The 107,026-nt window shown below is 64.0% G+C and carries 86 protein-coding genes, 1 tRNA gene, 2 pseudogenes and 1 riboswitch (1 of these 90 running past the window's edge); of the genes and pseudogenes, 62 read left to right on the forward strand and 27 right to left on the reverse strand.

Going from position 1 to position 107,026, the window contains the following annotated elements; all coding sequences use genetic code 11:
• Both Tam10B_RS04520 and Tam10B_RS04525 read left to right on the forward strand, forming a co-directional pair.
• Positions 1–608: the 3' portion of an amidohydrolase gene (locus Tam10B_RS04520; RefSeq protein ID WP_093960061.1), read on the forward strand. 589 nt of this gene lie to the left of the window's left edge; 608 of the gene's 1,197 nt are visible here — the last part of the coding sequence; the start codon falls outside the window, past its left edge; it ends in the stop codon at positions 606–608.
• Between the two features lie 24 nt (positions 609–632).
• Positions 633–1,934 (forward strand): O-acetylhomoserine aminocarboxypropyltransferase/cysteine synthase family protein, encoded by a 1,302-nt coding sequence (locus tag Tam10B_RS04525; protein ID WP_093960062.1) that lies wholly within the window; start codon positions 633–635, stop codon positions 1,932–1,934.
• Positions 1,935–2,017: 83 nt separating this feature from the next.
• On the opposite strand, the gene Tam10B_RS04530 is transcribed toward Tam10B_RS04525, so the two are convergent.
• Both Tam10B_RS04530 and Tam10B_RS04535 read right to left on the reverse strand, forming a co-directional pair.
• Positions 2,018–2,806: a VOC family protein gene (locus Tam10B_RS04530; protein ID WP_093960063.1), complete on the reverse strand. Its 789-nt coding sequence runs from the start codon at positions 2,804–2,806 to the stop codon at positions 2,018–2,020.
• Between the two features lie 18 nt (positions 2,807–2,824).
• Entirely contained in the window at positions 2,825–3,628 is an 804-nt protein-coding gene (locus Tam10B_RS04535) for a pyrroline-5-carboxylate reductase family protein (protein WP_093960064.1), read from the reverse strand.
• A gap of 380 nt (positions 3,629–4,008) precedes the next feature.
• Between Tam10B_RS04535 and Tam10B_RS04540 the strand changes: the two genes are divergently transcribed.
• The 5 genes from Tam10B_RS04540 (at position 4,009) to Tam10B_RS04560 (ending at position 11,069) form a co-directional block, all read left to right on the forward strand.
• Complete coding sequence (locus tag Tam10B_RS04540) at positions 4,009–5,052, forward strand: uroporphyrinogen decarboxylase family protein (protein WP_093960065.1); 1,044 nt, start codon at positions 4,009–4,011, stop codon at positions 5,050–5,052.
• A gap of 250 nt (positions 5,053–5,302) precedes the next feature.
• Positions 5,303–6,478: an ABC transporter substrate-binding protein gene (locus tag Tam10B_RS04545; protein ID WP_093960066.1), complete on the forward strand. Its 1,176-nt coding sequence runs from the start codon at positions 5,303–5,305 to the stop codon at positions 6,476–6,478.
• A gap of 120 nt (positions 6,479–6,598) precedes the next feature.
• Positions 6,599–8,410, forward strand: a complete 1,812-nt coding sequence (locus tag Tam10B_RS04550) for an ABC transporter permease (RefSeq protein WP_093960067.1) — start codon at positions 6,599–6,601, stop codon at positions 8,408–8,410.
• Positions 8,411–8,491: 81 nt separating this feature from the next.
• Positions 8,492–10,231 (forward strand): ATP-binding cassette domain-containing protein, encoded by a 1,740-nt coding sequence (locus tag Tam10B_RS04555; RefSeq protein ID WP_198947532.1) that lies wholly within the window; start codon positions 8,492–8,494, stop codon positions 10,229–10,231.
• A gap of 103 nt (positions 10,232–10,334) precedes the next feature.
• The gene (locus Tam10B_RS04560) at positions 10,335–11,069 is read left to right on the forward strand and encodes an SDR family oxidoreductase (protein WP_093960069.1); all 735 of its coding nucleotides are present in this window, start codon (positions 10,335–10,337) and stop codon (positions 11,067–11,069) included.
• 15 nt (positions 11,070–11,084) lie between these two features.
• Here the strand turns inward: Tam10B_RS04560 and Tam10B_RS04565 are convergent, their stop codons facing one another.
• The gene (locus Tam10B_RS04565; RefSeq protein ID WP_233133582.1) at positions 11,085–11,588 is read right to left on the reverse strand and encodes a GNAT family N-acetyltransferase; all 504 of its coding nucleotides are present in this window, start codon (positions 11,586–11,588) and stop codon (positions 11,085–11,087) included.
• Between the two features lie 302 nt (positions 11,589–11,890).
• Between Tam10B_RS04565 and Tam10B_RS04570 the strand changes: the two are divergent.
• Positions 11,891–13,048 (forward strand): annotated as a pseudogene (locus tag Tam10B_RS04570) (trans-sulfuration enzyme family protein); the annotation flags it as partial.
• A 219-nt stretch (positions 13,049–13,267) separates the two neighbouring features.
• Here Tam10B_RS04570 and Tam10B_RS04575 read toward each other — a convergent pair.
• The 3 genes from Tam10B_RS04575 to murI all read right to left on the reverse strand — a co-directional run bounded on the left by Tam10B_RS04575 (position 13,268) and on the right by murI (position 16,538).
• A complete protein-coding gene (locus Tam10B_RS04575) occupies positions 13,268–14,647 on the reverse strand; it encodes an FAD-dependent oxidoreductase (protein WP_093960072.1) in 1,380 nt (459 codons plus the stop codon).
• 150 nt (positions 14,648–14,797) lie between these two features.
• Entirely contained in the window at positions 14,798–15,640 is an 843-nt protein-coding gene (locus Tam10B_RS04580) for a patatin-like phospholipase family protein (RefSeq protein ID WP_233133583.1), read from the reverse strand.
• Between the two features lie 121 nt (positions 15,641–15,761).
• Positions 15,762–16,538, reverse strand: coding sequence for a glutamate racemase (murI, locus tag Tam10B_RS04585; protein WP_093960073.1), 777 nt, complete (start codon positions 16,536–16,538; stop codon positions 15,762–15,764).
• Positions 16,539–16,635: 97 nt separating this feature from the next.
• Here murI and dapF point away from each other — a divergent pair, with 97 nt between their 5' ends.
• Positions 16,636–17,556: a diaminopimelate epimerase gene (gene dapF / locus Tam10B_RS04590; protein ID WP_093960074.1), complete on the forward strand. Its 921-nt coding sequence runs from the start codon at positions 16,636–16,638 to the stop codon at positions 17,554–17,556.
• A gap of 114 nt (positions 17,557–17,670) precedes the next feature.
• Here dapF and Tam10B_RS04595 read toward each other — a convergent pair whose 3' ends face one another.
• Positions 17,671–18,543 carry a PHP domain-containing protein gene (locus Tam10B_RS04595; protein WP_093960075.1) on the reverse strand — a complete coding sequence of 291 codons (873 nt, stop codon included), beginning with the start codon at positions 18,541–18,543 and terminating at the stop codon, positions 17,671–17,673.
• Between the two features lie 102 nt (positions 18,544–18,645).
• Between Tam10B_RS04595 and Tam10B_RS04600 the strand changes: the two genes are divergently transcribed.
• Complete coding sequence (locus Tam10B_RS04600; RefSeq protein ID WP_233133584.1) at positions 18,646–19,296, forward strand: vitamin K epoxide reductase family protein; 651 nt, start codon at positions 18,646–18,648, stop codon at positions 19,294–19,296.
• Positions 19,297–19,450: 154 nt separating this feature from the next.
• Here the strand turns inward: Tam10B_RS04600 and Tam10B_RS04605 are convergent, their stop codons facing one another.
• Both Tam10B_RS04605 and Tam10B_RS04610 read right to left on the reverse strand, forming a co-directional pair.
• The gene (locus Tam10B_RS04605) at positions 19,451–19,678 is read right to left on the reverse strand and encodes a DUF3107 domain-containing protein (protein ID WP_093960077.1); all 228 of its coding nucleotides are present in this window, start codon (positions 19,676–19,678) and stop codon (positions 19,451–19,453) included.
• Between the two features lie 52 nt (positions 19,679–19,730).
• On the reverse strand, positions 19,731–21,344 hold the full coding sequence (locus Tam10B_RS04610) for a phosphotransferase (protein WP_093960154.1): 1,614 nt from the start codon (positions 21,342–21,344) through the stop codon (positions 19,731–19,733).
• A gap of 53 nt (positions 21,345–21,397) precedes the next feature.
• On the opposite strand from Tam10B_RS04610, the gene Tam10B_RS04615 reads away from it, so the two are divergent.
• On the forward strand, positions 21,398–22,903 hold the full coding sequence (locus tag Tam10B_RS04615; protein ID WP_093960078.1) for an ATP-dependent helicase: 1,506 nt from the start codon (positions 21,398–21,400) through the stop codon (positions 22,901–22,903).
• Between the two features lie 149 nt (positions 22,904–23,052).
• Here Tam10B_RS04615 and Tam10B_RS04620 read toward each other — a convergent pair whose 3' ends face one another.
• A complete protein-coding gene (locus Tam10B_RS04620) occupies positions 23,053–24,543 on the reverse strand; it encodes a zinc-dependent metalloprotease (protein ID WP_093960079.1) in 1,491 nt (496 codons plus the stop codon).
• A 121-nt stretch (positions 24,544–24,664) separates the two neighbouring features.
• Between Tam10B_RS04620 and Tam10B_RS04625 the strand changes: the two genes are divergently transcribed.
• From Tam10B_RS04625 to Tam10B_RS04665, 9 genes are all read left to right on the forward strand, one after another.
• Positions 24,665–25,534: a S16 family serine protease gene (locus Tam10B_RS04625; protein WP_233133585.1), complete on the forward strand. Its 870-nt coding sequence runs from the start codon at positions 24,665–24,667 to the stop codon at positions 25,532–25,534.
• Positions 25,535–25,598: 64 nt separating this feature from the next.
• Positions 25,599–26,048, forward strand: a complete 450-nt coding sequence (locus Tam10B_RS04630) for a DUF3052 domain-containing protein (RefSeq protein ID WP_093960080.1) — start codon at positions 25,599–25,601, stop codon at positions 26,046–26,048.
• Between the two features lie 119 nt (positions 26,049–26,167).
• Positions 26,168–26,241, forward strand: a tRNA-Val gene (locus Tam10B_RS04635).
• Positions 26,242–26,395: 154 nt separating this feature from the next.
• Complete coding sequence (locus Tam10B_RS04640) at positions 26,396–28,021, forward strand: DivIVA domain-containing protein (RefSeq protein WP_158214131.1); 1,626 nt, start codon at positions 26,396–26,398, stop codon at positions 28,019–28,021.
• Between the two features lie 36 nt (positions 28,022–28,057).
• Positions 28,058–29,293 (forward strand): 1-deoxy-D-xylulose-5-phosphate reductoisomerase, encoded by a 1,236-nt coding sequence (gene dxr / locus Tam10B_RS04645; protein ID WP_093960156.1) that lies wholly within the window; start codon positions 28,058–28,060, stop codon positions 29,291–29,293.
• A gap of 20 nt (positions 29,294–29,313) precedes the next feature.
• Entirely contained in the window at positions 29,314–30,555 is a 1,242-nt protein-coding gene (gene ispG, locus Tam10B_RS04650; RefSeq protein ID WP_233133586.1) for a flavodoxin-dependent (E)-4-hydroxy-3-methylbut-2-enyl-diphosphate synthase, read from the forward strand.
• A gap of 81 nt (positions 30,556–30,636) precedes the next feature.
• Positions 30,637–32,340, forward strand: a complete 1,704-nt coding sequence (locus Tam10B_RS04655; RefSeq protein WP_198947525.1) for an alpha/beta hydrolase family protein — start codon at positions 30,637–30,639, stop codon at positions 32,338–32,340.
• 34 nt (positions 32,341–32,374) lie between these two features.
• On the forward strand, positions 32,375–33,163 hold the full coding sequence (recO, locus tag Tam10B_RS04660; protein ID WP_093960082.1) for a DNA repair protein RecO: 789 nt from the start codon (positions 32,375–32,377) through the stop codon (positions 33,161–33,163).
• 2 nt (positions 33,164–33,165) lie between these two features.
• Entirely contained in the window at positions 33,166–33,957 is a 792-nt protein-coding gene (locus tag Tam10B_RS04665) for an isoprenyl transferase (protein WP_093960083.1), read from the forward strand.
• An 80-nt stretch (positions 33,958–34,037) separates the two neighbouring features.
• Here Tam10B_RS04665 and Tam10B_RS04670 read toward each other — a convergent pair whose 3' ends face one another.
• On the reverse strand, positions 34,038–34,991 hold the full coding sequence (locus Tam10B_RS04670; RefSeq protein WP_093960084.1) for a YwqG family protein: 954 nt from the start codon (positions 34,989–34,991) through the stop codon (positions 34,038–34,040).
• Positions 34,992–35,255: 264 nt separating this feature from the next.
• On the opposite strand from Tam10B_RS04670, the gene nadA reads away from it, so the two are divergent.
• The 4 genes from nadA to Tam10B_RS04690 are packed head-to-tail and all read left to right on the forward strand — an operon-like array spanning position 35,256 to position 40,304.
• Entirely contained in the window at positions 35,256–36,524 is a 1,269-nt protein-coding gene (nadA, locus tag Tam10B_RS04675; protein ID WP_093960085.1) for a quinolinate synthase NadA, read from the forward strand.
• 27 nt (positions 36,525–36,551) lie between these two features.
• Entirely contained in the window at positions 36,552–38,189 is a 1,638-nt protein-coding gene (gene nadB / locus Tam10B_RS04680; protein WP_233133587.1) for an L-aspartate oxidase, read from the forward strand.
• Between the two features lie 41 nt (positions 38,190–38,230).
• Entirely contained in the window at positions 38,231–39,115 is an 885-nt protein-coding gene (nadC, locus tag Tam10B_RS04685) for a carboxylating nicotinate-nucleotide diphosphorylase (RefSeq protein WP_093960086.1), read from the forward strand.
• Positions 39,108–40,304 (forward strand): cysteine desulfurase family protein, encoded by a 1,197-nt coding sequence (locus Tam10B_RS04690; protein WP_093960087.1) that lies wholly within the window; start codon positions 39,108–39,110, stop codon positions 40,302–40,304. Before nadC ends, Tam10B_RS04690 begins: the two co-directional genes overlap by 8 nt.
• Before the next feature lie 82 nt (positions 40,305–40,386).
• Here Tam10B_RS04690 and Tam10B_RS04695 read toward each other — a convergent pair whose 3' ends face one another.
• From Tam10B_RS04695 to Tam10B_RS04710, 4 genes are all read right to left on the reverse strand, one after another.
• Complete coding sequence (locus tag Tam10B_RS04695; protein WP_093960088.1) at positions 40,387–41,940, reverse strand: glycoside hydrolase family 32 protein; 1,554 nt, start codon at positions 41,938–41,940, stop codon at positions 40,387–40,389.
• Between the two features lie 208 nt (positions 41,941–42,148).
• On the reverse strand, positions 42,149–43,207 hold the full coding sequence (locus tag Tam10B_RS04700; RefSeq protein ID WP_093960089.1) for a LacI family DNA-binding transcriptional regulator: 1,059 nt from the start codon (positions 43,205–43,207) through the stop codon (positions 42,149–42,151).
• A gap of 50 nt (positions 43,208–43,257) precedes the next feature.
• Positions 43,258–44,355: a thiamine phosphate synthase gene (thiE, locus tag Tam10B_RS04705; protein WP_093960090.1), complete on the reverse strand. Its 1,098-nt coding sequence runs from the start codon at positions 44,353–44,355 to the stop codon at positions 43,258–43,260.
• A 45-nt stretch (positions 44,356–44,400) separates the two neighbouring features.
• Positions 44,401–45,258 carry a hydroxyethylthiazole kinase gene (locus Tam10B_RS04710; RefSeq protein ID WP_093960091.1) on the reverse strand — a complete coding sequence of 286 codons (858 nt, stop codon included), beginning with the start codon at positions 45,256–45,258 and terminating at the stop codon, positions 44,401–44,403.
• Positions 45,252–45,353: riboswitch (TPP riboswitch) on the reverse strand. Its footprint overlaps the gene before it by 7 nt.
• A gap of 133 nt (positions 45,354–45,486) precedes the next feature.
• On the opposite strand from Tam10B_RS04710, the gene Tam10B_RS04715 reads away from it, so the two are divergent.
• From Tam10B_RS04715 to Tam10B_RS04750, 8 genes are all read left to right on the forward strand, one after another.
• Complete coding sequence (locus tag Tam10B_RS04715; protein WP_093960092.1) at positions 45,487–46,962, forward strand: glycine--tRNA ligase; 1,476 nt, start codon at positions 45,487–45,489, stop codon at positions 46,960–46,962.
• Positions 46,963–47,175: 213 nt separating this feature from the next.
• Positions 47,176–48,381: a tRNA dihydrouridine synthase DusB gene (gene dusB / locus Tam10B_RS04720; RefSeq protein WP_093960093.1), complete on the forward strand. Its 1,206-nt coding sequence runs from the start codon at positions 47,176–47,178 to the stop codon at positions 48,379–48,381.
• Between the two features lie 90 nt (positions 48,382–48,471).
• On the forward strand, positions 48,472–49,821 hold the full coding sequence (ftsZ, locus tag Tam10B_RS04725; protein ID WP_093960094.1) for a cell division protein FtsZ: 1,350 nt from the start codon (positions 48,472–48,474) through the stop codon (positions 49,819–49,821).
• A gap of 22 nt (positions 49,822–49,843) precedes the next feature.
• On the forward strand, positions 49,844–50,323 hold the full coding sequence (locus Tam10B_RS04730; protein WP_093960095.1) for a cell division protein SepF: 480 nt from the start codon (positions 49,844–49,846) through the stop codon (positions 50,321–50,323).
• A gap of 107 nt (positions 50,324–50,430) precedes the next feature.
• Positions 50,431–50,715, forward strand: a complete 285-nt coding sequence (locus Tam10B_RS04735; RefSeq protein ID WP_093960096.1) for a YggT family protein — start codon at positions 50,431–50,433, stop codon at positions 50,713–50,715.
• A gap of 181 nt (positions 50,716–50,896) precedes the next feature.
• On the forward strand, positions 50,897–52,258 hold the full coding sequence (locus tag Tam10B_RS04740; protein WP_093960097.1) for a DivIVA domain-containing protein: 1,362 nt from the start codon (positions 50,897–50,899) through the stop codon (positions 52,256–52,258).
• Positions 52,259–52,272: 14 nt separating this feature from the next.
• Complete coding sequence (locus Tam10B_RS04745; protein ID WP_093960098.1) at positions 52,273–52,824, forward strand: signal peptidase II; 552 nt, start codon at positions 52,273–52,275, stop codon at positions 52,822–52,824.
• Positions 52,821–53,777 carry an RluA family pseudouridine synthase gene (locus Tam10B_RS04750; protein ID WP_093960099.1) on the forward strand — a complete coding sequence of 319 codons (957 nt, stop codon included), beginning with the start codon at positions 52,821–52,823 and terminating at the stop codon, positions 53,775–53,777. The genes Tam10B_RS04745 and Tam10B_RS04750 overlap by 4 nt, the downstream gene beginning before the upstream one ends.
• A gap of 62 nt (positions 53,778–53,839) precedes the next feature.
• On the opposite strand, the gene Tam10B_RS04755 is transcribed toward Tam10B_RS04750, so the two are convergent.
• Positions 53,840–54,412 carry a DUF4190 domain-containing protein gene (locus Tam10B_RS04755; protein ID WP_093960100.1) on the reverse strand — a complete coding sequence of 191 codons (573 nt, stop codon included), beginning with the start codon at positions 54,410–54,412 and terminating at the stop codon, positions 53,840–53,842.
• 203 nt (positions 54,413–54,615) lie between these two features.
• Between Tam10B_RS04755 and dnaE the strand changes: the two genes are divergently transcribed.
• The 4 genes from dnaE (at position 54,616) to Tam10B_RS04775 (ending at position 61,281) form a co-directional block, all read left to right on the forward strand.
• Positions 54,616–58,182, forward strand: a complete 3,567-nt coding sequence (gene dnaE / locus Tam10B_RS04760; protein WP_198947526.1) for a DNA polymerase III subunit alpha — start codon at positions 54,616–54,618, stop codon at positions 58,180–58,182.
• A gap of 91 nt (positions 58,183–58,273) precedes the next feature.
• Positions 58,274–60,010 carry an acetolactate synthase large subunit gene (locus Tam10B_RS04765; protein WP_093960160.1) on the forward strand — a complete coding sequence of 579 codons (1,737 nt, stop codon included), beginning with the start codon at positions 58,274–58,276 and terminating at the stop codon, positions 60,008–60,010.
• Positions 60,011–60,103: 93 nt separating this feature from the next.
• Complete coding sequence (locus Tam10B_RS04770) at positions 60,104–60,949, forward strand: AzlC family ABC transporter permease (protein WP_198947527.1); 846 nt, start codon at positions 60,104–60,106, stop codon at positions 60,947–60,949.
• Complete coding sequence (locus tag Tam10B_RS04775) at positions 60,946–61,281, forward strand: branched-chain amino acid transporter permease (RefSeq protein ID WP_093960103.1); 336 nt, start codon at positions 60,946–60,948, stop codon at positions 61,279–61,281. Before Tam10B_RS04770 ends, Tam10B_RS04775 begins: the two co-directional genes overlap by 4 nt.
• A gap of 26 nt (positions 61,282–61,307) precedes the next feature.
• Here Tam10B_RS04775 and rhuM read toward each other — a convergent pair whose 3' ends face one another.
• Entirely contained in the window at positions 61,308–62,243 is a 936-nt protein-coding gene (gene rhuM / locus Tam10B_RS04780) for a RhuM family protein (protein ID WP_093960104.1), read from the reverse strand.
• A 319-nt stretch (positions 62,244–62,562) separates the two neighbouring features.
• Here rhuM and Tam10B_RS04785 point away from each other — a divergent pair, with 319 nt between their 5' ends.
• Positions 62,563–63,867 (forward strand): class I SAM-dependent methyltransferase, encoded by a 1,305-nt coding sequence (locus tag Tam10B_RS04785; RefSeq protein WP_093960105.1) that lies wholly within the window; start codon positions 62,563–62,565, stop codon positions 63,865–63,867.
• 89 nt (positions 63,868–63,956) lie between these two features.
• On the opposite strand, the gene Tam10B_RS04790 is transcribed toward Tam10B_RS04785, so the two are convergent.
• Positions 63,957–64,805: an aldo/keto reductase gene (locus Tam10B_RS04790; protein ID WP_093960161.1), complete on the reverse strand. Its 849-nt coding sequence runs from the start codon at positions 64,803–64,805 to the stop codon at positions 63,957–63,959.
• Between the two features lie 193 nt (positions 64,806–64,998).
• Here Tam10B_RS04790 and hisD point away from each other — a divergent pair, with 193 nt between their 5' ends.
• The 6 genes from hisD (at position 64,999) to priA (ending at position 70,412) form a co-directional block, all read left to right on the forward strand.
• The gene (hisD, locus tag Tam10B_RS04795) at positions 64,999–66,396 is read left to right on the forward strand and encodes a histidinol dehydrogenase (RefSeq protein ID WP_198947528.1); all 1,398 of its coding nucleotides are present in this window, start codon (positions 64,999–65,001) and stop codon (positions 66,394–66,396) included.
• Positions 66,393–67,547: a histidinol-phosphate transaminase gene (locus tag Tam10B_RS04800; RefSeq protein WP_093960107.1), complete on the forward strand. Its 1,155-nt coding sequence runs from the start codon at positions 66,393–66,395 to the stop codon at positions 67,545–67,547. Before hisD ends, Tam10B_RS04800 begins: the two co-directional genes overlap by 4 nt.
• 15 nt (positions 67,548–67,562) lie before the next feature.
• Positions 67,563–68,165, forward strand: a complete 603-nt coding sequence (gene hisB / locus Tam10B_RS04805) for an imidazoleglycerol-phosphate dehydratase HisB (RefSeq protein ID WP_093960108.1) — start codon at positions 67,563–67,565, stop codon at positions 68,163–68,165.
• Positions 68,162–68,818 carry a hypothetical protein gene (locus Tam10B_RS04810; RefSeq protein WP_233133589.1) on the forward strand — a complete coding sequence of 219 codons (657 nt, stop codon included), beginning with the start codon at positions 68,162–68,164 and terminating at the stop codon, positions 68,816–68,818. Before hisB ends, Tam10B_RS04810 begins: the two co-directional genes overlap by 4 nt.
• 74 nt (positions 68,819–68,892) lie before the next feature.
• Positions 68,893–69,537 carry an imidazole glycerol phosphate synthase subunit HisH gene (hisH, locus tag Tam10B_RS04815; RefSeq protein WP_093960109.1) on the forward strand — a complete coding sequence of 215 codons (645 nt, stop codon included), beginning with the start codon at positions 68,893–68,895 and terminating at the stop codon, positions 69,535–69,537.
• A gap of 146 nt (positions 69,538–69,683) precedes the next feature.
• Positions 69,684–70,412, forward strand: coding sequence for a bifunctional 1-(5-phosphoribosyl)-5-((5-phosphoribosylamino)methylideneamino)imidazole-4-carboxamide isomerase/phosphoribosylanthranilate isomerase PriA (priA, locus tag Tam10B_RS04820; RefSeq protein WP_093960110.1), 729 nt, complete (start codon positions 69,684–69,686; stop codon positions 70,410–70,412).
• A gap of 378 nt (positions 70,413–70,790) precedes the next feature.
• Here priA and Tam10B_RS04825 read toward each other — a convergent pair whose 3' ends face one another.
• Entirely contained in the window at positions 70,791–72,224 is a 1,434-nt protein-coding gene (locus Tam10B_RS04825; RefSeq protein ID WP_093960111.1) for a DUF2252 domain-containing protein, read from the reverse strand.
• A 223-nt stretch (positions 72,225–72,447) separates the two neighbouring features.
• Here Tam10B_RS04825 and Tam10B_RS04830 point away from each other — a divergent pair, with 223 nt between their 5' ends.
• From Tam10B_RS04830 to Tam10B_RS04840, 3 genes are all read left to right on the forward strand, one after another.
• Positions 72,448–73,209: an alpha/beta hydrolase gene (locus Tam10B_RS04830; RefSeq protein WP_093960112.1), complete on the forward strand. Its 762-nt coding sequence runs from the start codon at positions 72,448–72,450 to the stop codon at positions 73,207–73,209.
• A gap of 113 nt (positions 73,210–73,322) precedes the next feature.
• Positions 73,323–74,660, forward strand: coding sequence for a type I glutamate--ammonia ligase (gene glnA, locus Tam10B_RS04835; RefSeq protein ID WP_093960113.1), 1,338 nt, complete (start codon positions 73,323–73,325; stop codon positions 74,658–74,660).
• Positions 74,661–75,023: 363 nt separating this feature from the next.
• Complete coding sequence (locus Tam10B_RS04840; protein ID WP_093960114.1) at positions 75,024–76,112, forward strand: formate/nitrite transporter family protein; 1,089 nt, start codon at positions 75,024–75,026, stop codon at positions 76,110–76,112.
• A gap of 77 nt (positions 76,113–76,189) precedes the next feature.
• Here the strand turns inward: Tam10B_RS04840 and hrpA are convergent, their stop codons facing one another.
• Positions 76,190–80,251, reverse strand: coding sequence for an ATP-dependent RNA helicase HrpA (hrpA, locus tag Tam10B_RS04845; protein ID WP_093960115.1), 4,062 nt, complete (start codon positions 80,249–80,251; stop codon positions 76,190–76,192).
• A 138-nt stretch (positions 80,252–80,389) separates the two neighbouring features.
• Positions 80,390–81,055 carry a class I SAM-dependent methyltransferase gene (locus Tam10B_RS04850; protein ID WP_093960116.1) on the reverse strand — a complete coding sequence of 222 codons (666 nt, stop codon included), beginning with the start codon at positions 81,053–81,055 and terminating at the stop codon, positions 80,390–80,392.
• A 143-nt stretch (positions 81,056–81,198) separates the two neighbouring features.
• On the opposite strand from Tam10B_RS04850, the gene hflX reads away from it, so the two are divergent.
• Positions 81,199–82,698, forward strand: a complete 1,500-nt coding sequence (hflX, locus tag Tam10B_RS04855; RefSeq protein ID WP_408606630.1) for a GTPase HflX — start codon at positions 81,199–81,201, stop codon at positions 82,696–82,698.
• 225 nt (positions 82,699–82,923) lie between these two features.
• Positions 82,924–83,886: an L-lactate dehydrogenase gene (locus Tam10B_RS04860; protein WP_093960118.1), complete on the forward strand. Its 963-nt coding sequence runs from the start codon at positions 82,924–82,926 to the stop codon at positions 83,884–83,886.
• A 262-nt stretch (positions 83,887–84,148) separates the two neighbouring features.
• Here the strand turns inward: Tam10B_RS04860 and lexA are convergent, their stop codons facing one another.
• Positions 84,149–84,880, reverse strand: coding sequence for a transcriptional repressor LexA (lexA, locus tag Tam10B_RS04865; protein WP_408606631.1), 732 nt, complete (start codon positions 84,878–84,880; stop codon positions 84,149–84,151).
• 145 nt (positions 84,881–85,025) lie between these two features.
• On the opposite strand from lexA, the gene Tam10B_RS13500 reads away from it, so the two are divergent.
• Complete coding sequence (locus tag Tam10B_RS13500) at positions 85,026–85,445, forward strand: LysM peptidoglycan-binding domain-containing protein (protein WP_233133590.1); 420 nt, start codon at positions 85,026–85,028, stop codon at positions 85,443–85,445.
• A 95-nt stretch (positions 85,446–85,540) separates the two neighbouring features.
• Entirely contained in the window at positions 85,541–86,014 is a 474-nt protein-coding gene (nrdR, locus tag Tam10B_RS04875) for a transcriptional regulator NrdR (protein WP_093960120.1), read from the forward strand.
• Positions 86,015–86,182: 168 nt separating this feature from the next.
• On the opposite strand, the gene serA is transcribed toward nrdR, so the two are convergent.
• Positions 86,183–87,379, reverse strand: a complete 1,197-nt coding sequence (gene serA, locus Tam10B_RS04880; protein WP_093960121.1) for a phosphoglycerate dehydrogenase — start codon at positions 87,377–87,379, stop codon at positions 86,183–86,185.
• Positions 87,380–87,389: 10 nt separating this feature from the next.
• Positions 87,390–89,669 (reverse strand): HelD family protein, encoded by a 2,280-nt coding sequence (locus tag Tam10B_RS04885; protein WP_093960122.1) that lies wholly within the window; start codon positions 89,667–89,669, stop codon positions 87,390–87,392.
• A 220-nt stretch (positions 89,670–89,889) separates the two neighbouring features.
• Between Tam10B_RS04885 and mraZ the strand changes: the two genes are divergently transcribed.
• From mraZ to Tam10B_RS04945, 12 genes are all read left to right on the forward strand, one after another.
• The gene (gene mraZ, locus Tam10B_RS04890; RefSeq protein WP_093960123.1) at positions 89,890–90,381 is read left to right on the forward strand and encodes a division/cell wall cluster transcriptional repressor MraZ; all 492 of its coding nucleotides are present in this window, start codon (positions 89,890–89,892) and stop codon (positions 90,379–90,381) included.
• A gap of 7 nt (positions 90,382–90,388) precedes the next feature.
• Entirely contained in the window at positions 90,389–91,474 is a 1,086-nt protein-coding gene (gene rsmH / locus Tam10B_RS04895) for a 16S rRNA (cytosine(1402)-N(4))-methyltransferase RsmH (RefSeq protein ID WP_093960124.1), read from the forward strand.
• Complete coding sequence (locus Tam10B_RS12890; protein ID WP_143248538.1) at positions 91,471–91,929, forward strand: hypothetical protein; 459 nt, start codon at positions 91,471–91,473, stop codon at positions 91,927–91,929. Before rsmH ends, Tam10B_RS12890 begins: the two co-directional genes overlap by 4 nt.
• Complete coding sequence (locus Tam10B_RS04905; RefSeq protein ID WP_233133591.1) at positions 91,926–93,722, forward strand: peptidoglycan D,D-transpeptidase FtsI family protein; 1,797 nt, start codon at positions 91,926–91,928, stop codon at positions 93,720–93,722. Before Tam10B_RS12890 ends, Tam10B_RS04905 begins: the two co-directional genes overlap by 4 nt.
• Before the next feature lie 75 nt (positions 93,723–93,797).
• Positions 93,798–94,679 (forward strand): hypothetical protein, encoded by an 882-nt coding sequence (locus Tam10B_RS04910; RefSeq protein WP_093960126.1) that lies wholly within the window; start codon positions 93,798–93,800, stop codon positions 94,677–94,679.
• Between the two features lie 94 nt (positions 94,680–94,773).
• Positions 94,774–96,291 (forward strand): UDP-N-acetylmuramoyl-tripeptide--D-alanyl-D-alanine ligase, encoded by a 1,518-nt coding sequence (locus tag Tam10B_RS04915; protein ID WP_093960127.1) that lies wholly within the window; start codon positions 94,774–94,776, stop codon positions 96,289–96,291.
• Positions 96,288–97,388, forward strand: coding sequence for a phospho-N-acetylmuramoyl-pentapeptide-transferase (gene mraY, locus Tam10B_RS04920; RefSeq protein ID WP_093960128.1), 1,101 nt, complete (start codon positions 96,288–96,290; stop codon positions 97,386–97,388). The genes Tam10B_RS04915 and mraY overlap by 4 nt, the downstream gene beginning before the upstream one ends.
• Before the next feature lie 168 nt (positions 97,389–97,556).
• On the forward strand, positions 97,557–98,954 hold the full coding sequence (gene murD, locus Tam10B_RS04925; protein WP_233133597.1) for a UDP-N-acetylmuramoyl-L-alanine--D-glutamate ligase: 1,398 nt from the start codon (positions 97,557–97,559) through the stop codon (positions 98,952–98,954).
• Positions 98,944–100,398, forward strand: a complete 1,455-nt coding sequence (locus tag Tam10B_RS04930) for a peptidoglycan glycosyltransferase FtsW (RefSeq protein ID WP_233133592.1) — start codon at positions 98,944–98,946, stop codon at positions 100,396–100,398. The genes murD and Tam10B_RS04930 overlap by 11 nt, the downstream gene beginning before the upstream one ends.
• Positions 100,399–100,459: 61 nt before the next feature.
• Positions 100,460–101,638, forward strand: coding sequence for a UDP-N-acetylglucosamine--N-acetylmuramyl-(pentapeptide) pyrophosphoryl-undecaprenol N-acetylglucosamine transferase (locus tag Tam10B_RS04935; RefSeq protein ID WP_093960166.1), 1,179 nt, complete (start codon positions 100,460–100,462; stop codon positions 101,636–101,638).
• A gap of 117 nt (positions 101,639–101,755) precedes the next feature.
• Positions 101,756–103,369 (forward strand): UDP-N-acetylmuramate--L-alanine ligase, encoded by a 1,614-nt coding sequence (gene murC / locus Tam10B_RS04940; RefSeq protein ID WP_093960130.1) that lies wholly within the window; start codon positions 101,756–101,758, stop codon positions 103,367–103,369.
• A 16-nt stretch (positions 103,370–103,385) separates the two neighbouring features.
• Positions 103,386–104,489 carry a cell division protein FtsQ/DivIB gene (locus Tam10B_RS04945; protein ID WP_233133593.1) on the forward strand — a complete coding sequence of 368 codons (1,104 nt, stop codon included), beginning with the start codon at positions 103,386–103,388 and terminating at the stop codon, positions 104,487–104,489.
• A gap of 31 nt (positions 104,490–104,520) precedes the next feature.
• Here Tam10B_RS04945 and dtd read toward each other — a convergent pair whose 3' ends face one another.
• The 3 genes and pseudogenes from dtd to Tam10B_RS13505 all read right to left on the reverse strand — a co-directional run.
• On the reverse strand, positions 104,521–105,000 hold the full coding sequence (gene dtd / locus Tam10B_RS04950) for a D-aminoacyl-tRNA deacylase (RefSeq protein WP_093960132.1): 480 nt from the start codon (positions 104,998–105,000) through the stop codon (positions 104,521–104,523).
• Positions 105,001–105,073: 73 nt separating this feature from the next.
• Positions 105,074–106,450, reverse strand: coding sequence for a sugar porter family MFS transporter (locus Tam10B_RS04955; RefSeq protein ID WP_093960133.1), 1,377 nt, complete (start codon positions 106,448–106,450; stop codon positions 105,074–105,076).
• 395 nt (positions 106,451–106,845) lie between these two features.
• A pseudogene (locus tag Tam10B_RS13505) lies at positions 106,846–107,026 on the reverse strand (restriction endonuclease); the annotation flags it as partial.

Genomic DNA, 107,026 nt, shown 5'->3' on the forward strand with positions numbered 1-107,026 from the left:
CAGCCGAACCCACCAAGGGCGACGATGTGATCGTGGCGACGGCGGCCATCGTACAGTCGCTGCAGACCGTCGTCAGCCGCAGCATTGACCCCGTGCATCCTGCCGTACTGTCCATCACCCATCTCGAAGCGGGCAACACATGGAACGTGCTGCCGTCCGAAGCGTTCCTCGAAGGCACCGTGCGCACCACCGAACGCGTCGACCGGCAGATCGCCAAGGATCGGGCCGTACGCATCATTGAAAACACGGCCGCCGCCTACGGGGTAACCGCAAGCGTACAGTGGTTCTTCGGCTCGCCGTCCGTCGACAACAGCGCGCACTGGGCGGCCGTCGGCCGCAGGATCGCCGCCGAGGAAGGACTCGAGACCCGTCCCGGCTGGGCGGACCTCGGGGGAGAGGACTTCTCCTACTACCTCGACCACGCCCCCGGACTGTTCGTCCGCATCGGCGCCGGCGACACGAACGCGCCGCACGGCCCCACTTTCGCGCCCGACCCGCACGGCATCATCGCCGGCGTGCGCTTCCTGACGGCCATCGCCAAACGCGCGCTCGCGGAACTGGCCGACCCGACGGACGGCCATGCAGACTGTACGAACGAGAACGACTGAGGACAAGAAAAGAGAATCACACCCATGACCAACGGATTCCACACCATCGCCATCCACGGCGGATACGACTACCTCGACAACCACGACGCCGCCACCCCGCCGATCTACCAGAGCGCCGCATTCGACATGGAATCGGCCGAACGCGGCGACAGGCTCGCCGCAGGCGAGGAACAGGGCTTCTCCTACTCCCGCGTGGCCAACCCCACCATCGACGTGCTGGAAAAGCGCCTCGCCCAGCTCGAAGGCGGCGACGACGCGGTGGCCGTGGCCAGCGGCATGGCGGCCGTCTCGTTCGCACTGCTGTGCGCGGCCGAAGGCGGCGGACGCATCATCTCGCCCACCAACCTGTACGGTGCATCCGTGGACGCCATGGAAACGTTCTTCCCCCAGTTCGGCGTGCACACCGACTTCGTCAAGAACATCAACGACCTCGCCGAGGTCGAATCGAAGATCGGCCCCGACACGCGAGCCATCTTCGCCGAATCCGTGGCCAACCCGTCCACCGAGATCACCGACGTGGAGGCGCTCGCAGACCTCGCCCACCGTCACGGCATCCCGCTGATCATCGACAACACCGTGCCCACCCCGTACCTGTTCCGACCGATCGAATTCGGCGCCGACGTGGTGGTGCACTCCACCACCAAGGGCATCACCGGACACGGCAACGCGCTCGGCGGCGTGATCGTGGACGCCGGCCGCTTCGACTGGGCCGCCGGCCGCCACCCGCAGTTCACCCGCAAGGAGCTCGTTGTCAGTGACGAACGCAACGGCGTGCGGCGCAGCTTCGCCGACACGTTCGGCCCCAAGGCGTACATCCGCCGCGTGCGCATCAAGTACGTGCGCACCTTCGGCGCGGTGCAGGCTCCGTTCAACGCCTACCTGCAGCTCGTAGGCCTCGAGACCCTGCCCGAACGCGAAAAGCGTGAGGTCGCCACCGCCACCGCCATCGCCGAACACCTCAAGACCAATCCGCACGTGCTCAAGGTCAACTACTCCGGACTCGGCGACACCGACCAGCGCGACCTGGTGGCCAAGTACTATCCGAACGGCGTGGGCACGATCCTCTCGTTCCTTATCGACGGCGACGAGGAGCGTGTGCGCCGCCTGCTCGACTCCACACGCGTGTTCTCCTACATCCCCAACATCGGCGACTCGCGCTCGCTGATCGTGGACCCGGCCCGCATCACGCATCGCGAGGTGCCCGAGGAGTACCGTCTGCGCGCCGGCGTGACCGACAACCTGATCCGCCTGTCCATCGGCCTCGAGGACCCCGAGGATCTCATCGCCGACCTCGATCAGGCCCTCGCCGCCGCCTTCGCGGAGTGACGCTCTTTTCGGATCAATTCAGATCAATAAAAAACTCCCCTCATCCGAGGGGAGTTTTTGTATACGCGTGCGAGGTCAGAGGGTCAGTCCGTTACGCTGCGGTAGCGGGCCTTGCCGATGGTGACGTCGAAGGACTTGCCGGCCGGAACCGTGTACTGCAGTTCGGTGATGCCGTTGTAGTCGCCCTTGACGAATCGCCAGTCACGGCCGCCGCCCACGGCGAGATCGTAGTATTCACGACCGTTGTCGTCGGTGCCGTGCGTGCGTTCCAGATCGAACAGGTCTGCCCAGTGTGCGGAGATGCCGGCCGGGTCGGGCACCTCGAAGATCGCGCGACGGGTGCTCACCTCTCCAAGCGGGTGACGGTGCAGCAGGCCGCTGTTCTCGTAACGCTCCAGCTGCGTGGCCTCGTCCGCATCCCAGTCGATCACGAACGGGTAGCGCAGGCCGTGGTCGTCGCCCAGCAGCCACAGCAGCTGCCAGCGGATCTCCTCGCCGTTGGCCGTGGTGCGGTTGCCCGGCACGATCTCGCCGAGCTCCACGCCCTTGGAGCGCAAACGCTCCGCGGCCGCCTCGATGCCGTGCACGTGTAGCGCCGGACGGTAGAAGCCCTCGAACTCGGGCAGCAGCTCGCCGGCGTCGTGGAAGATCTGACCTCGCTGCGGGGTCTCCGCGAGCGCCTCCTTGCGGCTGTACAGGGTGAGGAACTCGAGATAGTTGTCGCCGAAGTAGGCGAGCGAGTTCTCGGTGCCGTGCCCCACGTGCTTGCCGCCGTAGCTGGCGGTCAGTCCCTGGTCGGCGAATGCCTGCTCGGCCTGCTTGAGATCGTCGACGAAATCGACCGTATGGTCCCATGTGAATTGCTGAGCCATGATTGCCCTTCCTGACGTTTACTTCGAGTTCGATCCGAGTGCGGTGGTGCGTTCCACGGCGGCGAGCACCGCGGACTGGATGGCGGCCGCAAAGCCGGTCTTGTTGAGCGTGTACGCCTGCGTGATGCCCACGCCGCCGGGGGAGTTGTTGATGTTGAGCAGCACCTGCGGCAGTACGTCCTTCTGCTTGAGGAACTCAGTGCCGCCGATGAGCGTGTCGAGCGCGATGGCCTTGGCGATGTCGCGAGGCAGTCCGGCCAGAACGCCGGCGTCCACGTACGCGTCGATGAAATGGTAGACGATGTTCGGCGGGTAGAAGCCGGTGATGATGTCGATCAATCGCTCCTCCACGTACAGCACCTTGCCGAACGTGTTGAGGAACGCGTCCACGTCGTCCTTGCTCGCCTTGGCGTTGAGCGAGGCGCCGCTGTAGCCGTAGTCCACGGTGGTCAGCGTGTTCGGGATGATGCGCACCACGCGCCACTGCTCGCCGAGCACGGCCTCCAGCTTGGCGATGGTGTAGCCGGCCACGATGGATATGACGGTGGTCTTGGCCGGATCGAACCGGTCGGCGATCGACTTGGCCACACCAGCCACGTCGTCCTGCGGGCGGACGGCGATCACCACGATGTCGGCGTCCACGCGGCTGTTCGGGGTGGCGGCCTCGGTGTTGTAGGTGGCGGCGAGATAGTCGCTGCGCTCCTGGGAGATCTCCTCGACGTAGATGTGATCCACCGGGTAGGCGTCGGCCTTGCGGCGCACCGCCTCGATGATGGCGGTGGGCATGTTGCCTCCGCCGATGAAGTACAGATTGGCTGCCATGAAATGAATCCCCTTTGCTGATCGGCACGATGTGCGCCGGTCGACGCAATGTGCGGAATCGTTCGGAAATGTTCTGTCGTTTACTTTCATACCCGAATATGTGCCGCCGCGACAGCGTTTTCGCCGATATAGCCTATAAGCGTTTTCGATAGGGGCTGCAAGACCTATGGGAAATATCGCCTCAATGAAGGGCTATAAGAAAAGCCTGTAATCAAAACGCCTTGTTTGGCTTGCATCGGGCCGGCAAGTGCGCTTTTCTTAGGAGCGTCGGGATGACCGAGAGCTGCAGACCTCGGATCGGACCGGGGGAATTTCTTGTTTTCACATCATCGCCGTGGGCAGTTCGACGCGGCGTACCATCCAAGAGAAGGACAATCATCATGACCGATCGCCGCGCAGTCTTCCACGACATCGTCAGGGGCACGTCCACCGTGCCGTACCTGACGGCCGCCTGGCAGCACCTCGTCGGACACGAGTACGGCGCCGAGACGTTTGCCGCCGCCTATGTGGACTTCGTCAAGACGTGGGATTGGGACTGGGTGAAGATCAACCCGCGCGCCGTCTACTACTCCGAGGCGTGGGGCTCCACGTACGACCAGAACCGCTACGACGGATTCGTGCTGCCGAAGAAGCTCACCAACGGTATCGACGTGCCGGACGACATCGAGAAGGTGACCCGACTGGACGTGCATGAGAGCGCGCCGTTCGCCGAGCATATCAAGGGCGCCGCGTTGATCCGCGAGCAGCTGCAGGACCGCGCCGTGCTGCAGACTGTGTTCTCCCCGCTGTCCGTGCTGCTGCAGATCGCCGACCTGCCGCTCTACCCGGGTGACGAGTACGCCACGCCGAATACCACGGTCAAGGCGCTGATCCTCGACCAGCCCGAGCGTGCCAAGAAGGCGCTGGAGAACATCGCCCTGACGCTCGCCGACTACGCGACCGAGCTCGTCAAGCCCGCCGATCAGGGTGGCGCCGGCGTGGACGGCGTGTTCTACGCGGCCACCGGCACCGTGAGCGAAGGCTACTTCGACAAGGCACAGTACGAGGAGTTCTCCGAGCCGTACGACCGCATCGTGATCGACGCGATCCGCAAGGCCAACCCCGATGCCGTCGTGCTGCTGCACACCTGCCGTGCCGAATCCCACCCGGACTGGTTCGACGCCCTGGGCGTCGATCTGATCCACTGGGACCAGTACCTGCCCGGCAATCCGAACATCAACGCCGACCTCAAGGCCGTGCCCGTCGGCGGCGCCAACGTGCTGCTCTTCAACGTGGACGGCGATCCCGAGGCCGTGGAGCGCGAGCTCGACGAGACCATCGCCCTGCGCAAGGGCAAGCCGTTCCTGCTCGCTCCCAGTTGCACCGTCTTCACCCCGGCGGGCCAGGAGGCGCTCAAGGAGCTCGCCGCCCACCGCGCCGTCTGATCATCAACTCGGTCGTGCTCCCCTCAAGGGATGCCGGCCGAGGACACGTCGCTCCCCAATTCCGGTCAGCTCCCCTCAAGGGATGCTGGCCGAGGACGCGTCGGTTCCCAATTCCGGTCGTGCTCCCTCCTAGGGAGGGAGCTGGCCGACGCAGTCGGTCTGAGGGAGGGCTCCCCTCCGGCCGACCAATATCCATCCGAACATCCATCAATCCATCCACCACCAATCCACCTTCATGAGAGGAAGAACCATGAACATCTGGAAGAAAGCACTGCGCAACGCGGCCGTGGCCGTGACCGTCGCCGGCACCCTGCTCGGCGTTTCCGCCTGCGGTCTGGGCGGCGACTCCGCCTCGTCGTCATCCAGCGACTCCGACACCGTCAACATCGGCGTGATCTACCCGAAGACCGGCCAGTACGCCGAATACGGCAAGCTGTTCCAGCAGGGCTTCGACCTGGCCGTCGAGAAGGTCAACAAGGACGGTGGCGTCAAGGGCAAGAAGCTCGGCCTCAAGTACTACGACACGCAGTCCGACGCCAAGCAGGACGCCGCCGTGGCACCCAAGCTCGTGTCCGACAAGTCCGTCATCGCCGTGGTCGGCGACTACGCGTCCCCGGCCTCGTCCGCCGCCAGCCCGATCTTCCAGCAGGCCGGTCTGGTGCACTACGGCTTCAACAACTCCGCCCCCACGTTCACCGACACCGGCGACCACGTGTGGACCCCGCAGATCGGACAGGACGTCTACCAGAAGGCCAACGCCGACATCGTCTCCAAGACCGCCAAGAAGATCTCCGTGGTCTACATCGAGAACGACTGGGGCAAGCAGGCCTACCAGTACTTCAAGGAGGAGGCCGAGAAGAACGGCACCCAGATCGTCTACGAGTCCTCCTATCTGCCCGACTCCACCGACCTGTCGCCGATCCTGATCCCCGCCCGTGATGCCCAGCCCGACGCCGTGGTCAACATCGGCTACGGTCCCGACGGCGCCCTCGTGGTCAACACCTTGCGCGACAAGCTCGGCTACACTGGTCCGTTCTTCGGCGGCCAGGAAACCTCCGAGTTCCTCGACAACGCCGGCAAGAACGCCGAAGGCACCATCATCACCGGCAGCTTCTCCGCCACCGGCACCAAGGACGCCAAGGCCCAGCAGTTCGTCAAGGACTTCAAGGCCAAGTACGGCAACAACCCGGGCAACTTCGAGGTGACCGCCTACCAGGCCATCATTGACCTTGCCTACGCGGCCAACAAGACCGAACCCACCCGCGAGGGCATCCAGAAGGCCCTGCAGACCGTGACCGACTTCCCGCTCTACCAGGGCAACGGCGGAACCTTCAAGTTCAACACCAAGACCCGCCGCGCCGACAACATCGAACCGATCCTGCTGATCGTCAAGGACGGCAAGTTCGTCCAGTACGACGGCGAGTGACCGCTGCTCGGTGCACGGCTCCCCTCAGTCCGCCGCAGGGCCGACTGAGGGGAGCCGCCACGTTCCATCCCATCCCCAATCCCGTTATTCCATCCATCCCCCACGAGGATTGCAATTCCAATGCTTGATACCATATTCGCCGGCCTGATCCACGGCAGCGCCTATGCGCTCGTGGCCGTCGGCATGTCGCTGATCTTCGGCGTGACCAACGTCGCCAACTTCGCGCAGGGCTCCATCGTGGCCGTCGGCATGATGACCGCATGGTGGCTCGGCACGTCCCTCGGCTGGGGCATCGTGCCCACCGCCATCGCCGTGATCGTGGTCACCGGACTGCTCGGCCTGATCATGAACGCGCTGGTCATCGCCCCGCTCGAAGGCCGCAAGCCCATCGCGGCCCTGCTCGCCACCATCGGCGTCGGCCAGATCCTGGACAACGGCCTGCAGATCATCTTCGGCACGCAGACCCGCCGCTTCCCCGAACTCCTGCCCACCTACAACCTGCAGTTCGCCGGCGTGCGCTTCGGCACCTCGGACGTGGTGATGGTGATCTTCGCCATCCTGTCCATGCTCGGACTGTGGGCGTTCCTCAAATACGGCAAGGCAGGCCAGGCCATCCGCGCCACCTCGCAGGACCCGCAGGCCGCCAGCCAGATGGGCATTCCCGTCAAGACCATCCGCAACCTCTCCTTCGTCATTGGCGCCGTGCTCGCCGGCGTCTCCGGCATCTTCGTGGGCCTGTTCAACACCAACATCAACCCGATGAACGGCGGCACGATCGGCATGACCGCCTTCGTGGCGGCCACCATCGGCGGCCTCGGCTCCATCCCCGGCGCCGTGGTCGGCGGTCTGACCCTCGGCCTCATCGAATCCGTGGGCATCTCGTTCCTCGGCGATGGCGCGCACGATCTCATCACCTTCGGCGCGCTGCTCATCATCCTCATCATCCGCCCGCAGGGCCTGCTCGGCGGCGACGACGTAAAGTCCGAACCGCTCACCGGCACGTTCCTCGGCGGCGGACGCCCGATCAGCCTTCCGTGGTGGGGCAACCTCGGTCTCGCCGTATTCGCGCTCGCCACCCCGTTCTTCTTCTCCGACTACCTGTCCGGCGTGGGCACGCAGATCGCCATCTACTCCATCGCCGCCGTGGGCCTGACGCTGATCTCCGGATCCGCCGGCCAGACCATCCTCGGCATGGCCGGACCGTTCGCCGTGGGCGCCTACGCGTCGGCCATCCTCTCCACCCGCCTCGACTGGCCGTTCCTCGCCGCGTTCCTCGTGGCCGGCGTGATCGCCGCCATCGCCGCCAGCATCCTCACCTTCCCCGTGTGGAAGCTGTCCGGCCATTACGTGGCCATCGCCACCATCGGCGTGGGCGCGGTCATGGTTGCCATCATCCGCATCTGGGAGCCGCTGACCAAGGGCTCGCTCGGCATCCAGGGCATCCCGTTCCCCAAGGTGTTCGGCCAGTCCCTGTACACGCAGCAGATGCAGTACCTGCTCGACGTGATCGTGCTGATCGTCACGCTCGTCATCGTCACGCGCATCCGCTCCTCGCATCTGGGCCGCGTGTTCGAGGCCGTCGGCTCCGATCAGGAGGCGTCCGAGGCGCTGAGCATCCGCACCGGAGCCTACAAGGCGCTCGCCTACGCGCTGGCAGCGTTCTTCGCCGGTCTCGCCGGTTCGCTGCTCGCCCACCAGTACACGTACATCGATCCGACCATCTTCAACTCGAACATGTCGATCCTGATCCTCACGATCATCGTGCTCGGCGGCATGAATTCGCCGCTCGGCGCCGTGCTCGGCGCGATCGTGCTCATCGGCGGCCCCGAGCTGCTTCGTGTGGCGTCCGACGCCCGCGTGCTGCTCTACGGCGTGCTGCTGGTCGTCATCATTCTGTTCCGCCCGCAGGGACTGTTCGCAAGGAAGGCCTGAACGACTATGACTTCGGTACATGATTCCACCCTTGATTCCGTTTCCATCGCCGAGGACGGCCACGACGCCCCTGCGGTGGTGATGAGCCCCGAGGAGCACCGCCGCAAGGTGCTCGAGGCACCCGTGGTGCTGCGCGTACGCGAGCTCGACAAGTCGTTCCGCGGTCTGCACGCCGTAAACAAGGTGTCGTTCGACCTGCACAAGGGCGAGGTGATCTCGATCATCGGCCCGAACGGATCCGGCAAGTCCACCACGATCAACCTGATCTCCGGGTTCATCACGCCCGACTCCGGCATCATCGACATCGATGACGATCCGGTCGCGGGCCTGCCCGCCACCGAGGTGTCCGAACGCGGCCTGTCCCGTACCTTCCAGAACGGTCGTGTGTTCGGCGGACTGACCGTGGACGAGAACATCAACCTCGGCTACCACAAGAAGCTGCAGGCGCAGCGTCCGTTCAAGAACCTGCAGAAGTATCCGATCGTGCGCTGGATTCCGCTGCTGGCGGAGACCGGCGTGGCGCTCATCCACGGACCGAAGACCCAGCGTGAGATCAAGGAGGTCGACGTGCGCGTCGGCCGCGAGGTCGACCGCTTCCGCGAACGTCTCGGCGATCGCCGCAACGATCTGACCTACACGCTCTCGTATGCGAACCGTCGTCGTACGGAGATCGCCCGCGCGCACATCTCCGAACCGAAGCTGCTGCTGCTCGACGAGCCGACCGCCGGCATGAACCAGTCGGAGACCGCCGAGGTGCTCGAACAGCTGCAGCACCTCAAGGCGCAGGGACACACGATCCTGCTCGTCGAGCACAAGATCGACCTGGTGACCGCGCTGTCCGACCGTGTGCTGGCCATGGACGGCGGCCGCATCATCGCCCAAGGCTCGCCCGACGAGGTGCGCACCAACCCGCAGGTGGTCGAGGCGTATCTGGGCAAGCGCAGGGAGACCAACCAGACGCGCAGCCACGGCCAGGTGAACGTGCTCGCCATGCAGAACGCCATCGAACACGACGGCGTGGCCACGGTGAACGAGCCCGAGCCGACTGCCGGCAAGACCGCCTCCGAATCGCCTGCCGACGCCAACCCGTTTGCCGGAACCGAGACCCTGCTGTCGCTGGACAAGGTCAACGTGTTCTACGGTCAGGTGCACGCGCTGCAGGACGTGTCGATCACCGTGCCCAAGGGTGCGATCGTCTCCCTGCTCGGCGGCAACGCGTCCGGCAAGTCCACCACCATGAAGACCATTCTCGGCATCAACCATCCCAAGAGCGGCACCATCCACTACGAGGGCAAGGACATCACGCACGAGTCCACTCGCCACCGCGTCGCCTCGGGCATCGCGTCCGTGCCGGAGGCCCGCCGCGTGTTCCCGCAGATGACCGTGCAGGAGAACCTGCTGTCCGGCGCCTACACGCGCACCGACAAGGTCGGCATCGCCGAGGATCTGGACTCCATGTACGAGCGGTTCCCGCGCCTCAAGGAGCGTCGCGGCCAGCAGGCCGGCACCATGTCCGGCGGCGAACAGCAGATGCTCGCCTTCGCCCGCGCTCTGATGAGCCGTCCGAAGGTCATCTGCATGGACGAGCCGACCATGGGTCTGTCGCCCAAGCTGGTGGAGGATGTGCTCGAACAGATCGCCAAGCTGCGCGACGAACTGGACCTGTCCGTGCTTATGGTCGAGCAGCAGGCCGAACTGGCGCTTACCATCGCCGACTACGGCTACGTGCTGCAGAACGGCCGCATCCGTCTGCACGGCAAGGCGTCCGACCTGCTGGGCAACCCGCAGGTGCAGGAAGCCTACCTCGGCGGCGCCAAGTGATCCGTTCCCTCCCCGTTGTGCTCCCTCCCTGGGAGGGAGCTGTCGGCGTGGCCGACTGGGGGAGGGATTCCGAATGGAAACGCACAATTAAGGGGGATATGTCATGACTGATAGCGAACGCACACGCGTGGCCGTGGTCACCGGCGCGGGCGGCGGTGTCGGGGGACGTCTGGTCCGCACGTTGGCCGAGGACGGCTGGCGCGTGCTCGCCGTGGTCCGCAAGGACGCCGACGTGCACGAACTCGACGCGATCGACGGTGTGCAGGCTCATCTGGTCGATCTGCTCGACGCCGAAGGCATCGAACGCTGGACCGCATGGGTGAACGAGCACGAGCCGGACGGCATCGAACTGCTCGCCAACGTGGCCGCCGTCGCCTCCGTGGGACCGGTCGAAACCGCCACCGCCGACGTCTGGGACACCGTACTGCGCACCAACGTGGTGGCTCCCGCCCTGCTCACGCGCGGACTGCTGCCCGCCATCCGCCGCACGCGCGGATCCATCGTGTTCGTCAACTCCGGGGCGGGGGAGCGCGCCATCCCCAACCATGTGGTCTACGCGTCGTCCAAGCACGCGCTGCGAGCCCTCGCCAACACGATCCGCCTCGAAGAAGCCGGCAACGGCGTGCGCGTGGGCACCGTCTACCCGGGCCAGATCGACACGAGCATGCTGCGCGGCATCGACGAGACCCTGGGCGTGGAATTCCACGGCGAGGACTACATCCGTCCGCAGACCGTGGCCGACGCAATCGTCTGGATCGCCGACGCGCCCGACGACGTACACATCACCAACGTGGACCTGCGCCCCCGTCAGGAGGTCTCCTCCTCGTTCAACGTGTGAGCATCGGTGTGAGCATCAGAACGTCAGACGCATTTGATGCCAGGGCACACCGCCATGCGTGGACGAGGACAATCCCTCGTCCACGAAACCCAGTCGTGCATAGAAGCCGATCTTCGCCTCCTTACACGTCAGCACCACGCCACGCCGACCCTGCGTCCTCGCCTCGTCGGCGGCATGGCGGATCACGCGTGAGGCGCACCCACGTCGCCGGTACGCGGGAATCGTATTCACCCCGAAGATCATCTGCCACGCACCACGCTCGTCATGCAATGACGCATCCGAGTACATCTCGTCGGCAAGATCCGGCACATCTGTCGTCATGCCATTCACGAAACTCACCAGTCGGCCATCGTGGCCGTTGCTACGTTCATTGCTGTCGTCATCGCCGTTGCCATCGAACAACAACCAGAAATGATTCGGATACACCGCCAGCCGCGCCCGAATATCCTCACGTGTGGCGGCCTCCGCGGGAGGGAAACACTCCGCCTCCACGGCGGCCAGCGCATCCAGATCGTTCATCACGGCATGCCGAATCGTCATCCCTATCGTCATTGCGCGTCACCCCACCAGTCCTCATCACTTTTTCCTATAACGCGCTATCAAATCCGACAACGCGGCCGCCCGTGGAACGGCATATAAATTTTACCGAATATGACACGGTTGAAAGCGAGTCCCGCTTGCGGTTATCTGATACTAACGAACTTTCCCCGCACATCCGTGGAACGAATCGGACCGTGCGGCAGACAACCGAAACAGACAGACGAACCACACACACCAGCATCGCGGCCGACACCCGGCGGCGACCGACGAAGGGAGCGGACATGGCACGATTCAGGACCCAGCTCGTACACGGAGTCAGCGTAGACGACAACGACACCGGCGCGGTCAACCCGCCGATCTACAACTCGTCCACCTACACGTTCGCCTCCGTGGAAGACACCCCGCGCTGGGACTACGCCCGATCCGGCAACCCCACCCGCGAATTCCTCGAACGGCAGATCGCCCAGCTCGAACATGGCTGTCAGGGCTTCGCATTCGCCTCCGGACTGGCCGCCATCCACGCGGCGCTCGCCATCTTCAAGCCCGGCGACCACATCATCGTCGGCGACAACATCTACGGCGGCACCTACTCCCTCGTCAACGAGCACTTCAACCGCTGGGGCCTGAAATTCCACCCGGTCGACACCACCGATCTCGACGCCGTGGAACACACCTTCGAGGAGATCGAAGCCGCCGGCGACCACGTCGAGGCCATCTACTTCGAAACGCTCACCAACCCGCTGCTCAAGGTCAACGACACCGCGGCGCTCGCCAAGCTGGCCCACGACCACGACGCCATCTCCATCGTGGACAACACTTTCCTCACCCCGTACCTGCAGCGTCCGCTCGACCTCGGCGTGGACATCGTGCTGCACTCCGCCACCAAGTACCTGGCCGGCCACTCCGACGTGAACGCCGGACTCGCCGTCGCCCGCACCCGCGACATCGCCGAACGCCTCTACTACTCGCTCAACCGCATCGGCGGCGTCCTCGCCCCCACGGAATGCGATTCGGTGCGCCGCGGCATCCAGACCCTCGCGCTGCGCATGGACCGCCAGCAGGAGAACACGCTGGCCATCGCCCGCTTCCTGCAGAACCATCCGGCCGTGGCCAGCGTGCACTATCCCGGCCTGTCCGATTCGCCGTACTACCATCTGGCGCTGCGCGAGCTCCACGGCTGCGGCGGCGTGCTCTCGTTCGAGGTGAAGAAGGGCGTGAACCCGGCCGACGTGCTCAACAACCTGCACGTGTTCCGTCTGGCCGTGAGCCTCGGTGCGGTGGAAAGCCTCGCCGAGTTCCCCGCCCGCATGACCCACTTCGAGGTGCCGCGCGAGGAGCGTCTCAAGCTGGGCATCAGCGACGAACTGATCCGTCTGGCCGTGGGCATCGAGGACGAGTACGATCTCATCGAGGATCTGCGTCAGGCGCTGGATCTGGCTGAGCGCAACGCCGCACGTCCCGCAGAGCGCAATCGCATCGCCGTGGACGCCGCCTCGTTCCAGAAGGCGTTCGACCCCGAGTCCGTTGCCGCATCCGAGCCCGATTCCGTGGATTCGACGACGTCCGTGTCGCAGTCGACCGTGCGCTGACGCGGCACGATTCTCAAAACGTAGGCTCCCCTCAGTCCACAGCACGACTGAGGGGAGCCTTAATGGTTATTACGCTTCGGCAACCGCTTTTATCGCTACGGCGGCGATGTAGTTGACGGGCTGGCTGAAGTTCGGCTGGAACAGCAGATCCACGTTCGCCAGCTGATCGATCGTGAACCCGGCCTGAATGGCGATCGACACGGCATTGGCCGCCTGCGCCACGTCAGACTGACGGGACAGGAACTGCGCACCCTTGACCACGCGCGTCTCGGGATCCCACGTGAGCGTGCAGGTGACCGGCGTGGTGGTGAGCATGAAATCGGGGCGGAAGTCCTGCGTGAGCGTGGTGGACCGCGTGGTCACGCCGCGCGCCTCCGCACCGCCCTGCGTCAGACCGGTGGCCGCCATCGACAGGTCGTACAGCTGCACCGCGCTCGTGGCCTGCGTACCCATGTACTTCTGCGTCGGCTCCACAATGTTCGCGCCCACCAGCAGCGCCTGACGCACCGCGTTCGTAGCCAACGGAATGTAGTCGTACGTGCCGGTCGGGTTGTAGAACACGGTGGCGGAGTCGCCGGCCGCGAATACGTCCTGCGACGGTTCGGACTCGCCGCTGATCGTGGCGCGCATGTACTCGTCGGTCGTGATCGCACCGTTCGGCAGCATGTTCAGCTGACCGTCGAACAGGTCGGTGCGCGGCAGGAATCCGGCGCCCATGATCGCGCAGTCCACCGTGTATTCGCCGGCGGACGTCACCACGGTCACGCCCTCGCCGTTCTCGCCGAGACGGAACTCGGTGACCATCTGGCCCAACGCCAGCGTCACGCCATGATCGGTGAACGCCTGCTCCACCACGTCGCTGATCGGCTTATCGAAGTTCTTCGCCAACACCCGGTCGAGGCCGTCGATCAGCACCGACTTGACGCCGATCTCACTGAACTGCTCGGCCAGCTCCGCACCGATGTAGCCCGCGCCGATCACGGCCACGGACTTCGCATCCTTCGCCATCTCCTTGATGGCCAAACCGTGGCCCCAGTTCTTGCACAGCTTCACACGGCCGTCCTCCAGGCCCTCGGCCAGGCCGGGAATCGGCGGGGTGACCGGCTTGGAACCGGTGGTGACGACCAGCTTGTCGAACGAGAGCGTGGTCTGCTCGTCCGTCTCCAGATCCTTCGCCAGCAGCGTGCGGCCCTTCACGTCCACGTTGAGCACGTCGTGGCGCATGTGCATGTGCGCGCCCAGCTTGCCCAGCGCCTCGGGGGAGGAGTAGAACATGCGCTTGGGGTCGGAGACGTGGTCGCCCACCCATAGCGCGATGCCGCAGGACAGGAACGAGAGCGTGTCGTTGCGCTCGTAGACGTGGACGTTCCAATCGGGATGGGCCTGCAGAATCGACTGCGCGGCAAAGGTTCCGGCATGGGTGCATCCCACGATGGCTACCGTAGTCATGGCAAAACTCCTGTGTTTTGTTGTGTGTGTACCACAGACCACTATACGGGGGAGCTTGGGATGCGCCATGCGTGAAACGCCGTCATTGTGTTGCGCATCATCGGCGATATGCAGCACAACGACGGCGTGCTCCGCTAGTAGCGTGCCCTGCTATGCGGCGAGGAAGTCGGCCACGGCTGCCGCGTCCGCATACCCCTGACGGTACATGCGGTTGAGTCCCTCGTAGTTCTTGTGCAGCGTGGACAGGCCGAACAGGTCGGTCGGTGCCAGAATCAGCACACGGCCCTCGGCCTCGTGCTGCTTGGCCAATGCCACCTCATCGTTGTATAGCGAATACCGGTTGAGCAGCTTCTCCGCCGATGCCGGGTAGGTGCGGCGCAGAATGGCCGCCGGCCCCTTGTCCTTGCGCTGTTCGCGCAGCACGTCCTTGGGCCGGGTGAGCACCACCACCACCTTGTCGCAGCCGTCGTCGAACGCCTTCTGAACCGGCACCGGATCGGCGATGCCGCCGTCGAAGTACGGTACTCCGTCCACCACGTACGGTTCGCATGCCACCGGCACCGCGCTCGACGCCTTGCACACGTCGTAGTCGTCCTGACGAAAACGGCTTTTGGGGAAGTAGTGCGGCTCGCCGGTCTCCGCCTCGCACGCCACCACCTGGAAGTCCATAGGATTGTCGTGCGCGGTCTCGTAGTCGAGCGGATCCTCGCCGTCATGGTTCGACAGCGTGCCGTACACGTAATCGAGATCCACGAAATTATGGTCCTTCATGAAGTTGTATGTGCTGGCGTATTCGCGGCGGAACGCGTAGTTCGTGTAGAAGCGGTAGCAGCGGTTCTTCTGCCTGGACAGCAGGCACGCCAGGTTCGCGCTGCCCGCGGACACGCCGATCGCGTAGTCGATGCGCACGTTGTCCTCCAGCAGACGATCCACCACGCCCGCGCCGTAGATCGCGCGGAACCCGCCACCAACGTCGATGATTCCCGTCGTCATAATGCCTCCCCATGGCCGTGTTCTGATGCGGGCGCACATCTCGTCGGATGCGGTGCGCCCGAAACGTTGAGAGCCCATTGTAGGCGCGAGGGATGTCCTTGCGCCCGAGGCCGTCATATGATCATTCGCCGAGCAACGTATGCGACAGCGCCATGATCCGCGGATCATGATCGGAGTTCGACAACTCCACCGTGCCCGCATGCCGTTCGTCGGCCAGCGCGCCCAACGATTCGAGAATGACCTCCAGATGGTTCACCGTGCCCGCATTGCCGTCGATGATGGCGGTGCCCTCCGGCAGCAGCTCGCGGAAATAGTCGCGATAGAACACGAAGTGCGTGCAGCCGAGCACCACGCTGTCGATGGCGTGCAGATCGTACCGGTCGAAATAGCCGTGCAGCGTGTTCATCACCAGATCATGATCGTCCAGATGCCCGGATTCCACGATGCGCACCAGATCGGGGCACGGCTGCTTGAAGATCTCATGATCGTCGTCGAAGCGCTGAACCAGACGTTCGAACTTGCGTTCCCGCAGCGTCAACGGCGTGGCCGCCACGATGACGTGCTGACGGACGCCGTGGCCACGGTCGCAGGCCACCTTGAGCGCCGGCTCCATGCCGATGATCGGGATCGCGTAGCGCGCTCGCAGATCGTTGACCGCCGCCGACGTGGCCGTGTTGCACGCCACGACGATGGCCTTGACGCCCTGATCGACGAACCGGTCGCAGATGTCGAAGCAGAATCCCTTGATCTGCTCCGGTTCGCGGGTGCCGTACGGCGCGTGCGCGCTGTCGCCGAAATACAACACGGATTCGTTCGGCAGATCGCGCCTGATCTGCCTGACCACGGAAAGACCGCCAAGACCGGAATCAAACACTCCGATGGGTGCGTTCGACGTCATGTTCCAACTCCTTTTCCGCCGTGCGGCACGAACACTCACACCATAGCGTAGTCTCCCGCATTCGGTTCGTCTGTTCACTGCCATACCCTTGGGTGTCATGAGCATTCCACAGATTGTTTACAAGGGCCATGGCACCGGCAACGACTTCGTGATGTACGCCGACCCGGATGGCGTGTACGAGCCGACCGAGGACGAGATCCGCTTCCTTGACGACCGTCACTTCGGCGTGGGTGGCGACGGTCTGCTGCGACTGACCCACCCGCGCTTCGTCGCCGATCTGAGCGCGCAGCAGGTGACCGACCTCGAGGCGGCGGGCGCCGAATGGTTCATGGACTATCGCAACGCCGACGGCTCGCTGGCCGAGATGTGCGGCAACGGCACGCGCGCCACCGCGCTGTTCGCGCAGCGCCTCGGATACATGGACGCCCCCGGCGGTGAGCCGCTGCGCCTCGGCACGCGTGCCGGTGTGAAGGTGCTTACCTCGCTCGGTGAGGTGCCCGGACTGGGACGTAACGTGTTCCGCATCGACATGGGTGCGTGGAAGGCGGGCGAGTCCCGTGCCTTCACGGTGACGATCCCCGATCACGACGGCTCCGCCAAGGGCACGTTCGTGGACATGGGTAATCCGCATGTGGTGGCCGTGCTCGAGGACAGGACCGGCCGCGGCCTCGCCGACGATGCGACCCTGCCCGGCGTGGACGATCTGGACCTCACCCGCAAGCCCGTGGTCGACCCCGTGCTCGAATCCGATCAGAACGCCGAATTCGTGCGCGTGGACGAGATCGACGACGAACACGGCACCGGACGTGCCTTCATGCGCGTCAACGAGCGCGGCGTGGGCGAGACGCTGTCCTGCGGCACCGGCCTGTGCGCCACGGCCGTGACCCTGCGCAAGCTCACCGGCATCGGCGACTGGACCATCACCGTGCGCGGCGGCACCCTGCGCGTGGTCGTGGACGACGTGCACGTGGAGCTCACCGGCGATGCCGCGATCGTGGGCAAGGTGGAGCTGCTGTAAAGGCTGCTGTAGAAACTACGGAACGTTGAGAAACATGACGAGGCCCGGCAGATCGGTTCACATGATCTGCCGGGCCTCGATGATGATGATCGCCCGTTCGGGCGTTCGCGCCGCCTAGTCGATCAGTCCGATCGCGCCGCGGTCCGCGATCTGCGCCACCACGTCGTCGCTGGTGACGTTTTCGCCCATGATGTTCGGCTTGCCCGACGCCCCATGCCAGTCCGAGCCGCCTGTGGCGAGCAGATGCAGGTCGGCGGCCAAGCCAAGCAGACGCTGCTGCTGTTCGGGGGAGTTGTCGCGGTGAAACACCTCAAGACCATCCAGGCCGGCCGCGGCAAGATCGGCGATGTTCTGGTCGGACAGGATGTTCTTGTTGCGCGACGTGGCGGCAGGATGGGCGATGATGCTCACGCCGCCGGCGTGCTTCACCGCCTCCACCACGGTCTTCGCGCTCGGCGAAACAATCGGCACATAATACGGGCCGTTCTTGTTGATCGTCTTGGCGAACGCCTCCGAACGTGTGGCGAAGAAGCCCATCGATACCATGGCGTCGGCGATATGCGGGCGTCCGATGGTGGTGCGTTCGCCTTCCTTGACCTGATGGACGACGTCGTCCCAGGTGATCGGGAAGTCGGCGGACAGGTTCTCCACCATCTTCTTCATGCGGCGCACGCGATTCGTACGCGTGGTCTCGAACAGCTTGCACAGCACCTCGTCCTCGGGCGAGTACAGGAATCCGAGCATGTGCACGCAGATGCCGTCCACGTCGGCGGTGATCTCGGTGCCGCGCATGAGCGGAACGCCGTGTTCGCGGCTCGCGGCGACGGCCTCGTCCCATCCGGCCCACGTGTCGTGGTCGGCGATGCCCACGCCATGGAGGCCCCGGCGCTTCGCCTCCAGAATCAGGCCCTCCGGGGTTTCCGTGCCGTCGGAGTACGCGGTGTGGCAGTGCAGGTCCCAGCCGGGAATGGATTCGTTAGCAGTCATATGACTATCGTAAGCTGAGTGCGGCATATGTGCGTGCCACGTCGTCGGCGCGCGGTATGCGTGTCTTGATTTTTCATGTCGAAGCAGGGGGAAACCACCGTCATGGTTGCAAGCGAATATCTTGGCGCGCCTCGGGGGCGTCGTCATACGGCCGGCTGGACGTATCTGATTATGCTGCTGGCATCGGTGGTGGCGCTTGTCGTGTCGTTCGTGCTGTCTGCGGAGACGCTGCAGCTGGCGAGGGATCCGGGCAGTAAGCTCGACTGCGATCTCAACGCCGTGGTCTCCTGCTCCACCGTGGCGCAGAGCTGGCAGGCGGAGATCATCAAGTTCAACGGATTGAGTTATCCGAACGCGTTCTTCGGCATCGCCGCCGAGTCGGTGTTCGTCACCGTCGCGGTGATCGGTCTGATCCGCGTGGCGGTGCCGCGTTGGTTCGCCGTATGCACGTGGCTGGGCGGGCTTGCAGCGCTGATGTACGCCTACTGGCTGTTCACGCAGTCGGTGTTCGTGATCTACGCGCTGTGCCCGTGGTGTCTGGTGCTCATGTTCTCCACGACGATCCAGTTCATGGCGTTGACGCATGCGAGCGTGGTGGTGCAGGATCTGCCGCGGCTGGACGGACGGTTCGGATCGCTTCGTCGCGGTCTTGACTCGTATTACCGTCTCAATGCGGATCTTATGGTCGATGTGGTGTGGGTGCTGGCGCTGGTCGCCATCATCGTGGTGAAAGAGGGCCCGGCCCTGTTCTAGGGGCAGAAGGCGGCGGCTCCCCTCAGTCGGCTGTCGCCGACAGCTCCCCTCAGTGAGGGGAGCCTACCCTGTGAAGTCTGCAAGGTTCTGGCTCCCCTCTCCGAGGGGAGCTGTCAGACATAGTCTGACTGAGGGGAGAGAGCGGTCAAAAGGCTCAGCTCAGGGCTCCGAAGCCAACGGGATGCGTGGTCTCGGAACCGACGATGGCGTAGCCGATCGCGCTGCCGGGAACGACGATGCGACGGCCCTTGGTATCGGTCAGATCGACCACGGTGCCGTCGGCCACGGCCTTGCTGATCGCGTCGCTGACCTCGTCGGCGGACTTGTCGGTGGCGAAGTTGACTGCGCGGGCCACGTTACGGATGCCGATTTCAACGTCCATGTGATTCCTCCTTGGAATTGTGGATTGGCGAACGTTTCGCTATTAGGGGATTCTAGCGAGCGGTCTGCTGTTCTCCGGTCGCGCCACCGGACTCTTCGCTCTGGGCGTCAGCCGGAGCGTCGCCTGTGCCGGTCGGACCGGCCTGAGGCACGGCATCCGACGTGCGCGTGATGGGGATCTGACCGCTGCCGGTGTCGGTCGCCGCATTCACGCTGTCCTTGTCGATGAGCGAGATGTATCCGGCGGGCCGTTCCGTGTTCGCCGGCTGCGATCCCGTGGACGGCGTGGAGCTCGTGTCCGTGGCATCGCCTTCGGCCTGGGTGCGGTCCAGCAGATTGCCGTCGTCGTCGAAATCCTCGGGACGCAGTTTGGGCAGCGCCATGGTCTCCTCGTCCTCGGCCGGGTCGCTGGGCGGCTCCACGGGAATGGTGTTGGAATCCACCTGCTGACGCGACGAGTGCGGCTGGAAGCTTACTCCGGCAGCGGTTGAACGCAGATCGTCCCTCAACTTCCAGCGCTTCGGCGACGGGGCGGTGGAGGATCCCCGCGAGGTCTCCTCGTCGGGAATCGTCTTGTGTGGCATGGTGGAGTCGCTGACCTGCTGGTCGCCTCGGTCCGTGCGATTGCCCGTGCGGTTACGATCGTCGTCGAGTAGCGTGCCGACCGTGATCGTGGACGGGTTGCGGCCGGCACGTCCCTTCGTTGTCGCGTTCGCCTTGGAGGTACGGACGGAAAGCTGGTGCGCCAGACGTTCCACATGCGCCTTGAACTCGAGGATACGGTCGTTGTCGGCGCGGTCGAGTGCACGGATGAATTCGCCCACCTGCTCCATCTGCAGCCACAGGCTGGCGCGTAGCATGATCAGATCGTCCAGACGCGAGCCGATGAGCCGCGCGTATGCGGACAACACGTTGTTGCGCCGCTTGGAGTCGAGCTTGGCGAAGATCCACGCCAGATCGCGGGCCGGATCGTTGACCTGCATGTCGCTCCAGTGGTAGATCGCGTTGAGTCCCGTGCTGGAGAACAGCATGTCGCCGTCGTTGAACCCGCCGTGCACCGGGCAGGTGCGGAACGACCACAGTCCCTCGGTGGACACGATGCGCTCCCAGCTTGAGGTGATCTCGTCGGGAACGTGGCCGGCTTCCTTGAGTCGGGCGATCCACGCCACCAGCTGCTGACGGATTTGTGCGGCCGAGTAGACGGGGTACCCCTCCTTTTCCAGGAAGGCCGGACGCAGACGATGGATGGCGCCGATGGCCGTGCCCACCGACACGCACTGGCTTTCGGTGAGCTGGTCGAGCGGCGTGGCGGCACCGGGGTTGTGCACGGTGATCAGCACCGAGGCCGGTCCGGTGGGGCCGCGATCGCTGTCGCCGGGCTGGAACGCGACGGTGCGTTCCAAGGCGAAGCCGAGGCCGGCTGGTTCCTTGGCGCGAACCAGCGCGGACGATGCCTTAGCCCGGGTCAGCAGTCGCTTCTTGCCCGCAGCGGTGCTCGACACGCTGACGTCGAACTCGCGTCCCGCGGTGTCGGTCACCACGGCGACGTCAATATCGTCGGGGCCGGAAAGCAGGTACTGCTCGGATTCGCGCGTGCTGGCCACGGCGAGTTCGGGCACGGCCGCGGATGCCAGAGCTGCCAAGGTAAATACTGAACGTTTACTCACGTCTTCCACTCTAATGCACGATGGCTTTCATTTCCGTCAGGAAACCTGACAGAATGGAGCGTGTGAACATGAATGGCGAGAAAATCCTCGAAGGGCTTGATGACTCCCAGCTGGCTGCGGCGACGAGCATCGACGGGCCGGTGCGCATCATCGCCGGTGCCGGTGCCGGCAAGACGCGCACCATCACCCGACGCATCGCCTACGCGTGCGCTACGGGGCAATGGGATCCGGTCCGCACGCTCGCCGTCACGTTCTCCGTCAAGGCGGCCACCGAGATGCGTTCACGTCTCGCCGCGCTCGGCGTGCCCACGGTGAAGGCCGCCACCTTCCATTCCGCGGCATTGCACCAGCTTCGCCGCGCATGGGCGGATCTGAGCGAAGCGTATTTTCCGTCGATAGTCACGGACCCGCGCCAGCTCGCCGCCATCGCGCTGACCCGCGTGAACGGACAGGCCGAACCCGACGCCATGACGATCCGCGCATTGCTCGCCGAAATCAATTGGACCAAGGTCTCGCTTATCGCGCCACAGGACTATGCGCGTGTATGTGCCGCCACGCATCGTCAGCCTCCGGCCGGGCTCAGCCCCGACGCCATGGCCGACGTAATCGACGCGTATGAGCGGGAGAAGACCGGCCGAAACCAGATGGACTTCAATGACATCCTGCTGATGACCTGCCATGTGCTCGAACAGTTCGACCGGCCGGCCGCCACGATCCGATCGCAGGTGCGATGGATCACTGTGGACGAGTATCAGGACGTCTCCCCGCTGCAGCATCGACTGCTGAACTTGTGGATGCGTGGCCGCGACTCGTTGTGCGTGGTAGGCGACCCTGCGCAGACCATCTACTCGTTCGCCGGCGCCACCAGCCACTATCTGCTGCACTTCGGCGAGGAATGGCACAGACCGTGCACCGACGTGCGCCTCGACACGGACTACCGTTCCACGCCGCAGATCGTCAACTATGCGAATCGTGTGCTGTCGGCCTCGCCCCAGGCCCGTGACTATCTGGTATTGCGATCAGGACGGGAGACCGGGCGCCGCATGATGGTCACCGCATACGACAACGACGAGAAGGAGGCGACCAGTGTGGCCCGGCGCATCGCCACGCTGATCGACAGGGGAGTGAGTCCCAACGACGTGGCGGTGCTTATGCGCATCAACGCGCAGGGGCCGATGATTCGCGCCGCTCTGGGCAAGCTGGGCATTCGTTCGCGCATCCGCACGGAGTATGCGCAGACCGAGGCCACGCTGATCGATTCGTCATCCGCGGCCGCGCAGGCCGCCGCCGACGAACTGACCGCGCGGCAGGCCGGTCAGGTGAGCATCTCGACGATCCACGCGTCCAAGGGTCTGGAATGGAAGCATGTGTTCATCATCGGCTGCTCGGAGGGACTGATCCCGTTCGGATCCCCGGCGGCGGGGGAGGCCCTTGAGGAGGAGCGACGACTGTTCTACGTGGCGGTGACGCGAGGCGAGGACACCGTCGACGTGTCTTTCTCCTACGGCAAGGAGGCCGCCAGCCCACAGCGCCGCACTCCCAGCCGCTTCCTGCGGTAAGAGGCGCTGATCCCTCCCTCAGTCACGCTGCGCGTGACAGCTCCCTCCCTCGGAGGGAGCACGAAGATGTATGAGCTTGTGCTCCCTCCAGGGGAGGGAGCTGGCCGACGCAGTCGGTCTGAGGGAGGGATCGACGCCTACCGTTCTACCTACTTATCCTCCCCATCCGAAGGCGTGGAGTCGCCGGCGTCGGAGCCATCCCCGTCGCTGCCATCCTCGTCAAGCAGTTTGCTCAGCTCGGCATCCCAGTCGATCTTGGTGTCGGCCGCACCGGCGGGGGACACAGTCGCATCCGAACCGTCGTCGGTCGTACCGGCCGCGGGCTTGTCGCCCAGCGACGGCAGCAGATCCGGGTGGCCCCACTTGCCGTCGCGTCCCTCGGAGCCTTCGGTGAACGTGATCGACTCCCACACGTCGGCCGCCTCACGCAGACGCTTGGGACGCAGCTTAAGCCCCAGCAGCGATTCGAAGGTCAGCTCCGCGGGGCCGCCCACCGCGCGTTCGCGGCGCATCATCTCGCGCAGCTGTTCGATGTGCGGGATGTGCGCCATGCCGGCACGCCACACCACGCAATCCACCCAGCCGTCCACCAGGGCGAGCAGACGCTCCAGACCAGCCAGCGCCTCCTGCTGCTCCGGGGTGTCGGACAGTCCCACCTTGGCCAGGTTCACCGCGCCGGCGATCGACTCGGGGTTCATCATCTCCGCCTCGCGCAGCTGTTCCTCCATGGCGTCGAGATCGATGGAGATGCCGCGGGCGTACTTGCCGATCAGCGCCTCGAAGCGAGGCATAAGCCACTGCACCGCGGCGAACAGACGGGCGTGTGCCACCTCGTGCAGGGCCAGGAAGCTCATCACCTCGCCACGGTCGATCTCCAGCTCCTTGGCATACGCCGTGATGTTCTCAGGAATCAGCGCGCCCGCCGGGTTCTTCAGCAGCGCGATGCCCTGATCGAAGCTGCCGTGCACCTCGGTGGACAGGTTGCCGGCCGCGCCTCCCAGCTGCATGGCGAACGACGTGTTGCCGAGCAGCTTCATCAGCGTGGACGGATCCTTAAGATCGTCAGGGATCGGAATCGGGACCGGGCCGGCGAACATGCCGGAGATCTCGCCGCCCAACGCACCTCCCAGACGTTCGGAGATCACCGAGGCGAGCGCGTCGTTCATCGACTCGGCCACGGGGGCCGCGAACGACGCCCAGGAGGGCAGCGTCTTCTCCACCCACTCGCTGCGGGTGAGCACGTCGGGCTGACCCTTGACCGGGTCGAATTCGATCACGGAGTCCAGCCACAGGTTCGCCTCGCTGAGCGCACGGCGTGCGGCGGCACCATCCTCGGCGCTGACCATGGTCTGCGAGCCAGCGTCACGGGTCTTGTTCAAGGCGATGGACTGGGCGAGCTTGACGTTGATCGGCCCCTCCTCCATCGTTCGATGCACGTCACCCATGGAATTGAGACCGCCCGCGGTGAGCGCCTCGGCCAGGGAACGCACCTCGGAGGGCTTGGGCAGTCCCTCCACGCCCTGGCTCATGATCTGGTCGCGAATCGAATCCGGCAGGGAGGAGAACTGCTTCCATGCCAATTCCCCCTGAATCGGACCGAAGGATTCGATGAGCCACTGATGCAATTCGTTGTCTTCCATACCTTCACCATCGTTCGCTGGGCGCATGGCGTGCGCCGGGGTTCATTATCGTCAAGACGGCCCGGGTACCCTAGGCATTCGGGAAGTCTTTTGCATCCATAGTATTGGAGGTCTGCCGAACATGCACTTCGGACACGGCAAGTTCACCAAGAGCACGATGGTGAAGCGCATCGTGGCGTATTACGGGCTTGAGGGGCGGGGCCTGCGCTACTACATGGGTCTGATCGGCGTGCTGCTATGCGTGGTGCTGCTGTGCCTGCCCAGCGCCTTCGTGACCGAGGGGCCCGGCCCCACCCGCGACGTGCTCGGCACGGTCACGCTGGAGAACGGCAAGACCGCCCAGATGATCGTCATCAAGGGCGCCAAAACCCACAAGGACTCCGGCAGGCTGCTGCTGACCACGGTCAACAGCTACGGCGTCAACTCTCCGGCGATCAACGCGGAGGTGCTGGCCGCATGGCTCAACCCGCAGTCCGGCGTGCTGCCGCGCGAGGCGGTGATCCCGCCGAACCAGAGCGTGGAGGAATACACCGACAAGGCGAAGCACGAAATGACCGGCGCGCAGGATTCCGCGTCGTCGCAGGCGCTCGCGTTCCTGTCGTCTCAAGGAGTGGACACCTCGAATGTGAAGGTTTCCATGAACGTCGACGAGATCGGCGGCCCCTCCGCCGGACTCATGTACACGCTGGGCGTGATCGACAAGCTCACCGAGGCGGACGAGACCGGAGGCAAGACCATCGCCGGCACGGGAACCATCGACGACAAGGGCAAGGTCGGCGCCATCGGCGGCATCCGTCTGAAGATGATCGGCGCCAAGCGCGACGGCGCCACATGGTTCCTCGCTCCCAAGGACAACTGCAACGAAGTGGTCGGCCATGTGCCGGACGGCATCCGCGACGTGCAGGTCGATACACTCGCCGAGGCGTACGCCGCGCTGGTGAAGATCGGTCAGGGCAAGGGGGATTCCCTGCCGCACTGCACGGTCGGCTGACCGTCTCGCACGTCATCGGGTGCGCCGGACGGACACGATCGCGTCGATCGTGTTTGTTACGGCAATGTTCGTCGTGTATTGCTATGCTGTTCTCGTGGTTGAAACTACTAGGCAAGAGGCTGACGTATTTGGTTTCCATTCCGGCGACATCGTTCAGGAATGGCTATGGGATGACGACGTTGACGAATCCGTGCGTGAAAGCATCGAATCCGTCACCGGCGAGGATCTGGTCGACGAGGATTACGATTCCCCCGTCGACGGTGTGATCCTGTGGTGGCGTGACGGCGATGACGAGGACGGTCTGTCCGACACGATCATGGATGCGGTGGACGTGCTGAACGAGGGTGGCCCCTTCTGGGTGCTCACTCCGAAGCCCGGGCGCGAAGGAGCCGCGGCCGCCACCACCATCGACAACGCCGCCAAGACCTCGGGCATGAACGCCGCGACGCCGCAGACGCTGAATTCCGATTGGAACGCCGTCCGACTGCGCGCCTTCGGCAAGGGCCGCCAGTAGGCCTCGATACGATACGACATCATCCCGCCGGCACGACATTCGTGGATGATCCACGATTTTGTCCGACGGGATGATATTCTTTTATGGCACGCCGCGCCACGAGGCGCGGACGATGACCCGGGTGATTAGCTCAGTTGGTTAGAGCGCCACCTTTACACGGTGGATGTCGGGGGTTCGAGTCCCTCATCACCCACGATGAGAACCGTTGAGAATTCAACGGTTCTTCGTGTTTTCGGACGGTTTGCGTTCCGGTTTTCCCGGACGACGTCCGGCGCAATTGACCGCGCAATCACGTAATGTGGCTTATAGTCAAACCGGATGATCATGCGGCCAAGGAGGTCGATACTATGGCACGGAAGCCCGCGGCAGAGCGCAATAGCGCGACGATCGCTCGCGCAGGCAAGCGAAAGTGGGGCTATGACGTCGGGCAGGTGGATGCATTCCTGGAACGCGCCCACACCCTCTATGAGGACGACGAGCCGAAGATGAGCCAGGCGGACATCCAGAACGTGTCGTTCGCTCTGGAAAAGGACGGATACGTGATCTCCCAGGTGGATGCCGCGCTCAATCGTCTGGAAAAGGCCGTGGTCGACAAGCAGACCCAGTGGGACGTCACCCAGTTCGGCCGCGTGGCATGGCGTGCGGCCACCGAACAGTTGGCGCATAGCCTCTACGGGCGTGCCGACCGACCGGCCAAGAACCGGTTCGATCCTGGTGCATCCCGCCATCCCTCCTACGATCGCAAGCAGGTCGATCGTCTGGTCAATCAGGTGGTTGGCAAGATCAAGCGAGAACTCGGTGAATCCAAGGAACGTGAAAGCGACGCCGTACGCAAGATCGACGCCGAACTGACCTCCACCCGCGTGTCCAACATCATCTTCACTCAGCGCACCGGCAAACGCGGCTACAGCGAACGACAGGTCGACGCCTACCTCAACCGTGCCATTCAGGTGCTGGCCCGTCTCGAATCCTTCGCCCGGCTCGAGGGCACGTTGTTCCCGGCCTCCGCGGCGAACGACGCATCGGCCGCCCAGCCCGTGCAGCCGGCCGCCGTCTCCGTTGCACAGCCCGCACCTGTCGAGACACCGGTGGCGCCGATCGTGGCGGCCGCATCCGTTGCCGCGACTCCGGTCACGGCAACGACTCCGGAACAGGTGGCTCCCGTCATGGCCGAATTCGAGGACACTCGTACGGAACGTGAACGTGAACGCGACGACTCCTTCTACAATCTCCGCGAAGCCGAGACCGAGATCTTCAGCGGCGTGTCCGATACGGCCCCGGCGGCGGACACCCCTGCCGCAGCTGTGACGGGCTCCCTCAACGGCCTGATGAACTCCGCTGCCGAAAGGTCCCGGACGCAAACCCCCGCGGTGGCTCCGTTGTTCCCGGAAACCCAGCCGTCCGACGTCTCGTCCGATGTCTCACCGGCCCAGACCGCCAACGAAATGCCGACCACCGCGATCCCGCGTCCGGCCGACGAGCCCGCCCCGCAGTTCACCTTCGACGCCTCGGCTGCCACGCCGCCGTCGTTCCCCGTGCAGACGCCGGTTCAGACATCCACTACGGCCTCGCCGGCACCCGAGCCTGCGGCGCAGCAGTATGCCACGGAGGCTCCGTCCCAGTCCGCTCCGTCGTATGCCGCGCCCGCACAGTCGTACGGTTCCTACGGCTCTCCCGCCAGCGAGACCCCCGTGGAAATCCACCATGGGCGTCACATCAGCTACCCGTCCATCCAGTCGGGTGTTGTGGGGGACATTCCCGAGGAGTCCGTCACGACGCCGGCGGCAACGTCCGCGCCGGCAGAGACCCCGGCCCGGCCGGACCGGAAGGCCCAGACGTCGTCCGCATCGCATGCGTCCAGCCCCGACGACTACTTCTCCGCCCTGCTCGATACCAATTCGATTCCGGCCGTGGACTTCCACATCCCCAACCTCACCTTCCCCTCCCCGGACGACGACAAGGAAACGCGATAACACGTGCTTGATCACAACGCACACAACACACAGACCATGACCCCTTCATCTGATTTTCCCGATCCCACCCTGCCGAACGAGAACGACGACTGGCATCGCACCGTCGCCATCCTCGGCTCCACAGGATCCATCGGTACGCAGGGACTCGACGTCATCGCACGTCACCCCGAACGATTCGACGTCGTGGCTCTGGCCGCCGGCGGTGCCCACGTGGACCTGCTCGCCAGCCAGGCCGCACGCTTCCATGCCCGTTACGTGGCCGTGCACGACGAGTCCGCACTGCCCGCGCTGCGCGAGGCGCTCGCCCGCGAAGGCGCCACGGACGTCGAGGTGACCGCAGGCCATCAGGCCGTCATCGACATCGCCGGCATCGGCGTCGACGTGGTGCTCAACGGCATCACCGGCTCGATCGGACTTGAGCCGTCGATCGCCGCGCTGCAGGCCGGCTCCCAGCTCGCCCTGGCCAACAAGGAGTCCGTCGTCGCCGGCGGTCACCTGCTGTTCGATGCGCAGATTCGCGCCAAGCAGATCAATCCCGTCGACTCCGAGCATTCCGCCATCTGGCAGTCGCTGCGTTCAGGCACGCACGGCGAGGTGGAACGCCTCGTCGTCACCGCGTCCGGCGGCCCGTTCCGCGGCCGTCACCGCAGCGAACTGACCGACGTCACCCCCGAGCAGGCGCTCAATCACCCCACGTGGAACATGGGTCCGGTCGTCACCATCAACTCGTCCACCCTGATGAACAAGGGTCTGGAGGTCATCGAGGCGAGCCGCCTGTTCGACGTGCCGCCGGACCATATCAGCGTGACCGTGCACCCGCAGTCCATCGTGCACTCCATGGTGGAGTTCCGCGACGGCGCCACCATCAGCCAGGCCTCGCCGCCCGACATGCGTCTGCCCATCGCGCTCGGCCTGTCCGCGCCGTACCGTCTGGGAAACGTCGCCAAGCCGTGCGACTGGACCCAGGCCGCGCAGTGGACGTTCGAACCGCTAGACGACGAGACCTTCCCCGCGGTGAGCCTCGCCCGTCACTGCCTCGCCGCATCCGAGAAGCATACGGCCGTGCTCAACGCCGCCAACGAGCAGGCTGTGCACGCGTTCCTTGAACATCGTCTGCCCTACCTCGGCATCGTCGACACCGTGCGCGAAGTGCTCGACGAGATGGACACTGAACTGAGGAGTGCCCCCTTGTTCGAGTCCGTGGAGGAAATGAGCCGACTCGAGGAAACCGCCCGCCGACTGGCCGATCATCTGATAGACAACAAATCGTGACTGACGTGACTGAGACGAACGTGACTGAAACGAATACGACCGAAACCGTGGACGCCGCCAAGCCGTTCCGCAAGACGGGGGAGCCGTCCATCGCCGAATCCCCCCTGCACCCGAGGCGCAAGTCCCGCCGTATCATGGTGGGCCCCGTGCCCGTCGGCGGCGGCGCACCCATCAGCGTGCAGTCGATGACGAACACCGTGACCGCCGACGTGAACGCCACGCTCCGTCAGATCGGCGAGCTCGCGCAGGCCGGCTGTGACATCGTGCGCGTGGCCGTGCCCAGCCAGGACGACGCCGACGCGCTGCCCGCCATCGTGGCCAAGTCGCCGATCCCCGTGATCGCCGACATCCACTTCCAGTCGAAGTACGTGTTCCAGGCCATCGACGCCGGCTGCGCGGCCGTGCGCGTGAACCCCGGCAACATCCGCAAGTTCGACCAGGTGGGCCCCGACATCTGCAAGGCGGCCACCGACGCCGGCATCAGCCTGCGCATCGGTGTGAACGCCGGCTCGCTCGACAAGGCGCTGTACGCCAAGTACGGTGGCCCCACCCCCGAGGCGCTTGTGGCCTCCGCCCTCAAGGAGGCCCGACTGTTCGAGGACGTCGGCTTCCATGACTTCAAGATCTCCGTGAAGCACCACGACGTGATCACCATGGTGCAGACCTACCGACTGCTCGCCTCCAAGGGCGACTGGCCACTGCACCTCGGCGTCACCGAGGCCGGTCCCGCCTGGCAGGGCACCATCAAGTCGTGCCTCGCGTTCGGCGCGCTGCTGGCCGAGGGCATCGGCGACACCATCCGCGTGTCCCTGTCCGCGCCGCCCGTCGAGGAGGTCAAGGTCGGCTGCAAACTGCTCGAATACATGGGCCTGCGCGCACGCCACTTCGACATCATCTCCTGCCCGAGCTGCGGCCGCGCCCAGGTGGACGTGATCCAGCTGGCCAACGCCGTCACCGACGGGCTCAAGGGCATCACCGCGCCGATCCGCGTGGCCGTGATGGGCTGCATCGTCAACGGTCCGGGCGAGGCCCGCGAGGCCGACCTCGGCGTGGCGTCCGGCAACGGCAAGGGCCAGATCTTCATCAAGGGCAAGGTCATCCAGACCGTGCCCGAGGACCAGATCGTCGACACGCTGCTCGACAAGGCCCACGAGATCGCCGAGCACATGAAGGACCAGGCCGAGGCCGAGGGCCGCACGCTCGACGGCACCGAGCCCGTCGTCGTCCCGATCACCTCCGACGACAAGCACCATACCGCCTGACAGCCGTATAGAATGCGTGTCGTGCTGAAACGTCGGAAAACGAGAACGCCACAGCCCGGCGAATGGGGTTGGCTCAAACGCATGAAGGTCAGCGTGCCCATCTTCATCATCCTGATGGGCATCCTGATCTCCGTGTCGCACGCCACCACCGTGGAGTGGAACAACAACCCCATCGACCAGAGCGTCGACACGCTGGCCTCCGACACGGCCGTCACGTTCGACAACCCCGACGGTCAGACGCTGCCCGCGCTCGACACTTACAAGGTGGCGACGAAAAGCGTGTGGCTGGACCTCAAACGACCATCCACCGGCGAGGTGCAGCACGCGCACGTGCTCATCAGATACCCGAAGAACACCAACGCCACCACCGGCACGACCGACGGCACCGATTCCAGCAGTCCGACCAAACTGCCCGGCGTGGTGTTCATGCACGGCGCCGGCTACGGCACCGCCGACAACTCGTTCGGCGACGTGGCCGAGGACCTGAGCTCCGCCGGATTCGTCACCGCCACCGTCGACAAGCCCGTCTGGTCCACCAACGACATCACCCGCGACTATCCGGGGTCCGCGCACGCCTACGGTCAGGTGGTCGACTACCTGCGCTCCATGAGCATGGTCGACGCCGACCGTGTGGGACTCTACGCCACGTCGGAAAGCACGTGGATCTCGCCGTATCTGGTGCGCGACGACGGCAACATCGCCTTCCAGATCCTCCTGTCGCCCATGGTGCACACGCCGCGCCATGCACTCGGATTCTTCGTGGCACAGGACTTCGCCATCGTTGGCGCCAACCCCGGCTACCAGTCCATCGTCCGACGCGTGTTCAGCGCCGACACCGCGCAATTCGGCCTGACCAATCTCGACTTCAATCCCATGATCGCCGAAGGCTACTCCATCCCAACGTTCGTGGCCTACGGGTCCAAGGACGTGATGACCGCACAGGTGGACGGCGTGCGGTCGATCGAACTCATGGCCCGCCAAAGCGACAACTGGAACGTGACCGTGCGCAACTATCCCGTGGCCAACCATGTGATGCGACTCGGCGACGAGGCCGAGGAGGGCACGCCACTGGTCGACCGCTACGAACGCGACATGGTCGACTGGGCCGTGGGCACGTCACGCGGACTCAAGGAGACGTCCGCGTCCATCGCCGGCGCCACCATCTACCAGTCCATCGCCGTACCCACCAACCTGTACGGGCATACGAAACTCACCATCTACGGCGTGGTCGTGCACGTGGCCGCGGTGATCACATTGCTCGTGGCGTTCATCCTGAGCCTTATCGCACTGGAACGCAAGATCCGCTACATGATCGGCCGGCGCGGTCCGTCGCTCGGCTTCGTGCGCGGATACCAGCGCGTGCTCATCACCATATCCGCCACCACGATCGCCACGCTGCTCTTGTTCTTTGCAGGCGTCGGCCAGATCATCTGGCGCGTTGTCACGCTCATCTGGGGTGCGGCGCCGGAATCGCCCGGCATGATCTACTGGAGCTGGTATGCGATCCAAGTGGTGTGCGTGCTGGTCGTCTGGGCATGGTCTCGCGTGTTCTGCCAGCTGCTCAACACCGCCGCGCAGAAGGGACTATTGCGCACACCCGACGAATGGCGAGCCGACTTCGAGATCAAACGACTCACCGGCAAACCCGTGCTGCGCATCCGCGGCACCCACACCGGCCCGATCATCGCATCCACCAGACTTGGCGTCGCACTGTTCGTCGCCACCACGCTCGCCATGTTCTGCGTGCTGCTCGTCTTCGCCTTCTGGGGCCTGTTCGTCTACTAGCCAAACGGGGAATCCCGGAAGGAAGAAGCCACCAATGCCACTGTACAAGGACGAAGGCCTCGTGCTGCGCACCGTGAAACTCGGCGAGGCCGACCGTATCATCACCATCCTCACCCGAGACCACGGCAAGATCCGCGCCGTAGCCAAAGGCGCACGACGTCCGAAATCACGATTCGGAGCCCGACTCGAACCGTTCATGCGCGCCTCGCTGCTCATCGCCACCGGACGATCCCTCGACGTCGTATCACAGGCCTCCACGCTGGGCGCCTACGCCGACGGCATCGTGAACGACTACGACGCCTACCTCAACGCCAGCGTGATCGTCGAAACCGCCGACCGACTGTTCGCAGCCCTCGAGGAGCCCTCGCCGGCACAGTACCGGCTCGCCGTCGGCGCCATATCGGCATTGAGTCGGCATCTGCACGATCCGCGCGACATCAGCGAATCCTACGTGCTCAGGGCGCTTGCGCTCGCCGGCTGGCGACCCAGGCTCGACGCGTGCGTGGTGTGCGGCGAGACGCGCAAGCCCGTGGCGTTCTCCATCCCCGCCGGCGGCGTGATGTGCGCCACGGACCGCACCCCCGAGGCGCGGCGCATAGGGGAGCGGGGAGTGGCGCGCTTGCGTGCACTGCTCGCCGGCGACTGGGCCACACTCGATGCCGCATCCGCACGGGGTGCCGACGGGGGGAGCGCGGGCGCGGAGACCACCGTTTCGGCCGCCGCATCAGTTCCCACCCCCGTCGATCACGGCGATCTGGTGGAAAAATGGGCCGAATATTACCTAGAGCGGCCGATTCGTTCCGCGCGCTTGCTAGATTCGTAACCATGGCTTTTGAAAACGTCGATTACACGTCGCTCTCCATTCCCGCGGCACCGTTCTCCGATCCCTCGATCATCCCCGATTTCCCCAAGAACAAGGTCCCCCGTCACGTCGGCGTCATCATGGACGGCAACGGACGCTGGGCACAGCAGCGCGGACTGATCCGCACCAACGGCCACCAGGCCGCCGAGCCCGTGGTCTTCGACACCATCGCCGGCGCCATCGAAGCCGGCGTACGCTACCTGAGCCTGTATACGTTCTCCACCGAAAACTGGAAGCGCTCGCCGCAGGAGGTGCGCTTCCTCATGGGCTTCTCGCGCGAGATCATCCACCGCCGCGTGGCGCAGATGGACGAGTGGGGCGTGCGCGTGCGCTGGTCCGGTCGCCGTCCGAAGCTGTGGAAGTCGGTGATCGACGAGCTCGAGGTGGCCATGGAACGCACCAAGAACAACAAGACCATCGACGTGGTGTTCTGCATCAACTACGGCGGTCGCGCCGAGATCGCCGACGCATGCGCCGCCATCGCCCGCGAGGTGCGTGACGGCCGCATCTCCGGCGATCGTGTGACGGAGAAGATGATCGCCCAGCACCTGTACAACCCCGACATTCCCGACTGCGATCTGGTGATCCGCACGTCCGGCGAGCAGCGCACCAGCAACTTCCTGCCGTGGGAGGCCGCCTACGCCGAGCTCGACTTCGTGCCCGAGCTGTTCCCCGACTGCGGTCGCGAGGTGCTGTGGCGCTCCATCGACCACTACATTCATCGTGATCGTCGCTTCGGCGGCGTCAAGCGCTGAGTCGGATACTTCTGACTCCTTCGTGTGACTCCATGCGGGCGTCCCGCCGGAACCTGTCGGCAGGACGCCCGCATGTGTCGTCAGTAGCAGTCCCAGGTGTAGAGGACCTGGGAGAAGTCAAGGTGCCGCAGCTGGTCTGGGCGAATGAAGAAGTTCGCCACGCCGCTGTCGCCGAACATCACGTCATCCGTTGAATCGATCTGCAGCAGCATCGTGTCGGCGCCACGCCATATGGGGTCATTGGTGCGCGGATCCTCCTGCGTGAACAGCGGATAGCCTCCGATCTGGTGCCCGCCCCATGCCAGAAGATCGGCCAGCGTATCGGAGATCTCCGCCTCGTGCATGCGGTAGAAGTCGCGATCCCGGTCATTCATCGAACCAATGCACCGTTGCAGTTCGCCGTCGAAACGATGATCGGACGTGGTGATCGCCTGCGTGGCGAGCGTGGGCGCCAGCTGCAGCGTAAAGCGTTCGTTCGGGAATGGCAGATCGGTGTCGGACTTCCATGCCGGGTGGAACGTACGCAGCGGCGTTCTGACGTCCGGCACGGTGGGGAGGTACCGGATCCTCCACGTCTTCTGCGATTGAGGGTCGTCGAGATTCATGCCGTAGAGCGGGTCGTCGCCGGCGATGAAGAACTGCAGCAGGCCATGGTCGGGGAAATCGGGAAGATGCGGCAGCTGGCCGAAGTTGAGCTGGGCGAGCAGATACAGCGACTCGCCGGTCTCCTTGTTGCGCGGCGGTCGCATGCCCTCGGGAACGTAGAACGCGCCTCCGATCTTGGTGTCGAACACGGACGGTGCGGCGGCCGTCGGCGTGAGCTGGATCACGGGGGCGTCGGTCGAGTGCCTGATCATGGAGGCGATCACCTGCGCTACGTAATCGCTCAGCTGGGGTATGCGCGCGGTGTCGGCGTAGGCCTCGTCGCGCTGGATGCCGGTGACGGCGGTATCGATGGGGTTGTGAATTCCGTGGGCCAGCCCCTGTTGCTCCGCCGATGGCCCCTTACCGAATAACCTGTCCAGCAGTCTCATGGCACTCCTTATTCGAGATGACGATACAGGCGTTGCTCAGCGTAATCGTCATACGTTGATTTCGTTTGTCTGAATAGTGAAGAAGCGGTGTCAATCAACGCGCCACACACATATAGTCATCATGACTATATGTGGTATGCTCATATCTGATTTCGCACGGGACGCTGATTCACGCATGCACGTGGAACGCATTTGACGACCCGTGGCGACTACAGACGTGACATACCGCACACCATATGAGCAATATGAGGAAGGGAAACGACCATGAGCGTGGCTTCCGTCAATGAGATCATCGAACGACTGGGCGCGACCAGCACCTGCGACGCCGGACTGACCAAGGATCCGTGGACATTCGACACCACCCGGCCCACCTACGGCCCCGGCGCGTCCGCGCTCGACATGATTCCGAAGAACGCACCCCGCCAGCAGCCGCTGCCGGACGAATACCGCAACGCCTCCGACGACGAACTCCAGCAGCGCATCCGCGACGCCAAGGCGCGTCTCGGCTCCAAACTGCTGATCCTCGGCCACTTCTACCAGCGCGACGAGATCATCGTGCACGCCGACTACGTGGGCGACTCCTTCCAGCTCGCCAAGAACGCCACCCAGTGCCCGGACGCCGAGCACATCGTCTTCTGCGGCGTGCACTTCATGGCCGAAACCGCCGACATCCTCTCCAAGCCCGAACAGAGCGTGACCCTGCCGAACCTGTCGGCCGGCTGCTCCATGGCCGACATGGCCGACATCGACCAGGTGGAGGACTGCTGGCAACAGCTTGGCGAGATCTGCGGCACCAAGCCGGACGCCGACGGCCGTCAGCAGATCATCCCCGTCACCTACATGAACTCCGCCGCCTCGCTCAAGGCGTTCTGCGGACGCAACGGCGGCATCGTATGCACGTCGTCCAACGCGCACGCCGTACTGGAATGGGCGTTCGCCCGCGGCAAGCGCGTACTGTTCTTCCCCGACCAGCACCTCGGCCGCAACACCGCCCGCGCCATGGGCATCCCGCTGAGTCAGATGCCGCTGTGGGATCCGTACAAGCCGCAGGGCGGCGCCAGCAACCCCGACGATTACGCCAAGGCGAAGATGATCCTGTGGAAGGGCTTCTGCTCCGTGCACCAGCGCTTCACCGTGGACCAGATCGAACGCGCCCGCAAGGCATACCCCGGCGTGAAGGTGATCGTGCACCCCGAATGCTCCATGCAGGTCGTCGACGCCGCCGACGGCACCGGCTCCACCGCCTACATCGTCAAGGAGATCGCCAACGCCCCCGCCGGCGCCACCATCGCCGTGGGCACCGAGATCAACCTCGTCAACCGCCTGGCCGCACAGTACCCGGACAAGACCGTGTTCTGCCTCGACCCGGTGGTCTGCCCGTGCTCCACCATGTACCGCATTCACCCCGCATACCTCGCCTGGGCGTTGGAGAACATCGAACAGGGCAACATCGTCAACCGCATCACCGTGGACGACGACACCGCGCGCGAGGCCAAGGTGGCGCTCGAACGCATGCTGCGCGTCCACCCGTGATGCAAGCGGACTGAGGGGAGAACAACCGTGAATCCTGAACACAACATCGTCGTCATCGGCGCAGGCGTGGCCGGACTGTCCGCCGCGCTCGCCGTGGCCGGCACCGGCCATGATGTGGTCCTGGTGACCAAAACCGAGCTCGTGGAATCCAACACCTACCACGCGCAGGGCGGCATCGCCGCGGCCATCTTCGCCGACGACGATCCGAAACTGCACGCCAAGGACACCATGGCCGCCGGCCACGGCCTGTGCGAGCCGAAGGCCGTGGACATCCTCACACGCGAAGGCGCCGACCGCGTACGTGAGTTCGCCGCCGCCGGCGTGCGATTCGACCGCGACTCCGAAGGCCACATGCTGCGCGGACTCGAAGCCGCGCATTCTCGCGCCCGCGTGGTGCACGCCGGAGGCGACGCCACCGGACGGATCCTCGAACTCGACGTGTCCGCCATGGTGCGCGCGAACCCGCATATCCACATCATGGAGCACGCGTTTCTCAAGGATCTGATCGTACGGGACGGCGCGATCGCCGGCGTACGGTTGATGGTCGCCGCCGGATCCGACGATTCCCGCACGGTCACCGATCTTGCCGCGGACCGCGTGATCCTCGCCACCGGAGGCGCCGGTCGCATGTATCCGTACACCACCAACCCGCAGGTGGCCACCGCCGACGGACTCGCTGCCGCCCTGCGCGCCGGAGTCCAGACCGCCGACCTCGAGTTCTACCAGTTCCATCCCACGGCACTGGCGGTGGGGGAGCACTTCCTCGTTTCCGAAGCGGTGCGCGGCGAAGGCGCGATCCTGCTCGACGAACATGGCGAACGCTACATGACCGCCGTGGACCCACGCGCCGAGCTTGCCCCGCGTGACGTGGTGGCCCGCGAGAACTTCCGCGTGATGCAACGCCAGAACGGTCGCCCGGTCATGCTCGACGTCTCGCCGATGCGCAAGGAAAACCCCGACCTCGCCGCATTCCTGAAGCATCGATTCCCCACCATCGACGCCTACACGCGCTCGCTCGGCTTCGACTGGAGTCGCGAACCGATCCCCGTGGCTCCCGCCGCGCACTACTACATGGGCGGCATCCGTACCGATCTCAACGGACGAGCCAGCATCCCCGGCCTGTACGCGGCCGGAGAATGCGCCCGCACCGGCGTGATGGGCTCGAACCGGCTCGCGTCGAACTCCCTGCTCGAAGGGCTCGTATTCGGCCGCCGCGCAGGGCTTGCCGCCGTCTCGGACCCCACCGGCACCGCATGGGATCCGGTACCGTTCGCGAACTCCGCGACGGGAGAGCCCACCAACAACAATCCGATCATGCTGGATACGCCGAAGACCTCCTCCGAATCTCCGGCATCGGAGGTCTGGAACCGGGACCGTATCGAACAGACCATGTGGCATGACGTCGGCGTGCTGCGCGACGACCACGGCCTGTGTGATGCCATCGAACGGCTCGGATCCGCGCTTGCCGCCGCGAACACGGCCGAAGCCGACGCCACCGGATCCGGTGCGGTCACCGATCTCGAGAACCGCAACATGCTCACCGTCGGCTACGTGGCCGCAAACGCCGCGCTTGCCCGCACCGAATCCCGCGGCGCGCATGCCCGCACCGACTACCCGGACGCACGCGACGAGTGGGCCATGTCCACGGCCTACGTACTGCGGTAATCCACATCCGTCGAGTGCACTTACCAACCAAAAGGAAACCCATGCTTACCGAGCACATCATCCGCACCACCATCGAGGCGGCACTGGCCGAGGACGCCCCCGCCGGCGACATCACCTGCGAGGCGACCATCCCCGCCGACGCCGTGGGAACGGCCCGGCTGACGGCACGCGAACCCGGCGTGATGAGCGGCATCAGCGTGTTCTCCGCCACGTTCATCACACAGAACCCAGCGATCCGCGTCAGTTCCACCATCCGGGACGGCGAACGTTTCGAAGTCGGGCAGAGCCTCGCCGAAGTCAGCGGACCGGTGCGCGACATCCTCACCGCCGAACGCGTGGCGCTTAACCTCACGCAACGCATGAGTGGCATCGCCGCCATGACCGCGGCATTCGTGGCCGAGGTCACACGCGGCAACGCCCTGCCCAACGCCGTGACGCCGCGTCGATACGGGCACACCCGCATCGTCGACACGCGCAAGACCACGCCGCTGCTACGCCCGTTCGAAAAGTACGCGGTCACCTGCGGCGGCGGATACAACCACCGCTACGGCCTGTCCGACGCCGTAATGGTCAAGGACAATCATCTGGCCGCGCTCGCCGAACAGGGCATCGACCTGACCGGTGCGATCCGTCACATCCGCGAGCGCGTGGGCCACACCACACACATCGAGGTGGAAGTCGATCGACTCGACCAGATCCCGATGGCGCTCGACGGCGGCGCCGACACGATCATGCTCGACAACTTCTCACTCGACGACACGCGCACCGGCGTGGAGACGATCGACGGACGGGCGATCGTGGAGGCCAGCGGCAACATGACGCTCGACCGTGTGGCCGCCGTGGCCGCCACCGGCGTGGACATCATCTCCGTCGGCGCGCTCACCCACAGCGTGCGCAGCATCGATCTGGGACTCGACTATGAGTAGTGACGACGGCGAACTCTATCTTGACGCCGCATCCACGGAACCCGTGGGCCGCGACGTGATCGACGCCATGCTGCCGTTCATGACCGACGCCTACGCGAATCCGGCCAGCGTGCACAGGACCGGCAAGACCGCGGCCCAGGCGCTGGACGCGGCACGACGATCATTCGCCGCGAATCTGGGGGCGCGGCCCGACGACGTGATCTTCACGTCCGGCGGCACCGAATCGGACAATCTGGCGGTCAAGGGCATCGCGCTCGCCCGCATGGAGCGGATGCGGCGGGCCGCCACCGATGCCTCGTCGCTTTGTCCGCGCATCATCATCTCCGCCGTGGAACATCCGGCCGTGGCCGAATCCGCGGCATGGCTGGAACGGTTCTTCGGATTCGAGGTGGTGCGTGTTCCCGTGGACTCGACGGCGCGCATCGATCTTGAGGCTCTGGACCGGGAGGTTGCCGCTGCTCCTGAACGCACGGCGCTGGTGTCGGTCATGCTCGCCAACAACGAGGTGGGCACCATCCAGCCGGTTGCGGACGTGGTGCGCATCGCCCACGCCGCCGGGGTGCCGGTGCATGTGGATGCGGTGCAGGCCGCGGGTCAGATTCCCATCCGCATGCGTGACTGGGACGTGGACGCACTGAGTGTCTCCGGCCATAAGTTCGGCACCCCCAAGGGCCTGGGAGCGCTGCTGGTGCGCTCCCGCACGCCGATTGAACCATTGCTCAGCGGCGGCGGCCAGGAACGTGGCCTGCGTTCCGGCACACAGAACGTGGCCGGCGCGGTGGGGTTGGCGATCGCGTTGGATGGGTCGATCGCGTTCATGCGCGAGCATCACGCCGAACTCATCGCCTCGCGTGACCGTCTGATTCGTGGCGTGCTGGACGCCGTTCCGCAGGCCCGGCTTACGGGTGATCCGGAGCATCGACTGCCCGGCCATGCCTCATTCATCTTCCCCGGCGTGACGGGCGAGGCACTGCTGGTGGACCTGGACGCGCGCGGCATCGAATGCTCGTCCGGTTCGGCGTGCGCGGTGGGTCGTCACGAGATCCCACCCACCCTGCTGGCCATGGGACTGGAGCCGTCGGTGGCCAAGTCCGCGTTGCGCCTGACCTTCCGCCGACCGCTGTCCGATGCGGATGTGAACCGCACCGTCACCGCCATCCGCCGCTCCTGCACCGCGCTCGGTTTGTAGCGCCTGCTAGCGCCTATTTACGCGAGGAAGACAAAAAGGCTCCAACGGTATTTCCGTCGGAGCCTTGGACTTTCGGGGCCGGTTACTCGAGGCCGATGGAGGCGAGGTTGTGGGTGGTCAGGGCGCTGACGGCGAGGTCGCCGGACTCAGCGGCCAGCTTCACGGCACGCGGACCGTCCGCGGCGTAGCTGTAGGAGCTCATCGCCTGACGGCCATCGTTCACATACACCTCCACGGAGCCACGATCCACGTACACGCGCAGCTTGAGCTCATCGGCGGCCAGCTCGGCCTCCGTGAGCGGGGCCACACGGTAGCCGCGATCGCCGTAGGCGTTGGCCTGACGGTCGAGCACCACGCCGCCGATCTGATCGTCATAGGCCACGTACGTGTAGGAGCCGTCGGCGGTGGCGTGCACCTTGATGCCGGCGCGCTCGGCGGTGGTGTGCTTCAGATCGATCGTCAGCTCGATCTCCATGGCCTCCGCATCCTCGGCCACCACATGCTCGCTGCCGGACTTCACATTCACGGCGCCCAGATCGGTGCTGTCGGTGCGCAGTCCGGTCATTTCGGCGGCCGGCACAGTGTGGATGTCGCCGTCCTCACCAAGGTAGACCTCGCGCGGCAGGGTCAGCTGACCGCACCATCCCTCGTCGTCCAGCGGAACGGGCTGCACGAACGGGCTGAGCCAGCCGTACATGATCTGGCGTCCGCCCTCGGCGTCGTTCGTGTCGCCGGGCACGGTGTTGAACGACTGCGGGGCGTAGAAGTTGTGGCCGCAGTCCCACGGGCGGAACTCGGTCTCCGGCTTGAACTGTCCGCCGGGCTCCCACGTGCCGATCATGTAGCCGGCGTTGTTCACGTTGCGGTTCATGAAGCCGTTCTTCTTGGCGCCCATGGCGGAGAAGCCGATGACCCACTTCTCGTTGCCGTCCTTGTCGGTCACGGGGAAGAAGTCGGGGCATTCGAGCATGAACACGTCCGGATCCGGGTGCTCGAACAGCACGGTCTTGAACGTCCACTCGACCATGTCCTCGGAGGTGTACAGCCACATCTGACCGCGCTGCTCGGCGGAGCTCACGCCGAACGTCATGTACCACACGCCGCCGGTCTTCCACACCTTCGGGTCGCGGAAGTGCTTGAATCCCTCCGGGTTGTCGATGATCACGCCCAGCTTCTCGAAGTGGACGCCGTCGTCACTCACTGCCGCGCACTGCACCTCAAGGTTCTCGTCGGCATCGTCCACGCCGTTGGCCCAGCGGTGGCCGGTGTAGAAGATCCAGAGTCGCCCGTCGTCGCCCGTGGTGGCCGAGCCGGAGAACACGCCGGCGCGTTCGGCCTCGAGGCTGGGTGCGAGGGCGATGGGTTCTCGTTTCCAGTGGATCATGTCGGTGCTGGAGACGTGGCCCCAGTGCATGGGTCCCCATTGGGTGCCGTAGGGGTGGAGCTGGTAGAAGACGTGCCAGCGTCCCTTGTAGTAGCACAGGCCGTTGGGGTCGTTGATCCATCCGCCGTTGGAGGCGATGTGGAACTTGGGGTACCAGCGGTCGTTGCGTTCTGCGGCGAGCTTGGCCACACCGGCCTCGGCCTGGGCAAGGGCCTCGTCATGGTCGACGAATTCCCGATTGATGTCATTCATCGTTGAATGCCTTTCTCCCTGCAATCGTCAAACGATTTACGATTATAGTGGACGACACGAGGGCAGCATCTGTTTATGCAAAATTGTCCGAACATGTGCGGTTTTACGACGAATCGAACATTGAAAATGTCGTAAAACCGCATTCGTCCGGTGAAAACTTGACAGTGCCGGCCGCAGTTTCGCCCTGCACCGGATGCGGCCGCGCCCGTCAGTCGCGCCTCGCCACCGACTCCTTGCTGATCAGCGTGCAGTGGATCCTCGCGGGGGACTCGTCCAGCGGCGGCAGCGGCGACAGGCCGACGTCACGCGTCAGCATATCCGGTTTCGGCTCACGTCCCTCGATCATTGACACGAGCTTGAGTGCGCCCCAATATCCCATTTCGTAATGCGGCAGATCCACGGTGGTCAGCAGCGGGGCCAGCGTCTCGGCGAACACACGATGATTGTCGACGCCCACCACGCTGATGTCTCGACCGATTTCCAGACCGCGTTTGGCGGCGCACTGATAGACATACCACGCCCGTGCGTCGTTGAAGCAGAACACGCCGTCCGGTTCAGCGCGATCGAACAGATCATCCACCGCGTCGAGTGCCGGACGGTTGAACGTCACGCCGATGTCCAACGATTCGTCGTAGCCGAGCCCCGATTCCTCGAGCGCACGACGATACCCCGCACGACGGCCCAGATCGGCCACATATACGCGATCGCACGCGCCGATATAGGCGATCCGACGGCATCCCGCCTCGATCAGGTGCCGGGTCGCGTCGTATCCGATCGACTCCTCGTCGGGCACGATGTACGGCACCCGTCCGGAATCGTCGATACCGTCCAGCAGCACGGTGGGCAGCTTCATCAGACTGTCGGGCACGACCGTATGCTGATCGTACATGCGCGCATACATGAAACCGTCCACGCCGTACTGACGGAGCGTGGCGATCTCCCGTTCCTCAAGATTCCTGTCGCCGTTCGTATTCACGGTGAGCAGCATGTAGCCCATCGCGCGAGCGGCATCCTGTGCGCCGAGAATCAGTCGCCCGGCATAGGGCGTGGTGGCGATCTCGTCGCTGACGAACCCGATGATCCGTGTCCGGCTGGTCCTCAGGCTCCTCGCCAAAGGATTGGGCTTGTAGCCCGACGCCTTCGCCTCCGCGCGAACCCGCTGCGCGATCTCAGGCTTGACTCTTCCGGCATCGCGATCGTTCAGCACCAAAGAGACCGTCGATACCGAAACCCCCGTACGTTCGGCAATCTCCTTCATCGTAGTCATAGTTACAACGTTATACCGCATTGCGCGGGGGTTCGGTAGCGAGGTATGGACTAATTCCGCTCTTCGTCCAGAATGTGGTCCACCAATTCCACCTTGCGACGAATCTGGCCGCTCACGCCCGGACGCATATCCATCTGCAGACTCACCTGCGTGCGATAGCCGTGATCATACAGTACGAACGCGGCGCGCTTGACCATGGCCAGCACGTCGTCGTAGTCGCCCTCGATATCGGTGCTCATCGCGTGGGTGCTGTTGTCCAGACCGGACTCGCGTATCACACGAATCACCTGCGCCACATACTCGCTCAGCTCCTCGCCCACACCAGTCGGCCAGATCGTCAGCTGAGCCATCGTATTGACATAGTCGGGGGAGTCCGGTCCCAGCAACACACCGCCCTGTGGCCGCGGCGCCGGCGCGTGCACGGCATCGCCCTTCACGCCCTTCCACGCCTCGACCAGCTCGCGCGTGGCCGCCTCGGGATCGTCGGCGCCCGCGATGGCCGACACCACGAACCAGCCGGCGGCACCCGCACGGGCCAGCGGCGCCACATCGGAAAGCTTCACGCCGCCACCGGCAACCACCGGGTAATCGCTGATCGCACACAGACGACCGATCGCCGCGATCGAATCCGAATCATCCGCCGCCTTCTCGATCAGCGTGGCCTCCGGCTTGGTGTCGGTGGGATGCACCGCACCCGCGCCGATGTAATCCACCACGCCGGCCGGCAGATCCTCGATGATGTCGAACAGTTCGGTGGTGTTCGCGGACAGGCCCACAATCGCATCCGGACCAAGCAGCCTACGGCACTCGGTGGCCGGCACATCGGTCTGCCCCACATGCACGCCATCGACCTTGATGCCCATGTTCCGTGCGGCAAGCACGGCATCCAGACGGTCGTCAATAAGCAGCGGCACTGTCTCGCTCTTGCCAGCGTCCGCGATTACCTGCGCGATGTCACGCGCCATGGCGATGATCTCGCCTGCGTCGGAATGCTTGGCGCGCAGCTGCACGATGGTCACGCCGCCACGCAGCGCCTGCGCCACCACATCGGTGACCGGACGGCCATGTGTATCGTCGGGGCCGAGCACCAGATAGGCGGAAATGTCAAGCACGTCACGCATCGATGCGTACGGGAAACGAGTGGTCATTGCATGCTCCTTGAATATATGAATGTCGTCGGTATCGTCAACGTCTCAGGCATAGATCGGCGACTGCGCGATCTCATCGGCCGTGGTGTTCCACAGGGCATCCAGGAACGCCGTCTGGAACGATCCCGGCCCCTCCGCCACACGTTCGGCGGCATCCGCGGCACGGTTGTAGTGCAGCGCCGCGGCCAACGCGGCGACCAGCGGACGCGCCACGCACGCATACGTGGCCGTCACGCCGCCCAGAGAGCAGCCGGCGCCCGTGATCTTCGTCATCCACACGCTGCCGCCGGGCAGACGGAAGTCGCGCTCGCCGTCGGTGACCAGATCCACGGCCCCCGACACCGATACCACGCCGCCGATGAACCGGGCGAGCGCATGGGCCGCGGGAATCGCCGCCTCGATCTCGTCATGGGCCTCCACGCCGGCGCGCGACTTGGAATCAGCGCCGTCAAGCCCCCAGATACCAGCCAGCGCGATCGCCTCGGACGCATTGCAGCGGATGATCGTTGGGGGCGTCTCGCGGAACGCGCGCAGGATGTCGCCGCGCAGCTTGCCGGCACCGGCCCCCACCGGGTCGAGTACCCACGGCAGTCTGCGTTCCACGGCGTCGCGGGCCGCGGCCGGGTATTCGTCACGGAACTCGGCGAGCAGGGTGCCCATATTGATATAGGTGGCCTTCGACGCCCCGGCCGAGTCCAACGCCCCGGCCTCCTCGCCGCTGTAGTGCATGGCGGCCGTGCCGCCCACGGCGAGCTGGGCGTTCGCCACGAAGTTGATGGTCACGAAGTTCGTCAGCGACTGGGCGAGCGGCGTGGTGTCGCGCACGGCGTCCACGGCCGCGGCGATCTCGTCTCGCAGCGGATCGTTCACGGCGATGTTGCCGGAACCGGGATCGAAACTCATGAAAAAATGCCTCCCTACGATGGTGTTGACCAACAGGTTCCAAGGGTCAGGCGCGGCGCCTTTCTCAACCCTTGCGGGTTCCCCTGCATTGTGCCATCGACGCTATGCCGTCGTTCGGACAACCCGCGAGCGGATCCGTCCGTCTTCGGCGGATGTTCTGTCAGCGCATACAGATAGACTCAAGGGCGCAAAACAAGACCCCAAACCGTTCAAACCAGAAGGTGCATTGTGGCTCAGTCCAAACTTGATGAAGTCGTATCCCTCGCGAAGCGTCGCGGTTTCGTGTTCCCCGCCGGCGAGATCTACGGCGGCACCCGTTCCGCGTGGGATTACGGCCCGCTCGGCGTGGCGCTCAAGGACAATATCAAGCGTGAGTGGTGGCGTTCGATGGTCGTCACCCGCCCCGACGTCGTGGGCGTCGACACGTCCATCATCCTGCCTACCCCGGTGTGGGTCGCGTCCGGTCACGTGGCCGTGTTCAACGATCCGCTGGTCGAATGCCTGAACTGCCACAAGCGCAACCGCGCCGACAAGCTCGAGGAGTCCTACGCCGAGAAGCATCACGACCAGCTGCCGGAGAACGGCATGGCCGACATCGTGTGCCCCGACTGCGGCACCCGTGGCAAGTGGACCGAGCCGCGCGACTTCAACATGATGCTGCGCACCCACCTCGGCCCGGTGGAGGACGAGAACAGCCTGCACTACCTGCGTCCGGAGACCGCGCAGGGCATCTTCGTGGACTTCAAGAACGTGATGACCTCCTCCCGTTCCAAGCCGCCGTTCGGCATCGCCAACATGGGCAAGTCCTTCCGCAACGAGATCACGCCCGGCAACTTCATCTTCCGCACCCGCGAGTTCGAGCAGATGGAGATGGAGTTCTTCGTGGAGCCCGGCACCGATGAGGACTGGCACCAGTACTGGATCGACGCCCGCACCCAGTGGTACCTCGACCTCGGCGTCAAGCCGGAGAACCTGCGCCACTACGAGCATCCGAAGGAGAAGCTCGCCCACTACTCCAAGCGCACCGTGGACATCGAGTACAAGTTCGGCTTCCAGGGCTCCGACTGGGGCGAGCTGGAGGGCGTGGCCAACCGCACCGACTTCGACCTGTCCGCCCACGCCAAGCACTCCGGCGAGGACCTGAGCTACTTCAACCAGGCCACCGGCGAGCGCTACGTGCCGTACGTGATCGAGCCCGCGGCCGGTCTGACCCGCTCCCTGATGTGCTTCCTCGTGGACGCCTACGACGTGGACGAGGCCCCGAACACCAAGGGCGGCGTGGACAAGCGCACCGTGCTGCGCCTCGACCCGCGTCTGGCTCCGGTCAAGGCCGCCGTGCTGCCGCTGAGCAAGAAGCCCGAACTGCAGAACGTGGCCCAGAACCTGGCGAACGATCTGCGTCAGAACGAGTGGATGATCGACTACGACGAGTCCGGTGCCATCGGTCGTCGCTACCGTCGTGAGGACGAGATCGGCACCCCGCTGTGCGTGACCGTCGATTTCGATACGCTCGACGATCAGGCCGTGACGATCCGCGACCGCGACACCATGAACCAGGAGCGTGTGGCGCTCGACAAGGTGGCCGACTACGTGGCCGCCCGCATCGGCGAGCACCGTACGCATGTGCCGCTCAAGCCGGTGTCCATGGGCGGCGACGCCTGGCCGGACAGCGTGCACATCCAGGAGGCCGGCGGCCTGTACTAAAGCGGCCGTCGCCATGCCGGCCGGTGCGAACGGTTATGTTCCGCGCTGGTCGGCATTGAGCGCATAGTGATCGTCGTGGCGTGTCAGCGCGTTCTCGGCGACCATGACATTTCATGACATACGACTGGTGGGGTGCGTCCCGAGACGCTTCCCGCCAGTTCGTTTCGTAGGCGTTTTCCGTAGATAGCCGGAAGACATCCGAGAAAAGGAACCATGGAAGCAGAAGCAACCGTCAGCAGCACTCCCGCCATCGAGTCGACCGAACCGGCCGTGACCATGCCTCCGGTGGATCTTGGACCTGTTCACGTCACGACGCCGGTGGTGCTCTCGCCCATGGCGGGCGTGACGAACTGGCCGTTCCGCGTGCTGTGCGAGGAGTACGGCCCCGACGGCCTGTACGTGGCCGAGATGATCACGGCGAGGGCCTTGGTGGCCCGTAATCCCAAGGCCCTGCGCCTGTGCCGCTTTGCGCCGAGCGAGAAGATCCGCTCCCTGCAGCTGTATGGCGTGAGCCCGGCGATCGTGGAGATGGCCGCGCGCATCGTGGTCGATGAGCATATGGCCGACCACGTGGATCTGAACTTCGGATGCCCGGTGCCCAAGGTGACTCGTCGCGGCGGTGGATCGGCGCTGCCGTGGAAGACCGAGCTGTTCCGCGAGATCATTCGTCGTGTGGTGAAGGTGTGCGCTCCGGAGAACATTCCGGTGACTGCGAAGATCCGTGTGGGCATCGACCACGAGCATGAGACGTTCCTTGAGGCCGGTCGCATCGCCCAGGAGGAGGGTTGCGCCGCGGTGACGCTGCATGCGCGCACCACGGCCGAATACTATGGCGGCCATTCTGACTGGAGTCGCATCGGCGAGCTGGTGGATGAGCTCGATATCCCCGTGTTCGGCAATGGCGACATCTGGAGCGCCGAGGACGCCCTCGCCATGGTGCGTCAGACCGGTTGCGCCGGCGTGGCCATCGGTAGGGGGTGTCAGGGCCGTCCATGGCTGTTCGCCGATCTCAAGAACGCGTTCGCCGGTTCCCCCGAGCGTGTGAACCCCACGCTCGGCGAGGTGGGACAGGTGATGATGCGCCATGCCACGCTGCTCACCGAGTTCTACGACGGCGACGAGACCATGGCCGTGCATGACCTGCGCAAGCACGTGGCGTGGTATCTCAAAGGGTTCCCCGTGGGGGGCGGCACGCGCCGCGCGTTCATGGAATGTGAAAACTTGGAGGATGTTCGTCGGCGCATCGACGAGCTTGACCCGAGCATTCCGTTCCCCGAAGCCGCGGAAGGCAAGCCGCGCGGCCGCGTACGCTACGCGAAGAAGGTCCATCTTCCCTACGGATGGCTGGATTCCCAGGAGCTGACCGAGGAACAGAGACGGGACGTGATCAGTGCGGACCCGTTGGACGCCTCGTACTGATCAAAAGCGCGTACACGCTATAAAATAAACACGTTTAGACGGTAATACTGCGATAGAGTTAGACATAACCGTGAGTGACAGGAGCATACAGTGAGCGACATTGCCCAGGCTGAGAACTTCAGCGATAAGACCCTCATCAAGGTCGTCGGTGTGGGCGGAGCCGGCGGCAACGCGGTGAACCGCATGATCGCGGAGGGCCTGCAGAACGTGGAGTTCGTTGCCATCAATACGGACGCCAAGGATCTGCTGCGTTCCGATGCCGATGTCAAGATCTCCCTTTCCGACGCCTCCAGCCGTGGTCTCGGCGCCGGTGCCGACCCGGAGAAGGGCGCCAAGGCCGCCCAGGACCACCAGTCCGATATCGAAGAGGCGCTCAAGGGCGCCGACATGGTCTTCGTCACCTGCGGCGAGGGCGGCGGTACCGGTACCGGCGCCAGCCCGCTCGTGGCCCGCGCCGCACGCCAGCAGGGTGCGCTCACCATCGCCGTGGTCACCCGTCCGTTCAGCTTCGAAGGACCGCGTCGTTCCGCGTCCGCGGACTCCGGCATCGAGAACCTGCGCAAGGAAGTCGACGCCCTGATCATCATCCCGAACGACCGTCTGCTTGATCTGTCCGATCGCTCCGTCAGCGTGATCGACGCCTTCAAGACCGCCGACTCGGCACTGCTCGCCGGCGTGCAGGGCATCACCGACCTGATCACCATGAACTCCTACATCCACGTGGACTTCTCCGATGTCACGGCGATCCTCAAGGACGCCGGCACCGCCCTGTTCGGCATCGGTTCCGCGCGGGGAGAGGACCGCGCCAGCCAGGCCGCGGAGATCGCCATCAGCTCCCCGCTGCTCGAGGCCAGCATCGAAGGTGCCCACGGTGCGCTGCTCAACATCGCCGGTCCGACCGACCTCACCCTGCAGGAGGCCAACGAGGCCGCCGAACTGGTGCGCGAGGCCATCCACCCCGAAGCGCAGATCATCTGGGGTCTTGCGCTCGACGACTCCTATGGCGACGAGGTGCGCGTCACCGTCATCGCCGCAGGCTTCGACGCCAAGAAGGGCGTGGAGAGCTACCGTCCGGCCGATCGTTCCGATGTGAAGGTGCCCCAGCTGCCCGAGCTGCACCTGACCAACGGTGCCGTGCAGTACGCGCAGAAGCCCGCCGAGGAGAACCCGCAGCCGGCCCACAAGCCGGCGGCTCAGGCCCCCGCTCATCCTCAGCAGGCCGCGCCTCAGCCGGTGCAGACTCCCGTGGCCCCGGTGAACCCGGTACACCAGCCGGCGCCGCAGCAGGCTCCCGCCTCCACGGCAATGCCGTCGTCCACGACCATGCCGGCCGTTCCGTCGTATGACGATGCCACGAACGAGCACGCCGCCGTCTCGCGCACTCCGAGGATCCCCGATTCCGAGCTGGGCGATCTGGACATCCCCGACTTCCTGCGCTGATCGATAGTACTGGAGGGTTATCATGGCCGGTTTCATGAAGAACGCGATGACGTATCTCGGCATGGCGGACGTTGTTGACGACGATGACGATGTCGTGCCCGAGGAGACCGTCGTGGACGAGTCTCCCTCGTTCGATTCGGATCGCAGTGTGACGCCGGCCGCCGCCCCCACGCCTACTCCGGCGGCGGCACCCAGCCGCACTCGCACCGCTCCGTTCAAGGGACAGCTCAACCGGATCACCACGATTCATCCCAAGTCCTATGAGGAGGCGCAGCTGGTCGGTCGCGCCATCCGCGACGGTGTGCCCGTGGTTCTGAACCTCACCGGTGTGGAGGAGAGCACCGCGTATCGCATCGTGGACTTCTCCGCCGGAGTGGTTTTCGGCGTGCGTGGCTCCATTGAGCGTGTGACCCCCCGTGTGTTCCTGCTTAGCCCGGCTCAGGTGAACATCAAGGTCGAGGAGACTCCGTCGTCCTCGAATTCCGATATCTTCGGCGCCTGAGCCGCACCGTCATATCCGCGCGGATTCCACGGAACTCCCAGCTCCCGTCCGTTTCCCATTCGGCGAACGGTCAGGGAGTATGGGACCGTCCCTGATACGGTGAAGGCATGAGTTTCGTTTTTCTTCTGCGCCTGCTGCTGAGTTTTCTGATCGACGCCTATATATTCGTGCTGTTCGCACGTATGATCCTCGATTGGGTACGTGTGCTGGCCCCTCGGTGGTATCCCAGAGGAGTGGTGTACTCGCTGATCGACGTGATCTACCGACTCACCGAACCGCCGCTGCGCTGGCTGCGACGCTACATCAAGCCGCTGCCGCTCGGCGCGATCTATCTTGATGTGAGCTTCATCGTGCTGTACTTCGCGCTGGTGGTGCTGCAGGTGCTGATCTGATTCCGTCCGGCCGGTTCGCACCGGCCTGTCCGACGGTTCCGATGAGGGGTGGGGAGTGACACCCCCGAAAGCCACGCGCAAATGGCGCAACGCCTAGACAGTCACGGGCTACGTGCTAGCATGGTTCCGATACGTAATTTCATAAGCTCCCTATGAGCTGAGAGTGAGGTTGGGATCTGCAATGGCCCTGTTGACACCGAATGATATTCGTAACCATATTTTCCAGACGGTACGTTTCAAGGAAGGCTACGACATCGACGAGGTCGATGACTTCCTCGATGAGGTTACCGAAACGGTGGAGGCGCTGGGAAGTCAGGCTGCCCAGTCGGGTTCCACCCAGTCTCTGGGACCGGATGTGGCCGCGCTGAACGAGAAGATCTCCCAGCTGACCAACGAGAACAGCCAGCTGAAGGATCAGCTGGCCCAGGCTCAGCAGACCGCTCCCGAGGCCAAGGCGAATGATTCCGAACAGGTGCAGGCCCTCGCCAGCCAGAACGCCCAGCTGAAGAGCCAGGTGGACCAGCTCAACGCCCAGATCGACCAGCTGACTGCCCAGTCCGCCAAGAGCGATGGCGCCGCCAGCCAGCTTGAGGCCGAACGTCGCCGCGCCTCCGAGGTCGCCAACCAGCTTCAGGCCGCCAACGGCCAGATCCAGACCCTGAACGGTCAGCTTCAGGCCGCCAAGCAGCAGATCGCTTCGCTCCAGCAGGCCCAGAACACCGCCAACGGCCAGAACAACGATCAGATCGCCGCGCTCAACCGCGAACTCGAGGCCTCCAAGGCCCGCGAGGAGCAGCTGCGTCAGCAGCTCTCCAAGGTCGAGCCCTCCACCGAGACCGGCAGCCTGCGCAAGATCGCCGGTGCCGGTGCCGGTGCCACTACCGAGCCCGAGCGCGCCACCGCCATGCTCGCCCTGGCTATGCAGCTGCACGACCAGTACGTCGACAAGGGCAAGGCCCAGCGTGATCAGCTCATCGCCGACGGTCAGGCCAAGCACGAGGACGTCATCCAGAAGGCCGACGCCTACTCCAAGCGCATCCACCAGGATGCCGACGCCTACTCGCAGCGCGTGCACACCGAGGCCGACGCCTACGGCAAGAAGACTCGCAACGACGCCGACGTCTACCAGGCCAAGACCCGCAACGAGGCCGACGACTACTCCGCCAAGACCCGCAAGCAGGCCGACGAGTACTCCAAGAAGACGCATTCCGAGGCCGATGCCTACAGCAAGCAGACCCGTGCCGCCGCCGAGCAGTACGATGCTCAGGTGCGCAAGGACACTGAGGCCGAGGCCAAGAAGATCCGCGACGTGGCCGACGAGTACGATCACCGTACCCGCAGCGCCGCCGACGACTACGCCCAGCAGGTCAAGGACAAGCTGTACACCGACTCCAAGGTCATCGAGGGCAACATCGAAGGCCTCAAGCAGTTCGAAGCCGAGTACCGTAGCCGCCTGACCGAGTTCCTCGGCCAGCTGACCACGCAGATCTCCGACACGAACAACTACCAGTCCATGCAGGACTTCAACGGCGGCAACCGCTGATCGTTCCCGACTGTATGACTGAGAACACTCCCGCAAGACGGCCGCGTACCCGCGTGGCCGTCTTCGCATGCGTGGCCCTGGTGGCATTGGTCCTCGACCGAATCACCAAGAACATGGCCCTTTCCTCGCTGAGCACCGACCACGACGTCAGCGTGATTCCCGGACTGCTGTCGCTGCGACTGCTGCACAACCCCGGGGCGTCACTGGGCATGGGATCCTCCACCACGTGGCTGATTTCCCTGCTCGCCATCGTCGCGTCGATCGTCCTGCTGGCCGCCGGCGTGATGACCACGGACCGGCGGTGGGCCGTCTGCCTCGGTCTCGCATTCGGCGGTGCTATGGGCAATCTCATCGATCGCGTCATGTACGCCACCGGATTCCTTGACGGCAGGGTGGTTGATTTCCTTAACTACAGCTGGTCCGTAGGCAATGTGGCCGACATCTGGCTGATGGTCGCCGGAATCGGTCTGGTACTGCTCATCGTCCTTTCCGTGCCGTTCAGGCCGATCCGGGAAGGAGCCGCCGACACCGCACCGCACGTACACGACAAGACGGAGGCGCGCTGATGCCCATCGTTCCAGCACCCGACGCCCTGATCGGCAAGCGTTTCGACGTGGCCGTGGCCAAGATGACCGGAGAATCCCGGTCCAAGGCCAGCGATTTGATCACGACCGGTCAGGTCAAATTGCTCGGCCGCCCCTGCGACCGATCGACCACGCTGCTCGCCGGCGACATGGTCGAATTCGACATCGTCAAGCAGGAGCGTCAGCCCGAACCCATCGCCGACGACATGGCCATCGTCTACGAGGACGACGACGTGGTGATCGTCGACAAGCCGGTGGGAGTGGCCGCGCACGCATCCGTGGGCTGGACCGGTCCCACCGTGCTGGGCAGTCTGTTGCACCGCGGCGTGCACATCACCGACTACGGCGCCGCCGGACGACAGGGCATCGTCAGTCGACTTGACGTAGGCACCAGCGGACTCATGCTCGTATGCAAGTCCGAGCTCGCCTACAAGGAAATGCGTCGGCAGTTCTCTGAACACGAGGTCGTCAAGACGTATCACGCCGTGGCACAGGGGGATCTCGCTCAGGACAAGGCCACCATCGAGGCGCCGATCGGCCGCGCCAAGGTGTCCGACTTCCGGTTCACGGTCACGCCGAGCGGCAAGCCCGCCGTCACGCACTGGGATGTACTCGAACGGTTCGGCGAGGCCACGCTGGCCAAGATCAATCTGGAGACCGGACGCACGCATCAGATCCGCGTGCACTTCTCGTCGATCGGCCACCCGCTGGTCGGCGACCACATGTATGGCGCCAATCCGAAGCTCGCCGAGGAACTGGGACTCGAACGCCAATGGCTGCACGCCATGGAACTCGACTTCCGGCATCCCCGCACCCGCATCTGGACGCATGTGGCCTCACACTATCCGGCCGATCTGCAACACGCGCTCGACGTACTGCGCGCACGTCACGCCAGTCGCGAGGACGGTGCGACGGACGACATTGCCCGGATATAACCCGGATATGAGCGAAACGCATCGGTCTAGTGTGACGATCGACGCCAATAGGGCTATATGGACTATATGAATGGTCCCGATACTCGCAGGACGACGTAGCCGAGTACGAGCAGACTGAGCACGATGCCGACGATCGCCATCCAGCCTCCTCTGGGCCGCAGCCCCGTCAGTTGGTTGGGTGTGCGGCTCGACACCACGCCGATGATGCCTGTGATCAGCGACAGCAGGCAGCCGGGCACCAGGAAAAAACTCAGCAGGGCCACCACGATCGCTTCGAGGGTGCCATATTCCGTATACGAGTCATGCCGGCGGAATTCCAGGAACAAGCCCGCGACGAACCAGACCGTCATCATGCACGGTACCGCGGCGGCGAACGATATGATCGAGCACACTGACCAGGGGCGGGGATTGGGAGTCGGAGCGGCGGCATAGGCGGCCATGCCAGGTTGCTGAGGCGCCGGTTGAAGCACCGGCTGAGGCGCTATGTATTGCGTGGAGGACGAATGCCGGAAGGGCTGCTCCTCGTTGGGCGCAGTACTGGGCATGTCAGTGCTCGGCACGCTGTTCGGCATGCCGTCGTCGTGAATGTACGCGTGTTCATGGTCGTTGTCGGGGAACGGGGTTGGGAAGACCATGGCTGGTCCTTTCGATGATTGCGTAGTCGTCTCTTGGGAATGGATCGGTCGATCCGAGGCTCCGTCGTCGGAACCGTCCACGCCATCGTCGCCCATGCGCGGACCGGGCCGCAAGATCCGCCGACCAATGTGGTCGAACGTAGGAAACGCCTGAAATCACAACGAAAATGGGCTCGCCGAGCCCGTGAGGTATGGTGGAATCTATGGCTGAATCGGGAAAGAACTTCGTACAACTGCACAACCATACGCATTATTCGCTGCTCGACGGTGCGTCGAAGATCCCGAATCTGGTGAACCGGGTCAAGGAACTCGGCATGCCGGCCGTGGGCATCACCGACCACGGCAACATGCACGGCGCATACGAGATGTGGAGCACAGCGGTGAAGGCCGGCGTCAAGCCGATCATCGGCATCGAGGCATACGTGACGCCTGAGACCGCCCGACAGGACAAGTCCCGCGTGCACTGGGGCACCGAGGCGCAGCGACGCGACGACGTCTCCGGCGGCGGTCTGATCACCCACCTGACCATGTGGGCGGAAACCGACGAAGGTCTGGTGAACCTCACCAAGGCCAGTTCCGTGGCCAACCTCGAAGGCCGCGTGATGCGCTACCCGCGTATGGACAAGGAGGTGCTCTCCACCTATTCGAAAGGCGTGATCGCATCCTCCGGCTGCCCGTCCGGCATCATCCAGACCAGGCTGCGACTCGGCCAGTTCGAAGAGGCTCTGCGCGCCGCCGGCGAGATGCAGGACATCTTCGGCCGCGACAACTTCTACATCGAGCTCATGGACCACGGTCTGAAGATCGAGACGCAGGTGACCAAGGACCTGTTGACCATCGCGAAGAAGCTGAACGCGCCGCTGCTCGCCACCAACGACTCCCATTACGTGCTCGAAGAGGACCGCGGAGCCCAGGACGCCATGCTGTGCATCAACTCCGGCAGCCGGCTCGACGACCCCGACCGTTTCAAGTTCGACGGCTCCGGCTACTACATCAAATCCGCCGAGGAGATGCGCGAACTGTTCAAGGAGCTGCCCGAGGCGTGCGACAACACGCTCGAGATCGCCGAACGCTGCAACGTGATGTTCGACGACAACGAGGACGGCGCGTTCATGCCGCAGTTCGACTGCCCCGAAGGCTGGGACGAGACCTCCCTGTTCCTCAAGAAGGTGGAGGAGGGCCTCGAGAAGCGCTACGAGGGCAACGTGCCCGAACACGTGTCCAAGCAGGCCGACTACGAGTGCGGCGTTATCTGCCAGATGCAGTTCCCCGGCTACTTCCTCGTGGTGTCCGACTACATCAACTGGGCCAAGGAGCACGGCATCATGGTGGGGCCAGGCCGAGGCTCCGCAGCAGGCGCCATGGTGGCCTACGCCATGGGCATCACCGAACTCGACCCGCTCGAGCACGGCCTGATCTTCGAGAGGTTCCTCAACCCGGAACGCGTGTCCCTGCCCGATATCGACGTGGACTTCGACCCCGACGGCCGCATGCGCGTGCTCGACTACGTGGCCGACAAGTACGGCCACGACAAGGTGGCCCAGTGCGTGATCTACGGCACCATCAAGACCAAACAGGCGCTCAAGGACTCCGCGCGCATCATGGGCTACGAGTTCTCCGTGGGCGAGCGCGTGACCAAGGCGCTGCCCCCGGCCGAGACCGGCGGCAAGGACATCAAGCTGCACGACATCTTCGACCCGAACGCCAAACGCTACGCCGAGGCCCGCGAATACCGTGAACTGTACGAATCCGACCCCGACGTCAAGCGCATCACCGAGGAGGCCATGGGCATCGAGGGCCTGATCCGCCAAACCGGTGTGCACGCCTGCGCCACGATCATGGGATCCGAGCCCATCACCAACACGTCGCCGCTCCTGGAACGCACCGACGGCACCGTGACCACCACGTTCGAATACCACACGTGCGAAACGCTCGGCCTGGTCAAGATGGACTTCCTCGGCCTGTCCAACCTTACGGTGATCCGCGACACGCTGCGCAACATCGAGAACAACGGCAAGGATCCGATCGACTACACCAAGATCCCGCTGGACGACGAGGAGACCTACAAGCTGCTCTCCCGCGGCGACACGCTCGGCGTGTTCCAGCTCGATGGCGACGGTATGCGATCACTGCTGCGCACGTTGAAGCCCACCAACTTCAACGATATCTCCGCACTCATCGCCCTGTACCGACCGGGCCCTATGAGCATGGAATCGCACACCAACTACGCCAAGCGCAAGAACGGACTGCAGAAGATCGAGCCGATCCACCCCGAACTCGACCAGCCGCTCAAGGAGGTGCTCGACGAGACCTACGGTCTGATCATCTACCAGGAGCAGGTGCAGTCCGCCGCGCGAATCCTCGCCGGCTATTCGCTCGGCAAGGCCGACGTGCTGCGACGAGCCATGGGCAAGAAGAAGCCCGAGGTGCTGGCCAAGGAGAAGGTGCCGTTCTTCGCCGGCATGAAGGAGCACGGCTACTCCGAGGAGGCCGCTGAAGCCATCTGGGAGATCCTGGTCCCGTTCTCCGGCTACGCATTCAACAAAGCGCACTCCGCCGCCTACGGACTGATCTCCTACTGGACCGCCTACCTCAAGACCCACTATCCGGTCGAATTCATGGCCGCCCTGCTGCAGGGCGCGTCCACCAACAAGGACAAGACCGCCCTCTACCTCGGCGAAGCCAGACGCATGGGCATCCAGGTGCTCTCTCCCGACGTCAACGAATCGGTCTACGAATACTCGGCAGTCGGCGACGTCGTGCGATTCGGTCTGGGCGCCATCCGTAACGTTGGTGAGAACGCCGTCAAGGAGATCATCGAGGAACGCAACAGCCCGCGCGGCAAGTACGTGAACTTCATGGACTACATCAAGCGCGTGCCGCTCGCCGCACTCAACCGCAGACTCGTCGAATCGCTGATCAAAGCCGGTGCGTTCGACTCCATCGACCCGAACCGACGTGCGCTCTTCCAGATCCACGAGACGGCCATCAACCAGATCGTGCCGCTCAAACGCAAGGAGGCCGAAGGCCAGTTCGACCTGTTCGCCGACCTCGACGGGGGAGACGACGGCACCGACGACGCGATGGGCGACGCCGACGTGCAGATCCCCGACGTGGAGGAATGGGACAAGAAGACCAAGCTCAACTTCGAACGCGAGATGCTTGGCCTCTACGTTTCCGACCATCCGCTCAGCGGCATGAGCGCCGTGCTCGCCGGCCTGCGCGACATGTCCATTGCCCACCTGATCGACCGCGCCAAGACCATGCCCGACCGTGAGCAGGTGGCGCTCGCCGGCCTAATCACCGGCGTCGATCGGCGTGTGTCGAAGAAGGGCAATCCGTGGGCGATCGTCACGATCGAAGATCTGGAAAGCTCCATCCAATGCATGTTCTTCGGCAAGGCGTACGAGTCGGCCGCCGCCGAAATGGCCCTCGACACCGTGGTGCGCATCCGCGGTCAGGTGGAGGTGCGAGACGAGACCGTGTCATTGCGCGCCACCGAAATGGAGGTGCCCACGCTCGAAGCGGAGGACGAGCGCTCGCTGGTGATCATGCTGCCCGAGGCGGCCATCGACCACGCCCATGTGGAGCGCCTGGCAGGGATCCTGCACCAGCATCCCGGATACTGCGAGGTGAAGCTCGCCGTCATGGACGCCAAGGGCGGGGTGACGATGCTGACGCTCGGCGACGGGTTCCGCGTCAAGCGCGACACGTCGCTGTTCGGCGAGATCAAGACCGTGTTCGGTCCGGCCTGTCTGGCCGCCGCCTGACGTCGTCTTCGCAGGCCGTGCTCGGCATGGGAATCGGTACGGACATGTCAGTCACATGGTTACAATGGCGCTCATGCGTGAAGAGGAAACCATGGAAAACACTGTACGAAACGACGCCGTGACGGCCACGGACGGCGGTGTCCCTGCAGGCGACGCTCCTGCGGACGGTCATGTGAAGACCGTCGCCGATCTGTTCGTCGAATGCCTGGTCAACGAGGGCGTCGAGGTGATCTACGGCATCCCCGGCGAGGAGAACATCCCGCTCATGGAGGCGATCGAGCGTGACGGGCGAATCCGGTTCGTGCTCACTCGCCACGAGCAGGGCGCCGGATTCATGGCCGCCACCTACGGGCATCTGACCGGCAAGCCCGGCGTGTGTCTGGCCACGCTCGGCCCCGGCGCGCTGAACCTCACCCTGCCGGTGGCGCAGGCGAACGCCAGCACCACGCCGCTCGTGGCGATCTGCGCGCAGGGTAGCATCGGACGTCTGTACAAGGAGTCGCATCAGATCGTTGACCTGGTGTCGGTGTTCAAGCCGCTGACCCAGTGGTCGTCGATGATCATGACGCCGGAATCCACGCCCGAGATGATCCGCAAGGCGTTCTCCATCTCGCAGCACAACCGTCCGGGCGCCACCTGTCTGGTCCTGCCGGAGGACATCGCCGAGATGCCGGCTCCGGCAGGAGCCAAACCACTGCCGCTGCCCAGGCCCACCCATCTCATGCCGGCCGACGACACGATCGACGAGGCCGTGGCGCTGATCCGCGAGGCGAAGCGGCCGGTCATTCTGGCCGGCAACGGCGTCACCCGCGCCCACGCGCAGGACCGTCTGCGCGAACTGGCGGAACTGCTCAACGTGCCGGTTGCCACCACGTTCGAAGGCAAGGGTGTGTTCTCCGACAAGCTGCCCAACGCGCTCGGCGTGGTCGGCTTCATGCACAAGGATTACGAGAACTTCGCGTTCGACACGGCCGACCTGATCATCGCCGTCGGATTCTCGATTCAGCAGTTCGATCCGAAGAAGATCAACCCGAACGACGACAAGACCATCATTCACATCAACACGTTCGTGGAGGATACGGACGCGCACTATTCGACGGCGCTCAACATCATGGCCGACATCGACCAGACGCTTGCCGTGCTGATCGGCCGTCTGCGCTGGGAGGGTATCACGTTCGGCGACTCGCATCCGGCGATCCGCGAACTGCTCAACCGCGAATACACGTCCTGCGCCGACGATGATTCGTTCCCGCTGAAGCCGCAGCGCATCGTGTACGACACTCGCCGTGCGGTGGATGACGACGACGTGGTGCTCGTCGACACGGGTGCGCTCAAGATGTGGATGGCGCGACTGTACCCCACGTACAAGTCCAATACCTGCGTGATCGACAATTCGCTGTCCACCATGGCGTGGACGTTGCCGGGCGCTGTGGCCGCGTCCATGGCTAACCCGGGCCGGCCCGTGCTCGCCGTGATGGGCGACGGCAGCTTCATGATGAACGTGCAGGAGATCGAGACGGCCGTTCGCTGCGGCTGCCGTATGGTGATCCTGGTATGGGTGGACGAGGCGTACGGCCTGATCAAGTGGAAGATGGACATCCACGACGGCAGCCACGAGTACGTGGACTTCAACAACCCCGACGTGGTGGCGCTCGGCGCGAGCTTCGGAGCCAAGGGCCATGAGATCGAAAGCGCCGACGAGCTCTACCCGGTGCTGCGCCATGCGCTGCGCTCCGGCAGCGGCGTGGACATCATCGCCTGCCCGGTGGACTACCGCGAGAACATGCGCCTCATCGAGAAGCTCGGCGACATCGACTTCTCCGGCTGAGACGGTTCCTTTCGTTTCTCCTTCCTCGGGTCTACGATGGTCCGGTTGACTGCGCGGACGGACGGTATGGACCACGAGAAAGGAGCGGCGCGGATGAGCGCTGACAGTGTTGAAACGAAGACGAACGGCGGCGGGACCGTCGGGCGGGCGTTCCGCGCCGCGTTCCCGCTGACCGTGCCGATCGCCGCGGGATTCCTGTTCCTCGGCTGCTCGTACGGACTGCTCATGCACGCCAAGGGATTTGCGTTCCTCTACCCGGTGTGCATGGCGTACTTCATCTTCGCCGGCTCGATGGAGTTCGTCACCGTGAACCTGCTGCTCAGCGCGTTCAATCCGATCGCCGCGTTCATGCTGGCGCTCATGGTCAACGCGCGTCACCTGTTCTATGGTCTGTCGATGCTCGGCAAGTACAAGAACATGGGGTGGAAGAAGCCGTATCTGATCTTTGCGATGTGCGACGAGAGCTTCGCCATCAATTCGAGCGCGAAGATCCCGGAGGATGTGGACCGTGGCTGGTTCATGCTGTTCGTGAACCTGCTCAACCGATGGTACTGGATCGCCGGCACGGCGCTCGGCTGGCTGGTCGGCGGACTGCTGCCGATCAGCACGCACGGCATCGAGTTCGTGCTCACCGCGTTGTTCCTAGTGATCTTCCTCGACCAGTGGATGGGCACGAAGGGCGGTCTGCGTCCCCACATGCCCGCGTTGATCGGCGTGCTGGCGTCGGCCGTGTGCCTGGCGCTGCTTGGCCCGGACAACTTCATGATTCCGTCCCTGATTTCCATGCTCGTGCTGTTCGTGGTGCTGCGTCCTTGGCTGGACGAGCTCAAGACCGGCGACGGCGGAGCGGATGATGGCGGAAGCGGCGCGAAGACCAATGACGAGGACCGTGAGAGCCATGACAATCGCGACCGTGACAATGTGGAGGTGACGGCATGACCATGACCGTATGGCAGAGCGTGATCACCATCGCCGTGGTGGTGATCGGCACCATGATCACCCGATTCCTGCCGTTCATCGTCTTCCCGGAGTCCAAGCAGCCGCCGCGTTTCATCGACTATCTGGGTCGCGTGCTGCCTTTCGCCATGACCGGTCTGCTCGTCGTGTACTCACTCAAGGACGTGACGCCCATGAGCGGCAGCCACGGGATTCCCGAGCTCATCGCCATGGCCGTGATCGTGGCCCTGCACGCATGGAAGCGCAATATGCTGCTCTCGATCGCCGGCGGCACCATCCTCTACATGGTCCTCGTCCAGCTCGTCTTCGTATAGGGGACCGGGCAAACGACGGTTTGACGTCAAGTCAGGAAATTCTCGACCAACGCGATCATGGTGTCTTTCTCCGTTGGAGCGGATAGGGCGATCATCAATGTCATGGCGGTGAGCGCATTGCCCTCCACCAGAAGCTTGTCGCCATCCCGTAGGATGCCGTTCCGGTCGAGGAAGTAGACGAACAATGCGGCGGCACAACGTTTGTTGCCGTCCGAGAATGGATGATCCTTGACGATCTGATACAGTAGGTTCGCCGCTTTGCATTGCGTTGACCGGTACAGTTCTTCTCCGGAGAATGTTTGATACAGTCCGGTGACAATACCCTGGAATGAGCCGTTGCGCTCACGGCCGAACAGATCGGACTGCGTATAGAACGGCATTGATCTAACGAATGACATGGCATCCTCATAGGTGAGACGCCAATGGGATTCATCGCCCTTGGGGGAGAGGATCTCCCCGGTGTCATACTCGTTGAGCAGTTCAAGACTGGGCAGATACTGATTGAGGATTTCCGCGGTACCGGCGATTTCCGGTTCGCTGGAGCGTTGCAGTACCTTGACCACGGTTCGAAGCGCGTCGAGACGCTGCCGGTTGATGGTGTAGCCCTCGATCAGATGCCGCTTGAGTACGGAATTCGCCCAGCGACGGAAATACACGCCCTCCTTGGACTTCACGCGATACCCGACGGAGAGGACCATGTCGAGGTTGTAGTGAGAGACCTGATAGGTTTTGCCATCCGTAGCAGTTAGTGCAAAATTTGCACTAACTGGAAGGCCTTGCAATTCTTCGGTTTGTGCATTCTTGATATGCCGTCGGATGGTCGTCACGTCGCGTCCGAACAGCAGCGCCATCTGCTGTTGCGTCAGCCATACGGTGTCTTGATCGACTTTCACGTCAAGATGCACGGTGTGATCCGTGCTTTCGTAGAGTTCGATCTGTTGCTTCAGTTCCTCGGCGGTCATGATTGCTCCTTTGCATGATTCTCCTAGACGTTGCCGGCTTCCGTTTGACCTTACGCGGTGGTAACGCAAGCGGTATCTGACGGCGACGCATATATAGAATATATGTTCTATAGTATATCAGATACTTTACTTTTTGTCGAACGAATGTACTAAAAAGTATTTTGTCCTATTGCGGTGATTCGCCAACCCGCCTACTGTCTGTCGGGTCAGTGGGAAAGTTGTTCGCCTGCCGATAAATCGACCCGTTGCGGGAAATCCGACGGGCATAAACTTCCATGCGACGTTATTGTTAGCGGTCACTCGAAAAAAGAGGCGAAGCATGAGCAGTGGCAAGTCGATGTTGGTCAGCGAAATGGTGGGGGAGTTCATCGAGCCGAATCCGCATCTGAGGGTGGAGGCGTTCGACGGGTCCGCATTCGGTCCGGAGGACGCTGATCTGGTGGTCAAGGTCACCTCGCCGAACGCCATCTACCAGCTGCTGATGCATCCCAACGAGATCGGCGCCGTGCGCGCCTACGTGCTCGGTGACTTCGACATCAAGGGCATCGACTACGCCGACCCGTACCCCGAGCTACGCAAGCTACTCTCACTCGCTCCCTACGTGAAGAAGCCCACGCCCGCCGCCGTGGCGAAGGTGGCAGCCGCCATCCTGTCGCACGGTCTGCGCCGCCCGCCGGTGCCCCAGACCGAAGGCCCGTCCAAGTTCGCGCGCATCAAGTCCGGCCTCCTGCCGCATACCGAGAAGGCCGACTCCGAGACCGTGAGCTACCACTACGACCAGTCCAACGAGTTCTACGCCGACTTTCTTGGCCCCTCCATGACCTACACGTGCGCCGTGTTCGACAACGAGAACATGAGCCTCGAGGACGCGCAGGCCAACAAATTGCGCCTCATTCTCGACAAGCTAGGACTCAAGCCCGGCGAGCGCCTGCTCGACATCGGCTGCGGCTGGGGCTCCATGGTCATCACCGCCGCCCGCCGCGGCATCAAGGCGCTCGGCGTCACCCTGTCCAAGGAGCAGGCCGCCTACGCGCAGGAATGGATCCGCCGCGAAGGGCTCGAGGATCTGGCCGAGGTGCGCGTGCAGGACTACCGCGACGTGCCCGAGCATGACTTCGATGGCATCTGCTCGATCGGCATGATGGAGCACGTGGGCGTGAAGAACTACCAGAGCTACTTCGAGGAGATGTTCCGCCTGCTCAAGCCCATGGGCCGCCTGCTCAACCACCAGATCACCATTAGCCACGACCGTCCGGACGGCAAGCCCGGCACCGACGAGTTCCTCGACCGCTACATCTTCCCCGACGGCGACCTCGGCGCCCCCGGATTCATCGAATCGTGCATCCACGACGCCGGATTCAACGTGGTGCATCAGGAGAACCTGCGCCAGCATTACGCGCTCACCCTGCACCACTGGAACCACAACCTCTCCGAGCACTGGGACGACGCCGTCAAGCAGGTGGGTTTCGAACGCGCCAAGGTGTGGGGCCTGTACATGGCCGCCTGCTCGCTCAACTTCGAGATCGACGGCATCCAGATCCACCAGTTCCTCGCCGTCCGCCCCGACCGCGTGGGCCACCCCGACGGCAAGTGGTACCCCCTGCGCCAGTGGTGGAAGGCATGAAATTTGATGCATGACCTCCGAATCCGGGGATAGGTCGCTAAAACCGTCGGAAAGGCGACCTGTCCCCGGATTCGGAGGTTGTTTCGGAACTAATCCTCCTCGTGCCAGTGGGGGTTCTGGCCGAAGGTGTAGCCCTCGGGGTTGTCCATCGCGGCGATGTCCTGCATGTCCTGCTCATCAAGCTCGAAACCGGTCAGGTCGAGGTTTGCGCGCTGGCGCTCGCGGTTCATCGACTTCGGAATCGCCACGTCGCCCAGCTGCAGATGCCAGCGCAGAATCACGGCCACGGGGGAGACGCCGTGCTTCTCGGCGATGCGCACGATGTCCGGATCCTTCAGCATCTGATTGGCACGGCCCAGCGGGCTCCATGCCTCGGTGATGATGCCGTGCGCGTCGTCGTAGGCGCGCTGCTCGCGCTGCTGGAAGAACGGATGCAGCTCCACTTGGTTGACAGCCGGTGTGACGCCCGTGGCGCGGATCAGCAGATCGATGTGGCCGGGCAGGAAGTTGCTTACGCCGATGTGCTTGACGATGCCCTGCTTCTGCGCGTCGACCAGAGCCTGCCATGCCTCTACGAACTGTCCCTGCGACGGGTTCGGCCAGTGGATCAGATACAGGTCGATGTAATCGAGACCCATGCGCGCCACCGACTCCTCGATGGTGGTGCGCGCCTGATCGTACTGATGATGACGTCCGGGAAGTTTCGATGCGACGACGATGTCCTCGCGTGGCACCTCGGATTCGCGGATCGCCTTGCCGACCACGCCCTCGTTCTCATAGTTGAATGCCGAGTCGATCAGACGATAGCCCACCTCGAGCGCCGACTTGATCGCCTCCACGCCGGCGAATCCGTTGACCTTGTACGTGCCGAATCCGATGGCCGGCAGCTCCAGCCCGTCATGCGCCCTGCGCACGGGAATTGCCGGCGGCTCCATCAATGCCATGATCACTCCTTCGAATAGTGGTGAATACGGCGTGCACCGCGTTTGTGTATCGGTACACCTCGCCTTTTACTCTACGCCTGCGAGGAGTCGAGTCCGAAACGCCCTGGGAAATGCGGTTTCTCCGAACTGTGAGACGATCGGCGGAAAAGTGCGGTTTTCGTCACAACCGGTTTCTACCATCGGGAACATGGCAGAGAATATTATGCGAATCATCGACCTTCGTGGTCAGAAACTGTCCCGTGCCGAGCTGCTGGCCGCGATGCCGCGCGCCGCCATGGGCACCTCTGAGGCCACCGATCTGGTGCGCCCGATCCTCGACGACGTCAAGGAGCGCGGCGCCGCCGCCCTGCGCGACTTCGAGAAGAAGTTCGACCACGTGCGTCCCGCCAACCTGCGCGTGCCCAAGGAGGCCATCCAGGCCGCCCTGACGACGCTCGACCCCGAAGTGCGTTCCGCCATCGAGGAGTCCGTGCGCCGCGCCCGCGCCGTGGCCGCCAACCAGGTGCCCAAGGACTTCCACACCGATCTCGCCCCCGGCGCCCGCGTGGCCGAACGCTGGATCCCGATCCAGCGCGTGGGCCTGTACGTGCCCGGCGGCAAGGCCGTGTACCCGAGCTCGGTGATCATGAACGCCGTTCCGGCGCAGGCCGCGGGCGTCGAATCGCTCGCCATCGCCACCCCGCCGGCCCGCGACAACGAGGAGGGTCTGCCGAACAAGACCATCCTCGCCACCTGCGCCATCCTCGGCGTGGACGAGGTGTACGCCGTCGGCGGCGCCCAGGCCATCGCCATGTTCGCTTACGGCGCCAAGGGCTCCGAGCCGCAGGACGGCGACGTGCTGTGCGATCCGGTCGACAAGATCACCGGCCCCGGCAACATCTTCGTGGCCACCGCCAAGTCCCTCGTCTCCGCCTTCGTGGGCATCGACGCGGTCGCAGGCCCCACCGAGATCGGCATCATCGCCGACAAGGACGCCAACCCGAGCCTGCTGGCCGCCGACCTCATCGGTCAGGCCGAGCACGACGAGCTCGCCGGTTCCGTGCTGTTCACCGACTCCGAGGAGCTCGCCGCCAAGGTGCAGGAGAACCTCAACTACCGCGTGCCGCGCACCGAGCACGCCGAACGCGTGCACACGTCCCTGTCCGGCACCCAGTCCGCCATTGTGCTCACCGACGGACTCGACCAGTCCATCGACGCCGCCAACGCGTACGCCGCCGAACACCTCGAGATCCAGACCGCCAACGCGGACGACGTCGTCAAGCGCATCAAGAACGCGGGCGCCATCTTCCGTGGACCGTACTCGCCGGTCCCGCTGGGCGACTACATGTCCGGTTCCAACCACGTGCTGCCCACTGGCGGCACCGCCCGCTTCGCCGCCGGCCTCGGCGTGCACACCTTCATGAAGCCGGTCGAGGTCATCGAATACGACGAGGAGGGCCTCAAGGAGCTCGCCGCGCGCATCAACGCCTTCGCCGTCTCCGAGGATCTGCCCGCCCACGGCGAATGCGTGCTCAGCCGCTTCGTCAAGGATCCGTACGACAAGGCGACCCTGGACGCCCAGGAGAAGGAAGCAGGACTCAAATGAGCATTCCGGCAAACCTGCCGCTGCGCAACGATCTGAAGGGGGAGGAGCCGTACGGCGCCCCCCAGCTCGACGTTCCCGTCTGCCTCAACGTGAACGAGAACCCGTACCCGCCGGCGCCCGACGTGGTCGACACCATCGCCCAGCGCGTACGTGAGATCGCCCCCACGCTCAACCGCTATCCGGACCGCGAGCACATCGCCCTGCGTAAGGCGTTCAGCGACTATCTCGCCAAGGAGTCCGGCACCCGTCTCGCCGTCGAACAGCTGTGGGCCGCCAACGGCTCCAACGAGATCATGCTGCAGCTGTTCCAGGCGTTCGGCGGCCCGGGCCGCAAGGCGCTGAGCTTCACGCCCACCTACTCCATGTACCCGGAGTACGCGCGCGACACGTTCACCGAATGGGTGACCGTGCCGCGCAACGACGACTTCACCATCGACATGGACGCCGCCATCGAGGCGATCAGGACCGTCAAGCCCGCCATGGTGCTCGTCACCAGCCCGAACAACCCCACCGGCACGCCGCTGCCGATGGACCAGACCAAGGCACTGCTCGCCGCCTGCGAGCAGGCCGACGTCGATGGCGCGGACGAGGGCGTGCACCCGATCCTCGTGGTGGACGAGGCCTACGTGGAGTTCCGCACTCCCGGCGTGCCCTCCGCCGTCAGCCTGGTCAACGAACACCCGAACCTGGCCGTCAGCCGCACCATGAGCAAGGCGTTCGCCTACGCCGGCGCGCGCGTCGGCTACATCGCCGCCGATCAGGGCATCATCGACTCCATGCGCATCGTGCGCATGCCGTACCACCTGAGCGCCGTCACCCAGGCCGCCGCGCTGGCCGCACTGGAACACACCGACGAACAGCTCAGCACGGTCGCCCACCTGCGCGAGACCCGCGAGGCCACCGCCGAATGGCTCGCCTCGCTCACCTACAAGGGTCGCAACCTCACTGTGGCGCACTCGGAGTCGAACTTCGTGTACTTCGGCACGTTCGACGACCGCGACTTCATCTTCAACGAGCTGCTCAAGCGCGGCGTGCTCATCCGCGACGTCGGCCCCGAAGGCTGGCTACGCGTGTGCATGGGCACCGACGAGGAGATGGCCGCGTTCCGCAAGGCGTTCCTCGAAGTGCTCGACGAGGCCCAGAAGGCCTGAAAGGAGTCATCAATCATGGCAAGAACCGCCACGATCAAGCGTGAGACCAGCGAATCGAGCATCGAACTGTCGCTGAATCTCGACGGCACCGGAAAGACCAACATCGACACCTCCGTGCCCTTCTACAACCACATGATGACCGCGCTCGGCAAGCATTCGCTCATCGACCTCGACATCAAGGCCCATGGCGACACCGACATCGACGTGCACCACACCGTCGAGGACACGGCCATCGTGTTCGGTGAGGCGCTCAAGCAGGCGCTCGGCGACAAGCGCGGCATCCGTCGATTCGCCGACGCCACCGTGCCGCTCGACGAGGCGCTGGCCAAGGCCGTGATCGACATCTCGGGCCGTCCGTACGCCGTTTGCACCGGCGAGCCGGAAGGCTTTGAGTACGCGATGATCGGTGGTCACTTCACCGGCTCCATGGTCCGTCATGTCATGGAATCCATTGCGTTCCACGCCGGACTGTGCCTGCACCTGCAGCTGATCGCCGGCCGTGACCCGCACCACATCGCCGAAGCCGAGTTCAAGGCTGTGGCACGCGCCCTGCGCTTCGCCATCGAACCCGATCCGCGCATCCAGGGACTCATCCCCAGCACCAAGGGGTCGCTATGAGCGACGAGACCACCCCGAACACGCCGAACGGCAACGCCGGCGACGACCAGAACCCGAACCGCGACCCCGACTCGTTGAGCGACGAGGAGATCAACGCGGCTCTGGCCGGATTCGAGGACGAGCTGAACGGTCTGGGTAGCGGCATCGGCGACTTCGACGACGAGCTCCAGGGCCTGCTCGGCAACAAGGCCAAGGCCGCGGTGCTCATCACCCAGCTGAGCGCGCCCGACCTGCTCGCCGCGTTCTGCCAGCTTTCCGACATCTCCGCGCACTGCGTGGGATCGGATCAGGGAGCCGTCGCCGTGCTGCGCAGCGTGGACGGCGACGGCCCCGAGGTCGCGGCCCGCGATCTGACCACCGTGGTCTCCGGACTGTCGGTGGTGCTGGCCGTCAACCGCGCCGACAAGCTCGAGGCCACGCTGTGGGTGAACGGCAAGCCCGGCAACAAGTTCGCACCGCCCGTGCTGTTCATGTCCACTCCGCCGTTCGTGGAGGACCTGCTCATCGGCACGAGTCGTATCGACGACGTGCGTGCCGCCGGCTACCAGATCGTCGACGCGGGCGACTATGACCGTGCGACCGCACTGCAGGTGATCGCCAAGCACACGAAGTTCGGTCGTGGCGGATCCACCCGCAACTCCAGCGTGAAATAGGCACGCCACGACCGTACGGGATTCGGCGGGCTCCCGCCGGATCCCGACAATGCTGCAATGCAGAAAGGCTTGAAATGACATCGGTTGTTGTCTTCGACTACGGATTCGGCAACGTGCGCTCCATGGTGCGCGCTCTGGCGAACCTCGACATCGACGTGACCCTGACCAGCGACTACAAGCAGGCCATGGAGGCCGACGGCCTCGTGGTGCCCGGCGTGGGCGCGTTCGCCGCCTGCGTGGAAGGGCTCAAGACCGTGGGCGGCGACCGCGTGGTGCGTGGACGCCTTGAGGCCGGCCGTCCCGTGCTCGGCGTGTGCGTGGGCCTGCAGGTCATGTTCGAAAGCGGCGTCGAAGGCGGCACCCCCGCCGACGGCCTCGGCTACATCGGGGGAGTGGTGGAACCGCTCGATGCCGACGTGGTGCCGCACATGGGCTGGAACACCGTGGACGCCGCCGAAGGCTCGACGTTGCTGCACGGACTGGAGAACGAACGCTTCTACTTCGTCCACTCCTACGCCGTGTCCCACCCCACGCCCAACGGGGTGAACGCCTCGGCGATCGCCGGGGACCCGGATACGAAGTTCACGTGGTGCGAGTACGGCCGCAGCCGCTTCGTTGCCGCCGTGGAGAAGGGGGCGCTCAGCGCCACCCAGTTCCACCCGGAGAAGTCCGCCGACGCGGGCGCCCAGCTGCTGCGCAACTGGATCGCCACCTTCTAACCCCCACTCTGGCCTTCCCCTTGAGGGGAAGGTGGCCGGCGTCAGCCGGTCGGATGAGGTGACCGACACGACGCATTGCATATCCGCCTCATCAGTCGGTCACTTCCACCCGCCATCGTCTTCATCATCCTCGATGAAAGGAAACCATCATGCTTACCCTTCTTCCCGCCGTCGACGTGCGTGACGGCAAGGCCGTGCGCCTGCGTCAGGGCGAATCCGGCTCCGAAACCGACTACGGCAGTCCGCTCGAGGCCGCCCGCACCTGGGTCGAGTCCGGCGCGAAGTGGATCCACCTCGTGGACCTCGACGCCGCGTTCGGCACCGGCAACAACCGCGAACAGCTGCGCGGCATCGTCGGCGAGCTCGGTGACAAGGTGAACATCGAAATGAGCGGTGGCGTGCGTGACGACGCCTCGCTGGACGCCGCCCTTGAGGCCGGCGCCGCCCGCGTGAACATCGGCACCGCCGCGCTGGAGAACCCGGAGTGGACCGCCGAGGTCATCAGGAAGTACGGCGACCGCGTGGCCGTAGGACTTGACGTGCGCGGCCACACGCTGGCCGCCCGCGGCTGGGTCAAGGAAGGTGGCGACCTGTTCGAGACCATGAAGTTCCTCGACTCGGTCGGCTGCTCCCGCTACGTGGTCACCGACGTGGCCCGCGACGGCATGATGAGCGGCCCGAACATCGAGCTGCTGCGCGAAGTGGCCGAACGCACCGACGCCAAGGTGACCGCATCCGGCGGCATCTCCAGCCTCGACGACCTGCGCGCCATCAAGACGCTTGACGCTCTGGGCGTCGACTCTGCCATCCTTGGCAAGTCCCTCTACGCCCGCGCCTTCACCCTGGAGGAGGCCCTCGAAGTCGCCAACGCGTGACGGGCGACGGGGAACTGAAACGGGGGAGTGGAATCGCCTGCGGCGATGCCATGCGCTGTTCCGATACTCGGAACGAGTCACCTCATCAGTCGGCTGACGCCGACAGCTTCCCCTCAAGGGGAAGCCGGCTGGTTACCATACAGCTGAAAGGCCATATGCTGCCTTCCCCTTGAGGGGAAGGTGGCCGGCGCAGCCGGTCGGATGAGGTGACTTGTCGACGGCAGTCGACACGCGGTACGGCATCGCCGCAGGCGATTCCTGCATCGTCCATCGGCGCGCACCAATCGCATACAACGGGGTGGTGCAGGCTCTCATGAGCCGCACCACCCCGTTGCCATTCAGACTTTTACTGCCGCGGCGATACCTTCATGCCCTCCGCTACTTCGCGCAGGGTAGGTGGCCGGACTTGATCGCGGCCATGAAGACCTTGTAGTCCTCTTCGTTCTGATCGGCGTACTGCTTGGCGAACGTGATGATCGCGTCGTCGAAGTTCGTCTCCTCGCCCATGTAGCCGTCGATGGCGATGGCGTCACCGGTGCGCGCATGCGCGTGGGCCAGCGCCCAGGCGCTCATGCGGGCCGTGTTGATGATGCCCTCCTTGCCGGCGTTGTCCAGGTCGATCGACCCCTTGCCGTTCCACAGCTGACGCACGTAGTAGTCCTTGCGCAGACCGTCGCGCGTGGTCATGCTCGTCCAGCCGAGCAGCACATCCGCCGTGGTCTGAATCAGCTTCTGCCCCTGCACCACACGCTCGCCATGCGTGGCATAGCGGCTCGTGCCCACGAACCGCTCCAGTACCGAGGCCTCCGCCTCCTTGATCTGCAGCACCAGCGCATCGTCCACATCACGGCCGCTGAGCAGCAGCACCCACACGCGCGTGCCCACGGAACCCACGCCTACCACCTTGCGGGCGGCGTCATGATAGCGGTGATACGAGTCCAGCACGCGCAGACGATCGTGATACAGGTTCTCGCGATACCCCTCGAACAGCGTTTTGATCGTCTCGTCCAACGGGCCCTCGTGATCGTATCCGGTGAGCTTGTCGATCGGCACGAGCTCCGGAGGCATCCAACGGAACTTCGGCTCGCCGTTCTTCATGTACGCGAACTTCTGCGCCGCATGATTGGAATCCTTCGACACGGCCTTGACCACCGTGCGGCGCAGGGTCTTGCTGGGCATGCCGTTGCGTTCGAAGTCCTGAATAGTCTTGGCCACGTCCAGGTGCGCGTACCAGATGTCCAGATTGTCCATCTGCGCGAACTCGTGCATCGCCTCATGGTAGGCGCGCACGCACTCCGACACCGCACGACGCCTCGTCTCCGTATCGAATCCACGATCGCGCGCGCAGATCTCCACACTCGTCACCAGACGCTTCACATCCCACTCCCACGGACCGGGCAGCGTCTCATCGAAATCGTTCACGTCGAACACCAGATGCTGCGTGGGGGACATGAAGATGCCGAAGTTCGCGATATGCGCGTCGCCCACGCACTGCACGGGAATACCGCTGATCGGCGTCGTCGCCAGATCCGAGGCCATGATCAGCGCCGTACCACGGTAGAACGTGAACGGCGAGACGCTCATCCGCGCATAGCGCAACGGAATCAGCTCCTGCACGCGCGCCGCCGACTGCTCCTCCAGCAGCTCGATCTTCTCCTCACGACCGGGCTTCACCGTCCACGCGGCATGCGACGAACGGGGAGCGTTCTTGCGCGCCGCCACACCCGCGGCCCGTCGATCCTCCGGATTGTCGGCCTGATGCCAGTCGAGAACTATCGGCGGTTGTGCCTGCGTGCCAGTCGAATCGGCCATGGCGGTAATATCCCCTATCTTCAACGTCGAAACAGCGAAACAATTCCCCCACTACAATACGCGTCCGAACCGCGTCGGGATGCCGGTTTGCCGATCGTTGAGTATTTTTCCCCGTACTTGCACGGAATTCAGCCGCAGTTCACATGACGATGTGACGAAGTTCATAGTCGATCTGGCGAACAACGGCCATATTCTCATCATGCGATCGATATAGTGAGATGGTATGAGCGAAGAGCACAACGAAGTCAATAACACGATCGGACGGGAGTCGACGGTGGTTCCCGGACGATTCGGAGAGCCATTCGCCATCGACGACGAACACGTACTGGTATCGCGCGGCGACGGCACCGCCGTACGGTCACGTCCCCTGTTCCTTTCCCTCCACGGCTGGGGTGCCAACGAGGAGGACGCCGAGGACCTGATCCAGATGGTCGCGCCGCTGAGCGACTACGTCGCCCTACGAGGACCGTACACGCTCGAGAAGCCGAAAGGCGCCTACATTCCCGGCGCCTACGCGTGGTTTCACGACAACATTCTCAGCGGCGACGACCTCGACTACGACGTCTACGCCGCCGCCAAGGCCGTCGACGACTGGGTGACCACGCACGTGCCGGACGATCGTGACGTCGTACCGCTCGGATTCTCACAGGGAGGCACCATAGCCGTGCACCTGCTGCGCATCCACCCCGAACGCTACCGTGCGGCCGTATCGTTCTCCGGATATCTCGCCCCCGGACGCGTGCCCGGCACGGCGCCCGCCGACGACAGGCTCACCGAACTCGACCGACCCGTGTACTACTGCTACGGCAAGAAGGAATCCGTCGTCCCCAAATACGAGCTCTACGCATGCGCCGCATGGCTCGAGGAACACACCTGGCTCAACACCAAGAGCTACCGCAACCTCGACCACGCCGTGAACCTCGACGAATTCAACGACATCCGCGACTGGCTGATCACCAACGATCTCGCCTCCGGAATCATGTAACGTCGGGCGTAGTTCACCGAACCGTTCACAACGTCGCGCGATCGTCTCACCATGTGACACGCGCGACGTTCTGTTAACGCACCGCGAAACAAACACATGGGACCATGTCCCCTATGGACAGACAGCAAGAGTTTGCTTTGCGCACGGTCGAGGAACGCGACGTGCGCTTTATTCGTTTGTGGTTCACCGACGTTCTCGGCACCCTCAAATCCGTGGCCATCGCTCCCGCCGAGCTCGAAGCCGCGTTCGAAGAGGGCCTCGGATTCGACGGATCGGCCATCGAAGGCCTGACCCGCGTCTCCGAAGACGACATGATCGTCAAGCCCGACCCCTCCACCTTCCAGATCCTGCCCTGGCGTGGCGGCCCGCAGGGCACCGCCCGCATGTTCTGCGACGTGCTCACCCCCGAAGGCGAACCCAGCATGGGCGACCCGCGCTACGTACTCAAGCGCACCCTCGCCAAAGCCAAGGAAAAGGGCTTCACCTTCTACATCCACCCCGAAATCGAGTTCTACCTCTTCGAACAGCAGGACGACTGGTCGCAGGCCCCCAAGCCCGTCGACGAAGGCGGCTACTTCGACCACGTGCCGCGCAGCCCAGGCATGGACTTCCGCCGCGCCACCGTGAACATGCTCGAACAGATGGGCATCTCCGTCGAGTACTCCCACCACGAGGCCGGCCCTGGCCAGAACGAGATCGACCTGCGCTACGCAGACGCCCTCACCATGGCCGACAACATCATGACCTTCCGCACCGTCGTCAAGGAAATCTCCCTCGAACGCGGTATCCACGCGAGCTTCATGCCCAAACCGCTCGCCGACCACCCCGGTTCCGGCATGCACACCCACCTCAGCCTCTTCGAAGGCGACGCCAACGCCTTCTACGAGGCCGGCCAGGAGTTCAACATGTCGCTCACCGCGCGCCAATTCGCCGCCGGCATCCTCCACCATGCCGCCGAAATCACCGCCGTCTGCGACCAGTTCGTCAACTCCTACAAGCGCCTCTGGGGCGGCAACGAAGCCCCCAGCTACATCTGCTGGGGCCACAACAACCGCTCCGCCCTCCTCCGCGTGCCCCAGTACAAGCCCGGCAAAGGCAACTCCTCCCGCATGGAGTTCCGCGCCCTCGACCCCGTCACCAATCCGTACCTCGCCTACTCGCTCCTCCTCGCCGCCGGCCTCGACGGCATCGAAAAGCAAATGACCCTCGGCGAGCCCACGAGCGACGACGTCTGGGAGCTCACCGACGAGGAACGTCAGGCCATGGGCATTCAGCCCCTCCCCGACTCCCTCGACACCGCCCTCAAGATCATGTCCAAATCCGACTTCGTCGCCGACGTCCTCGGAGAGCACGTCTTCCGCTACTTCCTGCGCAACAAGCGCAAGGAATGGGACGACTACCGCATGCAGGTTACCCCCTACGAGCTGAAGCACTACCTCCCTCGCCTGTAGGGCAAAAACGAACGCCACGGAGTGTTATCGGCCGGACAGAGAGTTCGACGTACCGTTGTACGCCTTCACTCTCTGTCCGACCGATACCACACGCGTGGCGTTCGTTTTTCACTAATTTGGGAGTGCCTTCGGCTCCGGGGGAGAGATGAAGGTCGTCTTTCGCTTTTCCTTCCCCTTGAGGGGAAGGTGGCCGGCGAAGCCGGTCGGATGAGGTGACTTTGCTCACAGAGCGGGGCATACCAAGGCAACTGTGGGGAATCTCACGGCAACGAAGGTGGCGATGGGGCAACCTCGAGGCCTAGGGTGGATGTGTTCACGCAAGGAAGAAACCCAATTCACCCATTGAGGATAGAGAGTCCCAACATGTCTTCTGACCAGACACAGGAAACCGCAAACCAGCCCATTCCCACCACCACGCCGGAGGCCGCCACCGCAGCCGCTGCGGCAGCGGCCACGGCTGCGGCAGCCGCCGCAACAGCCGCAGCCACGGCAGCCGACGCAGCCAACAGCGCCGCCACCACGGCCGCCACCGCCAGTGCGGCAACCGCGGCACCCCAGGCCGCAGCATCCCCGCTGACCGCCGCCCCCAAGCTCGACCCGCTGTTCCCCGGCAACATCTTCGTCAGCACCGTGCTCGACGCGCTCAACAGCAAGAAGACCATGACCGGTAACCTGGTCAGCAAATACATGCAGCGCGCCATCATGGCCGGCCTGTTCGTCGGCATCTTCTTCACCGCGTTCTTCGTCATCTCCGCCACGTTCGCCGCCGCCGGCCCCGGCATGGCGCTCGCCGGCAAGGTGCTCGGAGCCTGTACGTTCGGCTGGGCGCTCGTGCTCATCTACTACACCAACTCCGAACTGCTCACCTCGAACATGATGATCGTGTCGATCGGCGTCTACCACCACCGCATCGGCGCCATGCGCAGCCTGTACATCCTCGGCCTGTGCCTGATCGGCAACCTGATCGGCGGCTTCATCGTCGCGATCCTCATGCGCGGAGCCACCATCATCAGTGGCGACGTCTTCACGATCATGTCCACCGCCGTGGCCACCAAGACCGGATACCTCGCCCAGGGGCTGCCGGGCATCATCGACCTGTTCGTGCGCGGCATCTTCTGCAACTTCTGCATCAACATCGCCATGCTCATGTGCTACAACGGCAAGCTCGTCAACGACTTCACCAAGTGCATCATCATGATGGTCGCCGTGTTCGTGTTCGCCTACCTCGGTTTCGAACACTCCGTGGCGGACTCCGTGCTGTTCCTCATCATGGGACTGTTCGGCGTAGGCGATCCGCTTACGGAAGTGGCGGCGATCATCGTCGTCATCCTCGGCAACTTCGTGGGCGGCGGTCTGCTCATCGGCATCAACTTCGCCGTCATGAACGACCAGCACCATCACGGCCACGGTCACGGCCACAACGGCGACCGCCACAACATCGGCCGCCGCTAGAACAGTCATTGGACAGTCCCATTGACAAAACCGAATCGGGCCCTATGAGGAATCCTTCTCCCCATAGGGCCCGATCGTTACTTCAGCGCCTTGGTGATGCGCTTGAGACTCACCGGCTTGGGCGTGCCCAGCTCCTGCGCCCACAGGGACACATAGAACTCCTCGAGCATCCAACGGGCCGTTTCGGCCTTGTCCATCATCTCGTCGTGACGAGGCCCGGCCGGCTGCTTGCGGGCAGCGTCAAGCGCCTTGTCCACCAGCTGCTTCGCCTCGTCGGCCTGCCACGCCCAATTCACGTCACGCGACTTGTCCACCTTCGCCTTGTCCAGACGCAGCAGATCCGCGTGCAGATACCGGTCCATGGAACGCAGCGCATCCGGCGGCACGCTGCCCACGAAGCCCGGCCTCACCAGCGTGGCGATATGCTCGCGGATCGACTGCAATACGGCCAGCAGCGGCAGCGATGCCGGGCCCGACACCGCCTTCTCCACCTCCGCGTACCGGCGCAGGATCGTGATCACATCGTGCGCCACCTGATACACCGTATCCTCATACACCTGCATCACATCGCTCACCGCGTCCGCCAGCTGAGCGTCGTCACGGATCGACCCCACGTTCGGCAGCAGACGCTTGACCGCCGCCAGCTGCAGATCCTCCACCAGATCGGCAGTGGACTTGTACGGCGCCGACGCCAGCATCAGCGCCTCGCCGCCCAGCCAGCGTGACGAAATACGTTCGGCCGGCAGTCGCAGGGCATCCAGCGCGGCACTCCACAGCATCGACGCGCGCGACACCGTGGTCGCACCCGCCTTGTGCAGCAGATTCGCCGACTGCACCACCTTGCCCTGATCCGCCGCGGCCGTGGCCTGCTTCTTCACCGTGGCACGAGCCGACTCCGCAGCCTCCGCGGCGAACCGCTGCTGCAGCTCCAGCAGCGACTTGCCCGTAGCGATCACCTGCATGCGCTGCGAACGGCCACGACGGCCATGCCCGCCACGGCCACGACGATCAGCCACCGGCTTCTCCACCGCAAACGTCATCTTCAGATGCTTCGGCAGACGCTCCCACTGCTCGCCGCCGAACACCTCGGGATGCAGCTGCGCGCCCACCACATGAATCGCCGCCTGCGTGAACACATGCGCGAAATCAGGCCACGCGGCCACACCGGTCGTCGCGTCCACCGGGGCGGGGGAGGGGTGCCCCTGCTCGCCGGAGCCCGGCAATGACTCATACTGGTCGTCGATCCACGCGCGGATTGCACGGGCCGTGTCCGGCGCCGGCACGAACTGCACGCGCAGCGCCTTGGGCAGCGACTTGATCGTCGTGACGATCAGCTCATCCAACAGACCCGGCACGGTCCACGTGAACTGCTCCGGGCTGATGCGCGACAGGAACTTCAACGGCACGTGCACGGTCACGCCATCATCATCGGCGTTCGGGTCATACACGTACGTGAGCTTCAGATCGATCGGCGTGCCATCCGAACCGAGCGTATGCCAACGGTCGGGATAGTCGTCCAGACTCACCTCGTCCGCGGTCTGCAGACGCTCCACCTTCGACGGGTCGAAGTCCAGCAGCGTCGGATCCTCATCATGATGATGCCGCCACCACGACCCCAGCTTCGCCATCGACGTGATATCCGCCGGCAGCTTCGCATCATAGAAGTCGACCAGATCCTCGTCCGTCACACGATCCGCCATATGACGGGTACGGCTCGCCTCCTCGTCGGCCGCCTCCAGCACGTCACGATTATTGTCGATGAAATCGTCGTACGGGAACCGCTGCTGGATCTCGCCGCCCACCAGACCCTCACGGATCAGGAACTCACGCGCCTCCACCGGGTTGATCGAACCCCACAACACCGGACGATCCTGCACGATCGGCAGACCATACAACAGCACCTTCGCACTCGCCACGGCCGCGCCCTTCGACGCCGACCAGTGCGGCTCCGCATACGTGGTACGCGTCAGATTGCCGGCCAGCGGCTCCGCCCACGCCGGATCGATCGCCGCCGACGAGCGCGCCCACAAACGCGACGTCTCCACCAGCTCCGCCGCCATCACCCACTGCGGCGTGGACTTGGCCACCGCCGACGCAGGGAACAACGCGAACCGCGTGCCGCGCGAACCCATGTACTCGTTACGCGACTGCTTCTGCGCTCGCTTCATCGCCTTCGCACGCGCCGCACCGCGAAGCCCGGCGAAATCCGACGCCTTCGGCTCGCGAATCTGCTGCATACCGATACTCGACAACAGACCGGACAGCATGGCCTTATGAATGCCGTCCGCATCCCACGCGCACTTCAGCGAATGCGCAGCCTGCTGGTTGATCGGCAGCTGACGCACCTCCAACGGCGGGCGCGACGACGGCTGCGGCTCACCCACGTTGAACTTGAACTCGCGGCACATCTGCTCCAGCTGACGGTACAGATCCTTCCACTGGCGCATACGCGGAAAACTCATGAACTCCGTCTTGCACATACGGCGCAGCGCCGAATTCGACGGATCGCCCTCCGCCTGGAAGAACCGGTCCCAGATGTTCAACGCCGTCAGGAAATCACTCGACTCGTCCGCATACCGGTTATGGATACGGTCCGCCTCCTCGCGCTTGTCCTCCGGGCGCTCGCGGGGATCCTGCAGACTCAGGAACGCCACCACCACCAGAATCGCAGCCAATGTGTTCGGCGTATCATTCGACGCCTGAACCACCATGCGGGCCAGACGCACATCGATCGGCAGACGCGCCAGCTGACGGCCGATACGGGTCAGACGGGCATCGCCCTGCTTGCGGGAGATCGCCCGCAGCTCCACCAGATCATTGAAGCCGTTCGCCACCGACTTCGTATCCGGCGGATCGATGAACCCGAAGTTCGTCACATCCGACGCCGTCCTCGCCACACCCACCGACAGCATGTGCAGCACTACCGACGCCAGCGCCGTGCGCAGAATCTCCGGTTCGGTGAACCGCGGACGCGTCTCGTAATCCGTACGCTCGTACAGGCGAATCGCAATACCATCCGCAATACGACCGCAACGGCCCGCACGCTGATCCGCACTCGCCTGACTGATCGGCTCGATCGGCAGACGCTGCACCTTCGCCGCCTTCGAATAACGGGAGATACGAGCCATGCCCGGATCCACCACATACCGAATGCCCGGCACCGTCAGCGACGTCTCCGCCACATTCGTGGCCAGCACGATCCGCTGATGCGAATGCGGCTCGAACACGCGATGCTGCTCCTTCGACGACAGCCTCGCGAACAACGGCAGGATCTCGATCGCATCCGGCCTGCGCATGTCCACCGCACGCTGGCCGAAATGCCGGCGCAACGCCGTCTCGAACTCATGAATGTCGCGCTCGCCGGCCGCGAACACCAGAATGTCGCGCGGACCACGCTCATGCGAGGAATGGATCACCAGCTCGGCGCAGGCGCGGGCCACGGCAGTCGGCATGTCCATGTCCGGATCGTCGTCCTCCTCGCCGGGACGAATGTCCTCGAACCCCGGCACGTGACGCATCAGCGCGGGCGCAGACCCCAGCGGCTCATACACGATCTGCACCGGATACGTACGGCCCGACACCTCGATCACCGGCACGTCCGTATGCAGCACCTTGGCGAAATGCTCCTGGAACTTCACCGAATCGATGGTCGCCGACGTGATGATCAGCTTCAGATCGCGCCGCTTCGGCAGCAAGGCCGTCAGATAGCCGAGCAGAAAGTCGATGTTGAGACTGCGCTCATGCGCCTCGTCGATGATGATCGTGTCGTACGCCGACAGCTTCGGATCGCGCTGGATCTGCGCCAGCAGAATACCATCGGTCACCACGCGCAGACGCGTCTTCGGCGACGACTCGTCGGTGAAACGCACCTGGAAACCCACCTCGTCGCCAAGCCGCACCTGCATCTCCGAAGCGATGCGTTCGGCCACGGTACGCGCCGCGATACGCCTCGGCTGCGTGTGCACGATCTGATGACCATGACTGCCTCTGCCCATCTCCAACAGGATCTTCGGCAGCTGTGTGGTCTTGCCCGAACCGGTCTGACCGGAGACGATGACCACCTGATGGGAACGAACCGCCTCGGCGATCTCGTCCTTGGCCGCACTGACCGGCAGTTCGGATGGATATTCGAATTTCACTTGCCCCTCTGTCCCTATTCCTAAAACTCCAGCGGACGGCATGCGGACGATGACGCACCGTCATCGACCCACCGTCCCTACTGCTGTGCCGCTATGCCGCTATGTGGCTATGCGATTGCGGCCAATACGGTCATGCGCCTATGCGCGCAGCACCTCGATGACGCGATACCCCTTCGACGACGCGTACTTGCCCACGGTGAACTCCGCACCCAGCTGATCAGCCAGCCACGGGATCAGCGAATCCGAACCCAGATTACGCTGCACCACCAGATACGCCTCGCCGCCATGATTCAGCCGCGGCAGATACGTCATCAGCAGCTCGTGCAGCGCATCCTTGCCGATGCGGATCGGCGGATTCGACCAGATCACGTCAAAACCGGCGTCGGCGGGGAACTCGTCGGCAAACGCGTCAGCCGTCACAGTGCGCACGTTTTCGCAGCCATTGCGCCTGGCATTGCCCGCGGTCAGCTCCAGCGCACGCTCGTTCACATCAACCGCCCACACCTCGGCCTCGGGCGACTCCAACGCCAGCGACAGCGAGATCGGACCCCAGCCGCAGCCCAGATCAAGGAACGTTCCATGCTCCGGCGTCTCCGGCGCATGCCTGAGCAGCACCGACGTACCCAGATCCAGACGAGAGCCGGAAAACACGCCATGACTCGTCTCCACCGTGACATCACGCCCGCGCAGCGTCACCTGCAGCGTACGACGAACATCCTCCGACGACGGCGTCGCCGAAAAATACTGCTCATTCTGCCCATTGCCGGCCTTGTGTCCGTTCACCCTGTCCGCCTTGCGTGCCATAACCATTCACTCCTTGATAGTTCCGACTGCTCTCGACCGCCTCGGCCGTCACCCACATCGATTGCCCGACCGCGCCAACGTCCCATGTCTTCTCACACGATGATAATAAGAAGCCGGAATAGAGCGTACAACGAGAGGTGCCAGTGGCCAACAGCGAAACGAACGGCAGAGAACAGCAGACGGATCAGGGCACGACGGACGTGCTCGCCGAACACTCCGAAGTACTGCAGGACACGACGTCAGGCGGCGCGTTCGGCCCGGGCAGCGAAGAATGGGCGGAACGAGAGTCACGCAACCAGCTCAAGCATGTCACCGGTCTCGGCGAACTCCAGGACGTCACCGAAGTCGAATACCGTCAGGTGCGACTCGAACGCGTCGTGCTCGTCGGCGTCTGGTCCAGTCAGGAAACCACCCAGGCTAAGGCCGAGGAATCCCTGAGGGAGCTCGCCGCGCTCGCCGAAACCGCCGGCGCACAGGTGATGGACGGTCTGCTGCAGCATCGTCTCCGCCCCGACTCCGCCACCTACGTGGGTTCCGGCAAGGCCAAGGAGATCGCCGGCATCGTGGCGCAGCTCGACGCCGACACCATCGTGGTGGACGCCGACCTGCCGCCGTCGCAGAGGCGCGGCCTCGAGGATGTGGCCAAGGTGAAGGTGGTGGACCGCACCGCCGTGATCCTCGACATCTTCGCCCAGCATGCCACCAGCCGTGAGGGCAAGGCCCAGGTGGAGCTCGCCCAGCTTGAATACATGCTTCCCCGACTGCGCGGTTGGGGCGGTTCGTTGTCTCGACAGGCCGGCGGCCAGGCTGCGGGTCAGGCCGGCGGCATCGGCTCCCGAGGTCCGGGTGAGACCCAGATCGAAATGGACCGTCGCGTGATCCGCACCCGCATGGCCCGTCTGCGCCGTCAGATCGCCCAGATGGCTCCGGCCCGCGAAGTCAAGCGTGGTTCGCGCCGTCGGCATGAGCTGCCGTCCGTGGCCGTGGTCGGCTACACCAACGCCGGCAAGTCCTCGCTGACCAACCGGCTCACCGGATCCGCCGAACTCGTCGAGAACGCGCTGTTCGCCACCCTCGACACCGCGGTGCGTCGCGCCCGTTCCGTCAACGGACGTCATTACACGTTCGTCGACACCGTCGGCTTCGTTCGCCGACTGCCCACACAGCTTATCGAGGCGTTCAAGTCCACGCTGGAGGAGGTGGGGGAGTCCGACGTGATCCTCCACGTCGTCGACGGATCCCACCCCGACCCCTTCTCCCAGATCGACGCCGTCAACGACGTGCTCGCCGACATCCCCGGCGTGGAGGGCATTCCGCGCATCCTTGCCTTCAACAAGATCGACATGGTCGACGACGTGGCCCGTAACCGACTCCGCCAGCTCGACCCGGACGCGTTCCTCGTCTCCGCCGCCACCGGCGAAGGCGTCGACGCCCTGCGTGACGCCGTGGAGGCGCTGCTTCCTGTTCCCGACGTCCACGTCAGCGCGCTCCTGCCCTACGACGCCGGCTCCCTCGTCTCCGAGGTCCGCGAATACGGCATGGTCGATCACGTCGAATACCGTCCCGACGGCGTCTACGTCGAAGCAAACGTCGATCCCCGTCTTGCCGCGCGTATTGTCGACCGTGCCATCGACGAGGAATGATCATCCGGCGGCGTATCCCTCCGGCCGTTCGCTGAATGCTGATCTCCGAAAGCGTTGCGATCGTTAACATGTGCACGCTAACGTCATGATTTCGGCAAACGATCGACGCGCAAACAACTCCAAGGCGAATCTTGGCAACAAATAGTCAGATGGTGACGTTATAGTAATTCCGAAGTTGGCTTGATTTGCCGATATTTGGAGTTAATCAAAGAGAGGTGCCTTCCCATGGCAGAATCAACGATTCGTCCCACTAAGCTTGCGATTATTGGTGCCGGTGCTGTCGGCTCCACCATGGCCTTCGCCGCCGCCCAGCGCGGTATCGCCCGTGAGATCGTGCTGGAAGATATCGCCGCCAAGCGCGTTGAAGCCGAGGTGCTCGACATGCAGCACGGCTCCAGCTTCTACCCCACCGTCTCCATCAGCGGATCCGACGACGTCGAGATCTGCCGTGACGCAGACGTCGTCGTCATCACCGCCGGCGCCCGCCAGAAGCCCGGCCAGTCCCGCCTCGACCTCGCCGGCGCCACCATCAACATCATGAAGTCCATCATCCCCGGTGTTGTCAACGTGGCCCCCAACGCCATCTACATGCTCGTCACCAACCCGGTCGACATCGTCACCCACGTGTCCATGAAGCTCTCCGGCCTGCCCGCCAACCAGATCTTCGGCTCCGGCACCAACCTGGACTCCGCCCGCCTCCGCTTCCTCATCGCCCAGCAGACCGGCGTCAACGTCAAGAACGTCCACGCCTACATCGCCGGCGAGCACGGCGACTCCGAAGTCCCGCTGTGGGCCTCCGCCACCATCGGTGGCGTCCCCATGTGCGACTGGACCCCGCTCCCGGGCCACGAGCCGCTCGACGCCGCCAAGCGCGAGGAGATCCACCAGGAAGTCAAGAACGCCGCCTACCGCATCATCGAAGGCAAGGGCGCCACCAACTACGCCATCGCCATGTCCGGCGTCGACATCATCGAATCCATCCTCAAGGATTCCAACCGCATCCTCCCCGTCTCCTCCCTCCTCCACGACTTCCATGGCATCTCCGACGTCTGCATGTCCGTGCCGTCCGTCCTCAACCGTCAGGGTGTCAACACCCGCATCAACACCCCGCTCTCCGACCGTGAGCTCGCGGCCCTCAAGCGCTCCGCCGAGACGCTGAAGCAGACCGCCGCCCAGTTCGGCTTCTGATAAAAATCCGTTCCACGGAGTGTCATCTTCGTTGTTGCAGACTTCGACGTACCTTTGTACGCCTTCGTCTGCACGCCTTGATGACACACGCGTGGAACGGATTTTTATGTGGACTTCACGCTACGGAGCGTCGATTTTTTTATGACTGCGATGCCGGATGCCTTTGATGAGAGGACTTCCGGCGAATCCGGTGGGGGGAGAGGTGCTCCATCGAAAGCAAAAGGGTCGAAACCGTTACTGGTTTCGACCCTTTTTGTGATCCTCAGACCTTACGCAATACGGTGACCACCTTGCCCATGACCGAGGCATTGGTGCCGTCGATGGGCGTGTACGCCGGATTGTGGGGGATAAGCCACACATGGCCCTTCTCGTTGCGGAACGTCTTCACCGTGGCCTCGCCATCCAGCAGAGCGGCCACGATATCGCCGTTCTCGGCAGTGTTCTGCGCACGAACCACCACGAAATCACCATCGCAGATGGCCGCATCCACCATGGAATCGCCATGGACCTCCAGCATGAACAGATTGCCGTCACCGGTCAGCCTCTTCGGCAGTCGCATCACATCCTCGACATGCTGCTCCGCAGTGATCGGCATGCCGGCGGCGATGCGTCCGACCAGGGGTACGTCGCGCGACTGCGCCAGTGACGCCTCGCGCTCCTCGATCGCCTCCTGACTCGGAAAACGAACAATGGCCGAGCCGTCGGGAGAACGTTCGATCGTATCGCCATCCCAGTCGGCCAACAGTTCGATGGCGCGCCCCTTGTTCGCATTGATGCGAATATACCCCTTGTCCTCAAGGGCATGAAGCTGATGCTTCACCGACGACGGGCTCTTCAGCCCGACGCTTTCACCGATCTCGCGGAACGAAGGGGCGAACCCCTTCTGCAGAATATGCTCGCGAATTGCCTCCAGAATACGTCGCTGTCGGTCGGTGAGATCCTCCCCGCCGAATACGGGACCGCCGCCTTTCGGCGAAAAGGGAATGGTGCGCACGTCGAACTCCTTTCAGTTGGTTCAACTGTACATCGAAATGTTCGAAACTCAAAACAGATGTTCTATAGAAGGTTGCACGATTCGTACATATGTGGCACAATTGCAACTACTGTTCGATAGAACGTGTGTTCGAGAAAGGTGCATCATGACGGATATGCATTTCACATTAGAGGCAAAGCCCTTGAATTCCAAAGCATTGCCGTCGACGTTCGCTGCAAGGCGCGTGCTGAACACCACGGCAACAGATGTTCGATCAACGGTTGATGATGTTCGACTCCGTGATGCGGTATGGCGCCGTGCCATGACGATTCTGCTGTTGATCGTGCTGCTCTGTCTTCCGATCGCTGTACTGAAGAACTCCTCGGGCGCCGCATCGGGTGGGGCCGAGCCGATGGAGGTCGTCAGTTATACGGTGGCTCCGGGAGATACGTTGTGGTCCTATGCGGAACGTGTCACCCCGGAGGGCGAAGATGTGAGCGAGACCGTGGAGGAGCTCAAACAGCTGAATCATCTACAGACATCGTCGTTGCAGGTGGGGCAGCGCATCGTGGTGCCGATACGATGACATCGTCCGTCCGCAATGGGGACACGAGGGCCGATTTCGTCGATGGCTCGTGCAAGACACGCGGGTGGTGCGCACCAACGTTTACTCTTGATGGTATGCATTGCCCTTTCTGTAAGAACCCGGATACCAAGGTCGTCGATACCCGTGTGGGGGAGGACGGCTATTCCATTCGCCGTCGGCGTGAATGCCCGAAATGCTCGCGACGGTTCACCACGGTCGAGACGGCCACGTTGATGGTGATCAAACGATCGGGGAACGTTGAGCCGTTCAATCGTGACAAGGTGATCACCGGCGTGCGCAAGGCATGTCAGGGACGGCCCATCAAGGAGGAAGATCTCAAGCAGCTCGGTCAGCGCGTGGAGGAGGATCTTCGCGCGCGCGGACTCGCCCAGGTGCCGTCCGACGAAGTGGGACGGGCAATCCTCGGTCCGCTCCGTGATCTGGACGAGGTGGCCTACATGCGATTCGCCAGCGTATATCAGGAGTTCAACAATCTCGAGGATTTCGAACGTGCGATCAGGGAGCTGCGGGAGCAGGAGTCCCCGACCGGGAACGAATCCAAGAACTGATCGTGTGTGTCGTGTGTGCTCGCCGCCATCGGCATGCAATGACCGATAACCATAGAAGCGACAGACGCAAGGCATCACACAACATAAGGCGATGGGCGACTCCCCGCAAGGAAGGGGAAGTCGCCCATCGCCTTATTGACGATTAATTCGCCAGTACAGCGCTACGAGTCACAGCACGCGCACGCGAATGGTGCCCTGCAGGTTCTTGAGCTGCTCCAGTGCCTCGGCGCTGGGTCGACTGGACACGTCGGTGACTACGTAACCGAGCTCATCCTCGGTGGCCAGCGCCTGGGCGGTGATATTGATGTTCTCCGCACCAAGCACATGATTCACGTTGGCCAGCACACCCGGCAGATTATCATGCAGATGCGCGATGCGCACCGCGCCCTGGCACGGATTCATGTTCAGCGTCGGCAGATTCACCGACAGCGAGGTGACGCCGTTGCTCCAGTAGTCGAGCAGCTTGTGCGACACGAAATGCCCGATGGCCTCCTGTGCCTCAAGCGTGGAACCGCCGATGTGCGGCGTGAGGATCACGTTGTCCTCCTCGCTCAGCGGTGTGGCGAACGCATCACCGGACTTCTTCGGCTCCACCGGGAACACGTCCACCGCGGCGCCGGCGATATGACCGGAATCCATATGGCTCTTCAAGGCGTCCAGATCCGCCACGAAACCGCGGGACAGGTTGATGAACACCGAGCCCTGCTTCATATGTTCGAACTGGTCTTCGCCGAAGAAGTTTGTGTTCGACTTACGGCCGTCGACGTGCAGGGTGACGGCATCGGACTTCTCCAGCAGGTCGTCAAGGCTCTCGGCGCGTTCGGCATTGCCCAGCGCCAGCTTCTCTTCGATGTCGTAGAACACCACATGCATGCCCAGCGCCTCGGCAAGCACGGACACCTGGGAGCCGATGTTGCCATAGCCGATGATGCCCAGGGTCTTGCCGCGAACCTCATGGGATCCGGCGGCGGACTTGTCCCACACGCCGCCACGCACATGATGGGAATGCGCGGGCAGGCGGCGCATCAGCGCGATAATATCCGAAATAACCAGCTCCACCACGGAACGGGTGTTGGAGTACGGCGCGTTGAACACGGCGATGCCGCGCTTGCCCGCATACTTCAGGTCCACCTGATTCGTGCCGATGGAGAAGCAGCCCACGGCGGTCAGGTTCGGTCGGGCGGCAAGGACCTTCTCGGTGACGTTCGTCTTGGAACGCACGCCGAGAAGATCCACACCGTCGAGCGCGGCAATGAGTTCGTCCTCATCCATGGCGCCCTTCGTCGTCACCACTTCGAAACCATGCTGGCGCAGGTTCTCGGACGCGAACGGATGGATGTTCTCAAGTAGTAAGGCTTTAGGCATACCGCCTACCCTACATCGGCAGGTGGTCCGCGTCATCCTTCGTCCGTACGATGACCAGTTTCTGCGTGGGACGGGTCATCGCCACATACAGGTCTGAGGCGGCTACCTGACGTGCCGGTGCATTGTCCTCGATCAGACCGGGCTGGACCACCACGACGGCGTCGAATTCCAATCCCTTGACGTCCTGTGGCGTGCACAGGCTAACTTGGGAGTCCCAGACCTTCTGCTCGCGAAGCGAGGTAGCGCGAGCCTCGCCCAGACGCTGTGCGACGGACTTCCAGACCCGTTCGCCCACGGCGTCGATGATCTCGGGATCGGCGATCACGGCCACACGGCCGGTGCCGTCCTCCGACACGAACCGGGTAGCCAGATCCGCGGCGTAGTCGGCTGCTGTGTCCAGCATCTCGTCATCCCGCTGCACCACGACTCGCTCCACGGAATCCGGAATCTTGCGCACGGCCTTGACCGTGGAGATGTACAGCCCCTCTTGCTCGGCGAACCGGGACGCGAGATCCGACACCTCCTGCGGATTGCGGTAGTCGATGGTCAATTCGTTGAGATCCCAGCCGTCCTCGCCGAACAGCTTGTCGAGCGTACGCTTCCAGGAACGGGAACCGGCCAAGGCCGAGGTCTGCGCCACATCGCCCACGATGGTGAACGAACGCGACGGGCATCGGCGCATCAGCATGCGCCAGTCCATCGGGGTGAGCTCCTGAGCCTCATCCACCACCACATGACCGTAGGTCCATTCGCGCTGGCCTGCCGCCTTCTGCGCGGCGGTGCTGTCGTCGAGGCCATTGATCTGGTCAAGCAGCATGTCCGACGTGACGATGCCCGATCCGATGCCGGCCTGGGCGAGCGTATCCTTGGCGAATTGCTCGTCCTGCAGACGCTGCGCGTTCTTCCGGGCGCGGGCATCGTACTCGCGCGGATCCTCGCCAAGCAGCTCGAGCGCCTCGTCGAGCAGGGGGATGTCCGAAGGAGTGAGCGGCGAGCCTTTGGGACGATACAGCTCCTTGAGGTCATCCTCGCGCAGCCATGGCGCGTAACGGCGCAGCTTGTTCGGCTTGGCCCACATGTCGTCGAGCATCCACTGCGCGGTCATGGGCAGCCATGCAAGATTCAGCGTCCTGCGCACCTGATCGTCCATGCGCAGCATGGAATGGGCAGTCGATAGCTCGGAACGGTCGGGATCGTAATCCAGCAGCTCCGCATACCGGGTCACCATGGATCGCAGCATCGACTCGACGAAGGTTTCGCGCGCCTTGTTGTGCGGCTGACGTGTGCGCTTGGCGTCGTTCTGCGCGGCGATGATGTCCTCGGCGCGCATCGGCACCTTGATGCCGTTGACGCGAATGGTCGGCAGATTCTCGGGAACTCGCACGCGTGCCGCCACGGCATTGGCGATAACGGTGGCCATGCGACGATCTCCCTTGAGCGCGGCAGCTCGCGGTGACTCGCTTCCCGTGGCCTGCACGCCCGGGATCAGATTGGCGATGGTGCGGGAGACCACGCCAGTCTCGCCCAGCGACGGCAGCACCTGGTCGATGTAGTGCAGGAACGACGGACTGGGGCCCACCACCAGCACACCGGAACGCTGCAGCTTGTCGCGATGCGTGTACAGCAGGTATGCCGCGCGATGCAGTGCCACGGCGGTCTTGCCGGTGCCGGGGCCGCCCTGCACCACCACCGCGCGGTTCAGCGGTCCGCGGATGATGCGATCCTGCTCGGCCTGAATGGTGGCCACGATATCGGTCATCTTGCCGGTGCGACGGGAGCTGAGCGACGCGAGCAGCGCGCCCTCGCCGGTCAGCGTGCCGGCGGAGGAGGCCTCGCTCACCTGCTCGGAATGCACGTCAAGCACCTCGTCCTCAATGCCCACGACCTCACGGAACCGCAGCGTGATATGGCGGCGCATCACGATGTTTCCGCGATGCGCGGGAGTCGCCTCGTAGAACGGTCGGGCCGCCTCGGCACGCCAATCGATGAGGATCGGATTGTAGTCGGCGTCCGACAGTCCCAGACGACCGATGTAATGCTGGACGCCGCCCTCCTCGTCAAGTCGACCGAACACCAGACGATCCTCCACGGCGCGCAGTTGGGTGAGCCGGTTCTCGTACATGGTGGCGAACGAGTCACGTTCGGCGCGTTGCGTGGGCGAGCCGTGCGCTCCCGTGGCCCTGACCTTGTCAAGGCTGTCCTTGGTCTGCTTACGCATCTCATCAAGGCGTCCGTAGACACGATCGACCGTCTGCTGCTCATCGCGCAGCTGCGAGGAATAGTTGGACATGAAAGACTGCTCCTTGGCGGGGCCGGAAAAGTTCGGCAATCCACTATACTCGCAGGCCTCTAAAACCCGGCTTTCGGTCGCTCGACACCACAGGGGCGTGCATTTGTGGCGTTATTGGGGTGGAAAAGCCCAATCGGTGGGGAGAGTTGGGGATAAGTGGGGTAAAGTGGTGAACTGTTGGTCGCGAGTCATGGCAAAACGGGGCAAGGAGGTGCGCGCGATGGTCGACAGCGAACCAGCAGTCGCACCCGCAGAGGCTCCGACAGAGCTTCCGCCATTGCTGCTGGGCACCTACACCCCGAAGATCGATGCCAAAGGAAGGCTTGCCCTTCCCGCAAAACTCCGCAGCCAGCTTGGACGCGGACTGGTGATGGCCAGGGGACAGGAACGCTGCATCTACCTGCTGCCCTATAGCGAATTCAGAAGGGTGGCCGCGCAGATTCAGCGCACATCGCTGGGAAACAAGGCCGCGCGCGACTATCTGCGCGTATTCCTGTCGGGGGCCGTTGACCAGGAACCCGACAAACAGGGCAGGGTGGTGATACCGCCCATGCTGCGCGACTACGCAGGGTTGGGAACCGATGTCGTCGTCATCGGCGTCGGCACACGTGCGGAAATATGGAACAAGGACGCTTGGGAAGCCTACCTGACCGAGCAGGAACAGGGCTATGCAGACATAGCCGACGACGTACTACCGGCAATGGAGTTCTAAAATACACATGGATATCACAGCGATTCATCAACCGGTGCTGCTGGACGACTGCGTACGTTTGGTGACCGGCGCCGCGGATGCGCCCGGATCCGTCATCGTCGACTGCACACTCGGACTCGCCGGTCACTCCACGGCATTCCTCAAGGCCGCGCCGAACGCCCGGCTCATCGGCATCGACCGTGACGAGGAGGCGCTTGCGCTCGCCACGCGCCGCATGCAGGACGAGGGTCTGGCCGACCGATTCACGCCGGTGCATGCCGCATTCGACGCCTTCGCCGATGTATTGGCCGATCAGGGCGTCGATCAGGTGAACGCCGTCTTCATGGATCTGGGATTGTCCAGTCTGCAGATCGACGAGACCGAACGCGGATTCTCCTATTCCCATGACGCCCCGCTGGATATGCGCATGGACCCCACGCAGGGTCTAACCGCCGAACGGGTGCTGGCCGAATACTCCATGGACCATCTGCGCTGGATCTTCCGCGAATACGGTGAGGAGCGGTTCTCCGGCCCCATTGCCAAGGCCATCGTGGCCGACCGCGAGCGCGAGCCGCTGCGCACCTCGGCGCAGCTCAACGCTCTGGTTGACCGGGTGGTGCCGAAGGCGCACCGTCCTGCGGGCAATCCGGCCAAGCGTGTGTTCCAGGCATTGCGCATCGAGGTCAACGGCGAGCTGGACAAGCTGGCGTCTACGCTGCCTCAGGCGGCATTGCATCTCGCTGTCGGCGGCCGTCTGGTCGTCGAGTCGTATCACTCGTTGGAGGACAAGACCGTCAAGCGTTTCATGGCCAATGGCCTGAAGGTGGACGTGCCTGCGGGCATGCCGGTGATCCCGGACGACGCCCAGCCGTTCTTCAGGGATCTGACCCGTGGCGCGATCAAGGCCGACGAGCAGGAGATCGCCGCCAATCCAAGGTCCGCGTCCGTGCGTCTGCGCGCCGTGGAGCTCACCCGTGCCCTGCCTGAGCGGTGGGCGTCCAGCTTCGCGTCGGGCGAGCACCGGTACAGCTACAGGGAGCCCGCGAAGTCGCCGGGTCGTTCCCAGGGCCGCTTCGGCAAGACTTCCGGCAAGGCAAGGAGGGGCCGTAGATGAGCGCATCCCCTAGAGTGGCGCGTTCCCGTTCCAAGGCTCAGGAGCGCAGCACTCGTCCAACCACATCCACTCGGGACAGGCTTCAAGTGACAACATCGTCGAAAACCGGCACCAGTACGTTCGCCAGTCGTATGCGGGGGCTGGTGGGTGGCGTCCATCCCCGGCGCATGCGCCTGTTCCACTTCGTGTGCGCGTTGGTGTTTCTTGGTGCCAGCCTGATCGGTTCGCTGGTGTTGCGTACTCAGATGATCGAGGACTCGTTCGCCATCACCGATACGCAGCAGTCCATCGGCCGTCTCACGCAGGACATTCAGGAGAAGCAGACCGAACTCGATGCTCTTGAGGCGTCCCTGCCCAGCAAGGCGCAGAAGCTCGGCATGGTTCCGGGTTCCGATGCGCTGACCATAGATCTGAGCGGCTATGCCGCATCCAATGACGCGAAGGGAAGCAAGTGAGACGCAAGGTTCGCCGCACCCACGGTGACATCTTCCGCCGCAGGTCGCTGGCCGTCGGCATCATTCTCGCCCTGGTGGCCTCGATCTGTGTGGGCAAGCTGTCGTACATGCAGCTGTTCGCCGCCGGCTCGGTGGCGCAGGCTGCGACCGCCAGCCGTACCGTGACCAAGACGGTGAAGGCGCAGCGCGGCACGATCGTCGATACGAACAATGTGGTGCTGGCGCAGAGCGTGGAACGCTACACCATCTATGCCGATCAGGTTGCCGCGGCCGATTTCACGCCCGTCGACTGCAATGGCAAGAACGAGAGCACATGCCATGCGATCGATGGCAAGAACGTGGGTGCCACGGGTCCGGCCGCCGTGGCCAAGCTGCTGGCGCCGGTGCTCGGCATGAACACCATGGAGCTCGGCGGCAAGCTCGTGGGCACGAACCGGTACGTGGTACTGAAGAAGAACGTGGTCCCCGAGGTCATGCGCGCCATTCAGAAGCTGCATCTGAGCGGCGTGATCGGCTATGAGCTGACCTCCGACCGGCAGTATTCGGACGATGGGCTGCTCGGCACGATTCTCGGTGGCGTGGACGCCGCCGGCAATGGTGTGGCGGGTATCGAGAAGATGGCCAACAAGTCGCTGATCGGCAAGGATGGTTCCACCAGTTATCAGCGCGGCGCTCAGGGGCAGCAGATCCCGGGTACCGTGACCGAGTCCGTCGATCCCGTCAATGGCGGCACCGTCAAGCTCACGATCGACTGGGACGTGCAATGGTATGTCAAGAAGGCGCTCAAGGATGCGCAGGACAAGACGCACGCCGAATGGGGCATCGCCGTGGTGCAGGAGGTCAAGACCGGCAAGATTCTGGCCATCGCCGACACCGACAACTATGTGGCAGGCACCGACGAGGCGAAGATGAACGCGTCGAAGGCCGTGACCGCCGTGTTCGAACCGGGTTCTACGGGCAAGCTCATCACCGCCGCAGGTCTGCTGCAGGAGGGCATCCACAAGCCCACCGACCAGTTCCAGGTGCCCTATCAGATCCAGCTTGACGGCCAGACCTATCATGATTCGCACGAGCATGGCGTGCAGAACCTCACCCTCGCCGGCATTCTCAAGGAGTCCTCGAACGTGGGCACCGTGATGGCATCCTCCGACTACAGCCTTGAGAAACGTTACGATTACATCACGAAGTTCGGCATCGGCCAGAGCACGGGTCTGAACTTCCCCGGCGAGTCCAACGGCCAGATCGTCTCATCGTACAAGGACTGGGACAAGCGCACCCGCAACACCGTGCTGTTCGGACAGGGCTACTCCGCGTCCGCGCTGCAGATGACCAACGTGGTTGCCACGATCGCCAACAAGGGTGTGCGCAACGGACAGTCGATCATCGAATCGTCCACCGACGCGCAGGGTAACGACACCACGCCGTCGGTCAAGAAATCACAGCGTGTGGTGAGCGAGGACGTGGCATCCGAGCTCATGAACATGATGGAGTCGATGGCCGAACAGTACAAGTCGGTGATGAACGTCGAGGGCTATCGTCTGGCGGGCAAGTCCGGCACCGCGCAGGTGGCCGACTCCTCCGGCGCGCTCAACAGCATCATCGGCGACTTCATCGCCGCGATTCCCGCCAACGATCCGCAGTTTGTGATCACCGTCGCGCTCAAGGACCCGGAGGGCATCTATGGTGGTACCACGGCCGGCCCGGTGGTGGGTACGATTGGTGAATTCCTTATGCAGAAGTACGAGGTCCCGGCCTCGCCCGAACGCACCGATGCTATTCCTACAGAGTGGTGATTCGGCCGTGTCCAACAATCCTGATCACAAGCCGACGGCATACCGGCCGGCGGCAACCGACGCCAAGGGGTATAGATGAGCGCACTGAGTGAAGCAAGCACGGAACATCTCACCATCGCCGATCTCCGTGAACGGTATGGTCTGACCACCAATGCGAAGTTTGCGGGCAAGGTTACCGTCACGTCCATCGCCGACGATCTGAAGTCGGTGATGCCTGGCGCGCTGTATATTCCCAAGCCGGAGGACATCACCGCGGACGCCATCGCCCAGGCCGAGGCGAAGGGCGCCTACGCGATGCTGCTGCCCACATCCGCTCAGGACGCCGGGCTTGAGGGCAGCGTCCCCATGCTGTACGGCGATCTGAGCGCCGAGGAGATGGGTCGTCTCGCCTCCGACATGGCGGTCCATCCCTCCAACTCCGTGGCCGTGTTTCTGGTGGCCGGCGACGATTCCGTGGAGCAGGGTGCCGATCTGGCGGAACTGCTGCATGTGCTGGGCAATCCCGTGGGACAGATCGGCTACCGTCATTCCGTGTCTCTGGAGCGCCATCTGGTGGAGGAGTACCCGCTGAACGCGCTCGACGTGCAACGCATCCTCGCCGTGTTCGTTGAGGACGGCGCATCCGCCGTGGTGATCGGCGCTGACGACCGCACGCTCGCTCCGGGCGCACTGGAATCCGTGATCACCGACGTGTGCGCACTCGGCGAGTCCGACGATGACGATGACGCCCAGCCGTCGCTCAAGGAGACGATGGAACGGTACGGTGCGAAACTGCGTGAACGCACCCATCTGGCACATCGGACCGCGGAAAGCGACGATATGGCCCACCACTACGACGGTCAGCTCGACCCGGCGTCCAGCCGGAGGCTGTCGCTGGCCATCGCCATGGTGATGAAGGCCGGCGTGCGCAAGGGCAACATCAAGAGCGCCCTGCGCGTGTCGAAGGAAATGAGCTGACGCATCCCGACGGCGCCCGACGGCGTCTGCGTGATGCGTAAAGGCGTTCATGGGAACGCAAAGAGACAGGATCCACAGAAGAGGTAGACATCTCATGATGGTCATGACAGTAAAGGAAGCGGCGCTGGCCGTAGGCGGCAGGCTGCATGTGCGGGACGACGAGCAGGCCGGCCGTTCGATCGGCACGGTGGTGACCGACTCCCGACAGGCGGGCGAGGGGGCCTTGTTCGTGGCCATCGCCGGCGAGCACGTTGACGGCCACGACTTCGTGGCCAAGGTGGGTCAGGCCGGTGCCGCCGCCGCGTTGGTGGACCACGAGATCGCCGACGCCGACGTTCCGCAGATCGTCGTGGACGACACCGTCAAGGCTCTGGGACTGCTGGCCAAGGCCAACATCGAACGCCGCCGGAACGCCGGAACGCCGTTCACCGTGATCGGCATCACCGGATCGGTCGGCAAGACCACCACCAAGGATCTGCTCAAGGCCCTGCTGTCGTCCCAGGCCCCCACTGTGGCGCCCGTGGGCTCGTTCAACAACGACATCGGCATGCCGATCACCGCGCTGAAGGTGGACGAGCACACCCGCTACCTCGTGTCCGAGATGGGAGCGAACCACTTGGGCGAGATCGCCTACCTGACCTCCTTGGTGCGTCCCGACGTGGCCGTGGTGCTCAAGGTGGGCGTGGCCCATCTGGGCGAGTTCGGCTCCGTGGAGAATATCCAAAAGGCGAAGAGCGAGATCGTGCGCGCGCTGGACGCCGATGGCGTGGCCGTGCTCAACGCCGACGACGAGCACGTGGTGCCGATGGCCCAGCTCGTGGACGGCAAGGTGCTGTGGTTCGGCATGGGCGACGGCGCCGAATCGAAGGCCGGCGACGTACGCATGAACGGCCTCGACCGCGCCACCTTCACGCTGTCCCTGCCCGGCCAGGAGCCTGTCGACGTGGCTCTGGCGATCCCCGGACGCCACAACGTGATGAACGCGCTGGCCGCCGCCACCGTCGCATGGCACCTCGGTGTGCCCGCCGAGGACATCGTCTCCGTGCTCGAGCAGCAGTCCAGCATCAGCCCCCACCGCATGGCGGTCTCCACGCTCAAGCGTGGGGGAGCGGAGTTCACCGTGATCGATGACTCGTTCAACGCGAACCCCGACTCCATGAAGGCCGGCCTCGACGGTCTGATCGGCTGGTCCGGAGAGAACACCGACGGCAAGCCCTACCGTGTGGCCGTGCTCGGCTCCATGCTCGAGCTGGGCGGCGACGAGGCCGGACTGCATCGCGGCATCGGTGAATACGCCGCCAAGCTGGGCGTGGACGCCGTGATCGCAGTAGGCAGCGAGCGTGACGAGAATCTCGATTCCCTCGCCGCTGACATCGTCGACGGCGTGAAGTCCGCCGGCGATCCGCACGCCGAACTCGTGCACAACGTGGACGACGCCGATCGTGCCGTGATCGATCTCGCTCTGGCGCATCCGCATGCCGTGGTGCTGCTCAAGGGGTCACACGCCTCCGGTCTGAGCGCCCTCGCCACGCGCTGGGAACGCAACGACGACCTGCCCGCCGAACGCAACGCCGGCGGCAACGAAACCACGAAGAATGGAGAAGCACTGTGATTTCGCTCCTTATCGGTCTTGGGGTGTCGCTCATCGTCACCCTGGTGGGTACGCCGCTGCTCATCAATCTGGTGCACAAGCTGCACTACGGACAGTACATTCGCCAGGATGGTCCCCAGTCCCATCTCGTCAAGCGTGGCACGCCAACGCTGGGCGGCGTGGTCATCAACCTCGCCATCGTGCTCGGCTGGGGAGCGTCGGCTCTGTACCGTTATATCGCCTACCGCGATGTGCCGTCCTGGACGGCGCTGCTGGTGCTGTTCGCCATGCTGTCGATGGGCCTGCTGGGCTTCATCGACGATTTCGCCAAGGTGCGCAAGAAGCAGAATGAGGGCCTGTCGGTGGGCGGCAAGTTCTTCGGACAGTTCGTGTTCGCCACCATGTTTGCCGTGCTGGCGCTGCTCATGCCGACCAAGAACGGCTTCCCGAGTGCGCAGGCGGGCATCTCGTTCATCGAGCACCGCATCATCTCGTTCGAATTCGCCGGCCGTGCCGTGGCCATCGTGCTGTTCGTGATCTGGGTGAACTTCCTGATGACGGCGTGGACGAACGCCTTCAACCTCACCGACGGTCTCGATGGTCTGGCAGCCGGCAGCTCCATGGTTGCGTTTATCGGCTACGCGATGATCGCCTACTGGGAGAGCTACCATCTCAAGGGCGCCGGCCATTCCGGTTTTGCCTACTCCGTGTCCGACCCGCAGGATCTGGCCATTCTGGCGGCGTGCGCGGTGGCGGCATGCTTCGGATTCCTGTGGTACAACACGAACCCGGCCAAGATCTTCATGGGCGACACCGGTTCGCTTGCGCTCGGCGGCCTGTTCGCGGCGCTGTCGATCACCACGCACACCGAGGTGCTCGCCGTGGTGCTCGGCGGTCTGTTCGTGATGGAGACCTGCTCCGATGTGATTCAGGTGGGCTACTTCAAGATGACCCACAAGCGCGTGTTCAAGATGGCGCCGATCCACCATCATTTCGAATTGTGCGGATGGCAGGAGAACACCGTGGTGGTGCGGTTCTGGATGATCGAGATGCTGTTCGTTCTGGTCGGCCTGGTGCTGTTCTACTCCAACTGGCTGGTCGGTTCCGGACTGTTCTGATCGTCGCTTCAATCGCGCCGGTCTGCTGGCCGGCCTTCGCGACGACGATCGTTGACGCTGGTCTCCCGCCGCGCTGTATCGGCGGGAGACTAGCCTGACGTTGGTATGAAGAATCCTAAAAGGAGGGGTCCGTTGACCAAGGTAGAGGATTTTCAGGGCAAGACCGTGATGGTGGCCGGACTGGGAGTGTCCGGCGTGAGCGCGTGCGATCGACTCAGGGAGGCCGGCGCCACCGTGCTCGCATTCGACGAGCGCAAGCCGGACGCCGATCTGCACAAGTTCGAGGACATCGACTTCGATGCGCTTGACGCCATCGTCACCTCGCCGGTGTTCGCGCCGTCCACGCCGTTTCTTGCCGAGGCCGCACGCCGCGGCATCGACACGATGAGCGAGGTCGAGCTTGCCTGGCGCCTGCGCGTGCCGTCCTCGTCCACGGGCAAGCCCGCCGCATGGGTGGGCATCACCGGCACCAACGGCAAGACGTCGACCACGGAGATGACCTCCGAGGTACTGCGCGCCGCTCATCTCAAGGCCCCCGCCGTGGGCAACATCGGCACTCCGGTCTCCTCCGCGTCGGTGGACGTCGCCAATGATGCGCTGGTGGTGGAGCTCAGCTCCTTCCAGATGCACTACACCGACTCGCTCGAACTCGACTGCGCCGCGATCACCAATCTCGCCGACGATCATCTTGACTGGCATGGCGGTTTCGACAACTATGCTGCCGACAAGGCGAAGGTCTACCGCGGCGTCAAGCGCGCTCTGGTCTACAACGCCGATGACGCCCGCGTGACCGCGTTGGCCCAGGCCGCCAAGCCCGCTGAAGGCTGCCGCAGGGTCGGCTTCACGCTCGGCGCTCCCGCCGACGGACAGATCGGCGTCGAGGACGGATGGATCGTCGATCGCAGCGGTCTGCGCGACGAGGATGCGGCCGAACGCATGGCCAAGGTGCTGGACTTCACTCATCTGTGCGAACCGGACGGCACCGTCTATCCGCATCTGTTGGCCGACGCCCTGTGCGCGCTGGCTCTGTCTCTGGGCATGGGCGTATCCTCGGCCACCGCCATCGGCGCGCTCAAGCAGTTCGCCCCCGGCGGTCACCGCATCGCCAAGGTCGCCGAGGCCAAGGTCCCCGGCGGCGTCATTCGCTTCGTGGACGATTCCAAGGCCACGAACGCGCACGCGGCCCACGCCTCGCTGTCCAGCTTCGCCCCCGGCTCAGTGGTGTGGATCGCCGGCGGCCTAGCCAAGGGATCCCGCTTCGAGGACCTGGTGGCCGATCAAGCGCACACGATCAGCGCCGCCGTGATCATCGGCGTGGACCAGAAGCCCATGCTCGACGCGTTCGTTGCCAAGGCTCCGAATATTCCCCTGACCGTGATCGACCCTGAGCCGAAGGATACGGTCATGGAGCGCGCCGTCGAGGCGGCCGGAACCTATGCCAAGGCCGGCAGCGTGGTGCTCATGGCGCCTGCCTGCGCATCCATGGACCAGTTCAAGTCGTATGCGGACCGTGGCGATCGTTTCGCCGCGGCCGCGCAGCAGTGGGCGGCGGCGCATGCCGAGTAAGCCGAACGGCAAGCCCGCTCGCAACGCCAGATCCGGCGGCGCCTCCTCCAAGAGGAATGCGGTCGTCGTCGGATCGTCGCGTGGGCGCAACCCCGTCCGGATCGGTCCCGACGACACCGATGACGAGGACCTCAAGGGACTGGACAAGGCCGTGGCGCTGGTCACCAACGGCTCACCGGTCTCCAAGGCCAAGTCCGGCGGGACCTCGGCCAAACCGGTCGACTACAGCGGCATCCGCTGCCTGCTCAACCCGGTATGGTGCTACTACGGATTCATCATCGCAGTGGCCGGTCTCACGCTGTTCGGTCTGCTCATGGTGTTCTCCAGCTCCGCGGTCGACATGATCGCCAAGAGCCGTCCGGCATGGTACGAGCTGCTGTCGCAGACCGCGTTCGCCGTGGCGGGCATTGTGGTCGCATTCGTTCTGTCATCCATCCCGGTGAAGACGTTCCGCAAGCTTGCGATGATCGCGATGATCGCCGGCGTGCTCCTTCAGTTGGCCACCAAGATCCCAGGCATCGGTTCGGAGGCCGGCGGCAACGTCGGCTGGGTCAGCTTCGGTCCGGTCCGCTTCCAGCCTGCCGAAATCCTCAAATGGGTACTGAGCATATGGATGCCGGCCGCGCTGCTCGCCGCACGGTCGAAGCGCACCGTCAGACGCAAGCCCCTGGTGGCGTTTAACGCACCGCCGTGGCTGGAAAAGGTCGGGCGGATCGTGGAGATCTTCGTGCCCCGACCCTACTGGGTGCCGATCTGCGGCTTCGTGCTTGCCTTCACCGCGGTCATCCTCGGCCATGATCTGGGAACCGCCATGATCGTGGTGCTCATCGGTGCCGTGGTGCTGCTTGTCGGAGGATTCCCGCTGCGCATGTTCGTGCTGCTCGGCGGAGTAGGTGCCGCGGGCATTCTGCTCATGTTCGTCACAGGCAGTTCGAACCGTATGAACCGCATCATGGCGACGTATGGTGAATGCTCGAGCGAGGATCTGACCGGCGTGTGCTACCAGTCGATCCACGGCACCTATGCGTTGGCGTCGGGTGGACTGACGGGTGTGGGGCTCGGCAACTCACGTGAGAAATGGAATTATTTGCCGGCCGCGCACAACGACTTCATTTTCGCCGTGATCGGCGAGGAGCTCGGATTCCTCGGCGCCTGCGCGGTGATTCTGGGATTCGTGGTCATGGGCTGGTGCATGATCGCCATCGCCGTGCGTCATCAGGACGCCTATGCCCGTATGGTGATCATGGCGTTTACCATCTGGCTGGTTGGTCAGGCGTTGGTCAACATTGCCGTCGTCGTCGGCATTCTGCCGGTCATGGGTCTGCCGATGCCGTTCATATCGTCGGGTGGCACGGCACTGATCATGTGTCTGGCGGCCGCGGGAACCGTGGTGAGCATGGCTCGTTCCCAGACCGAGATCAAGGCGGCCGTATCGAAATCATGACGCGGCGTGACGCGACGCATGGCGCCCGAGGTTGACCGCCTCGGGCGCTATGCTCGTAACCATGTCTGATCGAGTAAGCATCGTGCTCGCCGGTGGCGGCACCGCAGGTCATGTCAATCCGCTGCTGAGCATCGCGTCCGAAATCCGCAGAATCCGTCCGGATGCCGCCATCAGCGTCATCGGTACCGAAGTCGGTCTGGAGAAGCGGCTCGTGCCCGCGGCCGGCTTTGAAATGGACACCATCGAAAAGGTGCCGTTCCCGCGTTCGATCAACGCCGACGCCTTCAAATTCCCGATGAGGTGGATCCACGAGACCGGCAGGGTAAAGCGCATCCTCACCGAACGTCACGCCGACGTGCTCGTGGGCGTGGGTGGCTACGCATCGGCCCCTGCCTACTACACGGCCCACAAGATGGGCATCCCCGTGGTGATTCACGAACAGAACGCGCGCGCCGGCATGGCGAACAAGCTCGGCAGCCGCTGGGCCGACTTCATCGGCACCGTCTACGACAACACCGGACTGACCGCACGTCCCGGCGCGGTCATCGAACGCGTGGGACTTCCGTTGCGCCCCGCCATCGCACAGGTCGCCGAATCCATGGAACAGGATCGTGCAGCCGCCCGCATCGCCGGCGCCACCGCGCTCGGACTCGACCCGAACCGCCCCATCGTGCTGGTCACCGGAGGATCCCTCGGCGCGCAGAGTCTCAACATCGCCGTGTCGAACACCGCACGGGAGCTGCTCGACGTCACCCAGGTCATCCATCTGACCGGCAAGGGCAAGATCAGCCAGGTACGCAAACTCGTCGAGGCGTCGGCCGGCGCGGACGTGCTGTGCGGCATCGGACCGGACAGCGCCGGACAGGGCGACTACCATGCCGCCGAATACCTGGAGCGCATCGATCAGGCGTTCGCCTGCGCCGATCTGGTCGTCTGCCGTTCCGGAGCCGGCACCGTAGCCGAAATCGCCGCTTTGGGACTGCCCGCCGTATACGTGCCGCTGCCCATCGGCAACGGTGAACAGCGGTACAACGCTGAACCGGTGGTGGAGGCCGGCGGCGGATTCCTGGTCCGCGACTCCGACTTCACCAGCGAATGGGTCGCCGGTCATGTCCCCGCATTGCTGTCCGACAAGGACAAGCTGCGCGGACTCGCACAGGCCGCATGGACCTACGGCATCCGCGACGCCGCCCACACCATGGCGGAACGCGTGCTGGCATTCGCCGACGCCAAGCGCTGAATCGCATCCCGGCTGTCGCATTCCGACTGCTGTATCCCGACCAGGGCGCTTTGATCCTGTCGATTCCGGATCCGGGCCAACGCCCGGATCCAATATCCCGTCCTCGTCCATAATGGAATGAGTTGTTTTCCGCTTCATAAGGAGAAATTCGTCGTGTCTGATCACGCTTCCGACAACACCATCGTGCTTGAACCCACCAGCAGGCCGCCGCATGCCGACTCGCTGCGCGTGCAGGATCTTGGCCGCACCCACTTCATCGGCATCGGTGGCGCCGGCATGAGCGTGCTTGCGGAGATCCTGCACGAGCAGGGCGTGGACGTCCAGGGCTCCGACCGCGAGCTAGGACCCAAGGCCGAACGTCTGCAGGCGCTCGGCATCACCGTGATGATCGGACAGAAGGCAGAGAACGTTCAGGGCGTGGACACGGTCGTCTGGTCCAGCGCCATCAAGCCCGACAACCCCGAGATCGTGGCCGCCGTGGCCGAGGGCGCACGTCTCATGCACCGCAGCGACGTGCTGGCTCTGCTCATGAGCACCTCGCGTGCCGTGACCGTGGCCGGCGCGCACGGCAAGACCACCACCAGCGCCATGATCGCCCATATTCTGGTGAACGCCGGCACCGGTGACCTCGCCGACCCCAGCTACGCGATCGGCGGCTCCATCCAGGGGCCGAACGGCACCCTCGACGGTGGTCACGCCGGCAAGGGCAGTGTGCTCGTCGCCGAGGCCGACGAATCCGACGGCAGCTTCGCGAAATACCATCCCGAGATCGCGGTGATCACCAACGTGGAGGCCGAGCATCTCGATCATTACGGCACCGCCGAACACTACCGTCAGGCGTTCGTCGACCACTCCCACCACGCCACCGGGCATGTGGTGCTGTGCGCCGACGACGAGGGCGCCCTCGCCGTGCTGCGTGCGATGAGCCCCGAGGCCGCGTCCAAGGCCGTCGCCTACTCCACCCATACCGCCGACGAGATCGGCGACATCAACGGCGCGTCCCTGGTGCACATCGATCATGAGGCCGAGGCCGCCGCATCCGACACGGTCGACGCCGTGGAATCCTTCGTGCTTCACCTGCCGGCCGGACTCGGCGGCACGGACTCCGAGGCCGTCGACATCCCCGTCGGACTGCGCATCCCCGGCATCCACAACGCCCGCAACGCCGCGGCCGCCATCACCGCGGCCACGCTGCTGGGCATGGACCCGCGTGACGCCGCACGCGCCGCCGGTTCGTTCCGCGGTGCCGCGCGCCGATTCGAGATCCGCGGCGAGCGCGCCGGCGTGACCGTCGTCGACGACTACGCGCATCACCCCACCGAGATCGCCGCCATGCTCGACGCCGCCCGTCGTCGTTTCCCCGAGTCCACCGTGCACGTGCTGTTCCAGCCGCACCTGTTCTCGCGCACCATGTTCTTCGCCTCCGAGTTCGCCCACGCGCTGGCCAAGGCCGATGACGTGATCGTCACCGGCATCTTCCCCGCCCGCGAGAAGCAGGCCGACTATCCGCAGATCGGACCGCAGACCGTGGTCGATGCCGCCGAAGGCATCGCCCACGAGCCCGCCACGTGGATCCAGGCCGTGCCCGACATGTGCCAGGCCGCCAAGATGCTGGTCATGCGTTCCAAGGTCGGGGACGTGATCTTCACCGTCGGCGCCGGCGACATCACCAACATGGCCGAGGTGCTGCTGCGCGTCCTCGAGGCCCGTTCCTCCGCGGACGCCCGCTGATCCGGGTCGGGTGATCATGGCCGGACGTGTCGTCTCTTCATCGGATTCGCCGCAGGACAAGCCGTCGCGCGGTGAATCCCGATCCGTTTCGAAGCGTACGCCTCGTGAGGCGAGCGGTGTTGCGCGCGGCGATCGTGCCTCCCGCCCAGCCCGCTCGTCGCGCTCGGTGTCGTCCGGCTCCTCGTCGCGTGGTGGGGGAGACGTCTCCTCAACGGGGCGAGCCCGCAGCTCTCGTAGCTCCCGTGGAGTCGCCGATACGCGCAGCCGGGAAGGGGCCTTCGTCGATGCCCGTACCATGCCGCCGCGCAAGTCGGTCTCCGAACGTCTTGACAGTCCGGATTTCGGCGGCCCCGGCCTGTTCGCCCGCCCCAAGGTGGTGAACTTCCCCGAACGGCTCAAGGAGCGTCGCCGTGCGCATCGCCGGGAGGTGGCCATTCGCACCGCCATCGTGGTGGCAGTCATCGCCGCGGTCGTGGCACTGATATGGGGTCTTCTGTTTTCTCCTCTGCTGCGGCTGCACACCGATCAGATCTCGGTCGGTGGAACGAACACGTGGGTGTCGGAAAGCGAGGTCGCCGATATCGCGTACGCGCAGCAGGGCAAGTCGCTGCTGCTGATCGACACCACTGGTATGGAGGAGAAGATCAGCGAGCTGCCGGGCGTGACGTCGGCGAAGGCCGTGAAACGCTATCCGCATGGACTGAGCGTCACGGTGAAGGCCGAAATTCCGGCCGCCGTGCTTCGAGCCTCCGACACCGACTATACGGCCGTGGACCGCGAGGGACGTGTGCTCAATGCGGTGAACGCCTCAGTGAAGGGTATTCCCGTGATCGAGGTGAAGGACGCCAAGAAGAGCCTAGACAACAAAGCCGTCAAACAGGCGTTGCAAGTGCTTGGTTCACTGGATGAGTCCATGCGGCAGAAGATCACCAAGGTGGAGGCGAAGACCCAGGACTCCATCACCACCACGCTCGAGGACGGATACACGATCATCTGGGGCAATTCGTCGCAGATGAAGCTCAAGAAGGCCGTGGTGGACACGCTGCTGTCGAACCCCGATCAGCTTGAAGGGGCGAAGACCATCGATGTCGCCGCCCCCGACAAGGCCACCATCAAATAATCAAGAAATAACGGGGGAGAAGACCGGCCGGTCAGCGCATCAGCTCGTCGGTGTCGTAATTGATCGTCACCGGACCGTCGTTGACGAGACTCACCTGCATGTGCGCGCCGAACTGGCCCTCCTTCACCGTCAGTCCGTACGAGGCGAGTTCACGATTGAAATCATGCCAGACCTGCTCGGCGTGATGGGGCTCGCCCGCGCCGGTGAACCCCGGACGGTTGCCGCGGCGAACGTCGGCGAACAACGTGAACTGCGAGATCGACAGCACCGCGCCGCCCACGTCGAGGATCGACTTGTTCATCTTGCCGTTCTCGTCCTCGAATACGCGAAGATGCGCGATCTTGCGGGCCAGCCACGCCACCTGATCGGGGCCGTCCGTATCGGCGACGCCCACCAGCAGCATGAATCCCCGGTCGATGGACTGGGGGACGAACGGTTCCTGAACGGAATCGCCGGGTTCGGGAACGACGTCCACGGATGCCCGGCTCACTTTTTGCACTACGATACGCATGACGTTCAGTGTAGGTATCGACGTGCGACATTGCGCATACGGGCGACGCCGTATGCGCAATGTCGCATGGCAACTACTTGGATCGTGCCACAAGCTCGGCCTCGATCTCCTCGAGCGACTTGCCCTTGGTCTCGGGGATGAACTTGGCCACGAACGGAATGGACAGCACGGCGAACGCGGCGAAGATCGCGAACGGACCGCCCACATTGTTATGGAACGCGGCGAGCAGCATCAGGAAGAACTGCGAGACGATGAAGTTGCCGATCCAGTTGGCGGCCGAACCGATCGACGTGCCGATGCCACGCACGGACAGCGGGAAGATCTCGCCGATCATCACCCATGCCAGCGGACCCCACGAGACGGCGAAACCGAGGATGTAGATGGCGATCAGCACCATCGTCGGAATGGCGGCGTGACTCACGTCACCGAGGAAGTTGAGCAAGGCGAGCGCGATCAGCGAGACGGCCATGACGACGGAGCCGAAGAACAGCACGGTCTTGCGGTTGAAACGGTCCATGAAGATCGTGGCGACGATGGTGGAGACGAAGTTGACCACGCCGATGCCCACCGACACCCAGATCGCCTGATCGGCCGGGAAGCCGAAGCCCTTGATGAACACCTGCGGCAGGAAGTAGATCACCGAGTTGATGCCCACGAGCTGCTGGAACAGCATGATGCCGATGGCGGCGACGATAGCCGGACGTGCGGTGGTGAACAGCTCCTTGACGCTGCCCTGCTTCTGGGCGCCTTCGGAGTTGGCGACGCGCTGGATTTCGTCGAGTTCGGCGGTCACCTCGGTGGCGTCCATGTCCTTGCGGATGAGTTGCAGCACCTTGAACGCGTTGCGCACGTCACCCTGCTTGACCAGGTAGCGCGGGGACTCAGGCAGCAGGATGCCGCCGATCAGCAGCAGTGCGGACGGGATGAGCGCGGAGGCAAGCATCCAGCGCCAGTCGCTGAAGCCGAGCAGATTGTGGTTGAGGAAGCCCAGATTCGACACGTAGGCGAGCAGGATGCCGAACGTGACCATGAGCTGGAACAGCGTGGACAGGGAGCCGCGGCGCTCCTTCGGGGCGAGCTCGGCCAGATAGGCGGGGGTGAGCGCGGACGCGGCGCCGACGGCCAGGCCCAGCAGGATGCGGGCCAGCACCATCCACACGAATCCGGTGGCGGTGGCCGACAGGCCGGAGCCGAGCAGGAACAGCACGGCGGAGACGATGAGCAGCTTCTTACGGCCGTACTTGTCGGACAGTCCGCCGATGGTAAGCGCGCCGATCATGGATCCGATCAGCACGGAGGAGGTGATGAACCCGGTCTGCGCCGCGTTGAGCGCGAACTCGGATTCGATCAGCGGCGAGGCACCGGAGATGATGCCGGTGTCAAAGCCGAACAGCATGCCTCCCAGCGCGCCGAAGATGAAGATGAATGTGTTGTTGAGTGGGAATCGCATCGAAGCTCCTTTGTCTCGGTCCTTCCACTTTCCTATCCCGTCGTTCCGATCCCGGAGAACCGGTCGGAAAAACAAAAAAGACCTGAGACACGGCTTTGCGCCATGCCTCAGGTCTTGCCTCGTTTTACCAAGTAGCAACCCTGCTGATCAAAACAACTGATTAGGGAGAGTATACGAAAAGTGAACATCCGGCAAACCGCGGGTGTCTCCTCAGCGTGTCGCATTACCTTCTTGTTGCCGTGAAACCGTTGGAATCGCAACAAAAAAGCCACCCAGACGTGTGTCTGGATGGCTTAGCTGGTGGAGCCGCCGGGAATTGAAAACCAATCCCCGGAGCGCAATGATTCCAACAGCTCCCGGGGAAGGGATTTCACGACGACGTACTAAACGACGTACTAGAGGAGGCGTCGAACCTCTTCGCGGATCTGATCGGCGTACCCATAGATTCCAGCCGGCGATTCGATCGGAACGCGTTCGCAGTTCCTGCTCTCATCGAAAAGCCCAAGATACTTCTGTCGGGTATTGAAGAACAGGCGCACCACGGGCTTGCGATTGTTGTCGTCCAGCAGAATGGCG

The sequence above is a fragment of the Bifidobacterium vansinderenii genome (assembly GCF_002234915.1).
In the GTDB taxonomy this organism is placed as follows: Bacteria; Actinomycetota; Actinomycetes; order Actinomycetales; family Bifidobacteriaceae; genus Galliscardovia; species Galliscardovia vansinderenii.

What these genes read in the sequence shown, in the direction of transcription:
- Tam10B_RS04840 (WP_093960114.1), top strand. Translation starts at nt 75,024, where the DNA reads ATGTCTTCTGACCAGACACAGGAAACCGCAAACCAGCCCATTCCCACC.
- Tam10B_RS04955 (WP_093960133.1), bottom strand. Translation starts at nt 106,450, where the DNA reads ATGCGATTCCCACTCAACAACACATTCATCTTCATCTTCGGCGCGCTG.
- murD (WP_233133597.1), top strand. Translation starts at nt 97,557, where the DNA reads ATGGTGGCCGGACTGGGAGTGTCCGGCGTGAGCGCGTGCGATCGACTC.
- Tam10B_RS04730 (WP_093960095.1), top strand. Translation starts at nt 49,844, where the DNA reads ATGGCCGGTTTCATGAAGAACGCGATGACGTATCTCGGCATGGCGGAC.
- Tam10B_RS04885 (WP_093960122.1), bottom strand. Translation starts at nt 89,669, where the DNA reads ATGTCCAACTATTCCTCGCAGCTGCGCGATGAGCAGCAGACGGTCGAT.
- Tam10B_RS04550 (WP_093960067.1), top strand. Translation starts at nt 6,599, where the DNA reads ATGCTTGATACCATATTCGCCGGCCTGATCCACGGCAGCGCCTATGCG.
- Tam10B_RS04545 (WP_093960066.1), top strand. Translation starts at nt 5,303, where the DNA reads ATGAACATCTGGAAGAAAGCACTGCGCAACGCGGCCGTGGCCGTGACC.
- hisH (WP_093960109.1), top strand. Translation starts at nt 68,893, where the DNA reads ATGACATCGGTTGTTGTCTTCGACTACGGATTCGGCAACGTGCGCTCC.
- Tam10B_RS04690 (WP_093960087.1), top strand. Translation starts at nt 39,108, where the DNA reads ATGAGTAGTGACGACGGCGAACTCTATCTTGACGCCGCATCCACGGAA.
- Tam10B_RS04555 (WP_198947532.1), top strand. Translation starts at nt 8,492, where the DNA reads ATGAGCCCCGAGGAGCACCGCCGCAAGGTGCTCGAGGCACCCGTGGTG.
- serA (WP_093960121.1), bottom strand. Translation starts at nt 87,379, where the DNA reads ATGCCTAAAGCCTTACTACTTGAGAACATCCATCCGTTCGCGTCCGAG.
- Tam10B_RS04540 (WP_093960065.1), top strand. Translation starts at nt 4,009, where the DNA reads ATGACCGATCGCCGCGCAGTCTTCCACGACATCGTCAGGGGCACGTCC.
- Tam10B_RS04655 (WP_198947525.1), top strand. Translation starts at nt 30,637, where the DNA reads ATGAAGGTCAGCGTGCCCATCTTCATCATCCTGATGGGCATCCTGATC.
- Tam10B_RS04525 (WP_093960062.1), top strand. Translation starts at nt 633, where the DNA reads ATGACCAACGGATTCCACACCATCGCCATCCACGGCGGATACGACTAC.
- Tam10B_RS04665 (WP_093960083.1), top strand. Translation starts at nt 33,166, where the DNA reads ATGGCTTTTGAAAACGTCGATTACACGTCGCTCTCCATTCCCGCGGCA.
- Tam10B_RS04640 (WP_158214131.1), top strand. Translation starts at nt 26,396, where the DNA reads ATGGCACGGAAGCCCGCGGCAGAGCGCAATAGCGCGACGATCGCTCGC.
- Tam10B_RS04935 (WP_093960166.1), top strand. Translation starts at nt 100,460, where the DNA reads ATGTCTGATCGAGTAAGCATCGTGCTCGCCGGTGGCGGCACCGCAGGT.
- dxr (WP_093960156.1), top strand. Translation starts at nt 28,058, where the DNA reads ATGACCCCTTCATCTGATTTTCCCGATCCCACCCTGCCGAACGAGAAC.
- dnaE (WP_198947526.1), top strand. Translation starts at nt 54,616, where the DNA reads ATGGCTGAATCGGGAAAGAACTTCGTACAACTGCACAACCATACGCAT.
- Tam10B_RS04915 (WP_093960127.1), top strand. Translation starts at nt 94,774, where the DNA reads ATGATGGTCATGACAGTAAAGGAAGCGGCGCTGGCCGTAGGCGGCAGG.
- Tam10B_RS04825 (WP_093960111.1), bottom strand. Translation starts at nt 72,224, where the DNA reads ATGGCCGATTCGACTGGCACGCAGGCACAACCGCCGATAGTTCTCGAC.
- Tam10B_RS04850 (WP_093960116.1), bottom strand. Translation starts at nt 81,055, where the DNA reads ATGGCACGCAAGGCGGACAGGGTGAACGGACACAAGGCCGGCAATGGG.
- Tam10B_RS04630 (WP_093960080.1), top strand. Translation starts at nt 25,599, where the DNA reads ATGTTCGTCGTGTATTGCTATGCTGTTCTCGTGGTTGAAACTACTAGG.
- Tam10B_RS13500 (WP_233133590.1), top strand. Translation starts at nt 85,026, where the DNA reads ATGACGGATATGCATTTCACATTAGAGGCAAAGCCCTTGAATTCCAAA.
- Tam10B_RS04575 (WP_093960072.1), bottom strand. Translation starts at nt 14,647, where the DNA reads ATGACTACGGTAGCCATCGTGGGATGCACCCATGCCGGAACCTTTGCC.
- Tam10B_RS04535 (WP_093960064.1), bottom strand. Translation starts at nt 3,628, where the DNA reads ATGGCAGCCAATCTGTACTTCATCGGCGGAGGCAACATGCCCACCGCC.
- Tam10B_RS04810 (WP_233133589.1), top strand. Translation starts at nt 68,162, where the DNA reads ATGAGCGACGAGACCACCCCGAACACGCCGAACGGCAACGCCGGCGAC.
- Tam10B_RS04605 (WP_093960077.1), bottom strand. Translation starts at nt 19,678, where the DNA reads ATGGACGTTGAAATCGGCATCCGTAACGTGGCCCGCGCAGTCAACTTC.
- Tam10B_RS04775 (WP_093960103.1), top strand. Translation starts at nt 60,946, where the DNA reads ATGACCATGACCGTATGGCAGAGCGTGATCACCATCGCCGTGGTGGTG.
- Tam10B_RS04580 (WP_233133583.1), bottom strand. Translation starts at nt 15,640, where the DNA reads ATGACGACGGGAATCATCGACGTTGGTGGCGGGTTCCGCGCGATCTAC.
- Tam10B_RS04945 (WP_233133593.1), top strand. Translation starts at nt 103,386, where the DNA reads ATGGCCGGACGTGTCGTCTCTTCATCGGATTCGCCGCAGGACAAGCCG.
- Tam10B_RS04745 (WP_093960098.1), top strand. Translation starts at nt 52,273, where the DNA reads ATGACTGAGAACACTCCCGCAAGACGGCCGCGTACCCGCGTGGCCGTC.
- dapF (WP_093960074.1), top strand. Translation starts at nt 16,636, where the DNA reads ATGAGCATTCCACAGATTGTTTACAAGGGCCATGGCACCGGCAACGAC.
- Tam10B_RS04765 (WP_093960160.1), top strand. Translation starts at nt 58,274, where the DNA reads ATGGAAAACACTGTACGAAACGACGCCGTGACGGCCACGGACGGCGGT.
- recO (WP_093960082.1), top strand. Translation starts at nt 32,375, where the DNA reads ATGCCACTGTACAAGGACGAAGGCCTCGTGCTGCGCACCGTGAAACTC.
- Tam10B_RS04670 (WP_093960084.1), bottom strand. Translation starts at nt 34,991, where the DNA reads ATGAGACTGCTGGACAGGTTATTCGGTAAGGGGCCATCGGCGGAGCAA.
- thiE (WP_093960090.1), bottom strand. Translation starts at nt 44,355, where the DNA reads ATGACCACTCGTTTCCCGTACGCATCGATGCGTGACGTGCTTGACATT.
- Tam10B_RS04615 (WP_093960078.1), top strand. Translation starts at nt 21,398, where the DNA reads ATGGAGCGTGTGAACATGAATGGCGAGAAAATCCTCGAAGGGCTTGAT.
- murC (WP_093960130.1), top strand. Translation starts at nt 101,756, where the DNA reads ATGAGTTGTTTTCCGCTTCATAAGGAGAAATTCGTCGTGTCTGATCAC.
- nrdR (WP_093960120.1), top strand. Translation starts at nt 85,541, where the DNA reads ATGCATTGCCCTTTCTGTAAGAACCCGGATACCAAGGTCGTCGATACC.
- Tam10B_RS04770 (WP_198947527.1), top strand. Translation starts at nt 60,104, where the DNA reads ATGAGCGCTGACAGTGTTGAAACGAAGACGAACGGCGGCGGGACCGTC.
- Tam10B_RS12890 (WP_143248538.1), top strand. Translation starts at nt 91,471, where the DNA reads ATGAGCGCATCCCCTAGAGTGGCGCGTTCCCGTTCCAAGGCTCAGGAG.
- Tam10B_RS04830 (WP_093960112.1), top strand. Translation starts at nt 72,448, where the DNA reads ATGAGCGAAGAGCACAACGAAGTCAATAACACGATCGGACGGGAGTCG.
- Tam10B_RS04595 (WP_093960075.1), bottom strand. Translation starts at nt 18,543, where the DNA reads ATGACTGCTAACGAATCCATTCCCGGCTGGGACCTGCACTGCCACACC.
- Tam10B_RS04530 (WP_093960063.1), bottom strand. Translation starts at nt 2,806, where the DNA reads ATGGCTCAGCAATTCACATGGGACCATACGGTCGATTTCGTCGACGAT.
- Tam10B_RS04620 (WP_093960079.1), bottom strand. Translation starts at nt 24,543, where the DNA reads ATGGAAGACAACGAATTGCATCAGTGGCTCATCGAATCCTTCGGTCCG.
- mraZ (WP_093960123.1), top strand. Translation starts at nt 89,890, where the DNA reads ATGGTCGACAGCGAACCAGCAGTCGCACCCGCAGAGGCTCCGACAGAG.
- rhuM (WP_093960104.1), bottom strand. Translation starts at nt 62,243, where the DNA reads ATGACCGCCGAGGAACTGAAGCAACAGATCGAACTCTACGAAAGCACG.
- Tam10B_RS04600 (WP_233133584.1), top strand. Translation starts at nt 18,646, where the DNA reads ATGGTTGCAAGCGAATATCTTGGCGCGCCTCGGGGGCGTCGTCATACG.
- hisD (WP_198947528.1), top strand. Translation starts at nt 64,999, where the DNA reads ATGGCAGAGAATATTATGCGAATCATCGACCTTCGTGGTCAGAAACTG.
- Tam10B_RS04695 (WP_093960088.1), bottom strand. Translation starts at nt 41,940, where the DNA reads ATGAATGACATCAATCGGGAATTCGTCGACCATGACGAGGCCCTTGCC.
- murI (WP_093960073.1), bottom strand. Translation starts at nt 16,538, where the DNA reads ATGACGTCGAACGCACCCATCGGAGTGTTTGATTCCGGTCTTGGCGGT.
- Tam10B_RS04740 (WP_093960097.1), top strand. Translation starts at nt 50,897, where the DNA reads ATGGCCCTGTTGACACCGAATGATATTCGTAACCATATTTTCCAGACG.
- glnA (WP_093960113.1), top strand. Translation starts at nt 73,323, where the DNA reads ATGGACAGACAGCAAGAGTTTGCTTTGCGCACGGTCGAGGAACGCGAC.
- dtd (WP_093960132.1), bottom strand. Translation starts at nt 105,000, where the DNA reads ATGCGTATCGTAGTGCAAAAAGTGAGCCGGGCATCCGTGGACGTCGTT.
- Tam10B_RS04625 (WP_233133585.1), top strand. Translation starts at nt 24,665, where the DNA reads ATGCACTTCGGACACGGCAAGTTCACCAAGAGCACGATGGTGAAGCGC.
- Tam10B_RS04785 (WP_093960105.1), top strand. Translation starts at nt 62,563, where the DNA reads ATGAGCAGTGGCAAGTCGATGTTGGTCAGCGAAATGGTGGGGGAGTTC.
- Tam10B_RS04930 (WP_233133592.1), top strand. Translation starts at nt 98,944, where the DNA reads ATGCCGAGTAAGCCGAACGGCAAGCCCGCTCGCAACGCCAGATCCGGC.
- Tam10B_RS04700 (WP_093960089.1), bottom strand. Translation starts at nt 43,207, where the DNA reads ATGACTACGATGAAGGAGATTGCCGAACGTACGGGGGTTTCGGTATCG.
- Tam10B_RS04560 (WP_093960069.1), top strand. Translation starts at nt 10,335, where the DNA reads ATGACTGATAGCGAACGCACACGCGTGGCCGTGGTCACCGGCGCGGGC.
- Tam10B_RS04860 (WP_093960118.1), top strand. Translation starts at nt 82,924, where the DNA reads ATGGCAGAATCAACGATTCGTCCCACTAAGCTTGCGATTATTGGTGCC.
- Tam10B_RS04755 (WP_093960100.1), bottom strand. Translation starts at nt 54,412, where the DNA reads ATGGTCTTCCCAACCCCGTTCCCCGACAACGACCATGAACACGCGTAC.
- Tam10B_RS04800 (WP_093960107.1), top strand. Translation starts at nt 66,393, where the DNA reads ATGAGCATTCCGGCAAACCTGCCGCTGCGCAACGATCTGAAGGGGGAG.
- nadC (WP_093960086.1), top strand. Translation starts at nt 38,231, where the DNA reads ATGCTTACCGAGCACATCATCCGCACCACCATCGAGGCGGCACTGGCC.
- Tam10B_RS04565 (WP_233133582.1), bottom strand. Translation starts at nt 11,588, where the DNA reads ATGAACGATCTGGATGCGCTGGCCGCCGTGGAGGCGGAGTGTTTCCCT.
- Tam10B_RS04735 (WP_093960096.1), top strand. Translation starts at nt 50,431, where the DNA reads ATGAGTTTCGTTTTTCTTCTGCGCCTGCTGCTGAGTTTTCTGATCGAC.
- nadA (WP_093960085.1), top strand. Translation starts at nt 35,256, where the DNA reads ATGAGCGTGGCTTCCGTCAATGAGATCATCGAACGACTGGGCGCGACC.
- rsmH (WP_093960124.1), top strand. Translation starts at nt 90,389, where the DNA reads ATGGATATCACAGCGATTCATCAACCGGTGCTGCTGGACGACTGCGTA.
- Tam10B_RS04710 (WP_093960091.1), bottom strand. Translation starts at nt 45,258, where the DNA reads ATGAGTTTCGATCCCGGTTCCGGCAACATCGCCGTGAACGATCCGCTG.
- dusB (WP_093960093.1), top strand. Translation starts at nt 47,176, where the DNA reads ATGGAAGCAGAAGCAACCGTCAGCAGCACTCCCGCCATCGAGTCGACC.
- Tam10B_RS04910 (WP_093960126.1), top strand. Translation starts at nt 93,798, where the DNA reads ATGAGCGCACTGAGTGAAGCAAGCACGGAACATCTCACCATCGCCGAT.
- hisB (WP_093960108.1), top strand. Translation starts at nt 67,563, where the DNA reads ATGGCAAGAACCGCCACGATCAAGCGTGAGACCAGCGAATCGAGCATC.